Source organism: Flagellimonas taeanensis, assembly GCF_003584105.1.
Classification (GTDB): Bacteria; Bacteroidota; Bacteroidia; order Flavobacteriales; family Flavobacteriaceae; genus Flagellimonas; species Flagellimonas taeanensis.
This window is the reverse complement of record NZ_QXFO01000019.1, coordinates 1-100,184: the sequence shown is the minus strand read 5'-3', so window position 1 is coordinate 100,184 and position 100,184 is coordinate 1. Positions and strand designations below refer to the sequence as shown.

General features: G+C 46.8%; 97 protein-coding genes and 1 other RNA gene. 56 read left to right on the top strand and 42 right to left on the bottom strand.

Translation table 11 applies throughout. The annotated features are described in order from the left end of the window. From D2V93_RS10165 to trhA, 6 genes are all read left to right on the top strand, one after another. Window positions 1-996 (top strand): sugar kinase (locus tag D2V93_RS10165; protein WP_147377401.1); only part of this gene is annotated, 996 nt, incomplete at its 5' end. Window positions 997-1,016: 20 nt separating this feature from the next. Continuing rightward, the gene (locus D2V93_RS10160; protein ID WP_119619418.1) at window positions 1,017-1,685 is read left to right on the top strand and encodes a bifunctional 4-hydroxy-2-oxoglutarate aldolase/2-dehydro-3-deoxy-phosphogluconate aldolase; all 669 of its coding nucleotides are present in this window, start codon (window positions 1,017-1,019) and stop codon (window positions 1,683-1,685) included. Window positions 1,686-1,687: 2 nt separating this feature from the next. Next, a complete protein-coding gene (locus tag D2V93_RS10155) occupies window positions 1,688-2,668 on the top strand; it encodes a TRAP transporter substrate-binding protein (protein WP_119619417.1) in 981 nt (326 codons plus the stop codon). Window positions 2,669-2,670: 2 nt separating this feature from the next. Then, window positions 2,671-3,132 carry a TRAP transporter small permease gene (locus tag D2V93_RS10150; RefSeq protein WP_119619416.1) on the top strand — a complete coding sequence of 154 codons (462 nt, stop codon included), beginning with the start codon at window positions 2,671-2,673 and terminating at the stop codon, window positions 3,130-3,132. Between the two features lie 2 nt (window positions 3,133-3,134). After that, complete coding sequence (locus D2V93_RS10145; RefSeq protein WP_119619415.1) at window positions 3,135-4,430, top strand: TRAP transporter large permease; 1,296 nt, start codon at window positions 3,135-3,137, stop codon at window positions 4,428-4,430. Between the two features lie 147 nt (window positions 4,431-4,577). Next, window positions 4,578-5,222, top strand: coding sequence for a PAQR family membrane homeostasis protein TrhA (gene trhA, locus D2V93_RS10140; protein WP_119619414.1), 645 nt, complete (start codon window positions 4,578-4,580; stop codon window positions 5,220-5,222). An 11-nt stretch (window positions 5,223-5,233) separates the two neighbouring features. On the opposite strand, the gene D2V93_RS10135 is transcribed toward trhA, so the two are convergent. Next, window positions 5,234-5,923 carry a ZIP family metal transporter gene (locus D2V93_RS10135; protein WP_072882776.1) on the bottom strand — a complete coding sequence of 230 codons (690 nt, stop codon included), beginning with the start codon at window positions 5,921-5,923 and terminating at the stop codon, window positions 5,234-5,236. 56 nt (window positions 5,924-5,979) lie between these two features. Between D2V93_RS10135 and D2V93_RS10130 the strand changes: the two genes are divergently transcribed. Beyond that, the gene (locus D2V93_RS10130) at window positions 5,980-7,137 is read left to right on the top strand and encodes a THUMP domain-containing class I SAM-dependent RNA methyltransferase (RefSeq protein ID WP_072882786.1); all 1,158 of its coding nucleotides are present in this window, start codon (window positions 5,980-5,982) and stop codon (window positions 7,135-7,137) included. Window positions 7,138-7,313: 176 nt separating this feature from the next. On the opposite strand, the gene D2V93_RS10125 is transcribed toward D2V93_RS10130, so the two are convergent. From D2V93_RS10125 to rlmD, 4 genes are read right to left on the bottom strand one after another with little or no spacing between them, the layout of a single operon-like run. Next, window positions 7,314-7,655 (bottom strand): VOC family protein, encoded by a 342-nt coding sequence (locus D2V93_RS10125; RefSeq protein ID WP_177190122.1) that lies wholly within the window; start codon window positions 7,653-7,655, stop codon window positions 7,314-7,316. A gap of 2 nt (window positions 7,656-7,657) precedes the next feature. Continuing rightward, window positions 7,658-8,419, bottom strand: coding sequence for a DUF6048 family protein (locus D2V93_RS10120; protein ID WP_119619413.1), 762 nt, complete (start codon window positions 8,417-8,419; stop codon window positions 7,658-7,660). Then, window positions 8,400-8,909: a DUF6452 family protein gene (locus D2V93_RS10115; protein WP_119619412.1), complete on the bottom strand. Its 510-nt coding sequence runs from the start codon at window positions 8,907-8,909 to the stop codon at window positions 8,400-8,402. Before D2V93_RS10115 ends, D2V93_RS10120 begins: the two co-directional genes overlap by 20 nt. Window positions 8,910-8,939: 30 nt before the next feature. Next, window positions 8,940-10,352 carry a 23S rRNA (uracil(1939)-C(5))-methyltransferase RlmD gene (gene rlmD, locus D2V93_RS10110; protein ID WP_119619411.1) on the bottom strand — a complete coding sequence of 471 codons (1,413 nt, stop codon included), beginning with the start codon at window positions 10,350-10,352 and terminating at the stop codon, window positions 8,940-8,942. Window positions 10,353-10,567: 215 nt separating this feature from the next. On the opposite strand from rlmD, the gene rocD reads away from it, so the two are divergent. After that, complete coding sequence (gene rocD / locus D2V93_RS10100; protein WP_119619409.1) at window positions 10,568-11,812, top strand: ornithine--oxo-acid transaminase; 1,245 nt, start codon at window positions 10,568-10,570, stop codon at window positions 11,810-11,812. A 78-nt stretch (window positions 11,813-11,890) separates the two neighbouring features. On the opposite strand, the gene D2V93_RS10095 is transcribed toward rocD, so the two are convergent. From D2V93_RS10095 to D2V93_RS10080, 4 genes are all read right to left on the bottom strand, one after another. Next, the gene (locus D2V93_RS10095) at window positions 11,891-12,406 is read right to left on the bottom strand and encodes a porin family protein (RefSeq protein ID WP_119619408.1); all 516 of its coding nucleotides are present in this window, start codon (window positions 12,404-12,406) and stop codon (window positions 11,891-11,893) included. Between the two features lie 147 nt (window positions 12,407-12,553). Continuing rightward, complete coding sequence (locus D2V93_RS10090) at window positions 12,554-13,606, bottom strand: S66 peptidase family protein (RefSeq protein WP_119619407.1); 1,053 nt, start codon at window positions 13,604-13,606, stop codon at window positions 12,554-12,556. Window positions 13,607-13,689: 83 nt separating this feature from the next. Then, complete coding sequence (locus tag D2V93_RS10085) at window positions 13,690-14,940, bottom strand: carboxypeptidase-like regulatory domain-containing protein (RefSeq protein WP_245978183.1); 1,251 nt, start codon at window positions 14,938-14,940, stop codon at window positions 13,690-13,692. A 175-nt stretch (window positions 14,941-15,115) separates the two neighbouring features. After that, window positions 15,116-17,566: a M14 metallopeptidase family protein gene (locus D2V93_RS10080; RefSeq protein ID WP_119619405.1), complete on the bottom strand. Its 2,451-nt coding sequence runs from the start codon at window positions 17,564-17,566 to the stop codon at window positions 15,116-15,118. 146 nt (window positions 17,567-17,712) lie between these two features. Between D2V93_RS10080 and bshC the strand changes: the two genes are divergently transcribed. Continuing rightward, window positions 17,713-19,314: a bacillithiol biosynthesis cysteine-adding enzyme BshC gene (gene bshC, locus D2V93_RS10075; protein WP_119619404.1), complete on the top strand. Its 1,602-nt coding sequence runs from the start codon at window positions 17,713-17,715 to the stop codon at window positions 19,312-19,314. 210 nt (window positions 19,315-19,524) lie between these two features. On the opposite strand, the gene pgmB is transcribed toward bshC, so the two are convergent. After that, complete coding sequence (gene pgmB / locus D2V93_RS10070; protein ID WP_119619403.1) at window positions 19,525-20,184, bottom strand: beta-phosphoglucomutase; 660 nt, start codon at window positions 20,182-20,184, stop codon at window positions 19,525-19,527. Window positions 20,185-20,385: 201 nt separating this feature from the next. Between pgmB and guaA the strand changes: the two genes are divergently transcribed. Genes guaA through D2V93_RS10050 form a run of 4 tightly spaced genes read left to right on the top strand, consistent with a single transcriptional unit; the run spans window position 20,386 to window position 24,968 of the window. Continuing rightward, the gene (gene guaA / locus D2V93_RS10065) at window positions 20,386-21,918 is read left to right on the top strand and encodes a glutamine-hydrolyzing GMP synthase (RefSeq protein ID WP_119619402.1); all 1,533 of its coding nucleotides are present in this window, start codon (window positions 20,386-20,388) and stop codon (window positions 21,916-21,918) included. Beyond that, a complete protein-coding gene (locus D2V93_RS10060) occupies window positions 21,915-24,059 on the top strand; it encodes a LysM peptidoglycan-binding domain-containing protein (RefSeq protein ID WP_119619428.1) in 2,145 nt (714 codons plus the stop codon). Before guaA ends, D2V93_RS10060 begins: the two co-directional genes overlap by 4 nt. Beyond that, entirely contained in the window at window positions 24,037-24,441 is a 405-nt protein-coding gene (locus tag D2V93_RS10055; protein WP_072882808.1) for an OsmC family protein, read from the top strand. The genes D2V93_RS10060 and D2V93_RS10055 overlap by 23 nt, the downstream gene beginning before the upstream one ends. Next, window positions 24,429-24,968: a DUF922 domain-containing protein gene (locus tag D2V93_RS10050; RefSeq protein WP_119619401.1), complete on the top strand. Its 540-nt coding sequence runs from the start codon at window positions 24,429-24,431 to the stop codon at window positions 24,966-24,968. Before D2V93_RS10055 ends, D2V93_RS10050 begins: the two co-directional genes overlap by 13 nt. 3 nt (window positions 24,969-24,971) lie before the next feature. On the opposite strand, the gene D2V93_RS10045 is transcribed toward D2V93_RS10050, so the two are convergent. Next, a complete protein-coding gene (locus D2V93_RS10045) occupies window positions 24,972-26,591 on the bottom strand; it encodes a sulfatase family protein (protein WP_119619400.1) in 1,620 nt (539 codons plus the stop codon). Between the two features lie 193 nt (window positions 26,592-26,784). Between D2V93_RS10045 and D2V93_RS10040 the strand changes: the two genes are divergently transcribed. After that, the gene (locus D2V93_RS10040; protein WP_119619399.1) at window positions 26,785-27,846 is read left to right on the top strand and encodes a family 20 glycosylhydrolase; all 1,062 of its coding nucleotides are present in this window, start codon (window positions 26,785-26,787) and stop codon (window positions 27,844-27,846) included. 45 nt (window positions 27,847-27,891) lie between these two features. On the opposite strand, the gene D2V93_RS10035 is transcribed toward D2V93_RS10040, so the two are convergent. After that, a complete protein-coding gene (locus D2V93_RS10035) occupies window positions 27,892-28,755 on the bottom strand; it encodes a hydroxypyruvate isomerase family protein (protein ID WP_119619398.1) in 864 nt (287 codons plus the stop codon). 46 nt (window positions 28,756-28,801) lie between these two features. Between D2V93_RS10035 and D2V93_RS10030 the strand changes: the two genes are divergently transcribed. The 3 genes from D2V93_RS10030 to yidC all read left to right on the top strand — a co-directional run bounded on the left by D2V93_RS10030 (window position 28,802) and on the right by yidC (window position 32,665). Continuing rightward, window positions 28,802-29,044 carry a DUF3820 family protein gene (locus D2V93_RS10030; protein ID WP_119619397.1) on the top strand — a complete coding sequence of 81 codons (243 nt, stop codon included), beginning with the start codon at window positions 28,802-28,804 and terminating at the stop codon, window positions 29,042-29,044. 49 nt (window positions 29,045-29,093) lie between these two features. Next, on the top strand, window positions 29,094-30,728 hold the full coding sequence (locus tag D2V93_RS10025) for a CTP synthase (protein ID WP_119619396.1): 1,635 nt from the start codon (window positions 29,094-29,096) through the stop codon (window positions 30,726-30,728). Between the two features lie 65 nt (window positions 30,729-30,793). Next, entirely contained in the window at window positions 30,794-32,665 is a 1,872-nt protein-coding gene (yidC, locus tag D2V93_RS10020) for a membrane protein insertase YidC (protein WP_119619395.1), read from the top strand. A gap of 312 nt (window positions 32,666-32,977) precedes the next feature. On the opposite strand, the gene D2V93_RS10015 is transcribed toward yidC, so the two are convergent. Further along, window positions 32,978-34,849: a fasciclin domain-containing protein gene (locus D2V93_RS10015; protein WP_119619394.1), complete on the bottom strand. Its 1,872-nt coding sequence runs from the start codon at window positions 34,847-34,849 to the stop codon at window positions 32,978-32,980. Window positions 34,850-35,053: 204 nt separating this feature from the next. Between D2V93_RS10015 and mnmA the strand changes: the two genes are divergently transcribed. The 3 genes from mnmA (at window position 35,054) to D2V93_RS10000 (ending at window position 37,818) form a co-directional block, all read left to right on the top strand. Further along, entirely contained in the window at window positions 35,054-36,244 is a 1,191-nt protein-coding gene (gene mnmA / locus D2V93_RS10010) for a tRNA 2-thiouridine(34) synthase MnmA (RefSeq protein WP_119619393.1), read from the top strand. Between the two features lie 116 nt (window positions 36,245-36,360). Then, window positions 36,361-37,302: an NAD(P)H-dependent flavin oxidoreductase gene (locus D2V93_RS10005; RefSeq protein WP_119619392.1), complete on the top strand. Its 942-nt coding sequence runs from the start codon at window positions 36,361-36,363 to the stop codon at window positions 37,300-37,302. A 51-nt stretch (window positions 37,303-37,353) separates the two neighbouring features. Next, window positions 37,354-37,818, top strand: coding sequence for a YfiM family lipoprotein (locus D2V93_RS10000; protein WP_072882832.1), 465 nt, complete (start codon window positions 37,354-37,356; stop codon window positions 37,816-37,818). A gap of 1 nt (window position 37,819) precedes the next feature. Here the strand turns inward: D2V93_RS10000 and D2V93_RS09995 are convergent, their stop codons facing one another. The 6 genes from D2V93_RS09995 to D2V93_RS09970 are packed head-to-tail and all read right to left on the bottom strand — an operon-like array spanning window position 37,820 to window position 43,990. Then, complete coding sequence (locus tag D2V93_RS09995; RefSeq protein ID WP_119619391.1) at window positions 37,820-39,109, bottom strand: DUF58 domain-containing protein; 1,290 nt, start codon at window positions 39,107-39,109, stop codon at window positions 37,820-37,822. Between the two features lie 47 nt (window positions 39,110-39,156). Further along, complete coding sequence (locus D2V93_RS09990; RefSeq protein WP_119619390.1) at window positions 39,157-40,155, bottom strand: AAA family ATPase; 999 nt, start codon at window positions 40,153-40,155, stop codon at window positions 39,157-39,159. Between the two features lie 3 nt (window positions 40,156-40,158). Beyond that, the gene (locus D2V93_RS09985; RefSeq protein WP_119619389.1) at window positions 40,159-41,370 is read right to left on the bottom strand and encodes a DUF4350 domain-containing protein; all 1,212 of its coding nucleotides are present in this window, start codon (window positions 41,368-41,370) and stop codon (window positions 40,159-40,161) included. A gap of 1 nt (window position 41,371) precedes the next feature. Further along, the gene (locus tag D2V93_RS09980; protein ID WP_147377400.1) at window positions 41,372-42,100 is read right to left on the bottom strand and encodes a DUF4129 domain-containing protein; all 729 of its coding nucleotides are present in this window, start codon (window positions 42,098-42,100) and stop codon (window positions 41,372-41,374) included. Then, a complete protein-coding gene (locus D2V93_RS09975) occupies window positions 42,097-43,038 on the bottom strand; it encodes a hypothetical protein (RefSeq protein ID WP_119619387.1) in 942 nt (313 codons plus the stop codon). Before D2V93_RS09975 ends, D2V93_RS09980 begins: the two co-directional genes overlap by 4 nt. Next, a complete protein-coding gene (locus tag D2V93_RS09970; protein ID WP_072882842.1) occupies window positions 43,013-43,990 on the bottom strand; it encodes a stage II sporulation protein M in 978 nt (325 codons plus the stop codon). The genes D2V93_RS09975 and D2V93_RS09970 overlap by 26 nt, the downstream gene beginning before the upstream one ends. A gap of 40 nt (window positions 43,991-44,030) precedes the next feature. On the opposite strand from D2V93_RS09970, the gene D2V93_RS09965 reads away from it, so the two are divergent. The 4 genes from D2V93_RS09965 (at window position 44,031) to D2V93_RS09950 (ending at window position 49,448) form a co-directional block, all read left to right on the top strand. Next, window positions 44,031-44,756 carry an RDD family protein gene (locus D2V93_RS09965; RefSeq protein WP_072882844.1) on the top strand — a complete coding sequence of 242 codons (726 nt, stop codon included), beginning with the start codon at window positions 44,031-44,033 and terminating at the stop codon, window positions 44,754-44,756. Between the two features lie 2 nt (window positions 44,757-44,758). Then, window positions 44,759-45,376 carry a trimeric intracellular cation channel family protein gene (locus D2V93_RS09960; protein WP_119619386.1) on the top strand — a complete coding sequence of 206 codons (618 nt, stop codon included), beginning with the start codon at window positions 44,759-44,761 and terminating at the stop codon, window positions 45,374-45,376. A 191-nt stretch (window positions 45,377-45,567) separates the two neighbouring features. After that, window positions 45,568-46,713 carry a protein involved in meta-pathway of phenol degradation gene (locus tag D2V93_RS09955; RefSeq protein ID WP_072882848.1) on the top strand — a complete coding sequence of 382 codons (1,146 nt, stop codon included), beginning with the start codon at window positions 45,568-45,570 and terminating at the stop codon, window positions 46,711-46,713. Window positions 46,714-46,793: 80 nt separating this feature from the next. Further along, window positions 46,794-49,448, top strand: coding sequence for a TonB-dependent receptor (locus D2V93_RS09950; RefSeq protein ID WP_119619385.1), 2,655 nt, complete (start codon window positions 46,794-46,796; stop codon window positions 49,446-49,448). A 10-nt stretch (window positions 49,449-49,458) separates the two neighbouring features. On the opposite strand, the gene D2V93_RS09945 is transcribed toward D2V93_RS09950, so the two are convergent. Further along, entirely contained in the window at window positions 49,459-50,181 is a 723-nt protein-coding gene (locus tag D2V93_RS09945) for a dienelactone hydrolase family protein (RefSeq protein ID WP_119619384.1), read from the bottom strand. A 52-nt stretch (window positions 50,182-50,233) separates the two neighbouring features. After that, window positions 50,234-50,956, bottom strand: coding sequence for a peptidylprolyl isomerase (locus D2V93_RS09940; protein WP_119619383.1), 723 nt, complete (start codon window positions 50,954-50,956; stop codon window positions 50,234-50,236). On the opposite strand from D2V93_RS09940, the gene D2V93_RS09935 reads away from it, so the two are divergent. Further along, on the top strand, window positions 50,955-51,596 hold the full coding sequence (locus D2V93_RS09935) for an NUDIX hydrolase (protein ID WP_072882924.1): 642 nt from the start codon (window positions 50,955-50,957) through the stop codon (window positions 51,594-51,596). The two genes, D2V93_RS09940 and D2V93_RS09935, sit on opposite strands and share 2 nt — an antisense overlap. Before the next feature lie 37 nt (window positions 51,597-51,633). After that, on the top strand, window positions 51,634-52,446 hold the full coding sequence (locus tag D2V93_RS09930; protein ID WP_072882855.1) for a lysophospholipid acyltransferase family protein: 813 nt from the start codon (window positions 51,634-51,636) through the stop codon (window positions 52,444-52,446). On the opposite strand, the gene D2V93_RS09925 is transcribed toward D2V93_RS09930, so the two are convergent. Together D2V93_RS09925 and D2V93_RS09920 are read right to left on the bottom strand one after the other, a co-directional pair. After that, on the bottom strand, window positions 52,443-53,087 hold the full coding sequence (locus D2V93_RS09925; RefSeq protein ID WP_119619382.1) for a hypothetical protein: 645 nt from the start codon (window positions 53,085-53,087) through the stop codon (window positions 52,443-52,445). The genes D2V93_RS09930 and D2V93_RS09925 overlap by 4 nt on opposite strands. Before the next feature lie 3 nt (window positions 53,088-53,090). Next, window positions 53,091-53,585, bottom strand: coding sequence for an RNA polymerase sigma factor (locus D2V93_RS09920; RefSeq protein WP_072882857.1), 495 nt, complete (start codon window positions 53,583-53,585; stop codon window positions 53,091-53,093). Between the two features lie 222 nt (window positions 53,586-53,807). Between D2V93_RS09920 and D2V93_RS09915 the strand changes: the two genes are divergently transcribed. Continuing rightward, complete coding sequence (locus D2V93_RS09915) at window positions 53,808-55,115, top strand: NAD(P)/FAD-dependent oxidoreductase (protein ID WP_072882928.1); 1,308 nt, start codon at window positions 53,808-53,810, stop codon at window positions 55,113-55,115. 18 nt (window positions 55,116-55,133) lie between these two features. Here D2V93_RS09915 and xerD read toward each other — a convergent pair whose 3' ends face one another. Then, window positions 55,134-56,030 carry a site-specific tyrosine recombinase XerD gene (gene xerD / locus D2V93_RS09910; protein WP_119619381.1) on the bottom strand — a complete coding sequence of 299 codons (897 nt, stop codon included), beginning with the start codon at window positions 56,028-56,030 and terminating at the stop codon, window positions 55,134-55,136. Between the two features lie 235 nt (window positions 56,031-56,265). Here xerD and D2V93_RS09905 point away from each other — a divergent pair, with 235 nt between their 5' ends. From D2V93_RS09905 to aroQ, 4 genes are all read left to right on the top strand, one after another. Continuing rightward, the gene (locus tag D2V93_RS09905) at window positions 56,266-56,790 is read left to right on the top strand and encodes a hypothetical protein (protein WP_119619380.1); all 525 of its coding nucleotides are present in this window, start codon (window positions 56,266-56,268) and stop codon (window positions 56,788-56,790) included. A gap of 80 nt (window positions 56,791-56,870) precedes the next feature. Beyond that, on the top strand, window positions 56,871-57,332 hold the full coding sequence (locus D2V93_RS09900) for a hypothetical protein (RefSeq protein ID WP_119619379.1): 462 nt from the start codon (window positions 56,871-56,873) through the stop codon (window positions 57,330-57,332). Window positions 57,333-57,481: 149 nt separating this feature from the next. Further along, window positions 57,482-57,994 carry an outer membrane beta-barrel protein gene (locus tag D2V93_RS09895; RefSeq protein WP_072882864.1) on the top strand — a complete coding sequence of 171 codons (513 nt, stop codon included), beginning with the start codon at window positions 57,482-57,484 and terminating at the stop codon, window positions 57,992-57,994. An 82-nt stretch (window positions 57,995-58,076) separates the two neighbouring features. Beyond that, a complete protein-coding gene (gene aroQ / locus D2V93_RS09890; protein WP_119619427.1) occupies window positions 58,077-58,493 on the top strand; it encodes a type II 3-dehydroquinate dehydratase in 417 nt (138 codons plus the stop codon). Here aroQ and D2V93_RS09885 read toward each other — a convergent pair. From D2V93_RS09885 to D2V93_RS09860, 6 genes are all read right to left on the bottom strand, one after another. Further along, window positions 58,485-58,766 carry a DUF3817 domain-containing protein gene (locus tag D2V93_RS09885; protein ID WP_072882867.1) on the bottom strand — a complete coding sequence of 94 codons (282 nt, stop codon included), beginning with the start codon at window positions 58,764-58,766 and terminating at the stop codon, window positions 58,485-58,487. The two genes, aroQ and D2V93_RS09885, sit on opposite strands and share 9 nt — an antisense overlap. 9 nt (window positions 58,767-58,775) lie before the next feature. Continuing rightward, window positions 58,776-60,164, bottom strand: coding sequence for a dihydrolipoyl dehydrogenase (gene lpdA / locus D2V93_RS09880; RefSeq protein ID WP_119619426.1), 1,389 nt, complete (start codon window positions 60,162-60,164; stop codon window positions 58,776-58,778). A 120-nt stretch (window positions 60,165-60,284) separates the two neighbouring features. Beyond that, entirely contained in the window at window positions 60,285-60,821 is a 537-nt protein-coding gene (locus D2V93_RS09875; protein ID WP_119619378.1) for a DUF1572 family protein, read from the bottom strand. Window positions 60,822-60,828: 7 nt separating this feature from the next. Continuing rightward, a complete protein-coding gene (gene msrB / locus D2V93_RS09870; protein WP_119619425.1) occupies window positions 60,829-61,233 on the bottom strand; it encodes a peptide-methionine (R)-S-oxide reductase MsrB in 405 nt (134 codons plus the stop codon). A 13-nt stretch (window positions 61,234-61,246) separates the two neighbouring features. Then, window positions 61,247-61,744 carry a peptide-methionine (R)-S-oxide reductase MsrB gene (gene msrB, locus D2V93_RS09865; RefSeq protein WP_072882870.1) on the bottom strand — a complete coding sequence of 166 codons (498 nt, stop codon included), beginning with the start codon at window positions 61,742-61,744 and terminating at the stop codon, window positions 61,247-61,249. Between the two features lie 126 nt (window positions 61,745-61,870). Continuing rightward, entirely contained in the window at window positions 61,871-62,449 is a 579-nt protein-coding gene (locus D2V93_RS09860) for a collagen-like protein (protein WP_119619424.1), read from the bottom strand. Window positions 62,450-62,610: 161 nt separating this feature from the next. Here D2V93_RS09860 and glgB point away from each other — a divergent pair, with 161 nt between their 5' ends. The 4 genes from glgB to D2V93_RS09840 all read left to right on the top strand — a co-directional run bounded on the left by glgB (window position 62,611) and on the right by D2V93_RS09840 (window position 69,298). Continuing rightward, window positions 62,611-64,506, top strand: a complete 1,896-nt coding sequence (glgB, locus tag D2V93_RS09855) for a 1,4-alpha-glucan branching protein GlgB (protein ID WP_119619423.1) — start codon at window positions 62,611-62,613, stop codon at window positions 64,504-64,506. Between the two features lie 96 nt (window positions 64,507-64,602). Then, entirely contained in the window at window positions 64,603-67,002 is a 2,400-nt protein-coding gene (locus D2V93_RS09850) for a glycoside hydrolase family 31 protein (protein WP_072882873.1), read from the top strand. A gap of 39 nt (window positions 67,003-67,041) precedes the next feature. After that, window positions 67,042-67,851: a M48 family metallopeptidase gene (locus D2V93_RS09845; RefSeq protein ID WP_119619377.1), complete on the top strand. Its 810-nt coding sequence runs from the start codon at window positions 67,042-67,044 to the stop codon at window positions 67,849-67,851. A 115-nt stretch (window positions 67,852-67,966) separates the two neighbouring features. Beyond that, window positions 67,967-69,298 carry an MFS transporter gene (locus tag D2V93_RS09840; RefSeq protein ID WP_119619376.1) on the top strand — a complete coding sequence of 444 codons (1,332 nt, stop codon included), beginning with the start codon at window positions 67,967-67,969 and terminating at the stop codon, window positions 69,296-69,298. Window positions 69,299-69,360: 62 nt separating this feature from the next. Here the strand turns inward: D2V93_RS09840 and D2V93_RS09835 are convergent, their stop codons facing one another. The 4 genes from D2V93_RS09835 to D2V93_RS09820 are packed head-to-tail and all read right to left on the bottom strand — an operon-like array spanning window position 69,361 to window position 72,322. Next, on the bottom strand, window positions 69,361-70,086 hold the full coding sequence (locus tag D2V93_RS09835) for a head GIN domain-containing protein (protein WP_119619375.1): 726 nt from the start codon (window positions 70,084-70,086) through the stop codon (window positions 69,361-69,363). 36 nt (window positions 70,087-70,122) lie between these two features. Next, the gene (locus D2V93_RS09830; RefSeq protein WP_119619374.1) at window positions 70,123-71,220 is read right to left on the bottom strand and encodes a DUF4097 family beta strand repeat-containing protein; all 1,098 of its coding nucleotides are present in this window, start codon (window positions 71,218-71,220) and stop codon (window positions 70,123-70,125) included. Continuing rightward, on the bottom strand, window positions 71,201-71,761 hold the full coding sequence (locus D2V93_RS09825) for a hypothetical protein (protein ID WP_072882882.1): 561 nt from the start codon (window positions 71,759-71,761) through the stop codon (window positions 71,201-71,203). The genes D2V93_RS09830 and D2V93_RS09825 overlap by 20 nt, the downstream gene beginning before the upstream one ends. 3 nt (window positions 71,762-71,764) lie before the next feature. After that, entirely contained in the window at window positions 71,765-72,322 is a 558-nt protein-coding gene (locus tag D2V93_RS09820) for an RNA polymerase sigma factor (protein WP_072882883.1), read from the bottom strand. A gap of 217 nt (window positions 72,323-72,539) precedes the next feature. Here D2V93_RS09820 and lon point away from each other — a divergent pair, with 217 nt between their 5' ends. Both lon and cmk read left to right on the top strand, forming a co-directional pair. Then, window positions 72,540-74,990 (top strand): endopeptidase La, encoded by a 2,451-nt coding sequence (lon, locus tag D2V93_RS09815; protein WP_119619373.1) that lies wholly within the window; start codon window positions 72,540-72,542, stop codon window positions 74,988-74,990. A 53-nt stretch (window positions 74,991-75,043) separates the two neighbouring features. After that, window positions 75,044-75,742, top strand: a complete 699-nt coding sequence (cmk, locus tag D2V93_RS09810) for a (d)CMP kinase (RefSeq protein WP_072882887.1) — start codon at window positions 75,044-75,046, stop codon at window positions 75,740-75,742. A gap of 68 nt (window positions 75,743-75,810) precedes the next feature. On the opposite strand, the gene D2V93_RS09805 is transcribed toward cmk, so the two are convergent. From D2V93_RS09805 to D2V93_RS09795, 3 genes are all read right to left on the bottom strand, one after another. Next, complete coding sequence (locus tag D2V93_RS09805) at window positions 75,811-76,104, bottom strand: hypothetical protein (protein WP_147377399.1); 294 nt, start codon at window positions 76,102-76,104, stop codon at window positions 75,811-75,813. Between the two features lie 269 nt (window positions 76,105-76,373). Further along, window positions 76,374-77,027, bottom strand: a complete 654-nt coding sequence (locus tag D2V93_RS09800; RefSeq protein WP_245750759.1) for a putative polyvalent protein kinase domain-containing protein — start codon at window positions 77,025-77,027, stop codon at window positions 76,374-76,376. Between the two features lie 206 nt (window positions 77,028-77,233). Next, window positions 77,234-77,614 carry a LysM peptidoglycan-binding domain-containing protein gene (locus tag D2V93_RS09795; RefSeq protein WP_072882890.1) on the bottom strand — a complete coding sequence of 127 codons (381 nt, stop codon included), beginning with the start codon at window positions 77,612-77,614 and terminating at the stop codon, window positions 77,234-77,236. Window positions 77,615-77,874: 260 nt separating this feature from the next. Here D2V93_RS09795 and rpsA point away from each other — a divergent pair, with 260 nt between their 5' ends. From rpsA to D2V93_RS09745, 10 genes are all read left to right on the top strand, one after another. Continuing rightward, window positions 77,875-79,707 (top strand): 30S ribosomal protein S1, encoded by a 1,833-nt coding sequence (gene rpsA, locus D2V93_RS09790; RefSeq protein ID WP_072882892.1) that lies wholly within the window; start codon window positions 77,875-77,877, stop codon window positions 79,705-79,707. A 114-nt stretch (window positions 79,708-79,821) separates the two neighbouring features. Continuing rightward, window positions 79,822-80,358 (top strand): bifunctional pyr operon transcriptional regulator/uracil phosphoribosyltransferase PyrR, encoded by a 537-nt coding sequence (gene pyrR, locus D2V93_RS09785; protein WP_072882893.1) that lies wholly within the window; start codon window positions 79,822-79,824, stop codon window positions 80,356-80,358. Between the two features lie 4 nt (window positions 80,359-80,362). Then, entirely contained in the window at window positions 80,363-81,289 is a 927-nt protein-coding gene (locus D2V93_RS09780; RefSeq protein WP_072882895.1) for an aspartate carbamoyltransferase catalytic subunit, read from the top strand. A 1-nt stretch (window position 81,290) separates the two neighbouring features. Continuing rightward, the gene (locus D2V93_RS09775) at window positions 81,291-81,623 is read left to right on the top strand and encodes a ribonuclease Z (RefSeq protein ID WP_072882897.1); all 333 of its coding nucleotides are present in this window, start codon (window positions 81,291-81,293) and stop codon (window positions 81,621-81,623) included. Continuing rightward, complete coding sequence (locus tag D2V93_RS09770) at window positions 81,620-82,525, top strand: ribonuclease Z (protein ID WP_119619371.1); 906 nt, start codon at window positions 81,620-81,622, stop codon at window positions 82,523-82,525. Before D2V93_RS09775 ends, D2V93_RS09770 begins: the two co-directional genes overlap by 4 nt. 64 nt (window positions 82,526-82,589) lie before the next feature. After that, window positions 82,590-83,012, top strand: coding sequence for a hypothetical protein (locus D2V93_RS09765; protein ID WP_119619370.1), 423 nt, complete (start codon window positions 82,590-82,592; stop codon window positions 83,010-83,012). 99 nt (window positions 83,013-83,111) lie between these two features. Then, the gene (pdxH, locus tag D2V93_RS09760; protein WP_119619422.1) at window positions 83,112-83,759 is read left to right on the top strand and encodes a pyridoxamine 5'-phosphate oxidase; all 648 of its coding nucleotides are present in this window, start codon (window positions 83,112-83,114) and stop codon (window positions 83,757-83,759) included. 11 nt (window positions 83,760-83,770) lie between these two features. Next, window positions 83,771-84,256, top strand: a complete 486-nt coding sequence (locus tag D2V93_RS09755; RefSeq protein WP_072882902.1) for a SixA phosphatase family protein — start codon at window positions 83,771-83,773, stop codon at window positions 84,254-84,256. A 3-nt stretch (window positions 84,257-84,259) separates the two neighbouring features. Further along, the gene (ppk1, locus tag D2V93_RS09750; RefSeq protein WP_119619369.1) at window positions 84,260-86,335 is read left to right on the top strand and encodes a polyphosphate kinase 1; all 2,076 of its coding nucleotides are present in this window, start codon (window positions 84,260-84,262) and stop codon (window positions 86,333-86,335) included. Window positions 86,336-86,347: 12 nt separating this feature from the next. After that, window positions 86,348-87,229: a Ppx/GppA phosphatase family protein gene (locus D2V93_RS09745; protein WP_119619421.1), complete on the top strand. Its 882-nt coding sequence runs from the start codon at window positions 86,348-86,350 to the stop codon at window positions 87,227-87,229. An 8-nt stretch (window positions 87,230-87,237) separates the two neighbouring features. Here D2V93_RS09745 and D2V93_RS09740 read toward each other — a convergent pair whose 3' ends face one another. Both D2V93_RS09740 and D2V93_RS09735 read right to left on the bottom strand, forming a co-directional pair. Further along, the gene (locus D2V93_RS09740; RefSeq protein ID WP_119619368.1) at window positions 87,238-87,819 is read right to left on the bottom strand and encodes a MiaE family protein; all 582 of its coding nucleotides are present in this window, start codon (window positions 87,817-87,819) and stop codon (window positions 87,238-87,240) included. A 54-nt stretch (window positions 87,820-87,873) separates the two neighbouring features. Next, window positions 87,874-89,613 (bottom strand): DNA polymerase III subunit gamma/tau, encoded by a 1,740-nt coding sequence (locus D2V93_RS09735; protein WP_119619367.1) that lies wholly within the window; start codon window positions 89,611-89,613, stop codon window positions 87,874-87,876. Window positions 89,614-89,717: 104 nt separating this feature from the next. Between D2V93_RS09735 and rnpB the strand changes: the two genes are divergently transcribed. Further along, window positions 89,718-90,021: RNase P RNA component class A (rnpB, locus tag D2V93_RS09730), an RNA gene on the top strand. A 101-nt stretch (window positions 90,022-90,122) separates the two neighbouring features. Here the strand turns inward: rnpB and D2V93_RS09725 are convergent. From D2V93_RS09725 to D2V93_RS09715, 3 genes are read right to left on the bottom strand one after another with little or no spacing between them, the layout of a single operon-like run. Next, the gene (locus tag D2V93_RS09725) at window positions 90,123-90,656 is read right to left on the bottom strand and encodes an RsmD family RNA methyltransferase (protein ID WP_119619366.1); all 534 of its coding nucleotides are present in this window, start codon (window positions 90,654-90,656) and stop codon (window positions 90,123-90,125) included. After that, the gene (locus tag D2V93_RS09720) at window positions 90,656-91,489 is read right to left on the bottom strand and encodes a DUF3822 family protein (protein ID WP_245978181.1); all 834 of its coding nucleotides are present in this window, start codon (window positions 91,487-91,489) and stop codon (window positions 90,656-90,658) included. Before D2V93_RS09720 ends, D2V93_RS09725 begins: the two co-directional genes overlap by 1 nt. Then, a complete protein-coding gene (locus tag D2V93_RS09715) occupies window positions 91,470-92,117 on the bottom strand; it encodes a hypothetical protein (RefSeq protein ID WP_072882941.1) in 648 nt (215 codons plus the stop codon). The genes D2V93_RS09720 and D2V93_RS09715 overlap by 20 nt, the downstream gene beginning before the upstream one ends. Before the next feature lie 194 nt (window positions 92,118-92,311). Here D2V93_RS09715 and D2V93_RS09710 point away from each other — a divergent pair, with 194 nt between their 5' ends. The 8 genes from D2V93_RS09710 to D2V93_RS09675 all read left to right on the top strand — a co-directional run. After that, on the top strand, window positions 92,312-93,745 hold the full coding sequence (locus D2V93_RS09710; RefSeq protein WP_072882912.1) for an ATP-dependent DNA helicase: 1,434 nt from the start codon (window positions 92,312-92,314) through the stop codon (window positions 93,743-93,745). A gap of 30 nt (window positions 93,746-93,775) precedes the next feature. After that, window positions 93,776-94,339 (top strand): DUF4126 domain-containing protein, encoded by a 564-nt coding sequence (locus D2V93_RS09705; protein WP_119619420.1) that lies wholly within the window; start codon window positions 93,776-93,778, stop codon window positions 94,337-94,339. Window positions 94,340-94,378: 39 nt separating this feature from the next. Continuing rightward, window positions 94,379-95,092: a 3-deoxy-manno-octulosonate cytidylyltransferase gene (gene kdsB, locus D2V93_RS09700; protein WP_177190124.1), complete on the top strand. Its 714-nt coding sequence runs from the start codon at window positions 94,379-94,381 to the stop codon at window positions 95,090-95,092. Further along, window positions 95,083-95,784: an HAD family hydrolase gene (locus tag D2V93_RS09695; RefSeq protein WP_119619364.1), complete on the top strand. Its 702-nt coding sequence runs from the start codon at window positions 95,083-95,085 to the stop codon at window positions 95,782-95,784. The genes kdsB and D2V93_RS09695 overlap by 10 nt, the downstream gene beginning before the upstream one ends. Further along, window positions 95,784-96,911: an iron-containing alcohol dehydrogenase family protein gene (locus tag D2V93_RS09690; RefSeq protein ID WP_245978179.1), complete on the top strand. Its 1,128-nt coding sequence runs from the start codon at window positions 95,784-95,786 to the stop codon at window positions 96,909-96,911. The genes D2V93_RS09695 and D2V93_RS09690 overlap by 1 nt, the downstream gene beginning before the upstream one ends. A gap of 32 nt (window positions 96,912-96,943) precedes the next feature. Further along, window positions 96,944-97,486, top strand: a complete 543-nt coding sequence (locus D2V93_RS09685; RefSeq protein ID WP_119619363.1) for a 1-acyl-sn-glycerol-3-phosphate acyltransferase — start codon at window positions 96,944-96,946, stop codon at window positions 97,484-97,486. 265 nt (window positions 97,487-97,751) lie between these two features. After that, window positions 97,752-99,473 (top strand): GMC family oxidoreductase, encoded by a 1,722-nt coding sequence (locus D2V93_RS09680; protein WP_119618971.1) that lies wholly within the window; start codon window positions 97,752-97,754, stop codon window positions 99,471-99,473. 4 nt (window positions 99,474-99,477) lie between these two features. Continuing rightward, window positions 99,478-100,184 (top strand): gluconate 2-dehydrogenase subunit 3 family protein (locus tag D2V93_RS09675; protein WP_119619066.1); only part of this gene is annotated, 707 nt, incomplete at its 3' end.

Here is a 100,184-nt window from a genome sequence, read left to right as displayed (position 1 = left end):
GGCTTCCTGCGCTTCTCCCAGGCCAACAGTTTTGAAGTGGTGTATGGAGGAGGGGAATCCAATGTGGCAGTCTCCTTGGCCAATTATGGGGTCCCGGTGGACTTTGTGACCCGTCTCCCGAAGAACGACATCGGGGAATGCGCACTGATGGAGCTGCGCAAGCGCGGTGTGGGCACGGACAAGATCATCCATGGGGGCGACCGATTGGGAATCTATTTTTTGGAGACCGGGGCAGTGAGCCGTGGCAGCAAGGTGGTCTATGACCGGGCACACTCCGCCATGGCGGAGATCGGTCCGGGCATGGTGGACTGGGAAAAGGTGTTCGAAGGTGCCGGATGGTTCCACTGGACGGGGATCACCCCCGCAATATCACAGGGAGCGGCAGATGCCTGTCTGGAGGCCGTGAAGGCGGCCAGCGAGAAAGGGATCACCATCTCGACGGACCTGAACTACCGTGCCAAGCTCTGGAAGTACTGTGACGATGCGAAGCGTGAGCAGATCATGTCGGAATTAACCTCATACTGCGATGTGGTACTGGGCAATGAGGAAGATGCGGAGAAGCACTTTGGCATCAAGCCGGCGGGACTGGACATCACCACCCAGGGCGACCATGTGGAAGCGGCGGCGTTCCTGTCGGTCTGCAAGCAGATGATGGAAAAATTTCCCAGGGCAAAGAAGGTGATCACCACCCTGAGAGGATCCATAAGCGCCTCGCACAACACCTGGGCAGGGGTACTGTACGATGGCAAGAAGATGTACGAGACCCGCCAGTACCAGATCACGGACATCGTGGACCGAGTGGGCGGAGGGGACAGCTTCATGGGCGGCCTCATCTATGGATTGATGGAATACGAGGGGGACGACCAAAAGGCACTCGACTTTGCAGTGGCGGCCTCCTGTCTGAAGCATACCATCAAAGGGGATGCGAACCTGGTGACGGTGGACGAAGTGGAAAAATTGATGGGCGGGGATGCCTCAGGAAGGGTGGCCCGATAATAGTTAAAAGAAAAGAAGCAATGGCACAATATACAAGAACACAAGTGGCACAAGCAATGAGGGAAACGGGACTCGTCCCGTTGTTCTTCCACCGGGACATCGAACTGGGGAAGAAGGTGCTGAGGGCCTGTTACGACGGAGGGGCACGGTTGATGGAGTTCACGGCCCGTGGGGACTTTGCCCACGAGGTGTTCGGGGAGCTCAACAAATATGCCCTCACGGAACTTCCCGGGATGATGATGGGGGTGGGCAGCGTCACGGACGCCGCCTCGGCCTCACTGTACATGGCACTGGGGGCAAACTTCGTGGTGACCCCGGTGCTCAGGGAGGACATCGCCATTGCGTGCAACCGCAGGAAAGTACTGTGGTCGCCGGGCTGTGGGAGCCTTACCGAGATCGCCAGGGCAGAGGAACTGGGCTGCGAGATTGTAAAGCTCTTCCCCGGGGGGACCTATGGTCCCAACTTTGTCAAGGACATCAAGGGACCACAACCTTGGACTGAGGTCATGCCCACTGGAGGCGTGTCTCCGACCGAGGAAAGCCTGGGCGAATGGTTCGAGGCAGGAGTGACCTGTGTGGGCATGGGCTCCAAGCTCATCTCGAAGGAAATTCTGGCTAAGGGTGACTTTGCAGCCTTGGAGGCGGCAGTGAAACAGAGCCTGGACATCATCAAGAAAGTTAAGGGATAACTATGAAAGTGGGGTACAGGTGGTTTTTGGGATTGGTTCTGTTGATCGTGATCTCAGGTTGTGATACGACCAAAGAGACCAGGGTGATCAAATTGGCCCATGGTCTGGATGTAAACCATTCTGTGCACAAGGCCATGCTCAAAATGGGCGAGGACCTTGAAAAGTTGTCCGGCGGAAAGATGAGCATCAAGATATACCCCAACCAACAATTGGGGTCCGAGCGGGAAAGCCTGGAGCTTTTGCAGATCGGCAGTCTGGACATGACCAAGGTTTCAGTGGGCGTCCTGGAAAATTTCGCACCTGATATGAAGGTCTTTGGCATTCCCTTTCTCTTCAGGGACAAACAACACTCCTTTTCGGTGCTGGATGGCCCTATCGGGAAAAAATTGCTGAAAGAGGGAGAAAAATTCTGGTTGAAGGGCCTTTGCTATTATGACGCCGGAAGCAGAAGTTTCTACACCAAGGACAAACAAGTGACCACTCCAGATGATCTGAAGGGATTGAAGATCAGGGTCATGGAAAGTGCCACGGCCATGGATATGGTACGTAGTCTGGGAGGTGCGCCCACGCCTATTTCCTGGGGCGAACTCTATACCTCGTTGCAACAGGGCGTAGTGGACGGTGCGGAGAACAATCCCCCCAGCTTTTACCTGTCCAGACACTATGAGGTCTGCAAATACTACACCATCAACGAACACACCATGCTACCGGACGCATTGCTGGTCAGCACCCATTTGTGGGGCAGGCTCTCCGAGCAGGAGCAGCAATGGTTGCAGGAGGCTGCCGACAATTCGGTGGCATACCAAAGGGAATTATGGGCCATTTCTGAAAGGGAAGCCCTAGAGGAAGTGGAAAAGGCCGGCGTTGAAGTGATCTATCCGGACAAGGCTCCTTTTGAGGAAGCTGTCCAAGGGATTTATGATCAATACAAGGACGATAAGGTAATGAGCAGCCTCATAGAACAAATCCAACAAACCAACTAATTATGGGCTTTAGGAAGCAAGTGGACAAAATTTTGGGCTGGATCTTGGTGGTCATCATGGCCGTCATGGTCATCAATGTACTGTGGCAGGTGTTCAGTAGGTACATCACGGGCAACCCAAGTTCCTTTACGGACGAGCTAGCCCGATATTTAATGATATGGGTCGGTGTTCTGGGCGCGGCCTATGTTTCGGGAAGGAACATGCACGTGGCCATTGACGTACTTCCCATGAGAGCCGGTAAAAAGACACAGTTGTTGCTCTTCCGAATGGTGAACGTGCTCATCATCCTGTTCGCTTTTTTTGCATTGATCGTGGGCGGGATACGGCTGGTGTACATCAGCTATATCTTGGAACAACACTCCCCCGCACTCAATGTTCCCCTGGCCTTTATATATACGGTACTGCCCTTGAGTGGTCTGTTGATTATCTACTATAAAGCTACGGAACTCATTTATAAAAAATAGACATGGATTATATACCTATCTTGGTTTTGGTTGTCAGCTTTGTATGCCTATTGGCCATAGGGACCCCCGTGGCCTGGAGTATCTCCATTTCATCTTTGTTGACCATGTTGGTGAGCATTCCTGCTTTGCCGGCAATGACCACAGTGTCACAACGGATGGCGACCGGACTGGATAGTTTTGCGCTGCTGGCCATTCCCTTTTTTGTGCTTTCAGGGCAACTGATGAACAAAGGGGGCATAGCCCACAGGCTCATTGCATTTGCCAAGACCTTGGTGGGATCGCTACCGGGCGGACTGGCCCTGATCAATATTATATCCGCCATGTTGATGGGGGCCATAGCAGGTTCCGCCATGGCATCCGCTTCCGCCATGGGAAGCATACTCGGCCCTGAAATGGAAAAAGAAGGATATTCCAAGGAATTTGGGGTGGCGGTGAACATCACATCGGCCACAACAGGATTGGTGATACCGCCCAGTAATGTGCTCATCGTGTATTCCCTCGCCAGTGGTGGGGTTTCCATTGCCGCGCTCTTTTTGGCTGGATACATTCCCGGGATGCTAACAGGGCTCTTTTTAATGATCGTCGCCTATTTCTGGGCCAAGAAAAAAGGGTTCAACGTCGGGAAAAGAAGTTCAATAAAAGAAGTATTGGGCACTTTTTGGAAAGCGTTCCCAAGCTTGATGCTTTTGGTCGTGGTCATGGGAGGAATCGTGATGGGCGTCTTTACCGCCACCGAAGCTTCCGCGATCGCAGTGCTCTATACCTTGGTCCTCGGATTTGCCTATAAGGAAATCACGTGGAAAAGTTTGCCCAATATCCTTTTGGAGTCCTCTGCGACCACAGCCATTGTGATGTTGCTCATCGGTGCCTCCATGAGTATGTCCTGGGTGATGTCCTTTGAGAACATCCCGCAGGGGATCAGTGATGTGTTGTTGGGTTTGAGTGACAACCCGATCATAATCTTACTGATAATCAACTTGTTGCTTTTGTTTGTGGGCATTTTTATGGACATGACGCCGGCAGTGCTCATATTCACACCCATCTTCTTGCCGATTGTGACCGAGCTGGGGATGGACCCCATACAGTTCGGCATCGTGATGGTGCTCAACCTTTGCATAGGCCTCTGCACACCACCGGTGGGCTCGGTGCTCTTCGTGGGCGTTGGTATTGCCAATACGACCATAGAAAAAGTCATCAAACCCCTTTTGCCATTGTTCATTGCCATGATCGTGGCACTGTTCCTCATCACCTATTTCCCGGGCCTTAGCCTGTGGTTGCCAAGGGTTTTTGGAGTATGATTTAAATTGAAAGAGGTACAATTTAATGTCCTAAGCTTACCATTCCATCGATGGATATGAACGCTCCTATGTTGAAATATGGAAGAACATTTTGTAAAGGCATCTCCTTGGGTTAATTTTGGTATTATCAGTTTCATATAGCATATTTTGTCTGCCAAATCTGACCCTGTTTTAGTGGAAGAAAAGTGGAATGCCTATTCCCATGCGTTCGGGATTGTACTGGCCTTGGTGGGCAGTATGTTTCTTTTTCGGAAAGATTTGGGTGGAACACCTTATCTCAAAGGCAGTCTCATAGCATATTCGCTGTCGTTGGTACTACTGTTTGTGGCCTCTACGGTCTACCATGCCGTGCAAAATCCCAAACTGAAAAAGAAGCTCAGGATTTTGGACCATATCAGCATTTACTACCTGATTGCCGGGACCTATACTCCGGTGTGCCTTACCATATTGCTACCATCAAAGGGATGGTTGTTGGTCTACCTAGTTTGGGGCATTGCCCTGTTCGGAACGGTGTTGAAAATATTTTTTACGGGAAAGTTCGAAGTGTTTTCCTTGGTGCTTTATGGGATAATGGGATGGCTTATCATCATTGACCTACCTTATTTGATGGGGCATATGTCTTCCACCGGCTTGCTCTATCTTGGGTTAGGAGGGGCCTTTTACACCATTGGCATCCTGTTTTATGCAGTGAAAAAGATTCCCTTTAACCATTTGATATGGCACTTTTTTGTGCTCGGTGGCGCAGTGAGCCATTGGTTTCTGATTTATGGAATTGTTACGTATTTGGTTTGAGAAAACTGAATCTATACAAAATAGGCGATACCTATTCCCAAAATGATGACCAAAAGTTTCCTGAGGTTGAAAGCGTGTCCCTGCGCACTTTCAAAAAGGATGATGGTGGAAATATGAAAAAACACCCCGATGGCCAAGGAGGTCAGCAAATGACCGTGGCTCTCCATCCATTCCGATTGTGCCGAAACAAAGCTGCCCAAAGGGGTCATCAGCGAAAAGGCGGCCATGAACAGCAGGATGGTGCCCAACTTCATTTTGGAATTCAGCAGAAAAATACTGAGTACGATGGCAATCGGGACCTTGTGGATGATAATGCCGTAGAGAATGGAGTTGTTGCCATGGATGGGAACACCTTCAACCAAGGCGTGCACGGACAAACTCAAAAAAAGGAGTAGGGGAAACCTGTTCTCCTTCAAATCGATGTGCAGGTGTCCATGTTCCGCCCCCTTGGAAAAGAATTCCAAAAAAATCTGCAATAAGATACCCCCCAAAATATAAAGTGCTATGGTTTTGGGATCATGGCCTTCATACACTTCCGGGAGCAGTTCAAAAAAAGTGAGCGCCAACAAGAAGGCTCCACTGAACGCCAATAAAAGTTTGATTCGACCCGTATCAGCGGGCTTTGCGAACCGGACAAATCCGAATCCTGCCCAAACGGCGATGATAGGGGCCAAATAAATGAAGATAGAAGGAAAATCCATATTCAGGCTTGAAGGGGCAAAAATAGCCTATTTTTACGGAAAGATTTTAAGAAAGGATGGCAGGAAATTTTAAGATGATGGCCAAGACCCTCTATGGCTTTGAGCCTCTTTTGGCCAAAGAACTACGGAATTTGGGTGCGGGCCGAGTGGAGGAAGGCGTCAGGAACGTAACATTTGAAGGGGACACCGGGTTTATGTACAAGGCCAACCTGTGTCTTCGGACGGCATTGAAAGTGTACAAGCCCATAAGCACGTTCAGGGTCTTCAACGAAAAGGATCTTTATAGAAGCATTTACGAACTGGATTGGCCCCATTTTTTTGGTCACGATAAGACCTTTGCCATAGACACCACCATGAGTTCTGAGGTGTTCAATAATTCCATGTTCGTTTCCCTCAAGGCCAAGGATGCCATTGTGGACAAGTTCAGGGAAGTGGAAAGACAACGCCCCAATGTGGATTCACAGGATCCCGATGTGCGTATCAATATCCATATCCATGAAAATACTTGTACGGTCTCATTGGACAGTTCTGGAAATTCATTGCATCAGCGGGGGTACCGTATTTTGACCAATATTGCACCTATCAATGAGGTGTTGGCGGCAGGACTGCTTTTGGCCAGTTCTTGGGACGGACATACCGATTTTTTGGATCCCATGTGCGGCAGTGGGACCTTTTTGATCGAAGCGGCCATGATCGCTTGCAATATTCCGGCCAACATCAATCGGGAAGCGTATGCCTTCATGCACTGGAAGGATTACGATGCAGAACTGCATGAAAAAATCGTAGAGGCCAGTTTGAAGAAGACCCGTGAGTTCCATCATAAAATAATCGGATATGACAAGGCTCCTTCAGCGGTGCGAAAGGCTCAGGAAAATGTGGAGAATGCCAACCTAGCGGAATACATCACTATAGAGCGAAAGGATTTTTTCAGGACGGAAAAACCGGTAGAGGGCAAGCTGCATATGGTGTTCAACCCTCCTTATGGGGAGCGTTTGCCCATTGAGGTGGACGAGTTCTATGCCAAGATAGGGGACACACTGAAACAACAATATCCGGGTACAGATGCATGGATGATCACCTCCAATCTTGAAGCCTTGAAGCATGTGGGATTGAGACCGTCACGGAAAATAAAGGCGTACAATGGAAAATTGGAAGCAAGGTTGGTCAAGTACGAAATTTATGAAGGGAGCAAGAAGGCAAAGTACCAACAATAATTAAACTATTTTGTGATTGTTGCAACAACAACATCGAAAAAATTTGCTCAAGTGGAATAAATGTTTAGCTTTGGCATGTGTTTAAAGCACAAACTAACTAACTCAATCTAATTATCGGGAAAAGGACTTGAAGATTCAGGTCCTTTTTTTGTTGGAATCAACTAGGATGGATTTCTTTACTTGTCAGACCAAATGGCCAACTCATTGCGAGATGGGTCGGTAAAGTGAAATCTTCTTCCACCCGGAAACGAGAATATGTCCTTGACAATGGTGCCCCCTGCCTTGGCCACTTTGTCCCGTATGCCTTCCAGGTCTTCATGGTAAAGTACGATCAATGCCCCGTTCGTGACCTTTTCCTCCGTTCTTTCAAAACCACCTTCAAGCCCACTATCCGAAAAGGCAACATAATCGGGTCCATAGTCCGTGAACGACCAACCAAAGGTGGGACCATAAAAATCCTTTATTTTTTGAAGGTCGTTTGCCTTGAACTCCACATAATTGATAAGGGTATTCTTCATGATTACTGTTTGGGTTCTTCCTTTTTCTTTTTTGACTTCTTGTAAAGGGGGATAAAGTAGGAAATGGAATAGTTGTAGCTCACCCCGAAATTACTTCCATCGGTAACCTTGTTGAACCCCGGAATCCAAAGGTTCGGGAAGCGTTCATCCTCCTTGTTCGAAACCAAGAATCCCAAACGGGCGCTCATGCCAATATAAATATTGGCAAAGAGCTCGGCCTTGATACCCATAATGAACTCCAACCACGAAGCGTTCAGGCCACTGAATTCCTGCTTGGGCTGGATGCCCGGCAAAAAGTCAGGGTTGTATAAATGATTGCTGTTGAAGATGGTGTAATCGTTCAGGGTCTGGCTAAAACTGGCGGCGGCAAACCTACCCCCGATGGTAATGGCATTGTTCATCCCGAACCAATTTTGATACGTGTTCACTTCTGCCCCGACTTTGATATAGCTTCCCGAGGTCTTGAAATTATAAAGTAGGGTACTGTTCAGACTTTCCCCCTGTGTTTTCGTCTCGTTGCCAATTTCAGCGGCCAAATAGAGCTTTTGGGTCAATCGGTAATCCCCGACCAATTCCAAACCTGTATAGTCCTCATCGGCAAAGGACAGCACCAGTTTGCTCAAATCCACACCCACCCGAAGGCCATATTCATCCTTATACTCCACAGTATCCTTGGGTTGAAGATCTATGGGTTCGCTCTGCCCCAACATACAAATGGGGAGAAGCACCATGGAAACGAAAAGACTAATGAAATATCTTGACATGGATGTTGTTGGAGTTTTCAATGGTTTGTTGGACAACGGAAATGTCCTGGATCCAATTATTAGCACTTTCGGGGAGCGTAATGCTGAGGCCATCGTAATTGATCACGAACCCACATGCCCGGGAAGCAAAATTTTCCCTTGTGGTGTAGGAAATGGTCAAGGAATCGATGTTTCCCGTTTCCGCATCGGTCTCTTCATCATCGGCAGAATCGTTGATAAAGGCAAATGCGGTGCTGGTCACATCGTTCCGGAGTGGAATCCCTATCGAGTCCAAATCGGTCCGGTCAGTGAAGGTGTTAAGGGTACTGTCCAAAATCACTTCTTTGATGCGGAGCGAGGGTACATCCTTGGCGACAGTGGTATCTTCTATGTCAAAAAAACCAATGACCAGAAGCGGTGTGTCCCCGTTGACACAGATGTCATCTTTTTCACAGGAAGAAAAATAGATGAGTATTGATAGGACAAGCAGGATGGGGATTATTCTCTTCATTCCAGATAGTAGCGGATTTTAATTCAACAATTACACCCGTTTTTCCAAAAGTACAACATTTTCCACGTGATGGGTCTGCGGGAACATATCCACGGGCTGCACCCTGGTCACTTTGTAGGTATCCTTCATCAATGCCAAGTCCCTTGCTTGGGTGGCACTGTTGCAGCTTACGTAGACGATTTTGGGCGGTGCCACTTGGAGCAATTGCTCCACCACCTGTTTGTGCATGCCGTCCCTTGGGGGGTCGGTAATGATGACGTCGGGGCTGCCGTGTTGGGTGATGAAAGCATCATTGAACACATTTTTCATATCGCCCACAAAGAATTCCACATTCGAAATGCCGTTCAGGACCGCATTGGCCCTGGCATCTTCAATAGCTTCGGGAACGGATTCCACGCCCACCACTTTTTTGGCCTTTTTGGATACAAATTGGGCAATGGTCCCCGTGCCGGTATATAGATCGTACACCAGTTCATTTCCAGTGAGTCCGGCAAAATCCCTAGCCACGTTGTAGAGCACATGGGCCTGTTCCGAATTGGTCTGGTAAAACGATTTGGCATTTATCTTGAACCGCAGCCCTTCCATTTCCTCAAAAATATGGTCGCGGCCAGAAAAACAGACCACTTCTTGGTCGTAGATCGTATCGTTCTGTTTGGGGTTGATCACATATTGCAAAGAAGTGATCTCTGGGAATTTTTGTTTCAAATGGTTCAGCAAGAGTTCCCTTTCCTTTTTTTGGTCCTCAAAGAATTGGATGAGTACCATGATTTCCCCGGTGGATGCCGTCCGTATCATAAGCGTTCGTAGCAATCCCTTTTGGTTTCTGGGGTCAAAAAAAGCGAGATTGTTTGCGTTGGCAAAATTTTTGACCTCTAGGCGGATGGCATTGGAAGGATCTTCCTGAAGATGACATTTTTTGATATCCAAGATTTTGTCCCACATACCAGGAATATGGAAACCCAAGGCATTTCGATCTTCAAAATCCCTGTCCGAGACAATTTCTTTTTGGGTGAGCCATCTGCTGTTGGAAAAAGAAAATTCCATCTTGTTCCTGTAGAAATACTCGTTTTTTGAGCCTAAAATGGCACTGACCTCTGGAAGTTCCAGGTTCCCGATGCGTTTGAGGTTGTTCTCGACCTCCCGTTGCTTGAAATACAGTTGGTGTCCATAGCCCATATGTTGCCATTTGCACCCACCGCACGTCCCAAAATGTTGGCATTCGGGAGCTGTTCTTTTGTCGGAAAAGGTATGGAAGTGAGTGGCCACACCTTCAAAATAGGCACTTTTCTTTTTGGTGGTCATCACATCCACCACATCGCCCGGAACGGCATTGGATAGAAAGATGATCCTGCCATCCGGTGCTTTTCCCACCGATTTTCCTTTGGCCCCGGCATCGATGACTTCTACCTGTTCAAACGTCTGTCGTTTATTCTTTCTTCGCATGCGGCAAAAGTAACCTCTTTTTAGTATTTGTCATTGTGGAGCTTCTTAAATTGACCCTAAAACTTTGGCCATACCATCCCCATAATTTTTGGTCAATAATTTGTAATTTGCGGCCACTCCAAGGGATGATTTCTCTCCCACGCTGCTTTTTCGGGACTCCGAAAGAATAAAGGTACAGTAGGAAAGGTTGTTTTATCAATTTAATCATTATTGAAATGACTGTTTTAGAGCATTTGACTTCGCAGCAAGCGATCGATTTGGAAAACAAGTACGGAGCCCACAATTACCATCCGCTGCCCGTTGTTTTAAGCAAAGGGGAAGGCGTTTACGTATGGGATGTGGAAGGGAAAAGGTACTATGATTTCCTTTCTGCCTATTCGGCGGTGAACCAAGGGCATTGCCATCCCAAGATCATTGGCGCCCTAATGGACCAAGCCAAGACGCTCACCCTGACCTCCAGGGCTTTTTACAATGACATGTTGGGAAAATACGAACAGTATGCCACCTCTGTTTTTGGGTTTGACAAGCTCTTGCCCATGAACACCGGGGCAGAGGCCGTCGAAACTGCGTTGAAGATTTGCAGGCGATGGGCCTACCAAAAAAAAGGAATTCCTGAAGACCAGGCCCAAATTGTGGTTTGCGAGAACAATTTTCATGGAAGGACCACCACCATTATCTCTTTTTCCAATGACCCTGTGGCCCGAACGGACTATGGTCCCTATACCGAAGGTTTCATCAAGATTGCTTACGATGACCTGTCGGCCTTGGAAAAGACGTTGGAGGCCAATCCACATGTAGCCGGGTTTTTGGTGGAGCCGATACAGGGCGAAGCAGGTGTTTATGTGTCTTCCGAAGGCTATCTGAAAAAGGCCAAGGCCCTTTGTGAAAAATACAATGTTCTTTTTATTGCCGATGAGGTCCAGACCGGGATTGCCCGGACAGGGAAAATGTTGGCCGTGGACCATGAAGGGGTAAAGCCGGACATTTTGATTTTGGGCAAGGCACTTTCAGGAGGGGTCTATCCTGTTTCTGCGGTTTTGGCCAATGATAACGTCATGGGAGTCATCACCCCGGGAAGTCATGGAAGTACTTTTGGTGGGAATCCAATTGCCGCTGCCGTGGCCATGGCGGCCTTGGAAGTGGTCAAGGAAGAGGGGCTGGCCCAAAATGCACAGGAATTGGGGGAATTGTTCCGGGAAGAGCTGAACAAGTTCATCCCCACTTGTGATTTGGTAGAAAAAGTTCGGGGAAAGGGATTGCTGAATGCCATCGTGATCAATGATAGTGAGGACAGTTCCACAGCTTGGGACATCTGCATGGCCCTGAAGGAGAATGGCCTTTTGGCCAAGCCGACCCACGGGAACATTATCCGGTTTGCCCCACCTTTGGTGATGAACCGCGAACAATTGATGGACTGCGTTTCCATTATCACTAAGACACTACGGGATTTCTCCAAGTAGCCGTCATATGTAATTTAAAAATAAAAAGGGAGCAGTAATTCACTGCTCCCTTTTGTATTGGTTCGATAAGAAGAGTTCCTATAAGAACTTGTATCCCATCCCGATGGTCAAATAATTGCCTCTGACTTTTACATCCTCGCTACCGGTGTAGGAGTTGTTGATCTGAAAGGAGTATCTGGCCTCAATGAAGAAATCTTCGTTAATGTCATAGCCGATTCCGCCTGCAATGTCAAACTCAACACTGCTAAAGTCCTCCGGGGTATCTTCCAAGGAAAAGACCAGTTGTGGACCAACTTGAAAATTGAATTTTTCCGAGATGGCAAATTTGCCCAAAATCGGAAGCAAAAGACCATTGCTTTCATCAATGCTTGCAAAGAGAAGTTCTGGTTGGACACTGAAACTCTCTGAGACCATAAAGTCAGCTACAGCCCCTACGTAAAAACCAGATTCTGAAGCGGAGATGCTGAGTCCGTCAGCTTTAACACTTGCCCTGGCGTTCAGGTAACCTGCAGTGGCTCCAAATCTAACGTCTTGTGCTTGCGCAGAAAAGGCCAACGCAATTACAGCAACGGTCGCTAATACAATTCTTTTCATGTTTAGATAAAATTTATGTTTTATGGGGTCAAATATAGAAATACATCCAAATGCGGATTCTTTTTTGTTGTGAAGCATTCTAATCTTGTGGAATGGCCGTAGTATGTTTTTTTGATGATTAGAGAAGCGATTTCATTTAGAAATGCGTCACAAAACCCCAGCCTCCAGCAGTTCCAGACCCATTTCATCGGCATTGAAGGCTGCTTGGATACCCACGGGAAGTGTAAAGTTGTTGGGGACATGTCCAAAACTCATCCCATAGGCAGCGGGAATGCCTAAGGGCACTATCCTGTCCATGATGACTTCTTTAAGGGTGAAGTTGGTATCGTTTTTTTCACGATCACATCCTTTACAGACCCCGATGATGATTCCTTTGGCCTTGGAAAATGTAGGGCCTTCAATGAGTTGGGTGAGCATACGGTCTATGCGGTACGGAGCTTCTTCCACATCTTCCAAGAACACCAGTTTGTCCGTAAAATCAATTTCGTGGGGGGTGCCTATCAGTGCATTGACCAAGGTAAGGCTTCCTCCTGCAAGTTCGCCTTGACAGCTTCCCGGGGTAATGACATACCTCTCATATTCAGGATTTTTCAGAAACTCTGGATCTTTCAGTTTTGCATTTTTGATGGTTTGGGCATCCTTTCCCTTCATCAGGATTTTTTTAAAATACTTTTGGCTATAGGAATCATCCAAAGTGCTGCCGACGGGGCCATGGAAACAGACCAGCCCAGTTTCTTTGTAGATGGCCTGTATCAATGCGGTAATGTCACTGAACCCGATGAGTACCTTTGGGTTGTTCCGAATGCTATTGTAATCCAAACGGTCCAGGATTCGGGTGCAGCCATAACCGCCACGGGCACAGAGAATACCGTCCACTTCCGGGTTGGCAAACATCTGGTTCACATCCATGGCTCGCTCTTCGTCCGTATTGCTGAAATAACCATAATTACCCAATATGCGATGTGTGTGATACGTTTTGAACCCCATTTCCTCCAAGGTGTCCAACGCTTTTTGTAAGACTTCGGGCTTGATGGCATAGCCAGGCGCGACTAGGCCAATGGTGTCCCCCTTTTTTAGTTTTTTGGGTTTGATGATTGGATTTGGGGTGGACAGTTGTTCATTTCCCCATCCGATCTGGGGCAATAGGGTAGTGGCCCCAAGAGCGGTCACTGATTTTAGAAAGTTTCTTCGTTTGGACATTGGTTGTGCATTACAATATAAGTTACCGATGGCAAAAGCCAAAGTAAATATATGCACAAAAAAATTGAGGGAGCTATCTGAAACTAATCACTGTTCCGCTCATCGCGGCGCAATTGCCGTTGTATCTTGCGTATGGCCGATTCTATGGATTTTTCGGGTTCGATGATGTTGTATTCGCCCCAAAAATCAGAGTCGGTGAATCCTATCGCCTCATCTCCCATGATGATGGATTTCTTGATCCGTTCCCGGTTCTTGGGAAAATCCCCACCCATATTTTTTTCCCAATCGGTTATGGCCATTTCAGCGGTCATGCTGTACACGGAATTGAACCACTTGTCGGCCCAGTCTACTTTAAATTCCATGGAAACGCTACTATACCCATAATACCATCTTCCATCTTTTTCCCGATAATCTACCCTGTAGGCAACTTGGGTGGGCCAGACATCCACTTTGGCAGGTTTCCTTCGGACAAAAAGTTCCGCTGCCTTGTCCCTGTCAGTAATGTTCAAGGAGAAAATGGCACTGGTCAGTGTCCTTTTTTCCACATCGATGTAGAGTTCTCCCTGATATAATGGGTCAGGAATATTTTCATGTTGGGCAAATTTGATGACATAGATCAATGCATCGTTGACCCTGATGGATCGGTCAAATGAAAATTTATAGTTGGAAATGGATTCATTGGCAAAGAGGTATTCGGGATACTTCATGACATCGACGTACAGGGTGTTGTAGGGCCCGCCCTGAAGTTTGAGCGCCACAGTATCCAATTTGCTATAATCCGTACTCTTCCGTGCTTTGTAGAGTTCAACGGCGTCGTCCCTATTGGAACTGTAGGGAGTCTTGTAGATATTCACCACCGCTTCGGCCAAGGATACGTTTCTTCTTCTACGTTTAATGGTCTCCCTATAAAAAGCGGTCATCAATGTCGGTTCGCCAAAATAATTTTCATCCCTTTTGGCCATGGTTTCCCTTACCAATGCCATAGCGTCCCGCGGGGCATTGATATTGATCTCTGACAATTGGGTAACAGATACCGTAAGGGCGATTTTGTTTTTTTCGGGTTCCAATTCGGATAGGGGAACGCTTTGGGTCCGGTATCCCAAAAAGGAAACGATCACATTTGTACTGGCACTGTTTTTAGGGACTTTTAAGAGAAAGTTCCCTTCGGTATTGGTTATGGTGCTAATGTTGGTGCCTTCCACGGTGAGTGTGGCAAAGACCAAAGGTTTGTTAGTGGATTCGTCCACTACTTCGCCACTATATTGGTCAAAATCAACGGCACCTTCTTGGAATGCAAGGGCCTTGGTGGTGCCAACCATTGTCAGAACAAGCATTGCGAGCAACAATGTTGGCGGGGTTTTCCACGAGAGTGGAAATGATCTGTTCAGTTGCATATCCAAAAATTTTATGTGTATGTACTTCTAAAGATACAAAATTTTGGATTTCAATGCACCTTCTATCATCCTGAAAATATGAACTAAATATTTTATAATCAACTGTCTAAGGTTTCTAGTTGATCATGAAGAGTGCGTTGGCAAAAAACAGTTTTCCATTTTCCCAAAAGCCCCTGAACAATGGGTTGTCCACCATATAAATAACATGGCCTTTGCCAAATTGCTCGGAACCATAGACCAAGGATTTTGAGATTTTCTTTTGTGCTTTACTGCCTGCAAAACCGGAAAAAGGTTTGGTGCTGTCCTCAATGTAAACGGCATTGCCGCCGTCCAGATAATCGTAACTGGAACTGCCCAGTTTCAAGGTAAAGTAATCCAATCCATAGCCGTAGGCCAGTGGGTGGGTATTGTCCACTTTGGTTTTGAAGATCGCTCCAGTGATGGCATCTTTTATCTGTTCCCTCTCAGCATCTTCGTATGGAAGCGGGGTATTGATCTGTTCAGTCTCTTTTTCCTTTTCTTTTACCTTGATGCCGAAACCTTTTTCCCCATCAATGGCATTGATAGCGCCCCCCATAGCAATGATCTTGCCTCCTTTTCTTACCCAATCCTTCAATTCGGAAAGTTGGTCCTCATCAAAATAGTTGCCGTATCGGCCATCGGGCAGGATAAGAATATTGTATTTGCCCAAGTCTACCCTTTTGGCATATTCGTCATCGATCACGGTCAAGGGATAGTGCAGTTGTTGTTCAAAAAAGTGCCATATCTCACCAAAGCGAAGTGTCGATGTAGGCCCACCGGAAAGTACTGCAATCTTGGGCTCGGTGATCATTTGCACGTAGGATGAACCAAAATCCTTTCCAGAGTCCACAAACCCTGTGCCGGTGGACACGATTTCTTTTTGAAAGGTATCCGCGATGGATTGTAGTTTTTGGACAAAATTGGGGTCATGGGTGTTGTCACCTTTGGTGATGATCAACGTGCCGCGTTCAAAAGACTTGCCGTCAATGGAAAAGGGATGGTCGGTTTTTCGCACACGAATGCCCTCTTTGAGAAGTTCGGCCAAAAATTTGGCATCCTTTAGACTGTTCCAGTCCGTAAGATAGGCATAGCTGTTGGGGTTGATCATAGATTTGGACACAGCATCCCCATTGCTTTGGGGTGTAACCAAGGAAGTGGAGGCAATGGCCTCCAATCCATAGGCATAGGGCAATGACCATGCAGTAATATCATAGGTCAACGAGTCCGTTAGTTTGGCACTGGGTTCAAAGAGGACCTGTACCAAGGTGCCCTTGGGCTGGTTGGTGGAGACCACCATTCCATTTTTGTCAACGGACATGCTTCCATTGCTTCCAGAGCCATAAGCGTGGCCTTTGTACGAGCCGGAGGAAAGATCTCCGAACTGGATTTCGTGTTTTTCCAAGAGCGATTTCAGGGCGTCCAAATTGTCTTTGTTGCCCTTGAGGACGTAGCTTTTGTACTTGAAGTTTTGGTTTTGGTAGAATTTTTTGAATTCCTCATTCAGCTTCTTGGCATTTTGCGAAGAAACCTCTACTGTGGACAGCCCGGTGGTGAAATGATGGGCAATCCTGTCCTTGAGCGTAAGCGTGTCACCGATTCCAGTAATGATCCCTAGGCCTGCCCTTCCACTTCCCCCTTGTTCGTAGGTCATCCCGATGGAGCCGTTATAAATGGGAAAGGTGTCCCCGTAGCTGGGATAGAAAAGGTCAAAAACTTCTTTGGTAAAATAGAACCAACCGTTGGCATCAAAATACTTGGCGTGGTTTTTTCCCAAGATAACCTGAAAATCCCGTTGAAAATTTGTGATGACCTCATGGTAGGGTTCTGCAGCGGGAGCAAAATAGTAGGGATTGTCCACTCCCTGTTCGTGGAAGTCCACATGCACATGGGGAAGCCAATCATTGAACATTTTGATGCGTTGTTGGCTTTCCACTTGGGTGAGCCATGCCCAATCGCGGTTCAGGTCAAACATGTAGTGGTTGCTACGCCCGTTCCACCATCCCTCATTGTGCTCTTTACTGTTGGGATCCACTTGATGGGGTGTGTTCTTGTATTGATTGTACCAATTGCTGTAGCGGTCGCGCCCATCAGGGTTGACACAGGGGTCCATGATGACGACGGTGTTTTCCAGATAGGAGCCCTTGGTGGTCAAAAGCTCATAGATGGTTTTCATCGAGGCCTCCGTGCTCACACTTTCGTTTCCATGCACGTTGTAGCTGAGCCACACAATGGCCTTGGTAGAATTTCCATTTCCTTGGGTACTCATTAAATGCTCTTGACGTATGGTTTCCAGATTGGCAATGTTGTCAGGGGAAGACACATAGGCCAGCAATAGGGGCCTACGTTCATTGGTCTGTCCGTAAACGGTAAGTTTTACCCTATCAGGGGCTGCTTCGGCCAAATATTCATAATAATCCACCACTTCGTGATGGCGGGTAAATTCCGTTCCAAGTTCATATCCCAAAAATTCAGAGGGAGATTTCAATTGTTGGGAGTGGGTGGGGAAGACAATGAGGATGGCGGCGAAAAATAAAAATCGGGTCATGCGTGGTCAATTAGTACAAATCAAATCTAATAATAAATTTATCTAGAGTCATAATTTTCAATGGCCTGTAGGAAAAAAGTAATTAACGTATTTTTAGGACGAGAAAAAAAGAAGAGAATTATCTTTGACCACCTCATTCAGTTTTAATGGAAGTAGATTGTGTACCCTTTAAGGAAACAGGTTATTTTTCAAGGCTTATTTGTGATTACCTGGACCAACGGGAAGAACTAAAACCATTTTTCAACCGATTTCCCCTGCCCGAGAACTTTGAAGGGCAGATTAAGGAGAAACAGGAAAACTACCCAAAAGCCCATAGAGCGATCTTGGTGGCGTCATTGAAGGAGCAGTACAGTGGGTTTGAGGCAACGGAAGCCACTTTGGGCAATATTGCTTCCTTGGCTGACACCAATACGTTCACCGTGGTCACGGGGCATCAATTGAACCTTTTTACCGGTCCCCTGTATTTTGTGTACAAGATTGTTTCCGCCATCAATTTGGCAAAAAAACTGAAAGAGAGGCATCCGAACCATCATTTTGTGCCGGTATATTGGATGGCCACAGAGGACCATGATTTTGACGAGATCAATTATTTCAACCTGCACGGTAAAAAAATACAATGGAACAGAAAAGCATCCGGTGCGGTGGGAAGATTGTCCACAGAAGGCCTGGATGTCCTTTTTGACACACTGACCGCCGAATTGGGGCAGACCGGCAAAGCGGAAGAATTGAAGGACCTCTTCAGAAAGGCTTATTTGGAACATGACAACCTTGCCAAGGCCACCCGCTTCTTGGCCAATGCCCTGTTCGGCGACCAAGGGTTGGTCATTGTGGACGGGGATGATGCTGCCCTGAAGAAACTGTTGGTCCCGTTTGCGGAGAAGGATATTTTTGAACATACGCCCTTTCACAAGGTAACGGAGACCATTGATGCCCTGTCCAGCATATCTTCGGACTATACCATCCAGGTAAACCCTCGGGAAATCAATTACTTTTATCTGAAGGATGGCCTTAGGGAACGGATCCTGGAAAAGAAAGGGGACTTTTATGTAGTGGATACCCCAATCAAATTTACACCAGATGAGCTCCGAAAAGAATTGGAGCTGCACCCAGAGCGGTTTTCGCCCAATGTGATCGCCCGGCCGTTGTACCAGGAAGTGATCCTGCCCAATCTCTGTTACATTGGCGGTGGAGGGGAGCTGGCCTATTGGTTGGAACTCAAACCCTATTTTGAGGATATGGGAATCACCTTTCCTATGCTCTTGCTCCGAAATTCAGCTTTGCTGGTCAAAGAGAAGCAGTACAAAAAAACGCAAAAATTGGGAGTCAAGGTTTCCCATCTCTTCCTGAAGCAGCCATCGCTTATCAACAAAAAGATACGGGAGATATCCAATATCGATATTGATTTTTCTCCCCAGAAAAAACTATTGGAGGAGCAGTTCCAATTGATGTACCATCTGGCGGAACAGACCGACAAGAGTTTTTTGGGAGCGGTAAAGGCCCAGGAAGTAAAGCAAAAGAAGGGATTGGACGCCTTGGAAAAACGGTTGTTGCAAGCACAGAAAAGAAAACTGAAGGACCATGTGGTCCGCCTGACCGACCTTCAGAATGAATTGTTTCCCAATAGGTCACTTCAGGAAAGACAGCTCAATTTTTCCGAAATGTACCTCGAAATGGGGGGCTCCCTCATACCGACTTTATTGGACGCGTTAGATCCGTTCCGTGACGGGTTCCTTGTCCTAAAATCCTGATCTAGGGCAGAAAATCAATTTTTTTCAAAAAAAATAAAAAAACAGGTAGGGTATTTTCCCCTATGGTTGTTTTGTTATTGAAAGTTGCTATGAAAAAGTAAAGATTTATGAGTTGGTTAACTCATATGTTTAGGTTGGTTTTGATTTTATTGAAAAGCCCCGGAGTGGTTCCCGGGGCTTTTTGCTTTTATGTTTATCGTCAAGAAAGAATCAGAAGAAATCGGAAAAGAAGGACCTTACCTCAAAATAGGTGGCTTCCTTCATGGAATTGAACCGCACCTCCGCATGGCCCACCCTTTCTTCGGGACCAATGCCCACACTGTGAAATCCACCGGCAATGGCGGCATCGATGCCTTTTTCGGCATCCTCGAAAACCACACAGTTGCTGGGTTGTAACTTCAGTTTTTCGGAAGCGTATAAAAAGATATCTGGAGCAGGTTTGCTCTTTGCCACACTGTTCCCGTCCCCGATCACATCAAAATAATGCATAGCTTTGAGTTGTTGGAGCACCTTGATGGCATTTTTGCTGGCACTTCCCAAAGCGACCAAAAATCCTTCCTGCCGCAAATGGGTGAGCAGTTCCTTGGCCCCGGGAAGATAATCTTCGGGGGTCATGCTCTCCAAACTATCTACATAGAGATCATTTTTCTTGGAGGCTAGCTCAACTACCGTATCATCGGTAAGGGAAACATGGTTATGGTCCATAATGACCTTTATGGAATCCATTCGGGAAATGCCCCTGAGTTTTTCATTGAGTTCGCGGTCAAAGTGCCAGCCCATTTCATCGGAAAGTTTTTTCCAGGCTTCGTAATGAAGCTCGGCAGTATCGGTGATCACTCCGTCCAAATCAAAGATGAATCCCTTGATCATGTTTTGAGGGTATTAGGAAACACAAATAAATGACGAAAACTGTTAAGAAAAAAACTACATAAGGTTATGTTCTTCCAAAAAGGGCCATTCATAAATGGCACACTACTGGAATCCATTGGTATAGGGCCAAGTTTTGAAAAAGTGTCATAAATATCCTTTAAAACATACTTTTTCAACTAAAGCAAATTGCTATTTTTGCCCATGCATAACAACGTACTCATCTTGGATTTCGGTTCCCAGTACACCCAATTGATCGCAAGACGCGTCAGGGAACTGAACATATACTCGGAAATCAAACCATACAACAAGCTGCCCGAAGATCTTTCGCAATATAAGGCCGTGATCCTTTCAGGTTCTCCTTCCTCCGTAAGATCTGAAACTGCCCCACATCCCGATCTTTCTGGAATAAAGGGCAAAATGCCATTGTTGGGCATTTGCTACGGTGCGCAGTATTTGTCCCACTTCCACGGAGGCAATGTGGCGCCATCCGCAACCCGGGAATATGGGAGGGCCAATCTCTCCTTTATAAAAGAGGGTGAAGAATTTTTACAGGGCCTTTCGGAAGGAAGCCAAGTTTGGATGAGCCACAGCGATACCATTAAAGATTTGCCAGAAGGTGCGGTTCGATTGGCGAGTACCCACGATGTGGAAAACGCCGCTTTCAAGATTGATGGGGAGACCACCTTTGGTATCCAGTTCCATCCCGAGGTCTATCACAGTACCGATGGAAAAAAAATACTGGAGAACTTTTTGGTGAACATTGCCGGGCTTGAGCAGGACTGGACCCCCGATGCCTTTGTGGAAACCACGGTAGAGGAGCTGAAGGCGGAAATCGGTGACGATAAAGTCATTCTTGGCCTATCCGGAGGTGTGGACTCCAGCGTAGCTGCCATGTTGTTGCACAAAGCCATTGGGAAACATTTGCACTGTATTTTTGTGAACAATGGCCTTTTACGCAAGAATGAGTTTGAAGATGTGTTGGACCAGTACAAGCACATGGGACTCAATGTGAAGGGAGTGGACGCTTCGGCACGTTTTTTGGGCGCGCTGAAGGGAGAATCCGATCCCGAGGGAAAAAGAAAGATCATTGGCAGGGTCTTCATCGAGGTTTTTGATGATGAGGCCCATAAAGTGGAAAATGCAAAATGGTTGGCGCAGGGCACCATTTATCCGGATAGGATCGAATCCGTTTCGGCAAGTGGTGGACCATCGGCCGTAATCAAGAGTCACCACAATGTGGGCGGATTGCCGGATTATATGAAGCTTAAGATCGTGGAGCCCCTGAAAATGTTGTTCAAGGATGAGGTGAGAAGAGTAGGGGCCAGCATGGGCATGTCCGAATCCATTTTGGGACGTCATCCCTTTCCCGGACCGGGATTGGGCATACGGATCTTGGGGGACATCACCCCAGAAAAAGTGGCCATTTTACAAGAAGTGGATGCCATTTTTATTGAAGGTTTGAAAAAATGGGGACTTTATGACAAGGTCTGGCAGGCCGGAGCCATGCTTTTGCCCGTAGATAGTGTCGGGGTCATGGGAGATGAGCGTACGTATGAAAAATGTGTGGCGCTCAGGGCCGTTGAAAGTACCGATGGAATGACGGCAGATTGGGTGAATTTACCCTATGAATTCCTCCAAAAGACCTCGAATGATATAATAAACAAGGTCAAGGGCGTTAATAGAGTAGTGTATGACATTAGCTCAAAACCACCTGCAACTATAGAATGGGAATGAAAAAAAACATCTTACAACTGGTCATTGCGGTCATCTTTTTGGCAGCGATCCCGGTTTCCGCACAGAACTATGCCACACATGCCGTAAAGGAGGGGGAAACGCTACAGAGCATTTCCCAGAAGTATAAGGTTACACCATACTCCATTTTACAGGCCAACAAGGAAATCAAGAGTGCTTCCGATGTGAAGGTCAACACCATGTTGATCATTCCGTTGAACGGGGCCGTGACCGTGGAGGAAAAGAAACCTGTACAGGTGGAACAAGAGGAAGAAAAACCGATTGGCTACACGCGTCATAGGGTAAAAAGAAAGGAGACCATGTTCGGGCTCACCCAGAAGTACAAGGTCACCGAAGATCAGATAAAGCGCTATAACCGGCAGCTCTATTCCGAGCAGTTGAAAAAAGGAATGGTACTCCAGATTCCCAAGTTTCCCAAAGTGGATCCGGATGAGGAAAGGGACCTCGATTTTGAGACCTATACCGTTCAACCCAAAGAGACCAGATGGAGCATTGCCCATAAGTATGGTATTACCGTGGACAGTTTGTTGCTCTTGAACCCTGACTTGGACAAGACCACCAACTATTTGGCGACAGGTCAGCAACTGAAACTTCCCCGGCCTAAAGGGGATAGCCTCAAGGAACAGCAAGTGGACCTGTTCACATCCTATACCGTTCCCCCCAAAATGACCCTCTACAGTTTGGGCAGGGAGTATGGAATTCCTTCGGACTCCATAGTCAAGTTGAACCCAGAGGTGATGAAACAAGGTGGCCTCAAAGAAGGGATGGTCATCCGTCTTCCCAAGAAAAGGGACACATCGGGAGCAGTGAACACCGAAAACTATATTTTCTATGAAGTCAAGCCCAAGCAGAATATTTTCAGGATCACCCAAAACCTGAAGATTTCCAGAGAGGAACTCTTCCGCCTCAACCCAGAACTTGAAAACGGTCTCAAGGCGGGAATGGTGCTCAAGCTTCCCAAAGAAAAGGCTGTGGACCTGGAGGTGAAGAATGCTTTGGTACTGGACAAAATCAATCTCATAGACAGTATAGATGTCAAGAACAGGCCCAAATTGGTATTCATGCTACCCTTTAGGCTAGATCGCGTAAATGTGAACGATAGGGAAAAAGCCGAGAGCATGATAAAGAACCGAAGGGACCTTGCCCTTAGCCTCGGATTTTATACAGGGGCTTTGGTGGCCCTGGATTCCATAAAAAAATTGGGCGTTTCGGTCGATGTGAAAACATACGACACCGAACTGAGCCAGACGAAGGTCAAGGAAATCCTGTTCAGGGAAAACCTGAACGGGGTAAATGCCATCATTGGCCCAGTATCCTCCGAGACCTTGAACGAGGTTGCCGTGCAAGCGGCCAGCAGAAACATTCCTGTGGTTTCCCCTATCGCTTCGGAAAGCAAATTGAGCCACGGCAATGTTTTCTTTTCAGTACCGCGTGATGCCGTATTGAGGGAAAAAATGCTCACTTACATGAAAAAAATATACAAAGGGGAGAACGTGATCATCGTGGCCGATTCTACCCATCAGGTAGCACACGACTCCATTTTGTCCAAATTCCCTGCGGCACAGATTGCAAAGATCATAGACAACAAGTCCCTTCATTTGGATAGGTTTCTCGTGAAATTATCTGAAGACAAAGAGAACTGGGTGTTCTTGGAAACGGACCAACCGAACATGGTATCCAGTGTCAGTTCCATATTGAACTCCGCAAACACAGAGAAGATAAAAGTGCGCATGTTCACCACCAGCTATAATGGCGCATTCGAGGATGATGCGGTATCCATGACACATTTGTCCAATTTAAAGTTCACCTACCCTTCGTTTTACCGGGAAGCGGACAACGATACTTTTGTCAGGGCCTATGAAAAGCGTTATAATGGATTGAAACCCGATCGGTATGCTGTGCGTGGTTTTGATGTCACATTCGACATTTTGCTGAAATTGGCCCACAAGAACAACCTTTTTGAGACTTCCAAGATCATTGGGCTTACAGAGTACACGGGCAACAGTTTTGATTATTTGAACGATTGGGCCTCAGGGTATTTCAACCGGGCCTGCTATATCATGAAGTACGAAGATCTACAGATTAAAGAAGTGAATCCCGATGACATCAAAAGTAACCTATAACGGAGACCTGAGGACCACTTGTGTCCATGTCAGGTCAGGAAGCGAATATATTACCGATGCCCCTGTGGACAACAATGGCAAGGGAGAGGCCTTTTCCCCTACGGATACCGTGGCCACGGGGTTGGCCAACTGCATGATGACCATGATGGGAATAAAAGCTAGGGACTTGGGTGTGGATTTGAAAGGATCCACAGCAGAAGTGACCAAGCACATGGCCGCAAACCCAAGACGGATATCCAAAATTGAGGTAAAGCTGGAACTTCCTGCCGATGTGTCCGAAAAGAACAGAAAGATCTTGGTGCATACCGCGAACACGTGCCCAGTGCACTATAGTCTACATCCAGATATTGAGAGAGTAATCGATTTTCATTGGGTAAGATAGTTTTCATAGGATACTTGCTTTTTCTCGGTTTTTTGGGAACTGCACAAGAAATTGAGGAAGGTGTTCCATGGGATGAAAACATAAAGCTCACTTGGGCCGATTTTAAGGGGAAGGTGCCCCCGGCACCCGTTCCGGCCGCTACTACTGCCAGTGGCATCAGCTATTCCTATTCGGCCAACCTGCTGCACCACGAAGTGAAACTGGATTTTGAGGTGACCGCCTATTTTTACCCGAACGAATCTTGGTATAGGCCAACACTCTGCAACGACAACACCTTGGCCCATGAACAGCTCCATTTTGACATTTCCGAGCTATTTGCCCGCAAAATGCGTAGCCGATTAAGGCGTACTTCATTTTCCGATGATGTAAAGGCAGAGGTACGAAAGATTTACAACGATATCCTTCAAGAGCTCGATGACTTTCAGGACCAGTATGATTGGGAGACCAATTTTTCCAGAAATCGGGAAAAACAACTGGAGTGGAACCAAAAGATTGCAGAAGCCCTAAAAAGCAAGGCAGAAGGATAGATTTTACTTGTCCCTGTACGATGCAATGAACTTTTGGTCCAGTTCTTCCGAATCCTTGTATTTCAACCGGAGACCTTCCAAATCTTTTTTCAGTTTCTTGCGAATGTCGCCATAGGCCGGGTCGTCATACACATTATGCATTTCATTGGGGTCCTTTTTCAGGTCGTACAGCTCCCATTCGTCCACATCATGGTAAAAATGGATGAGCTTGTATGCTTTGGAAGAGATGCCATAGTGTCGTTTCACGGTGTGCTCCCCAGGGTATTCGTAATAATGGTAATAGACACTTTCTCTATCCCATTGTTCCATGTTCCCGGTGAATAGGGGCATCAAGCTTTCGCCCTGCATGTCATTCGGAGCCTGAATACCGGCAGCTTCCAAGAAGGTCTGTGCAAAATCCAGGTTCTGGACCATTTCATCTGAAGTGATGCCCGGTTTGATGGTATGGGGCCATTTTACCAACAAAGGTGTCCGGAACGATTCCTTGTACATGAACCTCTTATCGAACCAGCCGTGTTCACCCAGATAAAATCCTTGGTCCGAAGTATAAACCACCAAAGTGTTTTCCGTAAGTTGGTTTTCTTCCAGATAATCCAACACTCTTCCCACGTTGTCATCCACAGATGAAATGGAAGCCAGATAATCCTGCATATACCTTTGGTATTTCCAACGGGTCTTGCCTTTTTCGTCCATTAGAGGCCATTTTACCCTAAAATCGGCCGCGATGGCATCCAAAATGGGGAGATACTCGGCCTGCTGTTCGGGGGTGAGCCGAGACATTTCCACACCATTGAAGAGTTTTTCATCGCGTAGGTCGGTTTCGATGCCCATTTCTTCCAACACTTCGGGATATACCTTGCAATCGTAGTTGGTCAGCATATGCTTGAAAATGTTCATCTCGGCTGTTTTGGCTGCTGTGCCCCGATGCGAATAGTCATCAAAAAGGGATGCTGGTTCTGGGATTTCCTTTTTCAGGTAGGTCTTGAATTTTTCGGCCTTGGGCCACCAAGGTCGATGGGGGGCCTTGTGGAGGTACATCATCAAAAAGGGTTTGTTGGGGTCCCTTTTTTTCTCCAGCCATTCAAGCGAAAGGTCGGTGATGATATCCGTGGCATAACCCATTTTTTGGATGGTATCTCCCTTTGTAGTGATAAAATCAGGGTTCATGTACCGTCCCTGCCCTGGTACGATCATGAACTCATCAAACCCTTTGGGACTATTGCCAAAATGCAGTTTGCCGAACATGGCCGTTTGATAACCTGCTTTTTGGAACAATTGGGGAAATGTTACCTGGGTGGTGTCAAATGGGGTGAGATTATCTATTTTGCCATTGATATGGGTATGTTTTCCTGTTAAAATGGTGGCCCGGCTCGGTGCACAGATCGAGTTGGTGACGGTGGCATTGCTGAACAACATTCCTTCCCTGGCAATACGGTCGATGTTCGGGGTATGGATAAGGGTGCTGTCATAGGCACTGATGGCCTGATAGGCATGGTCATCTGACATGATGAACAAAATATTTGGGCGTGGATCAGGGAGTTCTTTTTCCCCCTCTTTGGATTCCATTTTGCATGCCAGTACCAAGAGGCCAAGGAGACAATAGGACAGTATTCTATGATTCATCGGTTATAGTTAGGTTCAAGAAAGTACGACAATCAAGAAGATGGCCATGACCAAAACTACGATGGAATGATGGAATATTCATCAAGGGATGTGATAAAGTCATCAAATACAACTGTTTGTCCACCCCAAGCAAAACAAAATCGATATGTTTGTGTAAGCTTAAAGGTTCGGAAAGCATATAAAACAAATTCCCATGAAGAAACACGTATTGTACTTTGTCCTATTTTTCACAGTACTTTCACTCCGATCGCAGGACGAACAGTTGCCTTTGCGAGGGTTGGCCATCGCTGCTCCTGACAAGGAAAATGTGGCCCTTTTCGTGAAATTCATTAACGAGGAACTGGCCCCCAGAAAAGTGAACACCTTGGTGCTGCGGGTCGATTTCAATTTTCAATACACCTCTCATCCAGAACTGGTTGCGGGAAACCCTCTTTCGCAAACAGATGTGGATGCCATTGTAGCCGCTTGTCAGGACAACAATATTCAAGTGATCCCCCAGATCAATTTGTTGGGGCACCAATCTTGGGCCGATAAGATTGGGAAATTGTTGGAGGTCTATCCCGAATTTGATGAGACCCCCGAGGTGAAGATTCCTGAGGAATACAAATGGCCAAATACAGACGGGCTATACTGCAAAAGTTATTGTCCGCTGCATCCCGAGGTGCACAACGTGGTCTTTGACCTTGTGGATGAGATCACCACCGCCTTTAAGGCCGATGCTTTCCATGCGGGAATGGATGAGGTGTTCTACATAGGGATGCCCAATTGCCCCAGATGCAATGGAAGGGACAAGGCGGAACTCTTTGCGGGGGAGGTCACCAAGATCAGGAACCATCTGGCCAAGACCAATAAACGCCTCTGGATCTGGGGCGACCGTTTGATCGATGGCAAGACCACCGGACTGGGCATGTGGGAGGCGAGCATGAACAATACCCACCGTGCCATAAACCTTATCCCCAAGGATGTGATGATCTGCGATTGGCACTATGAGCGGCCCGACCCCACGGCCATCTATTTTGCCATGAACGGATTTGATGTGGCCACCTGCTCTTGGCGAAAGCCCGAAGTGGCCCTGGAACAGCAACAGATGCTCAAAACGCTCCGAAAGAACGCCACCGCCGACATGAAACCCCGCTACAGGGGCATGCTGCACACCTCATGGACCAGTTTTTCCAATTTTTTGAAAATGTTCCAAGAGGAAAACCCCGAAGAGGAAAACGATGCAACTACGTTTAAAGCATTGTTTGGCAAGTAGTGGCTTGTTGTATCAAGCAATTTCTATAGACTTGTTTCATTTAGCCTAAACATCACACCTCAAAAAAGCATCCTTTAGCGCATCGATTTTGTCGTCCCAAGTGGCAATGAATTCTTGGGCCACATAACCCGTAAACCCGGTTTCGTGGATGGCCCTGATGATGGCAGGGTAGTACAGTTCCTGGGTTTCATCGATTTCATTACGGCCAGGGACCCCAGCGGTGTGGTAGTGCCCAAAATAGGGGTGGTAGTTCCGTATGCTACGGATGATGTCGCCCTCCTGGATCTGCATGTGGTAAATGTCGAACAACAATTTAAAGTTGTCGCTGCCCAAATGTTTGCAAAGTTCCACGCCCCATAGGCTGCTATCGCACATATAGTCGGGGTGGTTCACTTGGTTGAAAAGCTCCATTTGGATGACCACACCATGTTTTTCGGCCAAGGGCATGATCTGCGAAAGTCCGTCCACACAATTTTGAAGACCAACATAATCGTTCATGCCGTTGCGGTTGCCGCTAAAACAGATGAGGTTGGTGTAGCCCGCTTCAGCAACCTTCGGGATCATTTCCGTATAATTTTTGATGAGTTGCTCGTGGTACTTGGGGTTGTTCCAACCTTCGGTAAGGCTGATTTCCGCGCCATTGCACATGGAGCAATGGATGTCATATTTCTTCAAGATATGCCATCTATCTGGACCTATCAAATCAATGGCCTTTACACCCAGTTCGTTCAGCGTCTGTAAAAACTCTTCAAAGGGAATATCATTAAAACACCACTCGCATACGCTGTGGTTGATGTTGTGCTTCAGCTTAAACTCCTTCTGGGCCCCTTTATCCTGTGAATAGCCGGACACGGATGCCAAACCTGCGGAACCCACAGCGGCTGTGGTTATAAAATTTCTACGTTTCATTATTGGTAATGATTGTTCAGCGAAAGATAGTACATTAGCCCTACAAATGGAAATACGGCCCGATACAAAACAGCTTTTGGAACTGGCACATTACAAGATGCCTTACGGTAAGTACAAGGGGCGTTATCTGGTGGATCTGCCCTTGCCCTATCTGGTGTGGTTCAGCCAAAAAGGCTTTCCCGAAGGGAAGTTGGGCAACTTCTTGAACACCATGCTCACCATCAAGGACAACAACCTGGAACCCATCATCAGAAAACTACAGAAACAATTTCCCAAGGAATCTCCCTGATTTCTGCGCAGCAATTTGTAACTTTACGCCCCGTAATAGAAGTTGCAATATGTCACAGACCAAGTACATTTTCGTTACGGGAGGCGTTACCTCATCTTTGGGGAAAGGAATCATCGCCGCATCCTTGGCCAAACTCCTACAGGCCAGGGAATACCGGACCACCATACAAAAATTGGATCCCTATATCAATGTGGATCCGGGAACGCTGAACCCCTATGAGCATGGCGAATGTTATGTGACCGACGACGGGGCGGAGACCGACCTCGATCTTGGGCATTACGAACGTTTCTTGAACGTACGCACTTCCCAAGCGAACAATGTGACCACGGGAAGGATCTACCAAAGTGTCATTGAAAAGGAACGTAGGGGCGAGTTTTTGGGCAAAACGGTCCAGGTGGTGCCCCACATCACCAACGAGATCAAAGAACGCATCCAGATTTTGGGCAAGAGTGGTGATTATGACATCATCATCACTGAAATAGGGGGAACCGTGGGCGATATTGAGTCCTTACCCTATATTGAAGCTGTTCGACAACTGCTATGGGAATTGGGCGAGCACAACGGAATTGTGGTACACCTTACCCTAGTGCCATTTTTGTCGGCCGCGGGCGAACTGAAGACCAAACCCACACAGCACTCCGTGAAAACCTTGATGGAGAGCGGAATCAAGGCCGATATATTGGTCTGCCGCACAGAGCACGAAATTTCAGAGGACATCAAGGAAAAACTGGCCCTGTTCTGTAATGTGAAAAAAGAGGCGGTGATCCAATCCATCGATGCATCCACCATTTATGATGTACCCTTGATGATGCAGGATGAAGGCCTGGATGCCGTTACGCTTGAAAAATTGGCCCTTCCCAACAACACGGAACCCAATTTGGACCAATGGAAGGAGTTTTTGGAAAGGCACAAGAACCCAAAAAATAAAGTGACCATAGGTCTGATCGGAAAATATGTGGAACTTCAGGATTCCTATAAATCCATATTGGAGGCCTTTATACATGCCGGTGCCGCAAATGAAGTGAAGGTAGAGGTACGTTCCATACATTCGGAACACCTATCTGCCAAGAACATCGACAAAAAACTGATGGGACTGGACGGAATTCTGGTCGCACCCGGTTTTGGCGAACGAGGTATCGAAGGAAAAGTGATGGCCGTGAGATACGCCCGCGAGAACAATGTCCCGTTCTTGGGCATCTGTCTGGGCATGCAAATGGCCGTGATCGAATTTGCACGCAACGTGCTTGGGCTGGACAATGCCAATTCCACCGAAATGGACAAGGGCACTCCATATCCCGTCATCAGTTTGATGGAAGAACAGAAATCCATCACCGATATGGGAGGGACCATGCGTTTGGGGGCCTGGGACTGCCACTTGAAAGCCGACAGTCTGGTCGAAAAAGTGTATGGCAGTGCTGACATTGCAGAACGTCACCGCCATCGATATGAATTCAACAATGCCTACAAGCAACAAATGGAGGAAGCTGGCTTGGTGGCCTCTGGGTTCAACCCTAAAACAGGACTCGTCGAAGTGGTGGAAATCCCTTCGCACCCATGGTTCATTGGGGTACAGTACCATCCAGAGTACAAGAGCACCGTGGCCAATCCGCACCCCTTGTTCGTTGGTTTTGTAAAGGCAGTACTGGCCCAGAAGCAGAAACAAAAGAATGCCAGTTTGGCATAAACTGGGGTTTTGGATATATATTTGCCCCCTGAATATCGATAATTGAGTTCTACTAAATAAATTTCATGGAAGAAAAGAAGCTGGATGTCAAGTCCATTATTGGATTTGTACTGATTTTTGGGATACTCGTTTTTATGTTTTACCAAAATCAGCCCACCCCAGAAGAGTTGGAGGCCCAAAAAGCAGAGCAAGCACGTGTGGAGGCTGCTGCCAAACAGGCAGAGGAAGCGAAAAATGATCCGGCCCCCATCAAACAGGCACAGGCCATTGACTTTGCCGATTCCACTGCCGTGGCCAACTATAAAAGTGCGGTAGGGGCATTTGGCTTTACCCAGGCATCCGAAGGGACCACCAAGTTGGAGAATGAGGTACTCTATCTGGAAGTTTCCAATAAGGGAGGGCAGATTGTGGAGGCCAGAATGAAGGATTTTGTCACCTTTGATTCTGTTCCAGTGTATTTGATAAAGGAAGGCAACGCCAATTTTGCCCTGAACTTCTCCACATCGGACAACAGGGTGCTCAATACCGCAGACCTGTTCTTTGAACCTACACTTTCAAAAAATGGGGACAATCAGGTGCTTTCCATGAAGGCCAAAGTGGCAGACAACCAATTTTTGGAGTATCGCTACGAAATGAAACCTGATGAATACCTTTTGGGTTTTACGGTACGATCCCAAGGCCTGAACGGGGTCATCAACAGTGGCAAACCGATTACCCTCGAATGGGACATGAAGGGCATCCGTCACAACAAGAGTGTCCAATATGAAAACCGCTATACCCGATTGACCTACAACCATGATGATGGCAACATCAGTAAATTGTCGGAGAGCAGTGATCTGGATGAAGAAGCAGAAGAGGATGTGAAATGGCTTTCGTACCGACAGCACTTTTTCAGTTCCATTTTGGCGTCGGACAACCATTTTGAAACGGCACAACTGAGTTCCAAAAACTTGGTCGAGGACGAGAGCAAGGACATACGCTTCACCAAGGAATACAGCACTAGGGCCCCATTGCAATTGCAAGGAGGGGAATTGTCACAGAACATGCACTGGTACTACGGACCCACCGATGTAAAAGTATTGGACGATTATAAGGAATTGGGCCTTGCGGATTCCATTCCCTTCGGTTGGGGAATTTTTGGATGGATCAATAGATATGTGTTCACTCCTTTCTATGGGTTCCTGAGCTCTTTCCTTCCTTTTGGGATCGCCATTATTGTAATGACCATCATCGTGCGGTTGGTACTGTCGCCCGTTACCTATAAATCCTATCTCTCACAGGCCAAGATGAAGGTCTTGAAGCCTGAGATCACCGAAATCAACGAGAAGTACAAGGACAATGCGATGAAAAAGCAGCAGGAGACCATGAAGCTCTACAACAAGGCAGGGGTGAGCCCCATGAGCGGTTGTGTGCCGGCATTGCTGCAGTTGCCCATTTTCTATGCGCTCTTTATGTTTTTCCCCACCTCTTTCGCTTTGCGACAGAAATCCTTTTTGTGGGCAGAAGACCTGTCATCTTATGACGTCATATTCAATTTGCCGTTCACCGTCCCATTTTATGGGGACCACGTGAGCCTGTTCCCTATATTGGCCTCGATTGCCATTTTCTTCTATATGATGATGACCACAGGGCAGAGCATGCAGATGCAGCAACAGCCCGGTATGCCCAATATGAAGTTCATCATGTACCTATCGCCCATAATGATGTTGTTCTTCTTCAACAACTACGCCAGTGGGTTGAGTCTCTATTACTTTATTTCCAACTTGATCACTATTTTCATCATGTTGGCGATTAAGAACTACATCTTGGACGAGGACAAGATCCATGCGCAGATCCAAGAGAACAAGAAGAAGCCCAAAAAGGAGAATAGGTTCCAGCGCAAGATGCGAGAGATGATGGAACAGGCCGAAGAGCAGAAAAAAACAGGCAAGAGATAAGACTTTTTAAAAGGCAGTTGCTAATTTTCTAGGCTGCCTATCCAAAGGATAGCTTTCCGTACAAAACAAAAAAACTCCCTCAAAAATGCTTGGGGGAGTTTTCCATATTTCGGTTTAGTTTGGAAAGATTTGGGACTTCAAAGATGCGCCATAATCAAGCGGAAAAAAATTAATAGTTGTCAAACCATTGGTTTTTGTAGTTAAATTCTCCCCTTTTGATGTGTCATCGATGAACGGCAATTTTTAAGGACAAAGGCCCCTTGAAAATGATTTCCAAAAGGCCTTTGCAGTGATATAGAAACGGCTAAAATCTTAATTTGTCGTATCTGGGATCAATACAATGTCCAGAACGTGGATCACCCCATTGATGGCCTGCACGTCAACTGCATCGATACCTATTCCTGTGTTCCCAGCTCCATCGGTCACATCGGCAATGTTGTCACCGGTTCCGGGTAGGTTGATGGTAATGGCATCTCCTTCCAAGGTAGTGGCCATAATACCGTCGGAAAGATCTCCAGACCTCACATTGGCCCCTGCAACCACATGATGTTGCAAAATGGGAATCAAATCGGCTTCGGCAGGTATGGCAGCCAAGGCTTCAAATGCTGCATTGGTCGGGGCAAATACCGTAAAGGGATCGCTACCTGCTCCGCCCTGGGCAGAAAGCACGCTCACAAAGTCCACACTTGGGGTCAATTCGGTCAATGCTTGCACCAAGGTGGAGAAATTAGGGTCGGCAACGGCAAAGGTGACCACGGTGGGCAAATCTATGACGGCATCTACTGCATGGATGACACCATTGGTGGCAACAATATCGGCCAAGACCACGTTGCTCGTACCATTCAAGGTCACCCCATCATCCGTATTGATGTATAGGCTCAGGTTTTCATCCGTATCGAACTCAGCCGCAGTGTTTACATACGAATTGGTCAATCCTGAAGAGAATGCAGCTGCACCGACCACCACATGGTTGAACAGTATGGCATTCAAATCATTTGAATTTGGATTGGTGAATGCATCAAAGGCATCATTCAGTGGCGCGAACACGGTGAAATCCTCTGTTTCATCGGAAAGCAGATTGGTGAACGTAGTGTTTCCGCCATTGGTCAAGGCAGCTACCAAGGAGGTCAAATTTGGATTGGCCACGGCATGGTCCACAATATTGGGCAGGTCTATCACGGCATCCACCACATGTACAACACCATTCAGCGCTTTAACGTCGGCCATCACTACGGTGGACACCCCATTAAAGGTAACGTCACCCGAAGTATCGAAGAAAAGGCTTATGTTTTGGTCGCCTGCACCAACAGCCAGTGTACTCGTATAACCTGAACCCAATCCAGTTAGGTCATCAGATGTCACTTCACCACTGATCACATGGTTGAGCAATACATTGGTCAACACATCAACTGGAATGTCCCCTAGTTGGGCACCATCCAAGAATGTTTCAAAAGCCTCATCGGTAGGGGCCAAAACGGTGAACGGTCCTTCTCCCCTCAATACAGTGGGGAGGTCTCCATTGGCAGCAACAAGGGCCGCTACGAGATTTTCAAGATTTTCATTGCCCAGAGCAAGGTCGGTAATGGGAACCAATAGTACATCGGCCAATGCGTCGAGGGCAGCCTGAGGAAGCAATACTTTGTCAATGATGTGCACAACACCGTTGGAAGCCACGATATCGGCGGTAGTCACTTGTGCAGCCTCGGCAGTGGCATCGCTGATGAATACACCACCTTGTGTGGAAACCTCCAAGGTTGAACCTTGCAAAGTGGTGATGGTCTGTCCATCGCTCAAATCGGAAGACATCACAGCTGCATCCGCAACAACGTGATAAGTTAGGACAACGGCGAGCAGATCTTGTAATTGTTGCGTGTTGAAGTCGTCGAGCGAATCAAAACCGTCCAATTGTGCTAAGAGATCTGCAAAGGCATCATTGGTAGGGGCAAAAACAGTGAAGGGGCCTTCTCCGCTCAATGCGGTCACAAGGTCGTTGTTGGAACTTTCATCGGCCTTTTGAAGTGCACTGACCAAACTGCTCAGTTGTGGGGTCGCTTGGGCGGCCGCCACAATGGTCACATCGGTTTCCGGTGGATCGGTTGGTCCGTTGTCATCGTCCGAACAGGATGTGAAAATCAAGAACAATGATAGTAATGTAAAACGGGATAGTTTGTCTAATGTTTTCATAATCTTATTGTTGTTGTATAAGTGTTTAATATTTTAAAGATATAGTTAAACAAAATAATATTCATTTTGTTTAAGAAAAATTGTAAAAAGTTTAACATTTTTTAAAATTATCCATTTTGATATGTTTGGTCGTGCTATACGACTTAGGTCACATGTCATATTAATGATTGTTATTTTTTATTTTTGTAGTCTTAATTAAGTGAAATGAAAAAGGTTGTTGTAGGACTTTCGGGAGGAGTGGATTCCAGCGTTGCGGCATATCTCCTAAAAGAGCAGGGGTATGAGGTAATCGGCCTTTTCATGAAGAATTGGCACGATGATTCCGTGACCATTTCAGAGGAATGTCCATGGCTGGAGGACAGCAATGATGCCCTCATTGTGGCCGAAAAATTGGGTATCCCGTTCCAGACCGTTGATTTGAGCGCGGAATACAAGGAGCGTATCGTGGACTATATGTTCAACGAATATGAAAGGGGGCGTACGCCAAACCCAGATGTGCTCTGCAACCGCGAGATCAAGTTTGATGTCTTTTTAAAGATTGCCCTGCAATTGGGTGCCGACTATGTGGCCACAGGTCATTATTGTAGAAAAGGAACCATCCAGAATGAAGATGGTACCGAAACCTATCAATTGTTGGCGGGAAAGGACCCTAATAAGGACCAATCCTATTTTTTGTGCCAATTGTCCCAGGAGCAACTGTCCAAGACGTTGTTCCCGATTGGGGAATTGCTAAAACCTGAGGTTCGAAAGATTGCCGCCGAGAATAATCTCATCACTGCTGATAAAAAGGATTCCCAAGGACTCTGTTTTGTAGGAAAGGTGCACCTTCCCGACTTTTTACAGCAAAAATTAAAGCCCAAAAAAGGAATCATTGTGGAAGTGCCCAGTACTGCTTCCCAATTTGCGGTGGCTGTTCCCGAATTTCACAATGAAAGGGAGAAATTGGCCTTCCAAGCGGAAAAGCCCATTTTTTCCATGGAAGATGGCAAAGTGGTGGGGGAACACCAAGGCGCCCATTATTTTACCATTGGGCAACGCAAGGGGCTGAACGTTGGGGGCACCAAGGAACCCTTATTTGTCATTGAAACCGATGTGGACAAGAACATCATCTATACCGGGCAGGGCAAGTTCCACCCAGGTCTTTTCCGGAATACGCTTTTTGTGAAAGAGGACGAGCTCCACTGGGTACGTCCCGATTTGGCCTTAAAAGAAGACGAAACCATGGAGGTGATGGCACGCATCCGTTACCGTCAGCCATTGCAAAAAGCCACCCTCTACAAAGTAGGGAATGGACTGTATGTGGATTTCCAAGAAAAGCAATCGGCCATCACCGAAGGACAGTTTGTGGCTTGGTACGTGGACGATGAGTTGGTAGGGTCTGGAGTGATTTCGTAACCCTTCAAAAAAATGGCATTTCGTCATTCTGAATTTATTTCAGAATCCTTTGCAATATTATTTTTATTTTGATGGGAAACTGAAACAAGTTCAGTTTGACAATTATTCAATAGTACATGCAAAACAAAATCACCCAGCTTTTCGGAATACAATATCCTATCATACAAGCCGGTATGGTCTGGGCCAGCGGATGGCGATTGGCCTCGGCGGTCTCCAATGCAGGCGGATTGGGGCTGTTGGGCGCGGGAAGTATGTACCCGGAAGTATTGGAGGAACATATCATCAAGTGCAAAAAAGCGACCGACAAACCTTTTGGCGTGAACGTTCCCATGCTGTACCCCGATATTGAAAAGTTGATGGAAATCATTGTCTCCCAGGGAGTGAAAATCGTGTTCACTTCCGCAGGAAACCCCAAGACCTGGACGGGTTTTCTCAAAGAGAAGGGGATCACCGTGGTGCATGTGGTGAGCAGTGTCAAGTTTGCCCTGAAAGCCCAAGAGGCAGGGGTGGACGCCATTGTGGCCGAAGGTTTTGAAGCGGGTGGACATAACGGAAGGGATGAGACCACCACGATGGTACTGATTCCTTCTGTGAAAGAAAAAATAAGCATTCCCTTGATTGCCGCTGGAGGCATCGCAACAGGAAGGGCTATACTGGCCGCTATGGTTCTTGGAGCGGATGGAGTGCAGGTGGGCAGCCGGTTTGTGGCCACTCCCGAGGCCTCTTCGCACGAGTCCTTCAAAAAAAGAGTGGTGGAGGCACAGGAAGGGGATACCCAACTGACCTTGAAAGAGCTCGCTCCCGTACGTCTACTCAAGAACAAGTTCTACCAAGATGTGCAGGAGGCCTACGCCAAGGGCGCATCTGTCGAGGACCTGAAAACTCTATTGGGAAGGGCCAGGGCAAAGCGGGGCATGTTCGAGGGGGATATGGAAGAGGGGGAATTGGAAATTGGCCAAGTTTCAGGTTTGATCCATGCAATGAAGCCCGCCGCCGAAATTGTTGCCGAACTGATGGCCGAGTTCCACAAGGCAAAGTTGGAAGTCAATGACTATTAAACTATTCAGACAGAAGCTTTCCGCACTTTTTCATACATTTACCCCAGAGCAATGAGAACACTTATCCCCACACTAGTCTTTTTGGTGCTTGCTTCCTATTGCCATGGGCAAGTGGAGCAGGACAAAGCACTCCATTTTTTGGGAGGCAACCTATTTGGTTTGGCCGGAGCAGGAATCGCAAAACAGGCCTCTGAGGGCAACCGGATTTGGACCTTTGTGGGCTCGGTGGCCGGAAGTACGCTTATAGGCTTGGCCAAGGAAGCGGTCGATGCAGGACAGCGTGAGAACGGTTGGGACAACGACGATCTTGCCGCAACGGTCCTAGGTGGTGTCACGGTGGGAGTCACCATTGATTTGTTTTCCAAAAAGGACGACAAAAAAAGACTGCGTGGCCGCTATTCCCAACTGGATCTGAAAAAGCAAAAGCCCTTTCCCTATCCAAAATCGGAATTTGTGGTATGGGATGGCAATCTTCCCAGTTTGAATACCTTGGGACTTACTTCTATTTCGCTTTAGGTCAGATAAGCCCCCTTGCCTTGATTTCCAAGTATTTGTTGATAGTATTGACGGTCAAATCCTCCGGTTTGGTCAAGATGGTCTGGATGCCATGTTTGCGGAGTTCGTTCACAATGAGTTTTTTCTCATAAATGAACTTTTCGGCAATGGTCTGTTCAAAGATTTGATGCACCGTTTCCGCCTTTTTATGGGCAAATTCATTCAGCTCGGTATTTTCAAAGAAAATCACCACCAACAGATGCTGTTTGGCCATGGCCAACAAATAGGGAAGCTGTCTGTGCAGGGCATCCATGGTCTCAAAATTCGTATAGAGCAGCAAAAGACTGCGTTGGTTCAAGTTCCGTTTTACATCCACATACAGCCGACTGAAATCACTTTCGATGAAATTCGTCTCTAGGTTGTAGAGCGTTTCCAGGATGAGGTTCATCTGGGAGCTTCGCCGCTCCGCTACCACCCTGTTCTCGATTTTGTCACTAAAGGAGAACATGCCGGCCTTGTCCTGTTTTTTTAGGGCAATGTTACTGATCACCAAGGTGGCGTTGATGGCATAATCCAAGAGGCTAAGGCCATTGAAGGGCATTTTCATCACCCGCCCCTTATCGATCACGGAATATACGGGCTGCGATTTTTCATCCTGATATTGGTTCACCATCAATTGCCCCCGTTTGGCCGTGGCTTTCCAGTTGATGTTCCGGATATCATCGCCCAACACATAGTCTTTTATCTGCTCAAATTCCATGGTATGTCCAATACGCCTGATCTTCTTTAGGCCATATTCGTGCAAACGATTGGTGAAGGCCAGCAGATCATATTTTTGGAGTTGGAGGAACGAGGGGTAAACCGGAACTTCCTGGGATTGGCCCACGGTATGTTTTCTGGCCAAAAAACCTATGGGCGAAACCGAAAAAATGTTCAGACTTCCAAAGGAGTACACCCCACGTTCGGTAGGCCGTAGTTGATAATGGAAGACCTTTTCCGCACCACTGGGAAGCTTGGTTTCCAACAGAAAATCCCTTTTCTGGAACTGGAAAGGAATCTCATCGATGACCCTAACTTTTACAGGGAACAAATATCCGTTCATCAATTGTAGTTGGATCGGGTTTTCGTCCCCATTGGAGAGTTTGTCGGACAAAATGCGGTGTCCTTCTACCTTTCCCTTGGAAGCAAAGAGCAAGATGATATCAACGATCAGCAATAGGACCAGGACAAAGAAAAGCACCTTCAGCGCCCCATAGAGATTGGGGACCATATACGAAATCACAAATCCCACGATGAGCGTCGTGAGGATCATGAAAAATCGTTTTTGCAGGTATATGGGTCTGAAGAGCCTTTTCACTTTTATCTTGGGATTTCGATGCCGTCCACGATTTGTTTCACCACCTGCTGGGCGGTCAATCCTTCCATTTCCCTTTCCGGGGTGAGCAAAATGCGGTGCCCTAAAACGGGAATGGCCACTTTTTTGATGTCATCTGGAGTGATGAAATCCCTGCCGTTTATCGCGGCAAGCGCCTTTGAGGCATCCATGATGGCAATCGAGGCCCTGGGCGATGCGCCCAAGTAGAGATTGGCATTGCTCCTTGTGTTGTCCACTATGGAGGCAATGTACTTGAGCAGGTTTTTCTCCACAACGATTTCCTTGATGGTATCTTGGTACTCCGCGATCTGCTTTGCAGAAAGTAGGGCACTGACGAGGTCTTCCTCCACTTTGGCCTTCTGTTCGTGCTTGCTCTCCAAGATCTGGATTTCTTCTTCCAATGAGGGATAGCTCACATTGATCTTGAAAAGAAAACGGTCCAATTGGGCCTCTGGCAATCGATAGGTCCCTTCCTGTTCAATGGGGTTTTGGGTGGCAAACACTAAAAATGGGGGTTCCATGGCATATTCCACACCATCCATGGTGATCTGCCTCTCAGCCATGGCCTCAAAAAGGGCGGCCTGGGTCTTGGCAGGGGCCCGGTTGATCTCATCGATGAGGATGATGTTCGAGAACAAAGGTCCTTTCTTGAACTCAAATTCAGAAGTTTTGATGTTGAAGATGGAGGTTCCCAAAATATCGCTCGGCATCAGGTCCGGGGTAAACTGGATGCGACTGAAATCCACGCTCATGGTCTTTGCCAGCAACTTGGCCGTGACGGTCTTGGCCACCCCGGGAACCCCTTCGATGAGGGAATGCCCATTGGCCAAAATGGAAATAATGAGCAGTTCTATCATATCCTGCTGCCCAATGATCACTTTGCCCAGTTCGGACTTTATGTTGGAGACAGCTTCCTGTAGTCGGCTTAAATCCATGCGGGAATTGAACTGTATTGCGTCGTCTTGTGGTACGTTTTCTTCCATATGTTACTGCTTAAATGCGGTTATTTTTTTATTGAGTGCTATGCTTTCCTGCTCCGTGTGGGCATTTTTATTTTTCAGTTTCAAAATATATTCGATCAAAACCTTGGTTTCTTGAATGTCCTTACCGGCTTTGGCCGCAAGTAGCTGTATCGTCTTTTCGTTGATCTGTGCCGTTTCGATATGGTACTGACTGCGTATATGGGCCAAAAAGTAATTTATTTTTTTGTTGATCAGGTCCGTGTAGTCTTTATTTTGATGGTACAGCGACCCGACGGCCTGTGCAAACTCCACGGAAGAGTTTTTTAAGGGTTCGATGACGGGAATGATGCGCTGTTCCCGCTTGCCCTTGAAGATAACAAAGAGCAGGATGCCCAAAATGGACAAATAGTAGGCCCATTTCAGGGAAATTTGGTTGAGCACAAAACGCATGGGTGAATCAATGAACACCCGACCGGATTTTTTGTAATTGTCCCAGTAGAGCACATTGGCATCCTGGAGATAGGAAAAGGTATGGGCCACATAGTCCGAATTGCCCTTGAGCATATAATAATTGGAATAGGCCTGTGGGGTTGTGGAAATAATGAAATGGCCCTTTCCAAAACGCGTCTTGATCAGATTGGGTTTGGTCACCTCTTCGTCTGGCTCCCCATCCAGGTAGTTTTCAATGGTGTAGGAGATATGCCCTAAAATGGTGGCTTTGGTGGAATCCACGCTGGTAAAATAGGAGTTGAACACCCCTCGGGACAGTTTGAACTCTTCCTTTTCGAATTTTTCATGGGTCAGGTCCAAGATGGTCGTGCCCTCTTTCAACGAATAGTCGGCCCCAAAATCGATGTTCAGGGTATCCATCAGTTCCCAACCAAACCCAGTGGCAGCAATGAAAACGGTATTTCCTCGGTCCACATAGTCCAAGATCTGATTGGTTTCCTGCTGGTCCAAGTCAATATATTCGTTGATGAACATATAGTTGGACGTTAGAGTGGAATCTCGATCGATCAACACATCATAGACACTTTTATCCACCGTTTCAATCGTACTATTGGGGAAAATGGAAGGGAGTTCGTTATAGAGTACGAAACACCCGAACGGGATTTTGTCCACCGAAGTGTACGATGGCCGCCAATTGATGGGCCTGGGCCGCACAATTTCCGTAATGATGATCCCGACAACGATCAGGACAAACACCGCAATGACTATTTTCGATTTTCGGTCCATGCTATCTCGGGATTGAATTTTCTACGGCCTTGAAGCGCAGGTCCGTTTTGGCATAGCCAGATGCATCGATGGGCTGCTCCCCGTACCAGATGTTCTCATACAGATAAGAAGCTTTTTTGAACTCCAGTTGCAATTGGGTTTCGGTGATTTCCCGTTCATAGTCCACATTGGTCTTGTCAAAATGCCAATCGATGATGTGCTTTTGGGAAAGCAGTTTCAAGATTTTTAGGAACTGATAGCGGACGGCAAGCCGATAATCCCCGTTCTTGAGGGCCTCTTCCATCAACGAATCCAAGTCGATGTTCTCAATGTGTTGTTCAGAAAGGTCCAGGTCGATGATGGACCGTGCCTTTTGGGTAAAAATGGAACTGAACTTTTCATTTATTAACACTCGAACTAATAGATAAATGACTAAAATTCCCATGAGACCATACAAACTGAATTCTAGAAATGTCATGGTGCTCGGAGAAATCTCAATTCCAAAAGCTCCAAAAAGTTTTTGAAGCAGTTCCAAAAGCCATCTAACAAAACGCCATAAAAGATTGCTGGATTCCCCCGTTTTTACATCATAGTCAAAATCCTCCCCAGTGTATTTTTTGTCGAGGTCTTCCCCAATTTGGCGCTCCGTGAGCACCGAACTGCTGTCTATGGGCAGGGCAATGGAATCCTTCTGTGCAAGACCCAAGTTTGCCCACAATAAAAGGATTAGGATGTAGCTCTGTTTGATCACTGATCGGTCTGTCCTATTTGATCTATTTTACTTCTGGTGTTGATGTTGTACGTTTTCTCGTGTAAGGCATAAAAGAGGATGCCGTTCACAAACTGGGACAGACATTGGGCATATACCATCAAAATGAGCAACAGGCACAGACCGAGGGTATAAATGACTGTGGAAATGACCGAGCCGCCTACATCCACATTGTTTTCCACCACGTGGAAAGTATAGACCCCGATAATAATGGAGGGTACAATAAGGATAATGAAGAACAATAGGCCATTGAGCAAGCCGAGGATAAAATTGACCCCTACCGATCTCCAAAAATTGTTGATGACCAAGTTCCAGCCTTCCCCAAAACCATCGATCACGCCCTTGGATTGGCTCATCATGCTAAAAAAGGAAACCCCGATCCAAGCGGTCATGGCAAACTGGATGATATATTGCGCAAACATGCCCAATAATGGAATGAATGCCAAAACGAGTGCCGCGATGAAGAACAGGATATAAATGGGGATCAACAAAAGAATGAACATGAAGGTATTTCCAAAATTACCCTTAGTGTGTTCCCAGACCTCCCTTTTGTCAAATCCTTGGCCCTTGTGTTCGTCATATTTGACCAAATACGAGGAGCTCAAGCTAAAGTTGAAGCCCGCCACCAAAATGAATATGATGAAAAAAATGATGCTGCCCACGATAATATAGGTCCAATACGTGCCTTCGTTGCTTTCTCCCGAACCCATTCCGTACACATTGGTTCCCTCCGAGATTATGCCCACGAACCCCGATACCATCAAGTAGCTGGTGATCAACAGACCTATCAAGAAAATACCATTGTAGCTCAGGAACACATTGGTGAACTTTTTGATGTTCTGTCGTATAAATTCAAAATAAACGGAGAGGATATCGCCAAAATCGCGGTTGATCCTAAGCTCGATGTATTTGTCCTTCATGTAGTCTTCGGTTTAGTAAGATGGGATATAGGATATAATAAAAAACGATCAGTAACAATGACCCTCCAATAATGGAGAAGGCCAACCAATCGGGCATATTGGCATACCGGGTGATGAACCCTTCGATAAAGCCCGCTATGATGAAAAAGGGTATGGTGCTCACCACCACTTTCAGCCCGTCCTTGGCCCCTTTCATGAAGGAGACCCGCCTGGAAAAGGTCTTGGGAAAAAGGATGCTGTTGCCCATGATCAATCCGGCGCAGCCCGCCACAATGATCACGGAAATTTCTATGGTGCCGTGCAGCCAAATCTGGCGGTTCGCCTCAAAAAACACCCCTTTGGTATAGAAAAAGGTAATGAAGGCTCCCAACATCACCCCATTGCTGAAGAGAATATAGGCCGTACCAATGCTGGTGATCACCCCAAAGGCGAAGGCCAAAAAGCCCACACGGATATTGTTGATGGTGATCCCCAAAAAGGTGCCTATCTCGCTTCCGCTCTTATAAATAGCCGTGGGTTCCCCATTGGCAATATTGTTCAGGGTCTCGTTCACATAGGCGTCGCCCAGGATCAATCGCACAAAGGAGGTATCGTTCAGTGCGGAAATGGCACCGATGGCCGTGGCCGTGATAAAGATCAAGAAAGTGATCCACAAGGTTTTGTGGTATTGCCTAAAAAAAAGCGGGAACTCATGCGCCCAGAACTCAATGATCCGGTTGCCCGATTCCTTTTTGTTCTTGTATATTTTTTGATGTGCCTGTGACGCAAGGGAGTTCAGGTACAATAAAGTCTTGCTTTCCGCGTAATAGGTCTGTGCGTAGGCAAGGTCATTGGTGAGTTGGATGTAGCCATCTACAAGCGCATCTGGATCTGTATGTGAACCTGATGCGACCGCTTTTTCAAAAGCGATCCATTTTTCCTTATTTTGCTTCACAAAAGCAGCTTCGCGCATAGGTGGAATTTATTTTTTCCAAGTTTAAAAATACGTTTATATGGGCAACCTCCAAATCAATACAACGCAAAATGTCAACTTAGATTATAAGATCGTGGGCCTTGGGGAGCGAATCGTTGCTTTTCTCATCGATGGACTCATTTTGTACATGTATGCCTATTTGGTAAGCCTTATCAGCAATGCGATCGGGTTTATTTGGGAAGATACCTGGACACAACGCGGGTTGGCATCATTGATTTTTTTGCCGGCCATGTTCTATTCCCTTTTGATGCACAGCCTTTTTAACGGACAGACGGTGGGCAAGATGTTGATGAAAATGCGTGTGGTCCGCTTGGATGGCGCCCCGGTACACTGGAGCAATCTTTTGGTCCGATGGATGTTGCGCCTCGTGGATATTTGGATTTTTTTGGGATCTATAGGCATCTTGAGCATCCTGTTTTCGGAAAAAAGGCAACGGGTTGGGGATGCGGCCGCAGGCACCGTAGTGATCAGTACGAAACGAAAGACCAAGGTGTCCCATACTATTTTGGAAGAGGTGGAGGAAGCCTACGAGCCCCAGTTCACCAATGTGACCCTGCTTACGGACAAGGATGTCCGATTGATCAAGGAAACCTATCACATTGCCAAAAAGAGTGGGGATTTCAAGACGCTGACCGCACTCCGCATCAAAGTGGACAGTATCTTGAAGACCAATTCCAACCTTTATGATGTGCAGTACATTGATACCGTGTTGAAAGATTACAACTACTACACCCAAAAAATGTAAGCATGCTCTACCAGACCATTGACATATTGGGGACCATTGCCTTCGCCATTTCCGGGGTATTGGTGGCCATGGAAAAGCGGTTGGACCTTTTCGGCGTACTCATCATCGCCTTTGTCACGGCCATTGGGGGCGGGACCTTGCGGGACCTGCTCATAGGGAACACACCAGTGGTCTGGATGCGGGACCTTACCTATGTGCTCACCATTTTCATAGCCGTGGTCTTCGCCATTATTTTTGTGAAGCAGTTGAAGTATTTGAGAAAATCCCTCTTCCTGTTCGATACCATTGGGATTGGCCTTTACACCATGATCGGGGTGGAAAAAGGTTTGGAAGCAGAGCTTTTGCCCATCATGTGTATTTTTCTGGGCACCATGACGGCCTGTTTTGGAGGCGTCATCCGGGATATGTTGTGCAATGAGATCCCGATCATTTTTCGAAGGAAGGAAATCTATGCCACCACTTGCATCGTGGGAGGAGCCAGTTACTTTCTTTTTGTTCAACTTCCCATCAAGGAGGGTTATGCCTACATCGCGGCCATTGTAGTGGTGATCACCTTAAGGTTGTTGGCCGTCAAGTTCGATATCCGCTTGCCCAGTGTCTATGAAAAAAAGACTGGATAGGGCCAGTTAATGACTTTGTCGTTAATTCTTGCTTAGCACGATTAATCCTTGCTTAATCTTTTTTACCCTTTTGTTAGCCTTCCCGTGCCAAGGATAGTACTACTTTGGCATTCAGTTTTGTAATCTTCATTAAGAATAAGGGCTGTCCCATATAGTGTCGGCCTTTTTACCAAACCAATCGAGACCTTTATATGAAAACACCAAAAATCGTTTTCCTGGCCTTTTTTCTCTCCGCTTCCTTTCTTGGCATGGATAGCATCAATGCCCAGGGATGTGTTGCTATCCGACATTTTTCATCCTGTGTGGGGAATACCTTGGAGAGTAATCTGTTGGGGCCGGGAGATATCCAAATAGGGAGCAACTACCGCTATTTCAAGTCTTTTCGCCATTTTAGGGGGACACATGAGGAGCCGGATAGGGTTTCCAATGACACAGAGGTCATCAACCATTCCCATTCCTGGGATTTTTTCCTGACCTACGGGATTACTGACCGTCTGTATACCAGCATTACCATCCCAACGGTGATCAACACTCGTTCCTCACTGTATGAGCATGGTAGGGACGAGCGGAATACTACCTACTCTAGGGGGCTTGCCGATATTAGGGTAGGGGTGGGTTACTGGTTGTTCGACCTTGAAAAGCACCAAAATGGAAACCTTGCCTTAGGACTGGGCATCAAATTGCCGACCGGAAACTTCAATGCCTCCGATATTTTCTACAATGTGGGTCCCGAAGGAGGTCCGGAGACCAGGCCTGTTGACCAGAGTATCCAACCGGGGGATGGGGGTTTTGGGGTTACCTTGGATTTTCAATTTTACCAGAAAATTGCCGAAAAACTGTTTGCTTATGGAGGGGGATTCTATTTGATCAATCCAAGGGAGACCAACGGTACACGGACATTTCGTGAAACCTTGAGCCCTCTTCTGGAAAATGAGGCCATTATGGCCGTTCCCGATCAATTTTCGGTGCGTGCCGGAGCTAGTTATGCCATAAGCAGTGTCATTTCGACTTCGTTGGGTGCTAGGTATGAAGGGGTTCCCGTAAAAGACCTTATTGGCGGGAACGAAGGTTTCAGAAGGCCGGGTAATGTACTTTCCATAGACCCGGGCATCGCCTTCATGAAGAACAATTTTTCCCTGAACCTCAATGTCCCTTTTGCCGTAAGAAGGGAACGTCCGCAGAGCGTCACGGACAAACAGACAGAGGAACTTACTGGGGAACCTAGGGCTGGGGATGCAGCCTTTGCCGATTATCTGATCAATGTTGGGGTTTCCTACCGATTTTCAAACAAAAAGGTGAAAGTCGCTCCTGAGTTGATGGGTGAATTCAAGAGCTGATCTTGTCGGACATAACATAGAATATTTTTAGGTTCCCTTTGGGAACAGTCAGCAAAACAGCAATACAATTTTAAAAAGAAATGTACAGGAACGGTAAAGGGCCGTTGGTCCTTTGGGGCTTTATGCTCTTTTTTTTGATGGGAGCATCTGCCCAAGCACAGGAAAGAATTATCGGAAAAATAGTGGATGCGGACAACGGTCAGCCCTTGTTGGGTGCCCAAGTTCTATTGGTTCCCAGCAACAAGGGAACAATCACGGATGACTTTGGGAGATTCTCCATCCTGAAGAATGGTGGGGACTACACCCTTATCGTAAAATATTTGGGGTATCAGGAAAAGCAGGTTTCGCTTTCTTCTTCGGATGTGGATATGGGGGTCATAGGACTTACCCGCTCCAATACCACTTTGGATGAGGTCATTGTGAGTGCATCGGCCAAAAATTTCAAGAGTGAATTTGTGGGGAGCAATTATCGCATCAATCCGGTTGCTCTGAAAAATATGAATCCATTGAACACCGAAGAGGTACTGCGCACCGTTCCCGGCGTGAACATTGTGGGGGATATGGGACTGTCCAACCGCCCCAACATTAGTATAAGGGGCTCTTGGGGAAGACGGTCCAAAAAAGTGCTGCTCATGGAAGACGGCACACCTTCGGCACCGGCACCCTACATCGCTCCTGGCGCCTACTACAACCCAGTTAGCGACCGTATCACTTCCGTTGAGGTGTATAAAGGGGCCGATCTGTTAAAATATGGTCCCAACAATATGTACGGAGCGGTCAACTACATCACTGCACTGCCTCCGCAAAAACCAACACTGCGCTTGAAATTGACAGGTGGACAGCGCAATTATACCTCGGGACTTTTTTCCTACGGGGGTACCTGGAAAAATATTGGCGGTCTGGTAGAAGGCGTGTACAAGAAGTTTGATGGCTTTATCGACAATTCATCCGTTGAGGTCTTGAACCTGAACGCGAAGATCTTTGCCCAGTTGTCCGATGACCAGTCCTTATACTTCAAAGTGAGTGGCCAATTCGAGGATAACCAGGCCTCATTGAGTTCCCAGACACCCTTCACTTTTGAAGCAGACCCTACCCAAAATCCTTTGGATGCCGATCAGTTCACCATGAGGCGGTATGGGGTAGATATCATCCATAAATGGCTGCCGAATGAGGACCTCAGCTTTACCACAAAGGTATATGCCTCCGATTTTGAAAGGGATTGGTGGCGACAGGTGACCGCAAAGGTGAGGGCATCCGAAGTCCAGAATTATGTGGGGGATGAGATTTTTGCGGACCGATACCGCTATCTGCAAGGCCGGTCGTTTGATGACGAAGATTATGTGATCGTGGGCAGGATTTTGAACGGACGCGAAAGCACCACGGATAGTAGGTGGATCTATAGGGTTTCGGGCATTAAGGAAACTATAAAGGCCAAATGGGAGGCTTTTAATGCTCCCAGCGAATTTGAAGCGAGCATCAACCTGCACAGGGAAACCTTCAAGGATGTGTTTTTGGAGGCCGACAGTTCCCGATGGGCGAGGAGCGGAAGGACCACCACGGACCTGTGGTACCGACTTTGGTCTGCGAACGGTTATGTTCGCAACGAATTCCATTTGGGCGATTTGGGTGTTGTCCCTATCCTGCGTTTTGAGCATGTGGACATGTACCGTCAGAATTTGTTGGTTCTGGCACAAGACCCAGACCTTCAGGGTACTTCCGAAGGGAGGGAACCCAGTGTGTACAATCAATTTTTACCGGGAATCACCTTGGATTATCCTTTAGGATCGGGTGAATTATACGGTAGCGTTTATCAGGGAATGATAGCCCCTTCCAAAGTCTTTGGGTTCTTGGTGGAGCAGGATGGCGTGGTGACCAACCCCTTGGCCGGACAGAGCATCAATATGGAGCCGGAGTTGAGCTGGAACAAGGAGCTGGGCTGGAGGGGAAGCCTATGGGCCAATCGTGTCCAAGGACAATTGACCTATTTCCACAATGCCAGCAGAAACTTTTATGCCGGGGGACGCAATGAGGTCTTTAACGAACTCGGCAAGATCAATGTACAGGGAGTGGAGATGGCCCTGGATACTGAATTGTTCAATGGAAAAGGTCATCAGCTCCATTTTTTGGCAAACGTCACCTATATGCATTCCAAGGTAATGGAAGGGAAATTGGAGGATAAGGATTTGTTTTCCCAAGTGGTCCATGGCACGGATACGCAAAACGAATACATCGAAAAAGTGAACGGCAATCGCAATGCATACGATGTTTATGTGGATACGGGAAGTGGAGAAACTTTGCTCACCGATGCTGCCATTGACACTGCCGATTTTCCAAACATTACCAAAAGTGTGATCAAGTTTGGTGATGATGGGCTTTCGGATGCCGAGGCACCCTATACCCCAAAAGTGAACTTGAGTTTGGGGCTGAACTACGACTGGAAGGGGCTTTCAAGTGGGTTCAATGTGCACCACGCGGGAAAACAATTCACGGAGTTCCACAATTTTGTGAGCGAATCGGCCGATGGGGCCATTGGGCAATTGCCCTCCTTCACCACCATCGATGCCTTTGTGAACTATGACTTTACCATTGCAAACTCGGTCGAAGCCACGGTATTTGTCAACGGAAAGAACATCACCGATGAAGTGTACAGGGCATCACGCCTGAACCGGGCCACCTCCGGGGTTTTTGCCGGAGGTTTTCGCCAGATCATATTTGGGATCAACCTGAAAATGTAAGGTCAACCGTTTATTTTGTCCCGAACACCTCTTCAAAAAAGTGTGTCATACGCTGCCAAGATCGGTCACTGGCCAGGGCATTGTATTCCATGCCTTGGTCGGGGGATTTGGCATTGGGATTCGTGAAGGCATGCCCGGTATGGCCAAAGATGTCCATTTCCCAAACCGCATTCCGTTCGGTGAGCTCATAGCCTAAGGCAACTATGTCCTTGGGAAAAGCAAGAGGGTCTTCCCAACCATGGAGCACCAATATCTTGGCCTTGATGTCGCCCTCCTGTTCCAGTCCCGGCGGATCGAATATGCCATGGAAGCATACGGTGGCCTTGATGTCCACTCCGGAACGTGCTAGGTCAAGGGCACATTTTCCCCCAAAGCAAAAACCGATGATCCCCACTTTTGTTGAGTCTGCCAACTCATGTTCCTTTACTTTTTCCAGGGCCAACAGCAAGCGGTCCAATAGTTCTTGGCGGTCTGCCAAGGCCTCATTCATCAATTCTTCGGCCTGATCGGCATCTTTTGCCCGTTTTCCCTTGCCAAAAACATCTATGGCAAAGGCCAGATAGCCCATTTTGGCCAGTTCGGTTGCCTTGTCCTCTTCGAATTTGGACTGCCCCATCCAGGTGTGGGAAACCATCACCACAGGGCGTTTGCCCTTGAAATCGGTGTCATGGGCAATGACCCCCTCATAGGTCTGTCCATTGCCGGAGTACGTAAATTTGTCTGTTTTGATCATAATGAGTTAGTTGTTCCTTGTTCAACCTAAATTAGGGTATTTTTTGATTGTTTTATAACACTTCGGCCTTCAGGATATAAACACTTTTCCATGGCCAGTCGCCATCGCCCACGGGAACCTTGTTGATGGCATCCACCACGTCCATACCCTCTATCACACGGCCAAAAGGCGTGTAGGAGCCATCCAAGTGATAGGACCCGGGATCGGTCACCACAATGAAGAATTCATAGGGAGAGGCCAGTTTGTGCGGATTGTCCCTTTCGCTGCTGGGCATGGAAATGGTGCCCCTGTGGTGCTTGTGTCCCTTTTTGGTGTCGGGCGGAAGCAGGTACCTCCCTATATCGGCCCGTTTTTTTGAGGTCTTTCGGTCATCGGAATTGCCGCCTTGGATGATGAAATCCTTCACAACCCTGTGGAACTGGGTGCTGTCAAAGTAGTTCTTTCGGGCCAGATAGATGAAGTTGGCCTTGTGGTAGGGTACATCATCATACAACTCAAGCGTGAAACTGCCCATGTTCGTGGTGAGCTTTACCTTGTTCTTTTTGAGCTCTTTCGCATAATTGAAAAAGAAATCAATGGCATTCTCCTCTGTCAGTACAAAAGCCTGTTCTTCTTCGGGTTCTTCCGGGGACGGGTCGTTTTCGGTTTTGGGGAGGGTATCCGTCTTTGCGATTTTTTCCTCAACTTTGTCCGTGTTCTTTTTTGGGGATTCTCCGCAGGAGATACATAAAATGAGCAATAATAATGTAGTAAAAGCCGATGGTCTCAACAGCATGAAATTTGATGAATTTAGTCAACTAGCCTTAAAAATAAAAAATCTCCCACTACCCGGGGAGGCCTCGCATCATAAAATGTCGCCGGAATTACGGATTCAATGGTTGAAGGCGCATAAAATTGAGGATTTCCAACCAAAGCGGGCAGGGGTTATGGCCCTGTTCTACCCCGATATGGCGAACGAGACCCGGTTGCTCCTGATTTTGCGTAAGGTATATGAGGGCATACATTCCAACCAGATCGGTTTTCCCGGAGGCAAAGAGGAGCAGGAAGATAGGGATTTGTTGCAAACGGCCCTTCGGGAGACCCACGAGGAAGTCGGGGTGCCCCCTCATGCGATAGAGGTCATAAAAGAGCTCAGCGAGGTCTATATCCCGCCCAGCAATTTTCTGGTGAGCCCTTTCATGGGTATCTATCCCGACCCCCGACCATTTGTGAAGGAAGAGAGCGAAGTAGAGCAGCTCGTCGAGGTCTTTCTTAGGGATTTCTTGGACGATTCCAACCATATTGAAGAAATATTGAGCACTTCTTATGCCATGAATATCAACGTACCTGCTTATAGATTAAATGGTTACACGGTTTGGGGCGCAACGGCCATGATGTTGAGTGAGATCAAGGAGCTTTTGCTGGAAGCGCTTTAAGGGCTATTTTGTAAATTTGTGTTCAATTTATTGATTCATGGGTCTGTTCAAGCGAAATCCTTTCGGCCATATCTTATTTTTAAAACGGTGGTTGATCCGTATAGCGGGGATGATGACCCATTCGCGTTACAAGAGGTTCAACACCCTGGAAATAGAAGGTTCACAGGTCATCCGTGACCTTCCCGAGACCAACGTCCTTTTTGTGAGCAACCACCAGACCTATTTTGCGGACGTGGTGGCCATGTTCCATGTGTTCAACGCCAGTCTTAAGGGACGGGACGACAACATCAAGAACTTGGGATACCTTTGGAACCCCAAACTCAACATCTATTATGTGGCGGCCAAGGAGACCATGAAGAAGAGCCTGCTCACCAAGATATTGGCCTATGCCGGTTCCATAAGCATTGAAAGGACATGGAGGGCCGATGGGCAGGATGTGAACAGACAAGTGAAGTTCAGCGATATCAGCAATATTGCGAAGGCCCTTGATGATGGTTGGGTAATCACTTTTCCGCAAGGGACCACTACGCCTTGGAAGCCTTTGCGCAAGGGCACGGCACACATCATCAAGCGGTACAAACCGGTGGTGGTGCCCGTAGTGATCGATGGTTTTAGGCGTTCTTTCGATAAAAAAGGGCTTCGTGTGAAAAAGAAGGGCATCCTACAGTCCATGCAGATCAAACAGCCTTTGGATATTGACTACGAAAATGAATCCATTGATGCCATATTGGAAAAATTGGAGTATGCCATCGAGCAGCATCCTTCTTTTCTAAAGGTGATTCCCAAAGAAGAACTCTTGGCCTATGAGGCCGAAAACGAGAAGAGACGCTACAGTTACCGGGGAGACTAGACCTCCAGTTTCTTTAGTTCGTTGTAGTTTTCCCGGAGCCTTTTTAGCAGAATTCCATAGAGCAATTTGTAGAACAGCCATACCAGTAGCAGTACAACGGCGGTAAAGACCACTGAAATGGTGATTACCATTGCCCAAAAGGAAAAACTGTTCCCGTCTTCCGATGCGGCCTGTACTATTTTTTGCCCCTCAGGGGAATACAGCAGAACACCGTACATGTTGATGATCAGGTAGGTGGTGAAGATGATCAGGTTGAACCAGACATATTGGGTCACCGTTCTTTTCACTTTGAGGATGGCCTTCATCAATTTTCTGGAGGAATCGGTAAAGGATATTTTTCTGTAATTGATATAGAATTTGTAGATAAAGTATAGGATAATGCCATAGTTGATGATGTTCAGTACCATGATCACCTTGTGTATGTGCAGGGCCTTGAGCTCTTCCATGGTCTCGGAATCGCTGAAGATGATATTGATCGCTGCCCAAAATACCAGCTCAATGAGACTGATATAAAATATCCACTTGACTATGGAGGACGATTTTTTCCAGGTCATCCCATAGATTTGGTCATAGGACAGTTTGGGAAGGTCGGCCTCCCTTTTTTGCCAGTCTTTTTTCAAGAACTCCAGTTCATCCACCATGTTCTAAGGATTTAATATGGTTCTTAGTTTATTTTTCACCCTGTTCATTTTTACCCTTGCATTTACCTCAGTGATACCTAATGTTTCGGCTATTTCCGAATAATCCTTGTCTTCCAGGTATAGAAAAACCAATGCCTTGTCAATATCGCCCAGCTGTCGGACCGCATCGTACATCAGCTTCAACTGCTTTTCCTCTGTATCATCGTACTCATTGGTCTTAATTCTATGTACGACAGAATCGTAGTCTTGGGTTTGCACCCTTTTCTTGGATTTTCTGTACAATGTAATGGCAGTGTTCAAGGCGACCCGGTACATCCATGTGCTGAACTTGGCATCTCCCCGAAACTTCGGATAGGCCTTCCACAGTTGGATCGTGATCTCCTGAAAGAGATCGTTGTGTGAATCCTTGTCGTTGGTATATAGGCTACATACCTTATGAACAATGTTCTGATTGTTCTCAAGTTCCGTCACAAAACGATGTTCCAGTTCTTTGTTCACTAAGGTTGGTAAGTTTGCCTTATTGGTATATCAAATGCAGTTTTTGTTACGATCCGTCCCAAAAATCTATTTCAGGTATTCCAAAACAGGGTGTCCCTTGCTTGGCATGGGACATATTTTCCTTTGATATGGAGTTTCGGACTAGGTTTCAAAGGTATTAAAAAACAGGTCCAAAATGATATCCCTGTTTTTGGAATACTTACATTTGCGAGCATGTCAAGCATGAATATCCCACAATCCAGTTTTCCAAGGGTCATCATTATCGGTGGGGGCTTTGGAGGCATAGCGCTGGCTAAAAAATTGAGCAAAAAGGAAGCACAGGTCGTTTTGTTGGACAAGCACAACTACCACAACTTCCAACCCTTGCTCTATCAGGTGTCCACAGGTGGGCTGGAGCCCGATTCCATAGCCTATCCCATCCGAAAGGTGTTGCAGGGGTATCCCAATTTCTACTTTAGGTTGGCCAATGTGTTGGAAATAGATACCCAAGGAAAAAGGGTGCTGACCAACATTGGGGATATCCGATACGATTATCTGGTGGTGGCCACGGGCTCCGAGACCAATTACTTTGGGAACAAGGGTATTCAAACCATGGGCATGGCCATGAAGACCATTCCCCAATCCTTGAACTTGAGGAGCTTGATCCTTGAAAATTTTGAACAGGCCCTTTTAACGGATGATCTCCATGAACGGGATGCGCTGATGAACTTTGTGATCGTGGGAGGAGGACCGACCGGGGTGGAGCTTGCTGGTGCATTGGCCGAGATCAAAAAAGGGATCCTTCCCAAAGATTATCCCGATCTGGACACCCGAAGGGCACAGATCAATCTGGTGCAGAGTGGGGACAGATTGCTTCCGGCCATGAGCGATGTGGCCTCCCGAAAGGCCGAACGCTTTCTGGAAGGTCTTGGGGTGAATGTATGGAAAAATATCCGGGTGGCCGATTATGATGGAAAATGCGTCACCACAAACACCGATACCGTTTTTGAAACGGCTACATTGGTTTGGGCGGCAGGAGTACAGGCCGTGGGCATAAAAGGCTTGGATGCAAAAGAAATTCTAGCTAGGGGCAATCGGTTGAAAGTGAACCACTTTCATCAAGTCGAAGGATTTGAAGAGATTTTTGCCATCGGCGATGTGGCCCAAATGCAGACCGATGCCTTTCCAGAAGGACACCCCATGATGGCGCAACCGGCCATTCAGCAAGGACGCAGTCTCGGGGAAAACATGGTTAGGTTGATCGATGGAAAACCCATGAAACCCTTTGTGTACAAGGACAAGGGGAGTATGGCGACCGTAGGAAGGAACAAGGCCGTGGTGGACCTGCCCAGGTTTAAGTTCCAAGGCGTGTTCGCCTGGTTTGTATGGATGTTTGTCCACCTCTATTTCTTGATCGGATTCAGGAACAGGGTAGTGGTCTTCATCAATTGGGTCTATAACTACATCCGTTTTGACAGGGAGGCGCGATTGATCATCCGGCCCTTTAAGAAACAGAACCAAGCGGACCGTAGCAAATTGATGCAGGATTAAGTCTGTCCTAATCTAGGTTTATTTCCGCGGATGGAACTCGTTCAATACCTTGGTCAGATGCACCCGATTGACGTGCATATAGACCTCCGTGGTGGTGATGCTCTCGTGTCCCAACATTTGCTGTATGGCCCTGAGGTCGGCCCCGTTCTCCAATAGATGGGTGGCAAAGGAATGCCGGAACGTATGTGGGCTGATGCTTTTTTTGAGACCGATTTTCTCGGCCAACTGTTTGATTACCGTAAAGATCATGGCCCTGGTCAACTGTTTTCCTCTCCGATTGAGAAAAACAACATCCTCATGCTCTTTTTGGATGGGAAGGTGCACCCGAATCCCATCGTGGTACAGTTGGATGTATTTGATATTGACGTCACTTATGGGCACAAAACGCTGCTTGTTTCCCTTTCCCGTGACCTTGATGAACCCTTCGTCAAAATACAGATCGGACAGTTTAAGGTTCACCAGTTCGGAGACCCTGAGGCCGCAACCATAAAGCGTCTCCAAAATGGCCCTGTTGCGTTCGCCTTCGGGTTTGGAGAGATCGATGGCGGAAATAAGATCATTGATTTCATCCACGGAAAGGGTGTCGGGTAGTTTACGTCCTATTTTAGGGGTCTCTATCAGGGCCATCGGGTTGTCGGTCCTATAATCCTCAAAGATCAAGTAACTGAAGAACCCCTTCAGTCCGGAAATGATACGTGCCTGTGATCGGGGGTTGAGGTTTTTGGCCACATCATACACAAACTGTTGGACAATTTCCCGGGAAATCTTGATTGGACTTTCGTTGATTTCATGCTCCCCAAGATAGCCGACCAGTTTTTGAAGGTCCAGGACATAGTTGCTGATTGAATTTTTCGAAAGCCCTCTTTCAATCTTCAAATAATTTTGATAATCCGTTATTGCCTGATGCCACTTCATGGACTAAAGATAGACACAAAAATGTTCAAATATGGCTCCTTTTGGTGCATCGGTCAACTCAAAAGGCACATTGGTCAATTGGAGCCAGAACGATAAAATTGTTTCGATATTTTCGGGATGTTTTTTTAAATGAACCTTTTTTATATCAATCTTGAATGCTTTTATTAGGATTTTTAGTACAAATACGCACTATATCCATTAAGAATACGTTTTGTTCTTGACAAAATTTTAACATATGAACAAAAAGACAGTAGTATTAGTAGTTGTAGCATTCATTGCATTCAGTTTTTCATCCATGGCTCAGTACGTGGACAGGAGCAGTTTTAAAGCAGGCGTTCATGCGGGTCTTCCCGTAGGTGATGCATCGGATTTTTCAAGTTTTAGTCTTGGTTTGGATTTGGCCTATCATTGGGGTGTCTCGGAACTATTTGATGCCGGTCTGGCCACAGGCTTTATCAACGCTTTTGGGGAAACAGGATCGGTAACGGTCGGAGAGATTACAGTGGAAGGCGAATTTGAAGACTTTCAGATAGTACCGTTGGCGGCAGCAATACGACTTTATCCAACGTATGATTTCAAATTGGGTGCAGATGTAGGATATGCCGTGGGCATAAATGAGGGCAATGAAGGTGGGTTTTATCTCCGTCCCTCTGTCGGGTATAACATCAGTGGTAATACCGAACTCAATGTTTCATATATCAATGTCAGCAACGATGGAAATTTTTCCATGGTGGCCTTGGGAGTTCTGTTTTTGTTCTAGCTAAAGAAAAACAACTGTTCATAGCCCCATGACCGAGCAGTTGAAAACCATGAATATTAACCAATTTAACACGAAAAAGAATGAAAAAATTACTTTTTGCTATTGCTATTTCGGTCCTAGGTTCAACAGTCCTTAAGGCGCAGACCAACTACAAGGCGGCCTTGGGTCTGGGCATCGACCTCTATGACGAGACCACTTTTTTTGGAGCCACGGGGAAGTATTTCTTCTCGGATAACCATGTGGGCCAGGCCGATCTGGGTTTTGAGGACAATGCCACCATTGCCACCTTTCTGTATTCCTTCCACAAAGAGTTTGTGGGCGCGAAGGGACTGCGGTGGTATGCCGGTGTGGGACCCAGCATCATCTTTTTAAAGTACACGGACAATATTTTCGCCCTCCGCCCCCATGTGGGCATGGATTTTAAGGTGGACGGTGTGCCCTTTGTCATCAATTTTGATTGGCGACCCGCCGTGGTCCTCAGTGAAGTGGGGGAAAATGAAGTGGCCGCATTTGGCTTTGGCCTCCAGTTCGCCATAGATTGAAAATCGTTATAACCAATTGACAAAAGCAGGTGAAAACCTGCTTTTTTTATGTCCGGGAAAATTGTCCATAGCAATAACATTTTAATTTTCCCACAAGAGATTAGGGAAGTAGATTGTTATATTTGCGCATTAACTAAAACTATTCTATCGTGAAAAAACAATTTGTTCTATCGGTATTTTTTGTATTTGTTTTGACCATCAGCACATATGGTCAGGAAGGTTTTGCTGCCAAGGCAGGTTTCAACAATGTGTCTATCAGCATTGACACGGACGATTCCTTTTTTGGTGATGCAAGCGACAGTGAACTAGGATTTTACCTAGGTGGGGGCTATAATTTTGAGCTTTCTGAAGATTTTGACATTGAGCCATCTTTGCTCTTCAGCTTTGTGGACGATCTTACCTCACTGTACATTCCTGTGATGTTCAAATACAAGGTTGCCGATAAGTTCAACATCCAAGGAGGACCACAGATCAACTATTTGTTGGAAGATCTTCCTGATGGTGAGTTTGGCCTTGACCTGGCCATTGGAGGTGGTTACCAAATCGATTCCAACTGGTTTGTGGAGGCGAGATATGGCTTCCAAGTATCCAGAGGTGGAGATTTTGGAGATTTTGTGGACATCAATACCCTTACCGTTGGTGCGGGGTATAGGTTCAATTAAGCCCACACCCTTACATGAAATAAAAGCGGAAGTGATCACTTCCGCTTTTTTTGTGCTTGAAAAATATCCTACTTTTACCAGTATGAAACTGATCATCATCAACGGTCCCAATTTGAACCTCTTGGGCAAAAGGGAACCGGAAGTCTACGGCAATACTACTTTTGAAGATTACTTCAAGCAACTACAGGAAAAATTCCCACAAGCGAAACTGGAATATTTTCAATCCAATATAGAAGGGGAAATCATCGGGAAAATCCAGGAAGTGGGTTTTGACTATGATGGCATCATCTTGAATGCCGCCGCCTACACCCATACTTCGGTAGGTATCGGGGATGCGGTAAAGGCCGTGACGACTCCTGTTGTTGAGGTCCATATCTCCAATACCCATAAGCGGGAGGAATACAGGCATGTCTCGTACATATCGCCCGGTGCAAAAGGAGTGATCTTGGGGTTTGGCCTACAGAGTTATGATTTGGCCATCCAGAGTTTTTTAGGCTAGGTCCTTCAAATACTTTTTATCCGCGTAGAAGGTTCCAAAAGGCAGTAGGGACGCCACAAAAAGTACAATATACTTCTTGATGCCCCACTTACGCTCCCAACAAAATACCAGGGCCACGACTACATAGAGGATAAATAGAATCCCGTGGGCATAACCCACAAATTTATTGGGTTCGGGAATGTCCGCCCAATGTTTCAAGGGCATGGTCATACCAAAAAGCAACAAATAGGAAATTCCCTCTAAAATGGCGGTGGCCCTAAATAGCTTTAGCATACAGCCTTCTTATAAGTGGATTACTTCATCATAGGCATCGGCAACCGCTTCCATCACCGCCTCGCTCATGGTAGGGTGGGGGTGTACGGCCTTCAGTACCTCATGTCCTGTGGTTTCGAGTTTTCGTGCCACAACGGCCTCGGCGATCATATCGGTAACGCCTACACCGATCATGTGGCAGCCCAACCATTCACCATATTTGGCATCGAAAATGACTTTGACAAATCCATCGGCGTTTCCTGAAGCCTTGGCTTTTCCACTGGCAGAGAAAGGAAACTTACCTACTTTGATGTCATACCCTTTTTCCTTGGCCTGTTTTTCGGTCAACCCTACAGAGGCGACTTCGGGAATGCAATAAGTACATCCAGGAATGTTGCCATAATCAAGGGCTTCCACGTGCATACCCGCTATTTTTTCAACACAGAGGATACCTTCGGCAGAGGCAACGTGGGCCAGGGCTTGACCTGGGGTCACATCGCCAATGGCATAATATCCCGGAATATTGGTCTGGTAGTAATCGTTCACCAAGATCTTATCGCGATCTACGGCGATGCCCACATCTTCCAGACCGATGTTTTCGATATTGGTCTTGATTCCGACAGCTGACAATACAACATCGGCCTCAAGCACTTCTTCGCCTTTGGAGGTTTTTACGGTGGCCTTTACGCCATCCCCCGAAGTGTCCACTTTGGTGACCTCGGCAGATGTCATGATCTTGACCCCCGTTTTTTTGAAGCTACGCTCGAGTTGTTTTGATACATCCTCATCCTCTACGGGGACAATGTTGGGCATAAATTCCACCACGGTCACCTCAGTGCCCATGGAATTGTAGAAGTAGGCAAATTCGATACCGATGGCCCCACTTCCCACAACGATCATCTTCTTAGGCTGTTTGTCAAGGGACATGGCTTCCCTGTACCCGATCACTTTCTTACCGTCTTGGGGAAGGCTGGGCAATTCACGGCTTCGCGCCCCTGTGGCAATGATGATATGGTCTGCGGAATATTCGGTGGTTCCACTGTCGGATTTGACCTCGACTTTTTTGCCTTTTTTTAGTGTTCCAAAACCATTGATGACCTCGATCTTGTTCTTTTTCATCAGGAATTGGACGCCCTTGCTCATACCGTCGGCTACCCCACGGCTTCGCTTGACCACGGCACCAAAATCGTGTCCCACGTTTTCGGCGTTCAATCCGTAATCACCGGCATGCTTCAAATATTCGAAGACCTGAGCGGATTTCAGAAGCGCCTTGGTGGGAATACATCCCCAATTGAGACAGACACCGCCCAGACTTTCTTTTTCAACAATGGCTGTTTTGAAACCCAATTGAGAGGCCCTGATAGCCGTAACATATCCACCGGGACCACTGCCCAAAACAATTATATCAAACTTGCTCATTAGATCGTGATTTTTAGTTGTTAGATTTGAAGCCGGCCTAAAAGCGGCAGGTGCAAAAGTACGGAAAACCATCCCCAAATCCCAAGTTGAAAAAAGGCAAAAATGGCTTTGTTTGTGAAATCAGCTTTTTGGGGTACCGAACATCTTTTGGTTGAAGGTCTTGGATTCTCCTTTTGGGATGGACGGTGAGATCCAGTCGGGGCCTTTGATCATTTTGCCCAACAGTACAATCTGTCCCACGTGGCTTGCATAATGTGCCAATTGTCGGTTAATGGCCTCTATCACTGTGTGTTCTTGGCCCCTTATCTTGATCTTGGTTCCAAAATTGGATGCATCGATGCCTTCCAAAGCATCGAAGAGGCATTTCCAACCCTTTTCCCAATGGGCCACCATCACTGCTTTTGAAGTATATGGGACTTCAAACTCCGATTCGCGGTCACGCCAGGTCTTTTCACCATCCTCGGTAAAAAAATGGGTCCAACGGCTCAACATGTTGCCGACCATATGTTTTACGATCAAGGCAATGGAATTATCGGTATCACCATGCTTCCAAAGGATTTCCTGGTCCGTAAGCTGGTCAAAGGTCTTTTCTCCCAAGGTCTTGTACCGGAGCAACTCGAACTTGGCATTGGAGAGGTAATTTTCCTGGAAATCCATGGTTTGTTTATGCAGTGGGGTCAAAATCGATGCTCACCGAATTGATGCAGTACCTTTGGCCCGTGGTTTCCCGTGGCCCATCGTTGAAGACATGTCCCAAATGACTGCCACAATTGGCACAAAGGGTCTCTGTGCGGATCATCCCGTGGGAGGTGTCCCTGATGTATTCGATGGCTCCTTCCACAGCCTGGTCAAAAGAAGGCCATCCACAACCGCTTTCAAATTTGTGGTCGCTCTTAAAAAGTGTAGCGTTGCAGGCCTTGCAATGATAGTCCCCGTCCTCAAAGTGTAGGTTGTACTGGCCCGTGTGTGGGCGTTCCGTTCCTTTTTGGCGCAAAACATAATATTCCTCAGCGGAAAGCTGCTGTTTCCACTCTTCCTCGGTTTTTTGTACTCCGTATTTTTTTTCCATGGTTTCGTTTAGATCAATTTCCATCGGGGATGAAGTCCAGCGCAGCCCCGTTGATACAATGTCTTTTTCCTGTGGTTTTCCTGGGCCCGTCGTCAAAAACATGTCCCAAGTGCCCTCCGCATACTGCACAATGTTCTTCGGTGCGGGCCATTCCGATTTTGTAGTCCACGCTATAGGCCACATTGCCCTTGATTTCCCTGTCAAAACTGGGCCACCCCGTGCCGGAATCAAATTTGTGCTCACTCTTGAACAGGGGAGTGCCGCAACCGGCGCAGACATAGGTTCCTTTTTGCTTGTTGTCCAGCAGGTCGCTCGAAAAAGCATGCTCGGTGGCCGCTTTTCTGAGGACTTGGTACTCCATGTCCGTCAATTCGGCACGCCATTCTGCATCGGTCTTGTTCACCTTGAAAGTGGTCTCTTTTTCAGCTTTCTTTTTATTTTCTTTTTCCTGCGTATGGCCCTTGCACCCCGAGAGTACGACCAGTACGACCAATAACAATCTTTTTCCCATGTATGCGACTTTTTAAGTTCTTAGACGTAGCAGGACTTTGTTCCTTTCAAATCTTTTAAGGAAGAAAAATAAAAAAATCCCATTGGGATTTCCAATGGGACTTCAAGGTAAACATTTATGGTGAAATCAGTTCAAGTCCAGTTTCTTCACCTGATTTTCTTGAATGCCCAAAGCGGACATTACATTTTCGATATTTGAGGTATCCATTTTGGATGCTTCGGCATATACGCTGGGCACAAAAACGATCCTGAATATTTGGTCGTCCGTAAAGTCGGTGCTTAGGGTAGAAAGGTCAAAGTTGCCATCGATGAACAGTTCCAGGTCTACAAAGGTGTGTTCAAAGACGTATTGGATAGTTCCTTCGGGCAAAAAGTAGTTCTGTGGGATTTGGCTCCACAAGTCGGCCATGCTGCCATCATCCAAAGAAACGGAACCAGTGTATCGATACACCAAGACTGCATATGCTTCAAAAACCTCAAGGTTGGTCACATCGCTAAAATTGATCAGGGTGCTGAATAAATTGGCTTCCCCATCATAGCCAAAGTTCACGTTTTCCACTTCCACTACCTGTCCTTGGATGCCGTCCGCACCGTCCAGACCATCAAGGCCGTCAAGACCATCATAACCTGGAGGTCCTTGTGGCCCTTCGCAGGAAATGCTTATCAATATTAAAAATGCCCCTAAAAAAGTGTTGAGTCTATTCATGATTTTGGATTTTGGATTTCTCTTCAATTTTTGTTTGTCAAGGCAAGAAAATCAAAAAGCGTTCCAATTTTTTAAAAATGTTGTTTTCTTTCCGATATAAGTTGTCAAAGTCGGATTCTTGGACAAAGATGCTTAATATTGTAAATGTCAAATCCTCAAGTATGTCCAAGGTAGTCCCACATAGTTTTTTTACGGAATTCGATATTGATCTTTTCAAGGCAGGGAAACATTTCCGACTGTATGACAAATTGGGTTCCCATCTGACTGAGGTCGATGGGGTGAAGGGCACCTACTTTGCAGTTTGGGCGCCTTCGGCCAAATCAGTCTTTGTGGTCGGGGATTTCAACTTCTGGACCACAGGGACGCACGAGCTCCACGTGCGATGGGATGGCAGTGGGATTTGGGAAGGCTTTGTTCCTGGTGTGGACAAGGGAACCAAGTACAAATACAAGATCCATTCCCACAACAACGACATTTGGACAGAAAAGGCGGATCCGTTCGCGAGGTATTGTGAGCAGCCCCCGAATACCGCTTCCTTGGTCTGGGATGCGCCCCACAAATGGCAGGACAGCAAATGGATGGACACCCGAGAGGAGAAAAATGGGTTGGACAAGCCTTATTCGGTATATGAAGTGCACTTGGCATCTTGGAAGAAAAAAAATGGTTGGGAATCCCTTTCCTACCTTGAAATGGCGGACCAGTTGGTGGACTATGTGGAGAAAATGGGGTTTACCCACGTGGAGTTCATGCCTGTTATGGAGTATCCTTTTGACCCTTCGTGGGGGTATCAACTGACCGGTTATTTTGCGCCGACCTCCCGTTTTGGGAAACCTGAGGACTTTAAAATGCTGGTCGATAAGTTCCACCAACGGGGCATAGGGGTCATTTTGGATTGGGTACCGTCCCATTTTCCCGAAGATGCCCATGGACTTGGCTTTTTTGATGGGTCTCACCTCTATGAACACCCAGATAGGCGAAGGGGCTATCATCCCGATTGGAAGAGCCTCATCTTCAATTATGGAAGAAATGAGGTGAGGGCCTTTCTGATCAGCAATGCGGTGTTTTGGTTGGACCAGTACCATGTGGACGGACTTCGGGTCGATGCCGTCGCATCCATGCTTTATCTGGACTATTCCCGTGAAGATGGTGAATGGGAGCCCAATATGTACGGCAACAATGAAAATCTGGAAGCCATGTCCTTCCTTCGGGAGATGAACCAAGAGGTCTATGCAAGCTTTAAAGGAGTCCAGACCATAGCCGAGGAATCCACTGCGTTTTCAGGCGTGACCAAGGCCGTTCACTATGGAGGACTAGGATTTGGTATGAAATGGATGATGGGCTGGATGCACGATACCTTGGAATTCTTTAAAAAAGAACCTATCCACCGATCATATGACCTCAATGCGATTACCTTCAGTATGACCTATGCTTTTACGGAGAATTTCATGCTGCCGTTTTCCCATGACGAGGTGGTCTATGGGAAAAAATCCCTGTTGTACCGTATGCCGGGGGATGAATGGCAGCGTTTTGCCAATTTGAGGCTCTTGTTCGGGTACATGTTTACACACCCTGGGGGCAATTTGCTGTTCATGGGAGGGGAATTTGGACAATCATCCGAGTGGAATTTCCAGGAAAGCCTGGATTGGCACCTCACGCAGTACGATTTTCACTCAGGCATCCAAGAAGTTATCAAGGATCTGAACAAACTGTACAGGACCAGTCCGGCCCTATACGAAAAACAGTTCAGTCCCGACGGTTTCCAATGGATCGAGTACAACGACAGGGAAAATTCAGTGATTACCTACATCAGAAAGGGAAATGATCCGAAGGATGACCTGATCGTAGCCTGTAATTTTACTCCTGTGCCCCGAGAAGACTATAGGGTAGGGATCCCAAAGCATACACAACTCAAGTTGGTGTTCAACAGTGATGATACCAAGTATTCGGGCAGTGGTATGGGCAAAAAGACCTTAAAACCATCAAAAACAACATGGAACGGCCATGAACAATCCGTTGTGATGACATTGCCCCCCCTGGCGGTAGTGGTCTATAAATAACGGACAAACTATAACGATATAGTGGATTTATGTTCAAAACATCGTTTTAATTATTCAGCCCAATGTATTTCTTTTGTGGATGTCAATTGACCAAAGATGATAACCAATACAGAAATTGAAAAGCGGGGGAATCAATACCCCGACCATATAGTCGATTTTAAACAGGAAGGAGACAAGATCTATTTTACCACCCACAACGGGGTCATTCTACAGGTCACCATTTTGCGTGACAGTGTCGTTCGGTTCAGGTATGCCACGGAATATGTTTTTGAACCCGATTTTTCGTATGCCATCAGCGATGGGGTAAATCTGGGTTACAACGAGCTCACCGTAAAGGAAGAGATTCCTGAGTATGTCATCACTACTTCCAAAATCAAGATTTATGTCAGCAAGGCAGATCTGAAAGTCCAAATCGTGGATCTGGAAGAAGTGATCCTGTGCGAGGATGAGCTTGGATTCCACTGGGAAGAAAACTTTGATTATGGTGGTAACATCGTAAAGATGAGCAAAATATGCCATTCTGGGGAGAGCTACTACGGAATGGGGGACAAGGCGTCGCATACCAACCTCAAAGGAAAAAGGGTGAACAACTGGGTAACGGATTCCTATGCCTATGGCAAGGACCAGGAACCCCTATACAAGTCCATCCCTTTTTATGTAGGGCTCAAGGAGAGTGTGGCCTATGGCGTGTTTTTCGACAATTCGTTCAGTACCTATTTTGATTTTGCCAACGAGAAAAGAAACGTCACCAGTTTCTGGGCCGATGGCGGGGAAATGAACTACTACTTTTTCTACGGTCCCAAAATGGGACAGGTGGTAGAAGCCTATACCGACCTCACTGGGGTTCCCGAACTACCGCCTTTATGGGCCTTGGGGTTCCATCAATCCAAATGGAGCTACTACCCGGAGCGCAAGGTGAAAAAAATAGCCTCCACCTTCAGAAAATTGAACATTCCCTGTGATGCCATTTATCTGGACATCGATTACATGGAAGGTTTCAGGTGCTTTACCTGGAACAATCGCTATTTTCCCAATCCCAAGCGGATGATCGAGGAAATGGAAGAGGACGGTTTCAAGGTCATCACCATGATCGACCCCGGAATCAAGATAGATAGGGATTATTGGGTATACCAACAGGCCATGGACAATGGGTTTTTCTGCCGCAGGGCAGATGGCCCCCATTTTAAGGGAAAAGTATGGCCAGGGGAGTGCAAGTTCCCCGATTTTACCGATCCCGATGTCCGTGAATGGTGGGCAGGTCTTTATAAGGAAATGATTGCTGAAATGGGGGTAAGGGGCGTCTGGAACGATATGAACGAACCCGCCGTCATGGAAGTACCCTCCAAAACGGCCAATCTGGACGTGCGCCACGATTATGATGGACATCCATGCAGTCACAGAAAGGCGCACAATGTGTATGGCATGCAAATGGTGAGGGCTACTTATGAAGGGGTGAAAAAATTCACATTCCCACTTCGGCCTTTTGTGCTTACCCGTGCGGCATATTCCGGTACACAGCGGTATTGTGCCACCTGGACCGGGGACAATGTGGCCACTTGGGAGCACCTATGGATTGCCAATGTGCAGATGCAACGCATGTGTATGAGCGGATATTCCTTTGTGGGGTCGGATATTGGCGGGTTTGCAGAGCAACCCAATGGAGAGCTGTTCGCCCGATGGATACAGTTGGCCATTTTCCACCCATTTTGTAGGGTGCATTCCAGTGGGGACCACGGTGATCAGGAGCCTTGGTCTTTTGGGGAAGAAATCACTGGGATTGTCAGGAAATTTATAGAGATGCGCTACCAGTTGCTGCCCTATCTCTATACCATGTTCTACAAATACATCAAAGATGGGATGCCCATGTTGCAATCCTTGGTGTTCTATGATCAAGAAGATTCGCAGACCCATTTTAGGACCGATGAGTTCCTTTTCGGGGAGCAAATGCTGGTCTGCCCAGTACAAGAGCCGAATGCCCAAGGCAGGAGAATGTATTTCCCAAGGGGCAATTGGTATAACTATTGGACCGATGAGGTGGTTGTAGGAGGTATAGAAAGATGGGTGCCCGCAGAGATACACAGGATTCCCCTCTATGTAAAGGAAGGGGCCATAATCCCCAAATATCCTGTACAACAGTATGTGGGTGAGAAAGAGATCACCGAGCTGTTCCTGGATGTCTATTACAAGGAGGGCACGGAGAATTCAATCGTTTATGAGGACCAGCAGGATGGCTATGACTATAAAAAAGGACGTTTTAGCTTGCGTAGGTTCAGGTTGAGGGGCAAGGAGAACGAACTCATCATACAGCAATTCAAGGACGGTAACTATGTCACATCCTATGAGAAGTTCAAACTGACACTTCATGGGCTTCCATTTACCATTGGAACAGTGGAATTGGACAATGAGGAAGTGGACCTCAACGACATCAAGTTGAACGGAAACAATTCCATAGAAGTAAGCAAGGATTTCACGGAACTTCACATTATCGGAAAATAATTTTTTGTAATTTACCTAAGACTAAACACTGATATTGTTATGAAAAGATTGATTCTGACGGCCACTGTTTTTCTGATGGTCGCTTCTTGTAAGACCAATCCATTTACAGGGAAGAGCACGTTGAACTTTTATCCCAATAGCCAAATGTTTCCGATGGCATTTGCCCAGTATGATGAATTTTTGGGTGAGAACAAGGTGGTCAAGGGCACTACTGATGCCCAGATGATCACCAAGGTGGGGCAGCGCATCGCCTCTGCGGCCGAACGTTGGTTGGATGCCAATGGGTATCCAGGCTATCTCAAGGATTACCAATGGGAATATAACTTGGTACAGGATGAAACCGTGAATGCTTGGTGTATGCCAGGCGGAAAAATCGTATTCTACACGGGGATTCTGCCGATTACCCAGAACGAGACCGGAGTTGCCGTGGTCATGGGGCACGAGGTGGCCCATGCCTTGGCCGATCATGGGGCCCAGCGAATGAGTGCGGGCATGGTTCAGCAAATCGGAGCCGTGGCAGGCAACATCGCCATTCAAGATCCGCAAAAAAGAAATATGTTCAACCAAGCCTACGGAATAGGTTCCCAAGTGGGGGTCATGTTGCCCTTTAGCCGTGGTCACGAGACCGAGGCGGACCGCATTGGATTGCAGATCATGGCCATTGCAGGCTATAACCCGGACGAGGCGGCCCAACTTTGGCAACGCATGAAGGCCAATTCGGGAGGGCAGGCTCCACCTGAGTTTTTGAGCACGCACCCATCCAACGATACCAGGATTAGTAACCTGACCGCCTGGGCACCCGCAGCAAAGCAGGAAGCACGAAAGTTTGGGGTGACCACATTCAAATAAATTGAAACTGAACAAGAACAAACCATGTCATTTCGACCTGATGGAGATATCTTATCCTTTGGATAAACAGATGTCCCACTGAGTTCGAAATGACATTTATTTTTTACCAAAGTTTATGGAACAGGTACTGGCATTGAAGGGAAGCAAAAAACTGTTGAATGCCTGGGCGTTTTACGATTGGGCCAACTCGGTGTACAGCTTGGTGATATCCTCCGCTGTTTTCCCTCTTTTTTATGGACTGCTGTTCCGCACTGCCGGGATAGAGAAAGTCACCATCTTTGGAGGAGAGATTGCCCGGGCGCCATTGATCAGTTATGTTACCTCATTGGCCTTTGTCTTCATCGCCATCATCACACCATTAATTTCAGGCATTGCGGACTATTTGGGGAACAAGAGGATGTTCCTTAAGTTTTTTTGCTATATAGGGGCGCTTTCCTGTATTGGATTGTACTGGTTTTCCTTGGAGAACATCTTTTTTGGGTTGGTATGCTATTTCTTCGGTTTGGTAGGGTTTTGGGTCAGTTTTGCCATCAATAACTCGTATTTGCCGGACATTGCCTACCCGGAACAGCAGGATCGCATCAGTGCAAAGGGCTTCTCTTTGGGATACATCGGGAGTGTGATATTACTGGTATTCAATCTGGTCATGGTGATGAAACCGGGTCTTTTTGGAATAACGGACGGTGGTGGAGAGATTGCTGAGATAAAGGCCATGAAATATTCCTTCATTTCCGTAGGGATTTGGTGGATCGTCTTTAGCCAATATACATTTGCCCATTTGCCCAAAGGCTACAAAAGGGAAGGGGAGCGACAGCACATCATCCTTAATGGGTTCCGGGAACTGAAGAGCGTTTGGCACCAATTGGGGGAGAACACACGCCTGAAGCGCTATTTGGGCGCCTTTTTTGTGTACAGCATGGGAGTGCAGACCATTATGCTCATTGCAACTTATTTTGGGGAAGAAGAAATCAGTTGGGGAACCGATAATGAACGTACCACAGGTCTCATTATCAGTATTTTGGTGATACAATTGGTTGCCATTCTTGGGGCAACGGTGACCGCTTGGGCCTCAAAGGCGTATGGAAATATCAAGACACTGATGGTGATCAACATGGTTTGGGTGCTCCTCTGTGTGTATGCCTATTTCTTGCAGACCCCCATGGACTTTTACATCGCTGCCGGTCTGGTAGGGATCGTTATGGGAGGCATCCAGGCACTTTCCCGCTCCACCTATTCCAAATTTTTGCCGGAGACCACGGACACCACATCGTTTTTCAGTTTTTATGATGTGGCCGAAAAAATAGGGATCATCATCGGTACCTTCCTGTATGGCATAGTGGCCCAACTTACCGGGAGCATGCGCAACAGCACCATATTTTTGGGGCTTTTCTTTGTGGTGGGCATACTTTTGTTGATGCGAGTCAACAAGGAAAGGAAAACAGCCTGAAGCAAAAAGGTCCTGACTGTTCGTCAAGACCTTTTGCTTTTTTGATTGGTGGTAAACTCCTGTTATCCTCTGGAGATATCTCCGGAGCCTGATGATTTTGAATTGATTTTTTTAGGATTTCCACGGTAATGGATGTCCCCCGATCCCGAAACCTTGGCATCGATGGACTGGTTGGCCGTTACCTTGATGTCCGCCGATCCGGAAACGGTGGCTTTCACAAACTCTGCTTCCAGTTCGTACGCCTTGATGTCTCCCGATCCGGATACCATTACATCGAAATCCGTGGTCCTTCCGGAAAGGTTGATGTCACCCGAACCAGAGAGGGAGGCCTCCACTTCTTTGGCCTGCACAGCTAGGGTGATGTCGCCAGACCCCGCAATCCTCGTACTGAACCTTTCAGTTTCGATAGTGGTCTTGCCCACAATGTCGCCAGACCCTGACAAGCTCACAGAGCTTATGGATTCTATGGGGACGGTAATCATGATTCCCGAATTCCAGCTGGAAGGCTTCAGTTCCATTCCCTTCTCGGTCTTGATGACCAAAACGCCATCCTTCACCTCGGTTATGATGTGCTCCAAAAGGTTGGATTCTCCTTTCAGGGTAATTTCCCCTTCGTTGCCCGCCACAAGGTCCACATCGAACCAACCTGCGAGTGACACACCGTCATAGTCCCCAACAGAGCGTTCGATGGTGACAAAATTGCCGTCCCCCTTTACCCTTCTTCCCCATTGGGCATTGGTGATGGCCATGGTGCTTAATGCTAATACGAGTGTGATGATTTTTTTCATGATCTTGTGTTTAAAATGGTTTTTTGATATGATGTTTTAGTTTTGGTAAAATGTGATTCCTCCATAGTCGCTGGTAATACTCACCATGTTCCCGGAGTTTTCCTTTCCATAGTATCCTTTGTAATACTTCTCACTTGATTTTTCTTTGCTGATGTTGATCTCAAAATCATCCTTTCCGCTCACGCCCGCATACTCAGTGGTGATTTCAAAGTCAAAGTAATACTCCGGATGGTACCCTATTTTGATGCCGGTATAATCTGTCCGTATCTGTATGTTCCCCGCATCCGGGGCCATCTGGTCTATCTTCAAGGAACCGTAATCCCCGGAGATGCCCACATTGCCGTGCACGGTGCCCAGTTTTACCCCGATATAGTCCCCATTGCCGTTCACGCTCTTGATGTTTTTTGCCTCGAGGGACCCGTAGTCACAGGAATACTCCAAGTTCTCCATCTCATCGATGACGGCATTGGTATAATCGGCCTTTATGGTAAGGTTGCCCGCTTTTCCTATAGTGAACCCAGAATAATCGGCCACGATCTCGGCACTGTTGATATAATCGAAAGTAGATCGTGAGGTGTAATCGAAACGGAGTTCATTGTTGCGACCGCGCAGTTCGCCCACATCTATTTTGCCATAGTCGCACTTGATCTTGGCATGGCCGTCGATACGGTCCAGGAAAATGCTGCCATAGTCGTTGCTCAAGCTCACATTGTTCTTTACGGGGAGTTTGATGGTGTAGTTCACCTGGACGCTCACACTGTTGCGCTTGCCCCAGCTCCATCCCCAGTTGTTGTTCCTGTCCCCAAAGAGGGTCCTGGCGGAGACCATGCTGGAGCTGTTCTCGAAATCCACATTGATTTCATCCAATCGTTCCTGTACCCGTTCTTCATTATTGCCATTGGTCTTGATCTGCACCTCTATCACCACCCGGTTTTCGTTCCAAGAGGTGATGTTGAGGTTGCCATAGCTGTTATCTACTTTGAAAAGCGCATCGGCATTGACATTGAATTCCTTTTTGATCGTCTTTTCCTTGGTGTACCTGCCGTTCAAGTTGTCATTGTCCACATGGGCGCTTATGGCCAGGGGAATCAAAGCCAAGGTGAAAAGAATCTGTTTAAATGGTAAAGCTTTCATCATTCTGTGATTTTAAATTCTTGATATCTTCTATTTGGCTCAAAACTTCTCTTAAAAGGTCAATCCGGGTCTGGAAGTTGATGATCATGGCATTCATGATGATCTTGCTGTCCCCACCGTTGACCAGGTCTTGTTCCAGTGATCGGTAATCTTTTTGCAACCGTTGCAACTGGGACAAAGTGTCATCGACCAACTGTGCGGTTTCAGGCGATTTCTCGTCCTTCAACTGTTGCACCTGTTGTTCAATGAGGTTGGCAAAGTAAAACTCCGTACGGCCTGCCTCGGGAGCTATCTCTACCACCTGTTGTTTGAGGCTGGGGCTTGGTCCGAACGCCTGGTACCCCAATAGGGCCACCAATGCCACGGAGGCGGCTATGGACAGGGGTTTCCACCATGAGGTTTTCTTCCTGTGGATGGAGACCGTGCCCTGGGCCCGGTTCAGTTTTTCCAAGAACCGTTCTTGGTGTCCACTTTGTGGCTCCTCTATGTCAAATGCTCCTTGGAGCCTCCCAAACAAATTATCTAAACTATCCTTGCTCATCTTCTACATATTTACGGTCAACTTATTTCTCAGGCTTTCCTTCGCCCTCGAGATCATGGTCCTACAATTAGCATAGCTAATGTTCATTATTTCACTGATTTCTTCGTAATCGTACCCTTCAATTAAATGTAAGGTCAAAGAAACTCTGTAATTGTCTTTCAAACTTTTCATGGTTTCCATCACTTTTTGAGCCTTCAGTTCAGTATAACCATTCTGGTCTGAAGCAACTCCATCATTATCTTCGACCTTGTACATTACATCATCCAAATCCGCAGTCCTGTTCTTTTGCTGCTTTTTGTACTGATAGATGCTGTTGTTGATCACGATCCGCTTCAGCCATGCCCCAAAGGTGACGTCTCCTTTGAAAGTATGCATCTTGGTGAACGCGCTCAGGAACGATTCCTGCATCACATCCTCCGCCTCGGCGGAATCTTTTACAATCCTATAGGCAGTGTTGTACATGGCCTTATAGTAGCGATTGTAGATCTCCATCTGTGCACTTTGTTTTCCCTGCATGCACGATTGGAGCAGTGCATCAATATGTTCATTTTGGTGGCTCAAAAAATGAATGGTTTGTCTTATAGATTAGGGAATTTACCAATTGTTACACTTTTTTCTTAAAATTTATTTTTCAATGGCACAGGAATTGCCCTTTAGGAGAGGACAACAAGCCTTGTATTTTTTGTAAGTGTTGATTATTAGTTGGTTACGAGTGCTTGAAGCAAGAATTAAAATGTGGTTTTTTTGCAGATTATGACAAAATGACCGAAAAGAAGAAATGGGAGAGATGAAAATATCAAGATTTGACAATATTGACCTTCAGGGATTGGATGAGGATGCGGAGTTGATTCCACTGCTCACCCCTGAGGATGAAGAGCAGATGAATAAGGAGGAACTGCCGGACACCTTGCCCGTGCTTCCCCTTAGAAATACCGTACTGTTCCCGGGAGTGGTGATTCCCATTACCGCCGGAAGGGACAAGTCCATCAACCTGATCAAGGATGCCAACAATGGCACCAAAACGATAGGTGTGGTGTCCCAAAAGGACGAACAGACCGAAAACCCCGGGGTAAACGACATCAATACCTTGGGTACTGTGGCCCGCATCTTAAGGGTGCTCCAAATGCCCGATGGCAACACTACTGTCATCATCCAAGGAAAAAAGAGGTTCCAGATAGAGAGCATTATCACCGAGAAACCGTATTTGACCGCTAAAGTAAAGGCGGCCGAAGAAATACGCCCCGATGAGAAAAGCAAGGAATTTGAGGCCATTATCGACTCCATCAAGGAGTTGGCCTTCAGGATCATCAAGGACAACCCCAACATTCCAAGTGAGGCCACTTTTGCCATCAAGAACATCCAGAGCAACTCGTTCCTGATCAACTTTGTGTCCTCCAACCTGAACCTCAGCGTTGCGGAGAAGCAACAGTTGCTGGAGATCCCGAACCTTCAGGAAAGGGCCTTGGCCACCTTGAAGTATATGAACATGGAACTTCAGAAACTGGAACTGCGCAACGATATCCAGAGCAAGGTACGAAGCGACATGGACCAGCAACAAAGGGAATATTTCCTCCACCAACAGATGAAGACCATCCAAGAGGAGCTTGGCGGACTGTCCTATGAGGAAGAAGTGGAGGAAATGCGCCTAAAGGCCAAAAAGAAAAAATGGAACAAGAAGGTACAGGAACATTTTGAAAAGGAACTGGCCAAAATACAGCGCATGAATCCCCAAGTGGCCGAATATTCCATTCAGCGAAATTATCTGGACCTGATACTCGACCTGCCCTGGAACGAATTTTCCAAGGACAAGTTCGACCTGAAACGGGCTCAGCAGATCTTGGACAGGGACCATTATGGCCTGGAGGATGTGAAACGACGTATCATTGAATATCTCGCCGTGTTGAAATTGCGCAACGATATGAAATCACCCATTCTTTGTCTGTACGGACCTCCGGGAGTGGGAAAGACCTCTTTGGGCAAATCTGTAGCAGAGGCCTTGGGAAGGGAATATGTACGCATGTCATTGGGCGGTTTGCGGGATGAAGCCGAGATCCGTGGGCACCGAAAGACCTATATCGGGGCCATGCCGGGGCGTATCATCCAAAGCTTGAAGAAGGCGGGCACTTCCAATCCGGTCTTCATCTTGGACGAGATCGATAAGCTATCGAACAGCCATCAAGGTGATCCATCCTCTGCCATGTTGGAGGTGTTGGACCCAGAGCAGAATGCAGAGTTCCACGACAATTTCCTGGAAATGGGCTACGACCTTTCCAAGGTGATGTTCATTGCCACGGCGAATAACCTGTCCAACATACAACCCGCTTTGCTGGACCGTATGGAGATCATCAATGTGACGGGATATACCATAGAGGAGAAGGTGGAGATTGCCAAGCGGCACCTGTTGCCCAAACAGTTGAAGGAACACGGGCTTTCTGCCAAGGACCTAAAGATCGGCAAGCGCCAATTGGAAAAGATTGTGGAGGGCTACACCCGCGAATCAGGGGTGCGTAATCTGGAGAAACAATTGGCCAAAATGGTACGCTATGCTGCAAAATCCATCGCCATAGAAGAGGAGTACAGTATAAAAGTATCCGATGAGGATGTGGAAAAGGTCTTGGGACCTGCCCGATTGGAGCGCGACAAGTACGAGAACAACGAAGTGGCCGGTGTGGTCACGGGCTTGGCTTGGACCAGTGTGGGCGGCGACATCCTTTTCATTGAGTCCATTCTTTCCAAAGGAAAGGGGATGCTCAACATCACAGGGAACCTAGGCAAGGTGATGAAGGAATCCGCGACCATAGCCATGGAATACATCAAATCCAACGCAGATACCTTTGGTATTGACCCTGACGTGTTCGATAGGTATAATGTGCACATCCACGTGCCGGAGGGCGCCACGCCCAAGGACGGGCCCAGTGCCGGGATTACCATGCTGACCTCCTTGGTGTCGCTCTTTACCCAACGCAAGGTGAAAAAGAGCCTTGCCATGACAGGTGAGATCACGCTTCGCGGCAAAGTATTGCCCGTTGGTGGGATCAAGGAAAAGATTTTGGCCGCGAAAAGGGCCAGGATCAACGAAATCATCCTGTGCAAGGATAACAGAAAGGACATTGAAGAAATCAAGGAAGAATATCTGAAAGGGCTCACCTTCCATTATGTGACGGATATGAGCGAGGTCATCGACATAGCCATTACGGGACAGAAGGTGAAAAATGCCAAAACCCTATAATTCAATGACGGTCGTCATAAGATCATAAGGGCTTTTCTGCCTATTTTTGGCGCATGGGAAAAATCACAATTGCGATAGACGGACATTCCTCCACGGGAAAGAGCACCATTGCCAAACGTTTGGCCAAGACCCTTGGCTATATTTATGTGGACACGGGAGCCATGTACAGGGCCGTGTCCCTCTATGCGCTGAACCATGGACTTATAGATGCCGAAGGGGAGATAGATGTGCCTGCATTGGTCCAAAAATTACCACAGTTAAAGCTCAGGTTTGTCCCCAATGCGGATTTGGGAATTTCGGAAATGCACCTGAACGGCGAAAATGTGGAAAGAGAGATCCGATCCATGAAAGTCTCCGGGTATGTCAGCAAAGTAGCCGCCATCAAGGAAGTGCGCGAAATGCTCGTCGGGATACAACAGGAGATGGGCAAGGACAAGGGCATTGTGATGGACGGAAGGGACATCGGCACCGTGGTCTTTCCCGATGCGGAGCTCAAATTGTTCATGACGGCATCCCCGGAGACCCGGGCGGCAAGACGCTATAAGGAACTGTTGGACAAAGGGGAGGAGGTCACCTATGACGAAGTGCTCAAGAACGTGCAGGAACGGGACAGGATAGACTCCACCCGTACCATTTCTCCCTTAAAAAAAGCCAAGGATGCCATTGAGTTTGACAACGGCGACATGGGATTAGAAGAACAGTTTGAACGCATCTACGATTTTTCCCAACGTGTGATTGCGAAGCTGGGGTGAGATTGGCTGAAATTTAAGGTAGACTTACAACCCTTGTTAGGGGCATTGTTTTTAACCTCGTTAAAAATTCAGTCAAATATTTTTTCAATTAGAGTAATCAAAATTATAAATCCAATTACAACTCCTGCAACTGCGAGATATAATTTCATTACTTTTTTTTCGTCTCTAAAGTCTGAAATAATATGAGATTCTGTATTAGCAACAATTCCGTTTTCCATTAAAATTTGGTCAACTTTTTCAACATCAGAATCGAGTAAGAAATATCTAATCCCAATGTCAATAGATTGTTGTTCATTTATTTCAGCGTAATACTTTATTCCTCTTTTCTGTAATTCAGATTCGAATATGATTTTGTCTTTCAATAAAACATAAAGTTTGTAATGTTCCTTATGTTTTATATTAAAATTATTTTTAAACAAAGTTGTGTTCTTAATTTATCTAATGTTCAAGATATGAATCTGTTTGTAACGATTTATATCGACTGATGAGTGAAGTTAATATTTATTATTCAGAATTCAATTCAAACAAAAAAGACGCCTTTAGGCGTCTTACTTTTCATGAAGTAAATATGAGGTTTCCATGACTTTCCCTACAATATGTTTAAGTTTCGATTCTTTATGGTCCGGTTTTCTCAACTCCAAAACACTTCGGGTTTAATATAAAAAACGGTATCTATAAAATAGAGCATATCATGGTGGGTAAGCACGTTTTCATCATGCAAGTCCTCTAAAATGATTCCCAGTTGTGGGTGGAAGTAGTCGTGGTTCCTGGTGTTTTCAAAACCATTATTGGTCAAAAATGCCTTTACCTGTGTCAAATCAGTAAGGCTATCCGCTTTTACGAACGGTTGTTTTACCACTGCGTAAAGTTCTTTTTCCTTTTGATGAAAACCCAATAATTGATATGCGGTATCGGCAAAGAAATAATTGTGGAGCATGAGATTGAGGAAGTAATCTTCCCAAGAAGCGTAGTAAATGGCATCGTTGAGCTTAAGGACAAATTGTTCACTTTGGATGTACACTTTTTGTTCCGCACCTTCGGAAATGTATTTGTCCTCCTCTACATCGGTATAGAACAAGTCGTTTTTTGCGGCAAAGGTTAGGAGCTTCTCTGTTTCTTCTGCTTTGTTTTGGTGTTTTTCCTCAGCCATTGGGCCTGTTCTTTGGCTTGTTCTAAGGTAATGGGCAATTGTTTGGATAAGTGCATCATAGCTATTGCCGCTCTTTCCTGAAATGATAGTTTGTAGTTCATATTTTACAGATTTTAGGTCCATATCGTGCTTCATCCAATTCAAAGATAGTTTTTTGCCGCAAATTAGCTTTGGTCAAGTGTCTCTTCGAAAGGTTGGCCTTTGTCTTGTCACCAACGTTTTCTGATTGCCCCATTTGATTATAGGGTAGTTGAAAATACTTGATTTAGCCTAATAACAGGTAGTACTAAAAACAAAAAGACGCCCTCAGGCGCCTTTCTTTTTTATGATGTGACAATATCCTATAAGTTCGGGATCACCAACACCTGATCGGGATGGATCATATCCGGGTTTTTCAGGATGTTCGTGTTCGCCTCAAAAATCTTGTTGTACTTCATGGCATCCCCATAATAGTGCTTCGCGATCTTGCTCAACGATTCCCCGCTTTTCACGGTATGCCTATGGTAGACCGACTCGTCCGCCACGGTGATGTTGGCCTTGATGTCCGAAGGTTTTTCGCCCCCGATCTCCTTTATTTTGTCCCATAGCATGTTCTTTTCATAGGGGGTGGCAGCCACTCCCTTGATTTTCAGGACGCCATTGTCCTCGGTAACATCACCATCCTTTATGTTCAGTTTAAGACCGAGGTCCAGAACGGGCTGATACTTTGCTTTTGCGCTCATGTTTTTCTTATTTTATAGTTAATAATTAGAACCCTCAAGATAGCCATTATGCACCTATTTTACCATTAAATTATGGTAATACTTTCTTTATGCCAACCTTTGGCGCCATAGGCTTTGTGAATCAATAAATTAATTGTATTTTTGCACACCTTTTTTGACAAGGAAGCAAGAGGAAAAGGGAACTGGAACATTTTTAAAAACCACTTTCGCGGTGATTGTCCAACTCTTGTAAAGCGCGGAATACAAATTTGAATCAGCACATGGCTGAAGAAAAAACAACCGTTGAGGTAGCAGAAACTGCCGCAACCCCAGAAGTAAAAGAAACACAACCCAAACAAGATCCACAGGAATTCCTGGCCAATTTTGATTGGGACAAGTATGAAGAAGGAATTGAGCGCGTAGATGACAAAAAGCTCAAGGAATTCGAGACCCTTGTGGAGGAAAATTTCGTGGACACTGCCGATGAGGAAGTAGTCGAAGGAACAGTGGTGCACATGACCGACCGTGAGGCCATCATTGACATCAATGCAAAATCCGAAGGGGTCATCTCCTTGAACGAGTTCCGTTACAACCCCAACCTAAAGGTTGGTGACAAGGTTGAGGTACTCATCGATATCCGTGAGGACAAGACGGGCCAATTGGTGCTTTCCCACAGAAAGGCAAGGACCATCATGGCTTGGGATCGCGTTAATGCCGCCCACGACAAGGAGGAAATCGTACAAGGTTTCGTAAAATGTAGAACCAAAGGAGGTATGATCGTTGACGTTTTCGGAATCGAGGCGTTCTTGCCAGGTTCCCAAATCGATGTGAAGCCTATCCGTGACTACGATCAGTACGTAGGAAAAACCATGGAGTTCAAGGTAGTGAAGATCAACCACGAGTTCAAGAACGTAGTGGTTTCCCACAAAGCCCTGATCGAAGCGGACATCGAAGAACAGAAGAAAGAGATCATCGGCCAATTGGAGAAAGGCCAAGTATTGGAAGGCGTCGTGAAGAACATCACTTCTTATGGTGTGTTCATCGACCTAGGTGGCGTGGATGGTTTGATCCACATTACCGACCTTTCTTGGAGCAGGATCAACCACCCCAACGAGGTTGTTGAACTTGATCAGAAATTGAACGTGGTTATCCTTGATTTCGATGATAACAAGTCAAGAATCCAATTGGGTCTTAAGCAATTGGAGAAACACCCATGGGATGCCCTTGGTGATGAGATCAAAGTAGGTGACAAAGTAAAAGGTAAAGTAGTGGTAATCGCCGACTACGGTGCCTTTATCGAAGTGGCCGAAGGAGTGGAAGGTCTGATCCACGTTTCTGAAATGTCCTGGTCAACGCATTTGCGTTCTGCCCAAGACTTCGTGAACGTTGGTGACGAGGTAGAGGCCGTTGTCCTTACCTTGGACAGGGAAGATCGCAAAATGTCTTTGGGTATCAAGCAATTGACCCCAGACCCATGGACCGATATCACTTCCAAATATCCAGTGGGATCCAAGCACAAAGGAATCGTTCGTAACTTCACTAACTTTGGTGTTTTCGTAGAGTTGGAAGAAGGAATCGACGGGTTGATTTATATCTCCGACCTTTCTTGGACCAAAAAGATCAAGCACCCATCCGAGTTTGTTGCCGTTGGTGACACCTTGGAAGTGGAAGTTCTTGAACTGGATGTTGAAGGACGCAAGTTGAGCCTAGGTCACAAGCAGACCACAGAGAACCCTTGGGACAAGTACTCCGAAGAGTTTGCTGAAGGTACCATCCACAAAGCTGCCATTGCAGAAGTAGTGGACAAGGGAGCTACCATCAACTTCAATGAGGATATTGTTGGATTCGTTCCACAACGTCACATGGAAAAAGAAGATGGTAAGAAACTTGTAAAAGGTGAAGAAGTAGAGTTCAAGATCATCGAGTTCAACAAAGATTTCAAGCGAGTTGTGGCCAGCCACACCGCTATCTTTAGGGAGCAAGAAGAGAACAATGTAAAAGCGGCCAAGAAGAGATCTTCCTCTTCCGATGAGGCGGCACCCACCCTTGGTGATGCCAATGCCCAGTTGCAAGCATTGAAGGATAAAATGGAAGCTGATTCCAAGAAAAAGTAATCAGGTTTTCCTAAAAGCAAAAGCCCCGCTGGAAACAGTGGGGCTTTTTTTTGTGTCGTTGCCATTCTAAAGAATTGCTTACTTTTGCATACAACAGAGTCGGTCGCAAAACCTATGAGCCAAAAAGTACTTCTCACTTCAAAGGAAATCAACATCATACTGCACCGGCTGGCCTGTCAGCTATTGGAAAACCATTTGGACTTTACGGATACGGCACTTATAGGCATACAGCCCAGGGGCGTATTTTTGGCCGAAAGGTTGGCCAAGATCCTGAAGCAGGAGTATGAGGTGAAGGACATTCCCCTAGGTTTTTTGGACATTACCTTTTTTAGGGACGATTTTGGACGTGGGGAGATCCTAAAGGCCAACACCACCAAAATGGACTTTCTGGTCGAGGACAAAAAAGTGGTTTTCATTGACGATGTGCTGTACACGGGAAGGAGCATCAGGGCCGCCCTCACGGCGATACAGTCCTTTGGAAGACCGAAGAGCATCGAACTGCTCACCTTGATCGATAGGCGCTTTAGCAGGCATTTGCCCATACAGCCCAATTACAGGGGCAGGCAGGTGGATGCCATCAACAACGAAAAAGTAAAGGTGATGTGGGAAGAAAATGATGGGGAAGATATTGTATATTTAGTAAGCAAATAGAACAATGAGCGAATTGAGTGTAGATCACTTGCTGGGAATCAAATATCTGAACAAGAAGGATATAGAGCTCATTTTTGAAACAGCGGACCATTTCAAGGAAGTCATCAACAGGTCCATAAAGAAAGTGCCCACTCTCAGGGATATCACCATTGCCAACATCTTTTTTGAGAACAGCACGCGAACACGGCTTTCCTTCGAGTTGGCTGAAAAGCGATTGTCCGCCGATGTGGTCAATTTTTCCGCAGGCCAGTCCTCGGTAAAAAAGGGAGAGACCCTCATTGACACGGTGAACAATATCCTCTCCATGAAAGTGGACATGGTGGTGATGCGCCATCCCAACCCCGGTGCGGGCATATTCCTTTCAAAGCACGTCAAGGCAGCCATTGTGAATGCCGGTGACGGGGCGCATGAGCACCCTACCCAGGCCCTCTTGGATTCTTTTTCCATACGGGAAAAACTAGGCGACGTTGGCGGGAAGAATGTTGTCATAGTCGGGGACATTCTACACTCGAGGGTGGCCCTTTCAAATATCTTCGCATTGAAACTGCAAGGCGCCAATGTCAAAGTCTGTGGACCGAAGACCCTTATTCCCAAGCACATTGGATCTTTAGGGGTCACCGTGGAAACTGATTTGAAGAAGGCCCTGCAATGGTGCGATGTGGCCAATATGCTCCGTGTCCAGAACGAACGGATGGATATCAGTTATTTCCCCTCCACCCGCGAATATACCCAGCAATTTGGGGTGAACAAGGAGCTGCTGGACAGCTTGGACAAACAGATTGTGATCATGCACCCAGGACCCATCAACCGTGGGGTGGAGATCACAAGTGATGTTGCGGATTCCGACCAATCCATCATTCTGCACCAAGTGGAGAATGGGGTGGCCATCCGCATGGCAGTACTCTATTTATTGGCATCAAAAATTAAGTAAGATGATTTTCGACAAAGAAGGAACGACCACCATTGTTTTTCAGGAGAAAACCTCACTTTCCACTTTCATGGCGAACCTGAAAGACGCTTACCCCAAGTTGAAACACGACAATATTGTCGTCAACCTGTTTTCGTTCAACAAACTGACGACAAATGATATCTTGGAGTTTCTGGATATTTCGAATACACACAAGGTGTCTGGAAAATCTTTCGTATTGGTTACGGACAGGGTTTCCTATGATGAGGTACCTGATGAGATCAGCCTTGTGCCAACCCTCCAAGAGGCCAAGGACCTCATTGAAATGGAGGAAATAGAAAGGGATCTGGATCTATGAGGTTGACCATTCTAGGTTGTTATGCCGCGACACCAAGAACGTTTACCAATCCTACCTCCCAGGTCCTCGAAATACAGAACCATCTTTTTTTGATCGATTGTGGTGAAGGAACCCAGGTGCAGTTGCGAAAGTACCGGGTCAAGTTTTCCAGGATCAAACATATTTTTATTTCCCACCTCCATGGCGATCATTTTTTCGGGTTGCCCGGGCTTATTTCCACTTTTAGGCTTTTGGGGCGGGAAAACGAACTACATATTTATGGGCCCAAGGGCATCAAGGAAGCCATTACCCTTTTATTGAAGTTGGGTGATTCGTGGACGAATTTTCCACTTATCTTCCATGAGGTTGAATCAAAGGAAACAACACTTTTGTTTGAAGATGATAAGGTCGGTGTGCATACCATTCCCTTGGATCATCGAATCTATACCAATGGGTTCCTGTTTAAGGAAAAGGAATCCCCCCGTACCTTGGATGTGGAGGCGGCCAAGCATTTTGGAGTCGATAGGAGCCAATACATCAAAATAAAGGAAGGCGCCGATGGCATATCCAAAAATGGGGATATTGTACCCAACGTGAAACTCACTTTGGACCCGCCAAAGGCGAAAAGCTACGCATATTGTAGCGATACCGCTTACAAAGAAAGTGTGGTGCCGTTAATTGAGAACGTGGATACACTTTATCACGAGTCCACTTTTTTGGACTCTGAGGTACATCTTTGTGCAAAAACCAAACATTCCACGGCCAAACAAGCGGCCCAGATTGCCCAGCAGGCCCAAGTGGGATGTCTGGTTTTGGGACATTATTCCACAAGGTACAAATCCATCGAACTTTTTAAGGAGGAAGCGCAAGAGGTGTTTTCAGAGGTGGAATTGGCGGACGATGGGAAGGTTTTTGAGTTCTGACACGTACAGCCTGTAAAGCAACCATTTCCAGGTAGTTGCATCTTAGGGTTAAAATCTGTTGCTCATGAAAAAAGTCATCCTTGCAAGTATTTACTTCCTATTTGTCTTATTGGCATCCTGTAATGACAATGATGATGACCATGGAGAAAGTTCAATGGCCGATCTGTTGGGCCAATGGAGCAACACCTACGATCAAGGCGATGGAAAAAGAATTTCTTCCTATACATTTATGGGCGACTCAACCTATGAATTCAGATCGGATTCCTTTGGCTTTAATGGAAAGCCAATAACAGAACTTACAGGGTTTTCAGAAGTTTCAGGCGTTTTTGAAGTTGAAGGCGACAGCTTGATTTTACAGGCAGCACAATCCGAAGGGGTGTTCAAAAGTAAGTTTTGGATAAAGGACGATGTGCTCCATTTGGAATATATTTCATACCCTGCCGATGCTCCCGTGCTTACCCAGATGGAATACGATAGAATAGATTGACAATCTTCATTTCTGTCTTCCAATGATTGTAATAAAAAAGAACTCTTTTTTTACCACACTATCTTTTGTTGAGATTTGAATTTTGCCGAAATTCACATCATGCAAAAAGACCTTGGCAATTACAGGAAATCCTACGAAAAGAGCGAGCTGACCGAAGGTTCCATCAAAGAGAACCCTTTGGAACAGTTCCAGAAATGGTTCTATGAAGTGGAGGCGTCGGACGGGGTGGATGAGCCCAATGCCATGACCGTTTCCACAATCGGCTTGGACGGGTTTCCAAAGAGTAGGGTCGTATTGATGAAAAAATATACCCACGAAGGGTTCATTTTCTATACCAACTACAATAGCGAAAAGGGACGTGCCATTGCGGCCGACCCTTCGGTGTGCCTTTCCTTTTTCTGGCCCAATATGGAGCGGCAGGTCATCATCAAGGGAAATGCGGAAAAGATAGCGGAAAACCTTTCCGATGGCTATTTCGAGTCCAGGCCCTTTGGGAGCCAGTTGGGGGCCGTCGTCTCCAACCAAAGTGACGTGATCGGTTCCAGGGAGGTGTTGGAAAAGGAACTGGAGGCATTGGAAAAACGGTACGAAGGGCAGACCATTGAAAGGCCGCAGTACTGGGGCGGGTATTTGGTAAGGCCCATTTCCATTGAATTTTGGCAGGGAAGGCCCAATAGGTTGCACGATAGAATCAGATATACCCTCCAAGAAGATCACGACTGGAAAATAGAACGTTTGGCACCTTAAATTTCACTACGATGAAACAATTGATATTGATGAGGCATGCAAAATCCTCATGGGACTACGAGGTCTCCGATAAGGACAGGCCCTTGCGGCAAAGGGGCATCAACGATGCACACCTGGTGTCAAAAACATTCAAGGCCCATGCGCCAAAATTGGATTTCATCTATTCGAGCCCGGCCATCAGGGCGCTCCATACCAGTATGATCTTTGTCAGGAACTTTGAGTTTGACCTGGCCCATTTCAGGGTGGACAAATCGTTGTATGATTTTTCCGGGGACAGTGTCCAACGTTTTGTGGAACAATTGGACAATGGCATGGAGACAGTGGCCCTATTTGGGCATAATTATGCTCTTACTTCACTTGCAAATGCATGGGGAGATCAGTATATTGACAACGTTCCCACTGCAGGACTGGTACACATTACATTTGGTGTGGACGATTGGTCCAAAATTTCCAAGGGCACCACAAGACAAATGGTCTTTCCAAAACAGTTGAGATAATAGATGATAAAAACAAAGAATGAATATATAAACAGGGAGATCAGTTGGTTGCGTTTTAATGCAAGGGTACTCCAGGAGAGCAATGACAAAAGGGTGCCACTGATCGATCGGCTTCGGTTCTTGGGAATCTTCAGCAATAACCTGGATGAATTTTTCAAGGTAAGGTATGCCACCGTGAAACGGATCGTGGATGCCGGGAAAACCGGAAAAAGTGTGTTGGGTGGGGAAAGGGCCAACGACCTTCTGGAAGAGATCACCAAGATAGTGATAGACCAACAGGCGAGGAGTCTTGAGATTTTCAAGGCCATTGAAAAGGAGCTCAGGTCGGAAAACATCTTCATCATCAATGAAAAAGAGGTAAGTGAGAGCCAAGCAGAGTTCATACGCGACTACTATTTCAAGAAGGTGAACCAAGAGTTGATGACCATTATCCTCAACGATCTTACGGAATTCCCGCTGCTCAAGGACACGGCGGCCTATTTGGCCGTAAAAATCGTGATGAAGAACGGTTCTGGACAGGGCAAACACAACCGGTATGCCCTGATCGAGATCCCAAAGGGAATCGATCGTTTTGTGGTATTGCCCAAAGAAGGGGATAAGAACTACATCATCATTTTGGACGACCTTATCCGTTTCTGCTTGGACAATGTCTTCACCATGTTCGAGTTTGAATCCATCTCGGCTCACATGATCAAGATCACCAGGGATGCCGAGCTGGATATCGACAATGACCTGAGCAAGAGCTTTATCGAGAAAATCTCTTCCAGTGTGGAGCATAGAAAAATAAGCGACCCGGTCCGTTTTGTCTATGACAAAAAGATAGACAAGGATACCCTCCAGTTCCTGAAGGAGAAAATGGATATCATGGGAACGGACAGTGTTATACCAGGGGGTCGGTACCATAATAGACGGGACTATATGGGCTTTCCCAGCTTGGGAAGGCACGACCTCATGTACGAGAAAATAGAGCCATTGCCCGTAAAGGGGTTGAGCATGAAAGGGAGCCTTTTGGAAATGATAGCCCACAAGGACTATATGATCTATGCCCCTTACCATACGTTCAGTTACGTGACCAAGTTTTTGAGGGAAGCAGCCTTGGATCCCAAGGTCCGTAATATCAAGATTACCATCTACAGATTGGCAAGCGATAGCCAGATTGCATCCGCACTGATCAATGCGGCAAAGAACGGAAAACACGTGACCGTTCAGATTGAGTTGCAGGCAAGGTTTGATGAACAGAACAACATCGAATATGCCAACTATCTGCAGGCTGAGGGTGTTCATCTGATCTTCGGGGTGCCCGGATTGAAGGTGCACAGCAAAATCTGTATGATAGAGCGTGAAGAGGGTCATGGGATCAAGCGATATGGCTTTATCAGCACTGGGAACTTTAATGAGTCCACGGCCAAAATCTATACAGATTACACCCTTTTTACGGCCCACGAAGGCATTTTGAAGGATATGGGCAAGGTTTTTGATTTTTTTGAAACCAATTACAAGATCAACAAGTACAAGCACCTTATTGTTTCCCCACACTATACCAAGTCCACCTTCATCAAACTCATCGATAAGGAGATTAACAATGCCAAGCAGGGAAAGGAGGCCTACATCAAAATAAAGATGAACAGCCTTACCTCCTATAAAATGGTGGACAAACTCTATGAGGCAAGTAGGGCCGGGGTGAAGATCCAGATGATCATCAGGGGCATTTGTTGTCTTATTCCGGGAATAGAGGGTATGAGCGAGAACATTGAGGCCATCAGTGTGGTGGACAAGTTCTTGGAGCATCCCAGATCTTTCATTTTTGCCAATGGGGGCAATACCAAGGTCTATATCTCCTCTGCGGATTGGATGACCCGGAACCTCGATTTTAGGGTCGAGGTGGGCTGTCCCATCTATGACGAGGACATCAAACAGGAATTGTTGGATACTTTCGAAATCTCTTGGAGGGACAATATGAAGGCCCGGGTCCTATCGGCAAAGCAGGACAATGCTTACCGACAAAAAGCGAAGGGCGAGCCTGGATTTCGATCGCAGATTGAGATGTACCATTACTATCAGAAGAAATTGGAATCATAATACCGTTTGAATTTGGTCATACGCAAATTTGCCGCTATAGACATTGGGTCAAATGCCATAAGGTTGTTGATCAACAATGTCATTGAACAGGAGAACAAACCCACGGCCTTCAAGAAGAGTGAACTCGTTCGGGTGCCTGTCCGTTTGGGTGAGGATGCTTTTCTTAGGGGAAAGATTTCTGAAAGGAACGTGGATCGGCTGGTCAGCACCATGAAATCCTTTGACCTGTTGATGCAGGTGTACGGGGTGGAAAAATACATGGCTTGCGGCACTTCTGCCCTTCGGGAAGCAAAGAACGGACGCGAAGTGGTGGAGCGGGTCATGAAGGAGACCGGAATGAAAATCGAGCTGATCGATGGAAAAAAGGAAGCCCTTATCATAGCTTCCACCGACCTGAAGGATATTATCAAGAACGATAGGATGTATCTCTATGTCGATGTGGGCGGGGGCAGTACCGAGTTTACCATTTTTGACAAAGGGAAACCAGTGATGTCCCATTCCTTTAAGATCGGTACCGTACGTATCTTGAGCAACCTAGTGGATGATACCGTTTGGGAGGAAATCAAGGCCTGGATAAAGACGAACGTCCCCATGGATGGAAAGTTGGAGATCATTGGTTCAGGTGGAAACATCAATAAGCTTCATAAAATGTCCGGCCGGAAAATAGGCCAGCCCTTATCCTACATCTGGCTGAACGCGCAATACCACTTTCTGAACAGTATGGCCTATGAGGATCGTATTTCCGAATTGGGCCTTAACCAGGATAGGGCGGATGTGATCATCCCCGCGACCAAAATATTCCTGAATGCCGCAAAGTGGAGCAAGGCCAAAAAAATCCATGTGCCCAAAATAGGTCTGGCGGATGGCATGATCAAAACGCTATACTACCAATAGTGCGGGAGCTACCCGTGCATGGTCTCTTTTTTTCCGAGGTTTTTCATAAGTTCCGCTTCATGCTCCAACAGGGCCTGCCATTTTTGGTCCACTTCCTTTTTGTCCCCATATTTCCGGGCAAAGGCCAGAAACATGGTGTAATGATTGGCTTCGCTGACCATTAGGTTTCGGTAAAAATCAGCAAGCTCTTTGTCCTGGATCTCTTCGGAAAGTAAACGGAAACGTTCACAACTTCTGGCCTCGATAAGGGCCGCGTAGAGCAGTTTGTGTACCAGATGGGTTTCCCGGCTTCCGCCTTTGGGGAAGAATTTCATGAGCTCGATCACATATTCATCCTTCCGCTCACGGCCCAACACCCAGCCTCGGTTGAGGATTTTGTCATGCACCATGTTGAAATGCCCCATTTCCTCCCTGGCCAAAGCCGTCATTTCCTTCACCAATTCCGACTTTTCAGGGAAACCAATGATCAATGAAATGGCAGTACTGGCAGCCTTTTGTTCGCAATAGGCATGATCCGTAAGTATTTCCTCAATGTTTTTTTCAACGATGTTTACCCAGCGTGGGTCGGTAGGTAGCTTAAGGCCTAGCATGCGTATGTGTTTGAAATTTTGAGCTACAAAGATACGAGTATTGCGGCAGGATGTTTAGAAATCCAGGTCGAACTCTTTGCGGAGCAGGTCAATCGCGGGATTCTTCTCCCTTAATTTTTCATACTTCTCCGCTGGGGTAAAGGCAAACTTTTTGGCCACTTCCTCGTTCACGGTAATGTGCAGGGTGATGGAATAATTGTTGAGTTTTTGTTTCAGATAGTCCATCATTAGGCTCTGTTCCCGCTCCACCTCTTTTTTCATGGTGCTGTTGGGAAGCTCAATCCAGATGGTGCTTCCGTTTTTCAGTTTGGGAACATCGGTATTGAGGTTACTGGCCAATATTTTTCTTCCCTGGTTTTCCAATTGGTGGACAAAATCATCCCAATGTTGTTGCATGTCCTCCTCGGTAAAGGCATCCTTTGGGAGATCTTCCTCGGACACCTCTGGAGATTTACTGCCCTCATGGGCCTTTTTGACCTTGATACTGGAGAGTGAAAGGCCCGAAACCCTTTTTTCTGGGATCTTGATCTGGATTTTCTTTACAGGCTCATAGGCCTCCTCGGGTTCGGCAACCACTTCTTCTTTCACTGGCTCGCTTTCTGGTTTGGCCGGCGAATCAACAGTTTTATGGACAGTGTCATTGTTTTGTGTTGGCTTTGTTCCATTGTTCGGCGAGCCTTTGACCACACTCAAAAAATGAGAGGCCGGAATTATGAAATCAGCGTTTTTTTTTTCTCCATCAAAAGTGATGGAGGCTAATTTCATTAAGGTAAGTTCTACAAGCAGTCGTTGGTTTTTACTGCCCTTGTATTGCAGGTCGCAGGTATTGGCCATATCCAGCGCCTTCAATAAAAATTCCTTGGAGGCTTTTTGTGCTTGTTGCTGATAGTGGGTCTTTACATCTTCGCCTACTTCCAATAGATTCAATGTATCTGGGAGCTGGCAGACCATCAAATCCCTAAAATGGGAGGCGAGGCCCGATATGAAATGATGCCCATCGAAACCGAGGGACAGCGTTTTGTTGAACAGGAGTAAGAGCTCTGGAATGTTGTTTTCCAAGATCAGGTCCGTAGCTGAAAAATAAATGTCATAGTCCAGCACGTTCAGGTTTTCGGTGACGGCTTTACGCGTGAGCTGTTTGCCCGAAAAACTCACGACCCGATCAAAGATGGAAAGGGCATCACGCATAGCACCATCCGCCTTTTGGGCGATAATGTGAAGGGCGCTTTCCTCGGCCTCCACACCTTGTTGCTCTGCGATGTATTTGAGGTATTCCGAGGCATCCTTTACGGTAATTCGCTTAAAATCAAATATCTGACATCTGGAAAGGATGGTGGGGATTATCTTGTGCTTTTCTGTGGTGGCCAAAATGAAAATGGCATGCTTCGGGGGTTCTTCCAAGGTCTTCAAAAACGCATTGAAGGCCGATTGGGAGAGCATATGTACCTCGTCAATGATGTACACCTTGTATTTGCCCACTTGTGGTGGTATGCGGACTTGGTCGATCAGGCTCCGGATGTCGTCCACGGAATTGTTGGAAGCGGCATCGAGTTCAAAAATATTGAAGGCAAAGTCCTCGTCTTCCCGTTCCGTTCCATCCTGGTTGATTTTTTTGGCCAAGATACGGGCGCAGGTGGTTTTCCCAACCCCCCTAGGTCCGCAGAACAATAGGGCTTGGGCCAGATGGTTGTTCTCAATGGCATTCAACAGGGTGTTGGTGATGGCCTCTTGGCCTACCACATCCTTGAATGTCTGGGGACGGTATTTTCTAGCGGATACGATAAAAGGTTCCAAAGCGGGAAAATTGAGATACTACAAATATAAAAATAGGAACGGGCAAAGCCATTGGTATGTGACTTGGATACCCTTTTTTTATTAACAATTGGATTACCTTTGCGGGAGCAGGCCACCTTATCGTCCCGATTGTATCGGGGAGGAAAGTCCGGACACCATAGTGCAGCATAGCGGGTAACGCCCGTCCGCCGTGAGGCGAGGACAAGTGCAACAGAAAGCAAGTACAGTTCGGCTGTAGTGAAATCAGGTAAACTCTATGCGGTGAAACGCCATGTAAACCAATGACTGAGGGCTGCACGCCCAAGTTGGAGGGTAGGCGGTTGGAGCCTTTGGGCAACCAAAGACCTAGATAAATGATAAGGGGTCCCGAAAGGGATTACAGAATCCGGCTTATGGCCTGCTTTTTTTTACTCGATGATCGAGATTAAAATGTTTCGGGATGTTTCGGGTTTTATCTTGAAATCAAAATGTGTTTTACTACCGATGCATTGGGTCTTTCCCAAGATAATTTATTGGAAAAAACTAAAAATGCTTCCTCCGTATTTCCGTTTTTCGGAAAAATTGGGGTGCGATGAAAGGTCTGTTTGGTCCGAATGTTCCACGATCAACAAGCCATCCTCCAGCAATAGATTCCTTTCCAAGACCAAATCAACGATTTTTAAAAATTGGGCTTGATCAAAACTATAGGGTGGGTCGGCAAAAATGATGTTGAACTTCTCGAGGGTACGTTCCAAATACTTGAACACATCTGACTTGATGGCATCGATGGGAAAATCCAGTTCTTTTGCAGTCTTGGAGATGTATTGCACACAGCCTGGAAAGCTGTCCACAGCAATGATTTCCCCGGCATCCCTGGAAGCAAATTCAAAACTGATATTGCCTGTGCCTGAAAATAGGTCGAGGACCTTGAGGCCGTCAAAATAGTAGCGGTTGTTCAATATATTGAACAAGCCTTCCTTGGCCATGTCCGTGGTGGGCCTGACCGGAAGTTTTTTTGGGGCTGCCAGTCGTTTGCCTTTGTATTTTCCAGAAATGATCCGCATCAAAGGGTACTTAAGATGGAAAAGTCGATGACCTCGTTTTCCAGCTCCTCCAAAGGAAAGGAAGGGCTGTTGGGTACAAAAACGGACACTTGCCCAATATATTGGTGGCAAAGTTCGTATATGGGATCACCTTCCTCAATGGCCCCGAACATCTTTAATTGCATCTTTTCCGGATTCAGCTGTAATTGTTCCAAGCTGAAGAGGAGATAGTAGAGAAAATCATTCTGGGTTTTATACTCGAACTGGTTGTAAAAGAGCAGTTTTTTATCGGAAACGATCATCACTTCCATTTCCTTTTCCGAAACCTGCACGTAGCATACGGGACCTATCACGGTCCTACCTTCGTTCAACAGTGCAGAAATAAGTACGGTGCCGCTATGCTTGAACTCAAATTCACCAAAGAGGTCAAAAATATAGTTGTTGATATTGGTGTAGGGGATATAGACGTTGACGATGTCCTGATTGGGAATCTCGTCATAGGCGATGAGGTCGTTTGCCATGATCTTGGCGTTGAACTTTAGGTAGTTCGGGAGCTCTTCCTTGTTAAAAAAAGGTTTAGGTACCAGTCCGAACATGTTGTTCTTATGGATGACCATCACTTCGGAGAAGCTGCTCCCCACCTCACCGTCCTGGCCTAGTTTGGCTTTGAGTTCCTTGAGCATTAAATAGGGGGTAGCCTGTGTTTTGAAGACTATTTTCTCGAAGGCGAGGATCTTGTTCGTAATAGTGTCCGTCACACAAAAAGAAAGTCCATTCAAGCCAGCTTGAATGGACAATTTTCTATGGGTGCTATTTGCTTTTGACTTTTCTATATCAATTGTCTTTTCTATCATAGATGGGTGGCCAGTTACCATTGGTGCTCACATCGTTCAACGAACCGACCTTGATTTCGGCACCGTTTACCTCTTCCACACTCTGTAGGGCATTTTCCCTGGCTACCAAATCTGCAGGCTGGTCGTATAGCACTACATTTTTCTTCACCTTCGCCTCAAAAACGGGTGCTTTGTATCCACTCTTGTCAATGATCTTCGCCTCCATCTCAAACTTTTCGCCATTTTGGGCATAAGGAACGTTCATCATGGTCTTGTAACGGTCGTCAGCTCCAAAGAGGGAATCTTTTACTTTGACTGTTCCCAAAGTATCAATGATTACAGTATCTTGTTGCATATCAATTTGATAGGCCTTGTCGTACCTCATAAAAGAGGAGTCCCTTTGGGATGTGATCGTGTAACTGCCAGTATCGATAAATTGTATAAGGCTCTCAAAATTATTGGCATATTTTCCATTCACTGTTTTGTAGGCTTCTTGGGAATCCCTAATATCCTTAAGTTTAGCAATGATTTTGGAAAATCTTTCTTTTCTTACTTTGTTGAACTCGATGGGAGCATTTATGGACTGATAGATTTTGTAACCGAGAAAAATGCTCAAAAGCGCAAATACAATAATCAGTACGGGCTTTATTTTTTGGGGTAAAAATCTGTCAATCAAGAATACAAGCCCTAAGGTCACAAGGCATATTAATACTACAATAAGAATTAAGTTTAACATATCTGATACTGTCTTTCAAAGTTAATTTAGTGGTTACCGACAAATCTACAATTTTTTTTTATTCAGGAAACTTTTTGCTTTAAAAAACCATGCTATCTTTAAAAGCGATGAAGGATACCAATGCACTCGAATTTTTAAGAATTTTAACTGAAAAATTTCCCCACGAACCTACACAAAAGCAGGACTTGGCCTTGCAAAAACTGGCCCGTTTTGTACTGGAGGCAAAAAAGGACACGGTTTTTCTGTTGAAGGGTTTTGCAGGGACGGGAAAGACGACCTTGGTGGCCACTTTGGTCAGTAGTCTATGGAAGGTGAAGATGGGTTCTGTACTAATGGCGCCGACTGGGCGTGCAGCTAAGGTCATGTCCGTGTATTCGGGAAATCAGGCCTTTACCATACACAAGAAGATCTATTTTCCAAAGAAACAATCAGGGGGTGGGATCCAATTTGTCCTGGCCCCCAACAAGCATCGGAACACCATATTTATTGTGGACGAAGCTTCCATGATCCCGGACACCCCGGCCGATTCCAAGCTTTTTGAAAATGGCTCCCTGTTGGATGACCTTATCTATTATGTCCACTCGGGACACAATTGTAGATTGATCCTTATAGGGGACACTGCGCAGTTGCCTCCGGTAAAGCTGGACATGAGCCCGGCATTGGATGAAGACCGCTTGTCCTTAAATTATGACAAGGAAGTCGAATGCCTCGAATTGGACGAGGTGATGAGGCAGACGGATGGCTCCGGTATCCTTCACAATGCCACCAATCTCAGGGAACAGTTGCAGTCCCAATTTTTTGAGGAGTTCAAGTTTGAATTGGGTGGCTACAAGGATATAGTGAGGCTCATTGATGGTTCGGAGATACAAGAGGCCATAGACGCTTCCTATGGCCAGAACGGGAAGGAAGAAACGGCAATCATAGTACGGTCCAACAAAAGGGCCAATCTCTATAACCAGAACATTAGGGAGCGCATTCTCTTTTTGGACAATGAACTCGCCGTTGGGGATTATATGATGGTGGTGAAGAACAATTATTTTTGGCTCAGCCCCAACTCTGAGGCAGGATTTATTGCCAATGGGGACATTATAGAGGTGTTGGAGCTTTTTGCCATAAAGGAGTTGTACGGATTTTTGTTTGCCGAAGTCAAGGTAAAGATGGTGGATTACCCCCATCAAAAGCCCTTTGAGACTGTTCTTTTGCTGGACACCATCAACGCGGAGAGCCCATCACTTTCCTATGAGGACGGGAACAGGCTTTACCAAGAGGTCCTTAAGGATTATGCCCATGAGAAAACAAAGTACAGACAGTTTATGGGAGTCAAGAACAATAAGTATTTCAATGCGCTACAGGTGAAATTTTCCTATGCCATAACCTGCCATAAATCGCAGGGAGGGCAGTGGGATACCGTATTTGTGGAGCAGCCCTACCTTCCGAACGGGGTGGACAAGGATTATTTGCGATGGCTCTATACAGCGGTAACAAGGGCAAAGCGTCAATTGTACCTTATAGGTTTCAAAGATGATTTTTTTCTTGATTAGGAATATTCTATTTTAGACATCGCCATGAACATTGAACCGGACACCATTATAAGTATATTTTTGGGAATAGGACTCGCGGCATCCGTTGGGTTTCGGGTGTTCCTGCCTCTTTTCGCCCTCAGTTTGGCAGCATACTTGGGAGCTTGGGACCTCAATGAAAATTGGCAGTGGATAGGAAGTTTGGCGGCCCTGATCACCTTTGGGGTTGCGACCCTAGTGGAGATATTTGCCTATTTTATTCCATGGGTGGACAATGCCCTTGACAGTCTGGCCATTCCCTTGGCCGCGATTGCAGGCACGGCGGTCATGGTGTCCACAGTGACCAATTTGGACCCAGTGGTCACATGGTCCTTGGCCATCATAGCTGGTGGAGGAACGGCCACGGCCATAAAAGGAGCAAATGCGGCCGGAAGATTGACCTCTTCCGTCACCACAGGGGGATTGGCCAATCCTTTGGTGTCCACCATTGAGACAGGGGCCGCTGTTACCGTGTCCACGGCATCCATTCTAGTGCCACCCATAGCGGCCATTTTGGTCATCATCATATTGGTGGGCATTTTTAGGATCTATAGAAAACTTCGACCCAAAAAATAACCGTTACACAAAAAAGTAAGAGACGTGAAAGTAATCTCCATGATACCGGCCCGGTACCAGGCCTCAAGATTTCCCGCAAAACTGATGCAGGACCTATCGGGAAAACCGGTCATCGTCCGAACCTATGAAGCCGCATTGGGCACCGGTCTTTTTGATGAGGTGTATGTGGTCACCGACAGCCCTGTAATCTCTGGGGCCATTTCAGAAATAGGGGGCAGTGTCATCATGAGCAAGAAAAAGCATGAAAGCGGTAGCGACAGGATCGCGGAGGCTGTGGAGGACATGGATGTGGATATTGTAATCAACGTCCAAGGGGACGAGCCTTTTATAGACAAGTCAAGTCTGGAAAAGGTTATCCAGGTTTTTAAAAATGACCCGACAAAAGAAATCGACCTAGCCTCGTTGATGACCCCCATAACCGATTGGGATGAAATATCGAACCCTAACACGGTCAAGGTCATTGTGGACAATCAAAGCTGTGCGCTCTATTTTTCCCGGTCACCCATTCCCTATCCCAGAGACATGGATGTCAAGGTACCCTATTACAAGCACAAGGGAGTATATGCCTTCAGGAAAAAAGCATTATTGGATTTTCAGCAATTGCCCATGCTGCCCTTGGAGGCCAAGGAGAAGATAGAGGCCATCCGATTTTTGGAATATGGAAAAAAGATAAAAATGGTGGAGACCAATATCACAGGAATAGAAATAGACACCCCTGAAGATCTGGAAAACGCCAGAAGAGTATGGAAGTAAACTTCAAGGACATAAAGGTAATAGGTTTTGATGCCGATGACACCCTTTGGGTGAACGAGACCTATTTTAGGGAAACCGAGGAAAGGTTCGCCGAACTTTTGGGCGAATATGAGACCAAGAACAAGGTAGACCAAGAACTCTTCAAGATGGAGATGGCCAACTTGGAAATCTACGGGTATGGCATCAAAGGCTTTATGCTCTCCATGATCGAATCGGCATTGGATCTCTCCAATAACAGGGTTCCCCAAGAAACCATTTCAAAAATATTGGAACTCGGCAAAGAAATGATCGCCCATCCCGTGGAGCTACTGGATGGTGTGGAAGAAGTACTCTCCAAATTAGTGGATAAGTACAGGTTGATCGTATTGACCAAAGGCGACCTTCTAGATCAGGAACGCAAACTGGAGAAATCTGGACTTTCCAAGTATTTTCACCATGTGGAGGTCTTGAGCGATAAAAAGGAAAACAATTACAGCAACCTGTTGGAACATTTGAACATAGATGTGGGCGAGTTTTTAATGGTAGGCAATTCCCTGAAATCGGACATATTGCCTATCTTGAACATAGGGGCAAGTGCTGTGCACGTGCCATTCCATACCACATGGGTACATGAAATGGTGCCAGAGGAACAAGTGAACGGACATTTGAAACTGAACAGTCTCAGGGACATCTTGAAGTATTTGGATAACTGATGAACATAGAAAGCAATTTGAAAAAGCAGATCATAACCTCATTGGATAAGACTACATATAGAAACTTTCCCATGGTACCCAAGGTCGTCTTCGGACCGGGATGTTTTTCCCAATTGGGGGATATACTCCTTCCCATGCGGAAAAACTCAGAAGCCCCTTTCATTTTTCTGGTGGACGACTTTTTTGAAAACAGGGAGTTTGTCTCAAGGATCCCCCTGATGTTGAACGACGAGATTATATTCATATCCGCCGAAGAAGAACCCAAAACGGAACAAGTGGATGCGTTGGTCACACAGATAAGGGAAAAATACGATGAGATGCCATCAGGTGTCATCGGTATAGGAGGGGGAACACTTTTGGACTTGGCAAAGGCCGTGGCCATTCTCTTGAACAACAAGGGCTCCGCCAAGGACTACCAAGGATGGGACCTAGTGCACAGACCCTCCATCTACCATGTGGGAGTGCCCACCATTAGTGGCACAGGAGCTGAAGTTTCCCGTACGACAGTGTTGCTGGGTCCCGATAAAAAGTTAGGGATCAATTCGGATTATACCACCTATGATCAAGTACTGTTAGACCCCGATCTAGCGAAGACCGTACCAAAGGAACAATGGTTCTACACCGGGATGGATTGCTTTATCCATTGCGTGGAATCACTTACAGGAACCTACCTCAATGCGTTTAGCCAGAGTTATGGGGAAAAGGCCATGGAGCTTTGCAAAGAGGTGTTCTTGGACGATATTTCGGATAGCGACTCCCGCGAAAAATTGATGATGGCCTCTTGGCACGGGGGGATGAGTATCGCATATTCCCAAGTAGGTATAGCACATGCCATGAGTTATGGACTCTCCTATTTGTTGGGGGTCAAGCATGGGTTGGGCAACTGTCTGGTGTTCCGGCACCTTGGGGAGTTTTATCCAGAAGGAGTGGCCATTTTTGATCAGATGATGCAAAAGCACGGCATACAATTGCCGCAAGGCATCTGTGCCGATCTATCACAAGATGATTTTGATATGATGATCAATGTGTCGTTAGGGTTGGAGCCCCTATGGGAAAATGCCTTGGGGAAAAATTGGAAGGAAATCATCACGCCGGCCCGATTACAGACCATGTACCAAAAAATTTGACCTGCTCACAAAAGGGCAGGACTATATAGACCATGCAAAGACTGGCCAAGTTTATTTATTTTAAGGTCTTGGGCTGGAAACTGAACGGCTTCTTTCCCGACGTGGACAAATGCGTGGTCATCGTAGTGCCCCATACCCATTGGCTCGACTTTTTTTTGGGGCTTTTGGTACGAAAGGTCGTGGGGAAGGAAATCAACTATATAGCCAAAAAGAGCCTGTTCGCACCACCGTTTGGGTGGTTTTTTAGGTGGACGGGCGGAGCCCCGGTAGATCGTTCCAAAAATTCCAACATGGTGGACAGTGTTTCCCAGATTTTTAACGAAAGAACGGTTTTTAGGTTTGCCCTGGCCCCGGAAGGGACACGTAAAAAGGTGGAAAGACTAAGGACTGGATTTTATCATATAGCGAAAAAGGCGCAAGTGCCAATTGTCATGGTCGCTTTCGATTTTGGCAAGAAAGAGGTGAAGATAGGGGAACCTTTTCGTCCTACGGATAATATGGAAGAGGATTTTGGAAGGATACACCAATTTTACGAAGGGGTAACGGGCAAGGTAAGGGAGTACAGTTTTCTGTAGGAACATCGGGAAACTTTTGCATAAAAAATGTAAATTGACAGTTTTGTGATCTACAGGCGCCATTAATCTTTTTGGACCTGTTGTTGGTCTAAAAAATTAAGGTTTCTTCCATGAAAATTGGGAATATTAACCATCTGACAAAAAAATGCCCATTCATCAATTGAAATGATTGTGGGTTGAGAGATGAAACACGTTTTTTGCAAACAAAGTTTACTTAAAAATCAAAATAAAGGAAATCGATAACAGACGTTAAAAAAATATTAGGATGCAGATAAAGGAGAACAGTACGGTGTACGATGCGATAGTGGTCGGATCGGGAGCTGGTGGCGGCATGGCGACCAAGGTACTTGCCGATGCGGGCCTTAAGGTGGCCGTGGTCGAGGCAGGCCCTTTTTTCGACCCTGCGGACCCGGAGCAGAAGACGCAGTTGCGCTGGCCGTACGAGTCGCCCAGACGTGGAGCGGGCACGGTACGTCCCTTCGGGGACTTCGATGCCGCCTATGGGGGCTGGGAGATAGAAGGGGAGCCCTACACGCACAAGGACGGCACCAAGTTCGATTGGTTCCGTTCACACATGCTCGGCGGTCGCACGAACCACTGGGGGCGGATATCGCTCCGTTTCGGCCCGGACGACTTCAAGCACAAGAGCATCGATGGGCATGGGGATGACTGGCCCATCAGCTATGACGATGTAAAGCCCTATTACGACAAGGTGGACAAGCTGATCGGGGTGTTCGGCACCAACGAGGGGCTCCGCAACGACCCTGACGGATTCTTCCTTCCCCCGCCAAAACCAAGATTGCACGAGCTGTTCTACATCAAGGGGGCGAAGAAGTCCGGGGTGCCGGTGTACCCCTCACGGATGTCGATGCTCACCAAGCGTATCAACAACGAGCGCGGGGTGTGCTTCTATTGCGGACAGTGCTCAAGGGCCTGTCAGGTGTATGCGGACTTTTCGGCAGGTACCTGCCTGATCTTCCCAGCGCAGAAGAGCCGTGGCCAGGTGGACCTGTTCGTGAACTGTATGGTGAGGGAGGTCACCGTGGACAGCGAAGGGCGTGCCACGGGCGTGTCCTATATCAACAAGGAGGACCGCAAGGAATACAAGCTCAAGGGCAGGGTAGTGGTGCTCGGAGCCTCGGCCTGTAGCACGGCCCGCATCCTGTTGAACTCCAAGAGCCCACAGCACCCCAACGGACTGGGCAACAGCAGCGACCATGTGGGCAAATACCTGCACGACTCCACGGGCGGTGACCTGATGGCCTTCGTGCCCGACCTGATGAACCGCAAGGTGTCCTACAACGAGGACGGGGTGGGCGGTATGCACGTCTATTCCCCCTGGTGGGGCGACAACTCCAAGTTGGACTTTCCCCGGGGCTACCACATCGAGATATGGGGCGGCATGGGGATGCCCGGCTATGGTTTCGGTTTCAACGTGAACGAGTTCAACAAGTTCTTCGGGACAAAAGTGGGCGGCTATGGGGACATCCTCAGGAGCGATGCCAAGAAATACTACGGGGCGGTGGTGGGCCTCAGCGGGAGGGGGGAATCCATCGCCCTGAAGGACAACTACTGCGAGATCGACCCTGCGGTGGTGGACGAATGGGGGATTCCCGTATTGCGCTTCCACTACAAATGGTCGGACAACGAACGTAAGCAGGCCAAGCACATGCAGGACTCCTTCGAGGAGATCCTGACCAACATGGGCGGTGAGGTGATCGGTGGCAAGGCAGGAAAGGAACGGGACTATGGACTCCACGCTCCCGGTCGGATCATCCACGAGGTGGGCACCACCCGAATGGGGGACGACCCAAAGACCTCGGTGACCAACAGGTACCAACAGTTGCACGACGTGGACAATGTCTTTGTGGTGGACGCCGGGGTGTTCACCTCGCAGGCGGACAAGAACTGTACCTGGACCATATTGGCGCTCTCGTGGAGGGCCTCGGAATACATAGTGGAGCAATTGAAACAACAAAACCTGTAAGGAAATGGACAGAAGGAAGAGTCTGAAATCGATAGTATTGGGGTCCGTGGCCGGAGGATTGGCCATACATGGCTGCAGGCCGGAGCCCACAGTTCCTGAAGTAGGGGCACAAGAGGTCCCTATGCTGAAGTGGCGGACGCCGAAGGAGAACGAACAGCTGGCCGAACTGCATGCAGAGCAGTTTTTCAATCCCCATGAGGCGGAGACCCTCACGGTGCTGTGTGACCTGATATTGCCCGGCAGCGAGGAATATAAAAGTGCCTCGGATGCAGATGTGGTATCTTTCATAGAGTTCATGGCCAAGGACATGCCAACGATGCAGGTGGACCTTCGCGGTGGCCTGATGTGGCTTGACCACAGGAGCAACCTGGACCATGGGGTTGAGTTCAAGGCGGCCACCAAAGAACAGCAGAAGGCCATATTGGACACCATTGCGTATTATGACCCGGAGGTGCCGGGCAACGAGCGGCCCTTTGAAGTGAACTTCTTCTCCATGGTAAGGAACCTGACCATGACAGGGTTCTACACCTCGAAGATCGGGATAGAGGAGCTGGGCTACAAAGGGAACATGCCCAATGTGTGGGACGGGGTGCCGGACGATGTACTGGAACAGCACGGGGTGTCCTATGACCCGGAGTGGCTGGCCAAGTGCGTGGACCAAAGCAAGCGCAACATCGTGGCCGAATGGGACGAGAACGGAAATTTGATTAC

Coding starts and splice junctions, on each gene's coding strand:
- D2V93_RS10160 (WP_119619418.1), top strand. CDS start 1,017: ATGGCACAATATACAAGAACACAAGTGGCACAAGCAATGAGGGAAACG.
- D2V93_RS10155 (WP_119619417.1), top strand. CDS start 1,688: ATGAAAGTGGGGTACAGGTGGTTTTTGGGATTGGTTCTGTTGATCGTG.
- D2V93_RS10150 (WP_119619416.1), top strand. CDS start 2,671: ATGGGCTTTAGGAAGCAAGTGGACAAAATTTTGGGCTGGATCTTGGTG.
- D2V93_RS10145 (WP_119619415.1), top strand. CDS start 3,135: ATGGATTATATACCTATCTTGGTTTTGGTTGTCAGCTTTGTATGCCTA.
- D2V93_RS10135 (WP_072882776.1), bottom strand. CDS start 5,923: ATGGATTTTCCTTCTATCTTCATTTATTTGGCCCCTATCATCGCCGTT.
- D2V93_RS10130 (WP_072882786.1), top strand. CDS start 5,980: ATGGCAGGAAATTTTAAGATGATGGCCAAGACCCTCTATGGCTTTGAG.
- D2V93_RS10125 (WP_177190122.1), bottom strand. CDS start 7,655: ATGAAGAATACCCTTATCAATTATGTGGAGTTCAAGGCAAACGACCTT.
- D2V93_RS10120 (WP_119619413.1), bottom strand. CDS start 8,419: ATGTCAAGATATTTCATTAGTCTTTTCGTTTCCATGGTGCTTCTCCCC.
- D2V93_RS10115 (WP_119619412.1), bottom strand. CDS start 8,909: ATGAAGAGAATAATCCCCATCCTGCTTGTCCTATCAATACTCATCTAT.
- rlmD (WP_119619411.1), bottom strand. CDS start 10,352: ATGCGAAGAAAGAATAAACGACAGACGTTTGAACAGGTAGAAGTCATC.
- rocD (WP_119619409.1), top strand. CDS start 10,568: ATGACTGTTTTAGAGCATTTGACTTCGCAGCAAGCGATCGATTTGGAA.
- D2V93_RS10095 (WP_119619408.1), bottom strand. CDS start 12,406: ATGAAAAGAATTGTATTAGCGACCGTTGCTGTAATTGCGTTGGCCTTT.
- D2V93_RS10090 (WP_119619407.1), bottom strand. CDS start 13,606: ATGTCCAAACGAAGAAACTTTCTAAAATCAGTGACCGCTCTTGGGGCC.
- D2V93_RS10085 (WP_245978183.1), bottom strand. CDS start 14,940: ATGCTTGTTCTGACAATGGTTGGCACCACCAAGGCCCTTGCATTCCAA.
- D2V93_RS10080 (WP_119619405.1), bottom strand. CDS start 17,566: ATGACCCGATTTTTATTTTTCGCCGCCATCCTCATTGTCTTCCCCACC.
- bshC (WP_119619404.1), top strand. CDS start 17,713: ATGGAAGTAGATTGTGTACCCTTTAAGGAAACAGGTTATTTTTCAAGG.
- pgmB (WP_119619403.1), bottom strand. CDS start 20,184: ATGATCAAGGGATTCATCTTTGATTTGGACGGAGTGATCACCGATACT.
- guaA (WP_119619402.1), top strand. CDS start 20,386: ATGCATAACAACGTACTCATCTTGGATTTCGGTTCCCAGTACACCCAA.
- D2V93_RS10060 (WP_119619428.1), top strand. CDS start 21,915: ATGAAAAAAAACATCTTACAACTGGTCATTGCGGTCATCTTTTTGGCA.
- D2V93_RS10055 (WP_072882808.1), top strand. CDS start 24,037: ATGACATCAAAAGTAACCTATAACGGAGACCTGAGGACCACTTGTGTC.
- D2V93_RS10045 (WP_119619400.1), bottom strand. CDS start 26,591: ATGAATCATAGAATACTGTCCTATTGTCTCCTTGGCCTCTTGGTACTG.
- D2V93_RS10040 (WP_119619399.1), top strand. CDS start 26,785: ATGAAGAAACACGTATTGTACTTTGTCCTATTTTTCACAGTACTTTCA.
- D2V93_RS10035 (WP_119619398.1), bottom strand. CDS start 28,755: ATGAAACGTAGAAATTTTATAACCACAGCCGCTGTGGGTTCCGCAGGT.
- D2V93_RS10030 (WP_119619397.1), top strand. CDS start 28,802: ATGGAAATACGGCCCGATACAAAACAGCTTTTGGAACTGGCACATTAC.
- D2V93_RS10025 (WP_119619396.1), top strand. CDS start 29,094: ATGTCACAGACCAAGTACATTTTCGTTACGGGAGGCGTTACCTCATCT.
- yidC (WP_119619395.1), top strand. CDS start 30,794: ATGGAAGAAAAGAAGCTGGATGTCAAGTCCATTATTGGATTTGTACTG.
- D2V93_RS10015 (WP_119619394.1), bottom strand. CDS start 34,849: ATGAAAACATTAGACAAACTATCCCGTTTTACATTACTATCATTGTTC.
- mnmA (WP_119619393.1), top strand. CDS start 35,054: ATGAAAAAGGTTGTTGTAGGACTTTCGGGAGGAGTGGATTCCAGCGTT.
- D2V93_RS10005 (WP_119619392.1), top strand. CDS start 36,361: ATGCAAAACAAAATCACCCAGCTTTTCGGAATACAATATCCTATCATA.
- D2V93_RS10000 (WP_072882832.1), top strand. CDS start 37,354: ATGAGAACACTTATCCCCACACTAGTCTTTTTGGTGCTTGCTTCCTAT.
- D2V93_RS09995 (WP_119619391.1), bottom strand. CDS start 39,109: ATGATCCTCACGACGCTCATCGTGGGATTTGTGATTTCGTATATGGTC.
- D2V93_RS09990 (WP_119619390.1), bottom strand. CDS start 40,155: ATGGAAGAAAACGTACCACAAGACGACGCAATACAGTTCAATTCCCGC.
- D2V93_RS09985 (WP_119619389.1), bottom strand. CDS start 41,370: ATGGACCGAAAATCGAAAATAGTCATTGCGGTGTTTGTCCTGATCGTT.
- D2V93_RS09975 (WP_119619387.1), bottom strand. CDS start 43,038: ATGAAGGACAAATACATCGAGCTTAGGATCAACCGCGATTTTGGCGAT.
- D2V93_RS09970 (WP_072882842.1), bottom strand. CDS start 43,990: ATGCGCGAAGCTGCTTTTGTGAAGCAAAATAAGGAAAAATGGATCGCT.
- D2V93_RS09965 (WP_072882844.1), top strand. CDS start 44,031: ATGGGCAACCTCCAAATCAATACAACGCAAAATGTCAACTTAGATTAT.
- D2V93_RS09960 (WP_119619386.1), top strand. CDS start 44,759: ATGCTCTACCAGACCATTGACATATTGGGGACCATTGCCTTCGCCATT.
- D2V93_RS09955 (WP_072882848.1), top strand. CDS start 45,568: ATGAAAACACCAAAAATCGTTTTCCTGGCCTTTTTTCTCTCCGCTTCC.
- D2V93_RS09950 (WP_119619385.1), top strand. CDS start 46,794: ATGTACAGGAACGGTAAAGGGCCGTTGGTCCTTTGGGGCTTTATGCTC.
- D2V93_RS09945 (WP_119619384.1), bottom strand. CDS start 50,181: ATGATCAAAACAGACAAATTTACGTACTCCGGCAATGGACAGACCTAT.
- D2V93_RS09935 (WP_072882924.1), top strand. CDS start 50,955: ATGAAATTTGATGAATTTAGTCAACTAGCCTTAAAAATAAAAAATCTC.
- D2V93_RS09940 (WP_119619383.1), bottom strand. CDS start 50,956: ATGCTGTTGAGACCATCGGCTTTTACTACATTATTATTGCTCATTTTA.
- D2V93_RS09930 (WP_072882855.1), top strand. CDS start 51,634: ATGGGTCTGTTCAAGCGAAATCCTTTCGGCCATATCTTATTTTTAAAA.
- D2V93_RS09925 (WP_119619382.1), bottom strand. CDS start 53,087: ATGGTGGATGAACTGGAGTTCTTGAAAAAAGACTGGCAAAAAAGGGAG.
- D2V93_RS09915 (WP_072882928.1), top strand. CDS start 53,808: ATGAATATCCCACAATCCAGTTTTCCAAGGGTCATCATTATCGGTGGG.
- xerD (WP_119619381.1), bottom strand. CDS start 56,030: ATGAAGTGGCATCAGGCAATAACGGATTATCAAAATTATTTGAAGATT.
- D2V93_RS09905 (WP_119619380.1), top strand. CDS start 56,266: ATGAACAAAAAGACAGTAGTATTAGTAGTTGTAGCATTCATTGCATTC.
- D2V93_RS09900 (WP_119619379.1), top strand. CDS start 56,871: ATGAAAAAATTACTTTTTGCTATTGCTATTTCGGTCCTAGGTTCAACA.
- aroQ (WP_119619427.1), top strand. CDS start 58,077: ATGAAACTGATCATCATCAACGGTCCCAATTTGAACCTCTTGGGCAAA.
- D2V93_RS09885 (WP_072882867.1), bottom strand. CDS start 58,766: ATGCTAAAGCTATTTAGGGCCACCGCCATTTTAGAGGGAATTTCCTAT.
- lpdA (WP_119619426.1), bottom strand. CDS start 60,164: ATGAGCAAGTTTGATATAATTGTTTTGGGCAGTGGTCCCGGTGGATAT.
- D2V93_RS09875 (WP_119619378.1), bottom strand. CDS start 60,821: ATGGATTTCCAGGAAAATTACCTCTCCAATGCCAAGTTCGAGTTGCTC.
- msrB (WP_119619425.1), bottom strand. CDS start 61,233: ATGGAAAAAAAATACGGAGTACAAAAAACCGAGGAAGAGTGGAAACAG.
- msrB (WP_072882870.1), bottom strand. CDS start 61,744: ATGGGAAAAAGATTGTTATTGGTCGTACTGGTCGTACTCTCGGGGTGC.
- D2V93_RS09860 (WP_119619424.1), bottom strand. CDS start 62,449: ATGAATAGACTCAACACTTTTTTAGGGGCATTTTTAATATTGATAAGC.
- glgB (WP_119619423.1), top strand. CDS start 62,611: ATGTCCAAGGTAGTCCCACATAGTTTTTTTACGGAATTCGATATTGAT.
- D2V93_RS09850 (WP_072882873.1), top strand. CDS start 64,603: ATGATAACCAATACAGAAATTGAAAAGCGGGGGAATCAATACCCCGAC.
- D2V93_RS09845 (WP_119619377.1), top strand. CDS start 67,042: ATGAAAAGATTGATTCTGACGGCCACTGTTTTTCTGATGGTCGCTTCT.
- D2V93_RS09840 (WP_119619376.1), top strand. CDS start 67,967: ATGGAACAGGTACTGGCATTGAAGGGAAGCAAAAAACTGTTGAATGCC.
- D2V93_RS09835 (WP_119619375.1), bottom strand. CDS start 70,086: ATGAAAAAAATCATCACACTCGTATTAGCATTAAGCACCATGGCCATC.
- D2V93_RS09830 (WP_119619374.1), bottom strand. CDS start 71,220: ATGAAAGCTTTACCATTTAAACAGATTCTTTTCACCTTGGCTTTGATT.
- D2V93_RS09825 (WP_072882882.1), bottom strand. CDS start 71,761: ATGAGCAAGGATAGTTTAGATAATTTGTTTGGGAGGCTCCAAGGAGCA.
- lon (WP_119619373.1), top strand. CDS start 72,540: ATGGGAGAGATGAAAATATCAAGATTTGACAATATTGACCTTCAGGGA.
- cmk (WP_072882887.1), top strand. CDS start 75,044: ATGGGAAAAATCACAATTGCGATAGACGGACATTCCTCCACGGGAAAG.
- D2V93_RS09800 (WP_245750759.1), bottom strand. CDS start 77,027: ATGAAGCACGATATGGACCTAAAATCTGTAAAATATGAACTACAAACT.
- D2V93_RS09795 (WP_072882890.1), bottom strand. CDS start 77,614: ATGAGCGCAAAAGCAAAGTATCAGCCCGTTCTGGACCTCGGTCTTAAA.
- rpsA (WP_072882892.1), top strand. CDS start 77,875: ATGGCTGAAGAAAAAACAACCGTTGAGGTAGCAGAAACTGCCGCAACC.
- pyrR (WP_072882893.1), top strand. CDS start 79,822: ATGAGCCAAAAAGTACTTCTCACTTCAAAGGAAATCAACATCATACTG.
- D2V93_RS09780 (WP_072882895.1), top strand. CDS start 80,363: ATGAGCGAATTGAGTGTAGATCACTTGCTGGGAATCAAATATCTGAAC.
- D2V93_RS09775 (WP_072882897.1), top strand. CDS start 81,291: ATGATTTTCGACAAAGAAGGAACGACCACCATTGTTTTTCAGGAGAAA.
- D2V93_RS09770 (WP_119619371.1), top strand. CDS start 81,620: ATGAGGTTGACCATTCTAGGTTGTTATGCCGCGACACCAAGAACGTTT.
- D2V93_RS09765 (WP_119619370.1), top strand. CDS start 82,590: ATGAAAAAAGTCATCCTTGCAAGTATTTACTTCCTATTTGTCTTATTG.
- pdxH (WP_119619422.1), top strand. CDS start 83,112: ATGCAAAAAGACCTTGGCAATTACAGGAAATCCTACGAAAAGAGCGAG.
- D2V93_RS09755 (WP_072882902.1), top strand. CDS start 83,771: ATGAAACAATTGATATTGATGAGGCATGCAAAATCCTCATGGGACTAC.
- ppk1 (WP_119619369.1), top strand. CDS start 84,260: ATGATAAAAACAAAGAATGAATATATAAACAGGGAGATCAGTTGGTTG.
- D2V93_RS09740 (WP_119619368.1), bottom strand. CDS start 87,819: ATGCTAGGCCTTAAGCTACCTACCGACCCACGCTGGGTAAACATCGTT.
- D2V93_RS09725 (WP_119619366.1), bottom strand. CDS start 90,656: ATGCGGATCATTTCTGGAAAATACAAAGGCAAACGACTGGCAGCCCCA.
- D2V93_RS09720 (WP_245978181.1), bottom strand. CDS start 91,489: ATGATAGAAAAGACAATTGATATAGAAAAGTCAAAAGCAAATAGCACC.
- D2V93_RS09710 (WP_072882912.1), top strand. CDS start 92,312: ATGAAGGATACCAATGCACTCGAATTTTTAAGAATTTTAACTGAAAAA.
- kdsB (WP_177190124.1), top strand. CDS start 94,379: ATGATACCGGCCCGGTACCAGGCCTCAAGATTTCCCGCAAAACTGATG.
- D2V93_RS09695 (WP_119619364.1), top strand. CDS start 95,083: ATGGAAGTAAACTTCAAGGACATAAAGGTAATAGGTTTTGATGCCGAT.
- D2V93_RS09690 (WP_245978179.1), top strand. CDS start 95,784: ATGAACATAGAAAGCAATTTGAAAAAGCAGATCATAACCTCATTGGAT.
- D2V93_RS09685 (WP_119619363.1), top strand. CDS start 96,944: ATGCAAAGACTGGCCAAGTTTATTTATTTTAAGGTCTTGGGCTGGAAA.
- D2V93_RS09680 (WP_119618971.1), top strand. CDS start 97,752: ATGCAGATAAAGGAGAACAGTACGGTGTACGATGCGATAGTGGTCGGA.